The following is a 113,876-nucleotide window of genomic DNA, read 5'->3' as shown; positions in this document are numbered from 1 at the left end:
GCGACACGGTCGTCTTCGGCCTCAACCTGCCTCTCACCGGCACCTATGCCGAAGAAGGCGCAGACGAACAGAAGGCCTATGAACTGGCCATCGCCCATCTCAATGGCGAAGGCGACGGCGGGCTTCTGAACGTGCTTCAGCCTTCCGCCCTCAAGGGCAACGGCATCCTGGGCAAGAAGGTCACCTATGTGTCCTCCGACAGCCAGACCAAGTCCGACGTGGCGCGCGCCGGCGCCACCCGCATGATCGAGCGCGATGGCGCCATCATGATCACCGGCGGTTCGTCCTCGGGCGAAGCCATCGCCGTGCAGGGCCTTTGCCAGGAAATGGGCGTCATCTTCATGGCTGGCCTCACCCATTCCAACGATACCACCGGCAAGGACAAGCGCCGCTACGGCTTCCGCCACTTCTTCAACGCCTACCAGTCCGGCATCGGTCTCGCTCCGGTTCTGGGCCAGTCCTATGGCAATGATCGCCAGGCCTATCACCTGACCGCCGACTACACCTGGGGCTGGACCCAGGAAGAGTCGATCAAGAACGCCACCGAAGCCCTCGGCTGGAAGACCACCGCGGCCGTCAAGACGCCGCTCGGCACCACCGACTATTCGCAGTATCTCACGCCGATTCTCAATTCCGGTGCCGACGTGCTGATCCTCAACCACTACGGCCTCGACATGGTGAACTCGCTCACCCAGGCCGTGCAGTTTGGCATGCGCGACCGCCAGGCCAACGGCAAGGACTTCCAGATCGTCACCCCGCTCATCTCCGAGCTGATGGCCAAGGGTGCCGGCGAAAGCGTCAAGGGCATCTTTGGTACGTCCAACTGGCACTGGAACCTGCAGGACCCCGGCTCCATCGCCTTCACCAAGTCCTTCGGCGCCGCCTATGGCTCCCCGCCGTCCCAGGCCGCCCACACCGCCTATGTCCAGGCCCTGCTCTACGCAGACGCCGTGGAACGCGCCGGTACCTTCTACCCGCCCGAAGTCATCAAGGCGCTGGAAGGCCACGAATTCGACGGCATGGGCAATGGCAAGACGCTGTATCGCGCCGAAGACCACCAGTGCATCAAGTCGGTTCTCGTGGTGCAGGGCAATGAAAGCCCGACCAGCGAATTCGACGTGCTGAACGTGGTTCAGGAAATCGATCGCGATACCGTGGCCTACGATCCCGCCATCTTCGGTGGCGATCTCGGCCCGGCCGAACCGGTTCCGATGTGCGCGTAAGAGTGTAGTCGACGCTCCCAAGCATCGTCATTGCCCGGTCTCCTCGGACTTGATCCGCTGACCGGGCAATCCATGGGATGCCGCCGCGCCCATGGACCGCCGGGTTAATCCCGGCGGTGACGCTCCTGGGAGACCTCGTGCCTTTCGGCGACGCTGGAGCATCCGATGTTCGAAATCATCTTTCTGCAATTTCTCAATGGGCTCGACAAAGGCGCCGCCTATGCGCTGATCGCCCTCGGCCTCACCCTGGTGTTCGGCACACTGGGCGTCGTCAATTTCGCCCATGGCGCCCTGTTCATGCTCGGCGCCTTCTGCGCCGTCACCGTGCGCATGTTCCTCACCATGGAAACGGTCACCATCGACCCCGAAAAGCTCTCGCCCTGGGGCGCGCCGCTCGAAGTGCGCGAACCGCTGGTTCAAGCCTGGCTCGGTGATTTCGGCGCGGTGCTGGTCAATTACTCCGTGCCACTATCGATCCTCATCACCATCCCGATCATGCTCCTGGTCGGCATCGGGCTCGAACGCGGCATCATCAAGCACTTTTACAAGCGCACCCACGCCGAACAGATCTTGGTCACCTTCGGCCTCGCCATCGTGGCCCAGGAAGTCATCAAGTCCGTCTTCGGCCCCAATCCCATTCCCCAACCCATGCCCACGGACCTCCGCGGCGCTGCCGATATCGGCGCGTGGCTCGGCATGCAGGCCAATGTCATCACCTATCCGGTCTGGCGCCTGATCTATTTCGTCTTCGCTGGCGTCGTCATCGGTGGCGTCTTTGCCTTCCTGCAATTCACCACCTTTGGCATGGTCGTCCGCGCCGGCATGGCCGATCGTGAAACGGTCGGGCTCCTCGGCATCAATATCGATCGTCGCTTCACCATCATGTTCGGCCTCGCCGCCGTCGTCGCCGGCATGGCGGGCGTCATGTACACCCCGCTGCTACCGCCCAACTATCACCTCGGCATGGACTTCCTCGTCCTCTCCTTCGTGGTCGTCGTGGTCGGCGGCATGGGTTCCCTGCCGGGCGCCGTCGCCGCAGGCTTCCTCCTCGGCATTTTGCAGTCCTTCGCCTCCATGAACCAGGTGAAAGCGATCTTCCCCGGCATCGACCAGATCATCATCTATCTCGTCGCCGTCATCATTCTTCTGGTTCGCCCCCGTGGCCTCATGGGCCGGCGCGGCGTGATGGAGGCCTGACATGACCACTTTCATGTCCCGCAACGATCTCTTCTTGTTCCTCGGCTTCACCGTGGTGGTGCTTGCCATGCCGATCTGGCTGGCGCCCTTCGGCGCCGGCTATCCGGACCTGCTGCAGCGCTTCATGATCTTCGGCATCTTCGCCGTCGGCTTCAACATCCTCTTTGGCCTCACGGGCTATCTCAGCTTCGGCCACGCCGCCTTCTTCGGCGTCGGCTCCTATGCCGCCGTCTGGTCCTTCAAGCTCCTGACGCTCGACGCCATCCCGGCCATGATATTTGCCGTGCTGATCTCGGGCCTCTTCGCCCTGATCATCGGCTTCCTCTGCCTTCGCCGCTCGGGCATCTACTTCTCGATCCTCACGCTCGCCTTCGCGCAGATGAGCTACAACCTCGCCTATTCGGTGCTGACGCCCATCACCAATGGCGAAACCGGCCTGCAATTGACGCTGGCCGATCCGCGCTTCCTCGATGCCGCCATGGGCCAGACCTTTTCGGGTCAGCCCGTTCCTACTCTTCTCGGTCAACAGCTCGGCGGCTATGCCGGCTTCTATTTCTGCGCCGGCTTCCTGATCCTGAGTTTCTTCATCGCCCAGCGTATTGCCGGCTCGCCCTTCGGCATGATGTTGAAGGCTATAAAATCCAACCAGACGCGCATGCAGTTCACCGGCTTCAACACCCGTCCCTATGCGTTGTCGGCTTTCGTCATCTCGGGCATGTATGCTGGCCTCGCCGGTGCCCTCCTCGCCGTCACCGACCCGCTGGCCGGCGCCGAGCGCATGCAGTGGACCGCCTCGGGTGAAGTGGTGCTCATGACCATTCTGGGTGGCGTCGGCACGCTAGTCGGCCCGGTCATCGGCGCCTGGATCATCAAATATTTCGAAAACATCCTCTCCGCGCTCAACGACAACATCCTCGCCCGCTTCTGGAGTTTTCTTCCTGAGGGCGTGGCCGATGTCGTGGTCAAGATTACCAGCAAGTTCGTGGGCGATGGCTGGCACCTCACCCTGGGCCTCGCCTTCGTCATCGTGGTGATCTTCCTGCCCGGCGGCATCATGGAGGGCGTCCGGCGCATCGCCGCTGCCTTCCGTCGCTCCGGCTCATCGAGCGCCAAACCCAGCGCCCGCACCCAACCCGCAGAGTAGGACGAAAGAAAATGGAAAAATCCAACGTCGTCCTGCACGTCGCAGACGTCCACAAGCGCTTCGGTGGCCTGCACGCCCTCGCCGACATCGACCTGCAAGTCGAAGAGGGCAAGACCCACGCCATCATCGGGCCCAACGGGGCCGGCAAATCGACCCTGCTCAACGTCATCATCGGCAAGCTGGCGCCGACGAGCGGCCAGGTCGTCTTCGATGGCACGGTTCTCACCGGCAGAAAGCCCTACCAGATCAACCAACTCGGCATTGCCCGCGTCTTCCAGACGCCGGAAATCTTTGCTGACCTCTCGGTGCTGCACAATGTCATGATCCCGGCCCTCGCCAAGCGCGACGGCATGTTCAAGCTCAATATGCTGCGTTCGCTCGACAGCGAAACGGGCATTCGCGCCGAGGCCGAGCACATGCTCGAAGATGTGGGCATGATCACGCGCCGCGAAATGCTGGCCGGCAGCCTCAGCCGCGGCGACAAGCGGCGCATGGAACTGGCCATGTGCCTCATCCAGCATCCACGCCTGCTGCTGCTCGACGAGCCCACGGCCGGCATGAGCCGTCACGACACCAACACGACCATCGAACTGCTCAAGAAGATCAAGAGCCGCGGCATGACCAAGGTCATCATCGAGCACGACATGCACGTCGTCTTCTCGCTGGCCGACAAGATTTCCGTGCTCGCCCAGGGCCGCATCATCGCCGATGGCTCGCCCGACGAAGTGCGCGGCAATCCAAAAGTGCAGGAAGCCTATCTCGGAGGAGCCCATTGATGAGTTCCATCGCCATGACAACCGAAACCACCGTCAGTCACGCCGCAGAGATCGAAACCACCCGCCCGTTCTTCTCGGTGCGCGACATGCACGCCTATTACGGCGAGAGCTACATCGTGCAGGGCGTCTCGCTCGACGTGCGCAAGGGCGAAATCCTGGCCCTGCTCGGCCGCAACGGCGCCGGCAAAACCTCCACCCTGCGCACCATCGCCCGCACCGATAACCCGCAGATGCGCCAGGGCGAAATCTGGCTCGATGGAATGCCCATCCACCAGATGAAGAGTTTTGAGGCTGCCCGCTCCGGCATCCAGCTCGTGCCTGAAGATCGCCGCATCATCCAGGGTCTGACCGTCGAGGAAAACATCACCCTCGCCAAGGTCGCCCCCGGCAATGGCTGGAGCCTCGAACAGATCTACGAAAGCTTTCCGCGTCTTGCCGAGCGCCGCACCCAGGAAGGCGTCACCCTCTCCGGCGGCGAACAGCAGATGCTCGCCATCGCCCGCGCCCTGGCCCGCGACCTGAAACTCCTGCTTCTTGATGAACCCTATGAAGGCCTGGCCCCGGTCATCGTGCACGAAATCGAACGCATCCTGCATTCGATCAAGCCGCTGGGGATCACCACCATCATCGTCGAGCAAAACGCCGTCGCCGCGCTGAAACTGGCCGATCGCGCCGTCATCCTCGACACCGGCGAAGTCGTCTTCGCCGGCACCGCCAAGGAGGTCTTGGACAATACGGAGCTAAGGCACGAATACCTGGCGATCTAACGAGGCCAGTCTTCTAGTAGCCCTCACCCTGAGGTGCCGCGGAGCGGCCTCGAAGGGCGGGGGCGTGCCACCGATGGCCAAGTGCCACGTCCTCGTGGTTCGAGGCTGCGCTACGCTTCCCACCTCACCATGAGGACTACTTGAACACTGAAGGCGCGGGATCTTCCCACGCCCCCAAGCTACCCTGGGTCTTTCAAACCCAAAGGCATTTCGCCGATTTCACCCTCTCCCCCTTGAGAGGCCCAGGGTAAATCCTCTTCCGGCGGCTCAGCGGCAATGGTGATCCCCTCGCCTTCCAGCGCATCGCGTACTTCGCGCGCCAGATCGACTGCGCCGGGCGTATCGCCATGGAGGCAGATGGACCGTGCGCCAGATTTCAGCACCGTCCCGTCGATCGCCACGATCTCTCCCCTCTGCGCCAACCGCAAGCATCGCTCGATGACCGCATCCGCATCGTGAATGACCGCGCCCTCCTGCGCCCGCGGCACCAGCAGCCCCTCGGCCGTATAGGCACGGTCTGCATAGGCTTCCCGGATCAGCGGCACGCCGACCGCCTTGGCCGCCCGCACCTGTTCGCTATTGTCCAGCGCCAGCACCGCCATTTTCTCGTCCATCGCCTGCACGGCGGCAAAAACGGCAACCGCCAGGGCCAGCTCTTCCGCTGTCTGGTTCGCCAAGGCCCCGTGCAATTTCACATAGGACAGCGGCACATCCACTTCGCTGGCGATATGGCGAATGAGAAACATCTGGTTGCGCACCTGGCCGATAAGCTGGTCCAGCGGCATCACCAGGCGAAACCGGCCAAAACGCGGCTTGTCGGCATAGCCCGGATGCGCGCCGGCCCGAATCCCCCGCGCCTTGCACAGCTTCAGGATATGCCGGATCGTCTGCGCATCGCCCGCGTGACCGCCACAGGCGATCGAGGCGCTCGACACAATTCCCAGCAGATCATCATCCGTGCCCATGCCTTCGCCGAGATCGGCGTTGAGATCTATGCTGGTCATGCAATTCCGCTCCGCAACAAAGCCTGGGCATGATCTGTTCCTACCGGCGCGAACACAAGCTCCGCATTGGGACGAAGCTGGAAAAACCGGTCGAGGTCAGCCGAAATGATCGTGCCGATCCGCGGATAGCCGCCTGTCGGCTGATGGTCGCGCCCAAGCACGATCGGCGTGCCATCGCCAAGAATCTGAATATCACCCACGACGATGGGGTCCGACACCAGCGACAATATCCGCGCCTCTGCAAAGACCGCCGTCTCGTCACGCAGCCGCACCCCCATGCGATCCATCATCGAAGAAATGCGAAACGCGCTGGGTACGAATTTCTCTCGCAATTCCGCGCTGAAGACCTCGGCATGCAGGCCCCAGACGAAGCGGATCGGCCCCTCCACCCTCGGGCGCGCTGCGACCGGCCCCGATGCCTCTCCATCCCCGATGACCGCCAACCTGTCGCCCGCCCTGAGCGCTCGCCCTTCCAGCCCGCCGATCCGCGCCCGCATGCTGGTCGCTCGGCTGCCCATCACCACGGGCACATCAATCTCGCCGCCAAAGCGCAGATAGCCGTAATTGCCCCCCGTAGCAGCCGAAATGCTCAGCCTGTCACCCGCAGCCAATAGTGCTGAGCCTGGCCAGCTCTGCGTCCGCCCATTGATCGAAACCTCGAAGGTTCCGCCGTCCCAGCCCATCACGGCTTCGCCTTCGGCAACGGTCAGATCGAGCCCCAGCATCGAAAACTCGATGCCTGCTGTCTCGCCGCTTCCCGCCAGCAATCCTGCCCGCTTGAAAGCACCGGCATCCATCGGCCCCGACGCGCTGATGCCATGAGCGAGATAGCCGAACCGCCCTGCATCCTGAACAGTGACGAGTGGCCCCGCCCGATCGATGACCAGAGTTGCTGTCACTCAGGTCACCTCAAAGCGGACGCTATCGCCCGCCCGCAGCCGCGTCGGCGGCTCCGCAGCCGGATTGAAATTGGAAAAATCGGTGTGCCCGATCACGTGCCAGCCAGTCGGAATATCAGTAGCGGCAATCGCCGTCTGCCCAGCGGCAAAGAGCACGCTCCCTGCCGGCACGAGAGCGCGCACCTTGTCCCGCCGTGGCAGGACCAGCGTCTCGGGATGAAATCCGCAATAGACAAAACCCGGCGCAAAGCCGGTCGCCAGCACGCGCAGCGGCACTGCATTGTGCCGCGCCATAAATTCTTCTGCAGAAACCTTCAGCAAGCCAGCGACCTCCTCAAGGTCCGGCCCCGTCTCGCCGCCGAAACGCACGCCAATCCGACGTGTGGCCCCCGCCAGATCCTCCAGCGCCCCATGCAGCCGCAGCCGGATTTCGCCTTCAATATCCTGATGTCGTGAAATCAGCGGGTCATACCGCAAGAGCACCGAAACAAGGCTCGGCACGATCTCGACTATTCCTGCGACCGGTTCGCTCTCAAGCGCGGCCGCAAAGCCGATGGCCCGACGATTGGCATTTTCGTCGAGGCGACTGCCGAATCGCACGAGAATGGTGCTGTCGCCCAGCGTCTGCACCATGGGCCGTTCCGGCAGGATTTGCATTTGCCCCACTATCTGCGTCCCCCGCGGAAATTGCCCCGGCGAGGTCAGGTCCTTGCGGATCCAGGATGCCTCGCCAAGGCAGAAAGCAGGTTCGGCACTGGGCCGATGGCGGACGTCGCTTCAGTGGCGCCCGCAGAGGAATTGAAAAGAAGCGCTAATTGGGATCACGACCCTCCTGTTCAACCACCGCATCGAACAGTTCGCGCACATTGGCTGCGCCAATGGTTTCGATTGCCACGGCCGCTATAGCCGCAAACAATTCCGCGATTTCCTGGGGATCGGTGATTTCGGCGTCGTCTTCGTCGGCGTCTGCGTTGATCAAGGTAAACACTGTGCGCGCCTCCAATAGAGCGTTTCGAGGAAAAGCGGCGAGCCGCTTCTTTCGAAAACGCGATCCAAGTACCTAGAGACCGTTCAGCGCTTAAGAGACACGATGAACTTCTCTAGTGAGCTTACGAGACCAGTGTGAGCCGATTCCTATTACGGAATAAATAACGGAATGTACCAGCACGGGGCATTCGCTCAGTTGCCCCAAAGGTCAGCCTCGCTTACTCTTCCCCCGCCTCAAGCTTGTCGAGATAGGCCTCGATATCGTCCAGCGACGCAGAAAATGGTTTGGGCACATCACCATAGACAATTTTGAAGGTCTTATCGTGCCGCAGGGCATGCCCGCCCGGCTGCCCCAAAACCTTCAGTTTTTCTGCAGTCAGAATGGTCAGGTCATAACGCGCTGCAATGCGCTTCATGCGCCGCATGCGCGATGCGTCAAATTCCTTGCGGCTCATTTCATCGTTCCTGACTGTCACGAAGCGGGATCATCCGCCTCTTAGCCCGATCGCGCCCAGCCGCTCAAGCGCGTTTTCGCGCGCATCTGGAGGCCTGCGATGCGAGAATAGGAAATGCCCCACGACTAGTCCGTTCGCTTGTCTCTCCGAACGAGCCTTTTTTGAGCAATGGCCTTGCCCGAGCCGGACTTGAAATAACTCTCAAGCTCCCGCGCGTGCTCCTCGGTCTCAACGGCAACATACGATTTCAGTACGGCAGGCAAGTGCGCTTTGGTCGACGGCACCTGTCCAGTCTGATGCGAGGCGAAGCGTCGTTTCAGATCGTTGGTTGAGCCGACATAGACGTCGTCATTCCCCAATTGCAGGAAATAAACGTACCACATGAACGCGCAGTCTCCCTACGCTGCAACGCAGCTCCGGGAGATCACCCTGCGCAGGTGGCCTGCCACCCGAAGCCCAGGGGGCGCAGGGTGGCGGGTAGGGAGGGATTCGAACCCCCGGAAGGCTTTCACCTTCGCCGGTTTTCAAGACCGGAGCAATCAACCGCTCTGCCACCTACCCGTGGCTTGCCGTTTAGCCGCGCCGCGCCGCCCTGTCCAGAGGGCGCGGCACGACTTGTCGATCAGGGAATGAGAACGACTGAGCCCGTCGTCTCGCGCCCTTCCAGTGCTCGATGCGCCTCTTCAGCCTCTTCGAGGCGGAAACGACCGCCGATTTCCACCTTGATCGCGCCGGAGCGGATGGCGCCGAACAGCGCTTCGGCGCCCTCGAGCAGATATTCGCGCTTGGCAAAATAATGCGCCCCGGTCGGCCGTGTCAGATAGAGCGAGCCTTTTCGCGACAGCACGGTCAGGTCGGGAATCGAAACCACGCCCGAAGCATTGCCGAAGCTGGCGAGAAGCCCGCGCGGGCGCAGACAATCGAGCGAGCCTTCAAACGTCTGCTTGCCCACGCCGTCATAAACGACATCGACACCCCTGCCCCCGGTGATCTCGCGCACCCGGGCCGGAAAATCCTCGGCCCGGTAGTCGATCACATGATCGCAGCCATGCGCCTTGGCGAGCGCAACCTTCTCCGGCCCGCCGGCCGTCCCGATCACGGTGGCGCCCAGCGCCTTGGCCCATTGCGTCGCAATCAGCCCGGTGCCGCCCGCCGCGGCATGCCAGAGAATGGTCTGTCCAGCCTCGACCGTCCACGTCTTGAACAGCAGGTAATAGGCCGTCAGTCCCTTGAGCACGACGGCGGCGGCCGTTTCGTCATCGACCCCATCCGGAATCGGAATGAGCTTTTCAACGGCAGCGAGCCGTTCGGCCGCATACGCGCCAACCTGGCCCTGATAGCAGACGCGATCGCCGACCTTCACCGCCGTCACGTCCGGGCCCACCGCTTTGACGACACCGGCCCCCTCATTCCCGCCCACAAACGGCAACGGCTGCGGATAGAGCCCCGAGCGCTGATAGGTGTCGATGAAATTGAGCCCGATGGCCTTTTGCTCAATAAGAACCTGCCCCGGACCGGGCGCTGCGACCGGCCAGTCCTCGACGGACAGCACCTCCGGTCCACCGGTCTGGTTGATCGCAACGACCCGGGTCACTTCGGCGTCCTCGGTTTACGCGGGGCCGATTTCGGCCGGGCCTGTGCCTGTCGTGTCGGCGAGCTCTTGGGGCGAGGCTTGGCACCGCCCACAGCGGCAACACCGGCTTCGGCGGACACCGACCCGGTATCGCCGGTGAACGGCGTCACCTGATGCTTGGTCGGCGCTCCGCCAGCCGCACGCAGCTTACGGTTCTTGGCGAAAATATTGACCGCCTCCACCAGCACCGAGAAGGCCATGGCCGAGTAGATGTAGCCCTTGGGAATATGGAACCCGAGCCCGTCGGCCACCAGCGTCACACCGATCAGCAGCAGGAAGGCCAGCGCCAGCATCTTGGTCGTCGGGTGATCGGCGACAAAGCGGGCAATCGGGCCCGAGGCAAAGAACATCACGGCCACGGCAACCAGCACGGCGGCAATCATCACCGCAACCTGGTCTGCCGGCACCATGCCCACGGCGGTAATGATCGAGTCGATCGAAAACACCATGTCGATGACGACGATCTGCACCAGAATGGCTTGCAAGCTGGCCTTTGCCGCTTCCTTCAGGCCCACCTCATGCGGCTCTTCGATCGCCGCATGCATTTCGTGCGTCGCCTTGTAGATCAGGAAGGCGCCACCGGCGATCAGGATGATGTCCTTCCAGGAGAAGGCATGATCGAAGGCGGTAAACACCGGCTCCTTGAGCTGCACGATCACGCTGATCAGCAAGAGCAGGACGATACGGAACACCAGCGCCAGACCGATACCGAGCTTTCTGGCAAATTCAGCCTGTTCGCGCGGCAGGCGCGACACCAGCACCGAAATGAACACGATATTGTCGATGCCCAGCACGATCTCCATGACCGTCAGGGTGAGGAAAGCGACCCAGACATTTGGGTCGTAGAGAAGCTCAAGCATGGTGGGCTCCGTAAAAGGGATTCTCGGTTGCGCGCGAGTCTATTGGCTTTTGTGTGATTGTGGAGGCCTTCGGGCCGCAAAGACAAGGGCCCGACGCTCTTCCATTTCGGCTTTCTCGTTCCTATGGCAGCTTTTTCTTTCCCTGCGGCAAGGCGTGAAATGGTTCTACCGGCCGGAGGCTGGTATGGCGTGAATGGCCAGTGCTAGGCTCTGGTTCCGTTTTCCTGCCGGAGTTCCTTGATGGAATCCTTTACGCCCCTCACCGCCGCGCTCGGCGGCGCCTTGATCGGCCTTGCGGCCGCCGTGCTTTGGCTCGGCAATGGCCGCATCGCCGGCATCTCCGGCATTTTTGGCCAGCTGCTGCCGCCGGCACAGACTGTCGTCTGGCGCCTGGTCTTCCTCGTCGCGCTGGTGGCCGGCGCCTGGGCCACCGCCTGGCTCTTCCCGGCGCTGGGTGTCGGCGGCGTCGAACCGGCCGCACTCGTGTCTCCGCCCGCCACCTGGGGCGTACCGCCGCCGGTCTGGGTGATCATTGCCGGGCTGCTCATCGGCTTTGGCACCAAGATCGGCAATGGCTGCACTTCGGGGCATGGTGTCTGCGGCCTCGCGCGCCTCTCGCTGCGTTCGCTCGTTGCCGTCATTGTCTTCTTCGGCGTCGCCATCATCACCGTAGCCGTGACGGGGATTGTCTGATGGCCAATCTCCGCCTGCCCTACCTCGCGACATCTGCCCTCAGCGGCCTGCTCTTCGGCGCCGGCCTCTATGTCTCGCAGATGGTCGATCCCCTGAAAGTCCTGCGCTTCCTCGATTTCACCGCCATCCCCTCCGGCGGTTGGGATCCGAGCCTGGCCTTCGTCATCGTTCCGGCCATTCTCGTCATGTTCATCGCCGTCCGGATCGGCCGCCGCCGCCCCGCGCCGTTGTTCGATCGAGAGTTCCATGAACCTGAATACAAGCGCATCGATGCGCGCCTCGTTGGCGGCGCAGCGCTCTTCGGCGTCGGCTGGGGCATGTCCGGGATTTGCCCGGGCCCAGCCATCGCGTTGATCGCCTTTCCTCCCGATGGCCTGTGGATTTTTCTCCTCGCCCTGATCGCCGGCTCCTATGCTGGTAGCCTCATCGTGCCCAGCGGCCATTCCAAACGCCTTGCGGATGCCAAATGACTGAGAACACCGACATCATCGTGGTGGGTGGAGGTCTCGCTGGCCTCGCCGCCGCCGTAAGCCTCGCCCGCGCCGGCTACGAGACCCTGCATCTCGCGCCCACCGCCCCGCCCGACCGCCGCACCTCGGCCCTGATGATGCCCAGCGTCGAGTTTTTGCTCTCCTCCGGCCTCATCGACAGCCCGGAAAGCACCGGCCATCCGCTGACCGCCATCCGCATCATCGATGCCACACCCCGCCTGATCCGCGCGCCCGAAACCCTTTTTGACGCCAAGGAAGCCGGCCTCGGCGCCTTCGGCTGGAATTTTGGCAATGCCACGCTCCTCGAGCGCTTCCAGGCAGCCGCCCCTGCGACGGGCCTCTCCACCCGTAACGTCGCCGTTACCGCATATCGCTGTGAAGACGGTCTTGGTGTGCTCACTCTGACCGACGGCACCACGGTTTCAGCCCCCCCTCATCGTGGGCGCCGACGGCAAGAAATCCCTGATCCGCACCGAGGCCGGTCTTCCCGCCCGCGAGCACAAGTTCGACGAAGCAGCTCTCGTCTGCGATCTCGAATTGGGTCGCTCCATCGGCGGCACCTCCATCGAGTTCCACTATCCCCACGGGCCCTTCACCCTCGTGCCGGCCGGGGGTACCAAGGCTAACCTCGTCTGGATCGATGAGGAGTCAGTGCTCCGCCAAACCCAGGCTGGCGGCCCCGAAGCCCTGCTCGCCGCCTTCCGCACCCGCTCGCAAAATCTCTTCGGCAGCATAAAACTGGTTTCGCCCAGCTTCATCTTCCCGTTGAGCGTCCTCAGCGTGCCCGAAGCAGGCCGTGACGGCACGGTGCTCGTCGGCGAATCCGCGCACGCCTTTCCGCCTATCGGCGCACAAGGCCTCAATCTCGGCCTGCGGGACGTGGCCGACCTCGTTGCGGTTCTCGCCGAAACCGACCGCACCAGCCCCGATTGGGCTGCTAGCGCCAGCAAGGCCTATGCCGAGCGCCGCGCCGGCGACCTCGCGCGCACCGGTACCATGGTCGACACGCTCTTCCGCTCGCTCCTCGGCGAAATGCTCCCGAGCCAGGCCCTGCGCGCGGGCGGCCTCTGGGCTCTGAAGCTGATGCCGTCGCTGCGTCGCCAGGCTTTTTCCATCGGCATGGGGCAGAGATCGGCTTGAGGCCTGCAGTTCCGACTGCGTCATTCTCCCTTCCCACGACGTCATTCCCGCGAAAGCGGGAATCCATCTTGGGCCGCATGAAACAGAGATTCCCGCTTTCGCGGGAATGACGTCGTGGAAACAAAGTGCTGACAAAACAAAAAAGGGCGCGGCCAAGGCCGCGCCCTTCTCATTTCATCTCAGCGAAACGCTTACTGTGCGGTCGGAGCCGGAGCGTCAGCTGCCGGAGCATCGGCCGCCGGGGCGCCGGTCTGCTCGGTCAGTTCCTTGCGGAGCTGTTCGGCGCGGTCCTGCAGAACCTGCTCGAGAGCGTTTTCGCCCGAGGTTTCCTGCTGGAACTGCTCAAAAGTCATTGCCGTGTCGCTGTCATAGGCCGCGGTGAAGCCGGACAGGTTGATCTCGATGGTGAGATCCTGGTTCTGACGGTTCTTGGCGGTCAGGGTCAGCTTGTTGCCGCCCTTGAGCGAGTTCACATACTGCTCGTTGATCACGAGCTGCGTGGCGCACGAGGTCGGGTCACAGATCATGTAGGGCACGCGAACCGGCTTGGCGCCGTCGATCTGCCAGGTCAGGCCGAAGGGCAGCAGAACCCCAAGCGGCACCGCAGCAACGGCGAGCAGGCGCGATTCCTGGCCCGGATCGTCACGCAGCAGGAACGAGCCGAGGAACTGGCCATTGGCCAGAACCACCTGGCGCATGATGCACGCCTTCTGCCCATCGGGCAGCGGATCGCAAACCTTCAGCCAGTTCTGTGCGGGATTGTTGGCGGCCGGCGCAGCAGCGGCGTCGGCAGCGGGCGCTTCAGCGGCGGGAGCCTCAGGGGCGGGCGCAGCGGCATCTTGAGCGAAAGCCGAGAGCGGCGACAGCAGCAGGGCAGCCGCAGTCAAACCAGCAACGAGGGGTTTCCTGAATTTCATAGAGTGTCCTTGCCTTCCTTGGCGGTCTCGGCGGCACTCCGCCACCTAGAAACTTACCTGCCCTTCAAGGGCGCAATTCGGGCAATAACATGACCGGACGCCCTTGCCAAAATATTATGAGGCCCCCGCGCAACATAGAGTCGCTCAGGCAGCATTTTCTGCAAGTTTTGCCAGTTTTGCGAGGATTGCAGCCGTACCTTTGAGCCTTGTTTCCGGGGTTGGCCAGTTGCGCGCGAACACGAGTTTCTGATCAGGCTTGATGCGAACCTGGTTGGCTGGGTCGCTCACGAGCTTCACCAGACCCACCGGATTGGGGAATTCGCTATTGCGCAAAGTCAGCACCGCGCCCTTCGGCCCGGCATCGACTTTCTCGACATTGGCCTGACGGCACAAGGACTTGACGAGGATTACCTTGAGCAAAGCCTCGACTTCCTCGGGCAAAGGCCCGAATCGGTCGATCAATTCCGCGCCCGCCGCGTCGATGTCCCTGATATCGGTCAGGTCGCCGAGCTTGCGGTAAAGCTGCATGCGCAGCGTCAGGTCGGGCACATAGTGCTCGGGGATCATCACCGGCATGCCCAGGGAAATGCTCGGGCTCCACTCGTTGCGATCCTCGTATTCTTCCTCGCCACTCCGAAGCGCCGCCACGGCCTCTTCCAGCATGGCCTGATAGAGTTCGTAGCCCACCTCGCGGATATGGCCCGATTGCTCGTCGCCCAGGAGGTTCCCTGCCCCGCGAATATCGAGATCGTGGCTCGCGAGCTGGAAACCGGCGCCCAGACTTTCGAGCGACTGCAACACGCCCAGCCGCCGCTCGGCCGTGTCGGTCAATTTTTTGTCAGCCGGCACGGTGAACAGCGCATAGGCGCGTTGCTTGGCCCGGCCGATACGCCCGCGGATCTGATAAAGCTGCGCCAAGCCGAAATTGTCGGCCCGATGCACGATCAGCGTATTGGCATTGGGAATATCGAGCCCGGATTCGACAATGGTCGTCGCCAGCAGCACGTCGAATTTGCCGTCGTAGAAGGCGTTCATGATGTCGTCGAGCTCACCCGGTGGCATCTGCCCATTGGCCACGACATAGGAGACTTCCGGCACCTGCTGCCGCAGGAATTCCGCGATATCCGGCTGGTCCTTGATTTTCGGCACCACATAAAAGCTCTGACCGCCGCGATACTTTTCGCGCAGCAGTGCCTCGCGGATCGAGAGCGGATCGAAGGGCGAAATGAAGGTGCGGATGGCGAGGCGATCGACCGGCGGCGTCGCCAGCAAGCTGAGATCGCGTACCCCCGTCAGCGCCAGTTGCAGCGTGCGCGGAATCGGCGTCGCCGTCAGCGTCAGCACATGCACATTGGCCTTGAGCTCCTTCAGCCGCTCCTTGTGGCCCACGCCAAAGTGCTGCTCTTCGTCGATGATGAGCAGACCCAGATCATGGAACTTGATCGTCTTGCTGAGGAGGGCATGCGTGCCGACCACAATATCGACCTGCCCATCGGCCAGCCCATCCTTGGTCGCCTTCAATTCGCTGGCGCTGACCATGCGCGAGGCATGGCGCACCCGCACCGGCAGGCCCTTGAAGCGCTCAGAGAAGGTCTTGAAATGCTGCCGCGCTAGGAGCGTCGTCGGCACCACCACGGCAACCTGCTTGCCACTCAGCGCCACGCCAAAGGCCGCGCGCAAGGCCACTTCGGTCTTGCCGAAGCCAACGTCGCCGCAAACCAGCCGGTCCATGACCTTGCCCGAGGTGATATCGTCAAACACCGCCTCGATGGCCGTGAGCTGGTCCTCGGTTTCCTCATAGGGGAAGCGCGCGGCGAATTCGTCATAGGCGCCGGCATTGATGTCGATGACATCGGCTTTGACCAGCAGGCGCTGCGCGGCCAGCTTGATAAGCTGCTCCGCCATTTCGCGGATGCGCTTCTTGAGTTTGCCCTTTTTGGCCTGCCAGGCAACGCCGCCGAGCTTGTCGAGCGCCACGGACGAGTCATCCGACCCGTAGCGGGTAAGAAGCTCGATATTTTCGACCGGCAGATAGAGTTTTGTATCGCCGGCATATTGCAGCTCGACGCATTCATGCGGCGCGCCACCGGCCTCGATCACCTTGAGGCCCACAAACCGGCCGATACCATGATCGACGTGAACCACGAGATCGCCGGCCGAGAGCGAAGCCGCCTCGGTCAGCGCGTCCGAAGCCTTCTTCTTGCGCTGCGGCCGCAGGATGCGTTCGCCCAAAATATCCTGCTCGGAGAGAACCAGCAGGTCTTTGGTTTCAAAGCCGGTTTCGAGCGGCAGGACCACCAGCGAGGTCGTCGCCGCGCTGGTCGTTTCCGCATCGCGCCAGTTTTCCGCCATGCGCGGATTGGTCAGTCCATGGTCCTTCAAAACCTGAACCATGCGGTCGCGCGTACCCGCGCTCCAGCAGGCGACGATCACCCGCCGTCCTTCGCGCCGCTCCGCCAGGAGCCGGTCCACAACCGCCTGGAACAGATTGACGTCCGAGGCCAGCCGCTCCGCCGCAAAACTCGGCGCAATATGCCCGCCCCAGTCATCGCCCTTCTTGGCACTGGGCGAGAGGAACTGCGAAAGCTGGATCACCGAAGCCCCAGCCAGCGTCTGCGGCTGCACATCGAGATCGTAAAGCAGGTCCGGCTGGATCGGCTTATAGGGCGCCCCAGCCCCGGCTACGGGTTTTGCCTGCCGCGCCGTTTCGCGCGCTTCATAATAGTCGGCGATCTGTTCGGCGCGCTCGGCAAAGGCCTCAGCCGCCTGATCGTCGAACACGAAGGGCGCATCGCCGACATAGCCGGCCAGCCGGTCCATATGGTCGTAGAAAAACGGCAGCCAGTGCTCGGTACCCGAATAGCGCGAACCGCCGCTCACCGAAGCATAAAGCGTGTCATCGACCGTATTGCCACCAAAGGCGGCGGTATATTTCTGCCGGAAGCGGCGAATGGTCTCTTCGTTGAGGATGACCTCGCTCATCGGCGTCAGGTCGACGCGCTTCAGCGTGCCCGTCGTGCGCTGGCTGTCAGGATCGAAAGTACGGATCGATTCAAGCTGGCTACCGAAAAAGTCGAAGCGCAACGGCGCGTCCGCGCTGGCCGGGAACAGGTCCACCAACCCGCCGCGCACCGCATATTCGCCGCTTTCGCGCACTGTCGGCACGCGCAGATAGCCATTGTTTGACGCCCAGGCGATAAGCTTCTCGCTATCGACCACCCGCCCGATAGCCGCCGAAAACGACATGGTTTCAACCACATCGCGCGGCGGCAATTTCTGGATCAGCGCATTGACCGCGGTCAGCACGATCGCGCCCTTGGCCCCGCTCGTCAGCGCCGCCAGCGTGTTCATCCGTGCCGCAATGGTTACGTTATTGGGCGAGACACGGTCATAGGGCAGACAGTCCCACGCCGGCAGCGTCAGGATCGTGTGTCCGGGCATCATCGCGCCCAGCACCTCGGCCATGCGCTGCATGCGCCGCCCGTCGCGCGCGACGAAAACCAGGCTCGCCGCATCATCGGGCGCATCCTTGAGCCGCTGCTCGATCAGCCGCGCCAGCGCCATGGGCTGCATGCCATCAGGCACATTGGAAATCGTCCGGATCGCCGGCAGCCCAGTCATTTCATTCATTTTTCGATCCGCGCCTGATGGTCGGCCACGACGAGATCAAGAAAGGCCCGGTCGACATGCGCCGGCGGCTCTTCCTGCCGCATCACCCATTTGAGCAGCGGCGGATCTTCCTCGTTCATCAGCGCTTCGAGCCGGTCGAGTTCGGCCGTGCCATACCCATCGATATTGGCATCGCAGAATGGCCCGAGCACCAGGTCCATTTCCTTGGTCCCCCGATGCCAGGCGCGATAGCGCAACCGCTTGCGGCGAATAGCAATGTCCTCACCGGCCGTCATTTCGACATCCATGATTCAGTAGTTTGTTCTCGATTTGGACACTCTCTTACGCGCCTTGAAAGGGATTGTCAGCCCTTTGCGCGCAATGGCGAAGCAACTTGATCTCGATCATGTAGCAGCCATGAATTCTGCCCTAGAAGGACTAAAGAGCAAGGAGCAAACCATGGCCATTCCGCAAAACAAGACCGAGCTTCTGGCCGCCATCGACAAGACCTACCGCAAGCTGGTCGCTGACTTCACCGCGATTCCCGTCGAACGAACCGCCGAAAAGACGCTTGAAGGCCACGCCAAGGGCACCATGATGAGTGTGCACGACCTTGCGGCCCATCTCCTCGGCTGGAACCTGCTCGTCATCAAATGGTATCGCGGGCGCAAGGCCGGCGAAGAGGTCGATTTTCCCGAAACCGGCTACAAGTGGAACGAACTCGGCCGCCTCGCGCAGAAATTCTACGCTGATCACGCCGCCCTTCCCTTTCCCGATCTGCTCGCCGAACTAGACCGCGCCAAATCCGACATCGTCGCGATCATCGAGGCGGAAGACGACACCAGCCTCTACGGCCGCCCATGGTACGAAAAATGGACCCTGGGACGCATGATCCAGTTCAATACGTCGTCGCCCTACGCCAATGCGCACACACGTCTTGTGAAATGGCGCAAGGCGCAGGCGTTGAGCTAGGGTTCCGCCCTGTTCCTGTCCTGTTCTTTTGTGCCACTCTCGCGCGCAGGAGAATCAGTCAGTGTCGCGTCCCGAAACCCTCCAGCCCCTGTTCCGCTCGCTCCACGCAATCAAAGGCGTGGGTGACAAGCTCGCGGCCCTGCTCACGCGCTTTTTCGGTGCGCCCGAGGGGCAGGAAGCCATCGTCCTCGACATTCTGATGCACATGCCATCGGGCACGGTCGATCGTCGTCGCCAGGTTGGCATTGCCGAGGCCTATCTCAACCAGATCGTCACGCTGAAACTGCATGTCGACCGCCACCAGCCTCCCCCGCGTGGTCGCGAGCACATTCCCCATCGCGTTTACACACACGATGAATCTGGAGACATGCAGCTTGTCTTTTTCCGCGCCCAAGGCGGCTGGGTCGAAAAGGCGCTGCCGGTCGGCGAAGAGCGCTACGTCTCGGGCCAGGTCGGCTTTTTCAATGGCGAAAAGCAGATCACGCATCCGGACTACATCGTCGAGCCGGACAAATTCGCCACCCTGCCCCTCGTCGAACCCGTCTACCCGCTGACCAATGGCCTGAGCTCCAAGGCATTGGCAAAGCTCGTGCGCCAGGCCGTCGACTCTATCCCGGTTCTCCCCGAATGGATCGACCCGGCCACCATGGCCCAGCGCAAATGGCCGACCTTTACCGAGGCCATGCACAGCGTGCACCTGCCCGAAAATCCGGGCGAAGCCGAACTCTGGGGCCCCTCTCGCCAGCGCCTCGCCTATGACGAATACTTTGCGGGCCAGATCACCCTGCAACTGCTGCGCTCGTCGATGATCTCGGAGCGCGGTATTGCGCGAACATTCAATGGCAGCGTGACCTCTAAGGTCGCGAGTGTACTGCCGTTCAAGCTCACCGACGGGCAAAATCAGGCGCTTGAGGAAATCCGTGCCGACCTCGCAGCGCCGGAGCGCATGTCCCGCCTTCTGCAGGGCGATGTCGGCTCTGGCAAAACCGTCGTCGCCCTCATGGCCATGGCCGCCATAGCCGAGTCCGGCGCGCAATCCGCCCTCATGGCACCGACAGAGCTCCTTGCCTCTCAGCACTACAAGACCATCAAGCCGATATGCGACGCCGCCGGTCTCGGCTGTGCCCTGCTGACCGGCAAAATGCCTGCCGCCGAACGCCGCGCCATACTCGCCGGCCTCGCCGATGGCACCACCACGATCGCCGTCGGCACCCATGCCCTCTTTCAGTCCGGCATTGAATTCAACAACTTGGGCCTGACGGTCGTCGACGAGCAGCACCGCTTTGGCGTCCACCAGCGCCTTGCCCTCTCCGAAAAAGGCCGTCACACCGACCTTCTCGTGATGACCGCCACGCCGATCCCTAGGACGCTGGTCCTCACCCACTTCGGCGACATGGCCGTCAGCGTCCTCAAGGAAAAGCCCCGCGGCCGCCAACCCATCGATACCGCGGTTCTTTCGATCAACGATTACGACCGCGTCATCGCCCGCCTCCAGGCTAAGCTGCACGAAGGCGCTCAAGCCTACTGGGTCTGCCCACTGGTCGAAGAAAGCGAAACGCTGGAGGTCGTTTCAGCCGAAGACCGCTTCGCCGAACTGCAAAAAATCTTCGGCCTCGAAGTCGCTCTCGTCCACGGCCGCATGTCTGCCGCCGCCAAGCAGGACGTCATGGCACGCTTCAAGGCCAATGAAATCAAGCTTTTGGTGGCCACCACCGTCATCGAAGTCGGCGTCGACGTCCCCAACGCCACCATCATGATCATCGAGCACGCCGAACGCTTCGGCCTCGCCCAGCTACACCAGCTCCGCGGCCGCGTCGGTCGCGGCTCGCAGCGCTCGGCCTGCCTGCTGCTGTACAAGGACCCACTCAGCGAAACCGCTAGGGCGCGTCTCGATACGATAAAATCCACCGAAGACGGGTTTGAGATCGCCGAACGCGATCTCGAACTCCGCGGCCAGGGCGACATTCTTGGCACGCGCCAATCCGGCATGCCCGGCTACCGCCTCGCCGTCCCCGACGTGCACCGGCACTTGCTGGAATTCGCCCACGACGACGCCAAGGCGCTGATGCAGCGCAACCCCGGCCTGACGGGCGAAGAAGGCGAAGCCGCCCGTACGTTATTGTATTTGTTCAGGAAAGACTTGGCGATTCCGCTGATCAGAGCGGGTTAAAGCTGCCTTCCCCCACCTCCACAGTGTCATTCCCGCGAAAGCGGGAATCTCTGTTTGCGGCAAGAAGGGATTCCCGCTTTCGCGGGAATGACGCCGAGGTGGAGTGAAAGCGAAGAGCCTCTTCCCGCCCAGCAAGTGGGTCTATTCCACCGTAACCGACTTCGCCAAATTCCTCGGCTGGTCCACGTCCGTGCCCATAAACACAGCCGTATGATAGGCCAGCAACTGCACCGGAATCGTCGCCAGGATCGGCGCAACGAATGGATGCACATGCGGAATCTCGATGATATCCGCCACGCCGTGCCCCACGGTCTTGGCCCCCTCGGCATCGGTGATGAGAATGATCTTCCCACCCCGCGCCGCGACTTCCTGCATATTGCTCAGCGTCTTGTCGACCAGCTCATCCGACGGCGCCACAACGATCACCGGCATGGCTTCATCCACCAGCGCAATCGGCCCATGCTTCAGCTCGCCGGCGGCATAACCTTCGGCATGGATATAGCTGATTTCCTTGAGCTTTAGCGCGCCTTCCATGGCGATCGGGAACATCGGCCCACGCCCGAGATAGAGCACATCCTTGGCCTTCGACAGGCGCTTGGAAATGTCGATGATCTGGCCTTCCGCGCCCAGCGCCTCGGACACGGCCGATGGCAGCGCCACCAGCGCCCGCACAAGTTCGGCTTCCTGCTCGACGCTCACCACGCCGCGCGCCCGGCCCGCCGCCAGCGACAGGACTCGCGAGCGCCGTCAACTGCGCCGTCAGCGCTTTGGTCGAAGCGACGCCGATTTCCGGTCCACAAAGGATCGGGAAAACCACGCCGGATTCGCGCGCAATGGTCGATTCCACCGTGTTCACAAGGCTCGCGACATGCTGCCCCTGTCCGGCGCAATAGCGCAGGGCCGCCAGCGTATCCGCCGTCTCGCCCGATTGCGAAATGAACAGCGACAGCCCGTTCTTGTCGAGCGGCGGCTCCCGATAGCGGAATTCACTCGCCACATCGATGTCCACGGGGAGCCGCGCATAGCGCTCGAACCAGTATTTTGCCACTGCACCAGCATAATAGGCCGTGCCGCAAGCGCTCATGGTCAGTCGCGAAAGATCAGCGAAATCAAAGGGCAGGCTTTCCCGGATCGCCACCTTTTCTGCGCCCATATCCACATAGTGGCTGAGCGTGTGCGAAATGGTTTCGGGCTGCTCATAGATTTCCTTGGCCATGAAATGGCGATGGTTGCCCTTGTCGACCAAGAGCGCCGAAGCCTGCGACAGCAATTGCTCGCGCTGCACGATGGCATCCTTGCCATCGCGAATGGTCACGCCGGCCGGCGTGATAACAGCCCAGTCGCCATCCTCAAGATAGGTCAGCCGCGACGTAAACGGCGCCAGCGCCATAGCGTCCGAGCCAAGATACATTTCCGTCGCGCCGTAACCCACGGCCAGCGGCGCCCCATGGCGCGCGGCGATGAGCAGATTACCCTCGCCCTTGAACAAAAAGGCCAGCGCAAAGGCACCCTTGAGCCTCTTGAGCGTCCGCGCCACGGCCAGTTCCGGGTCGGCGCCGTTGGCCAGTTCCCGGCTCACCCACAGCGCCACGGATTCGGTATCGGTCTGCGTCTGCGGCAGATATCCGTCCTGCGCGAGATCGGCGAGAAGCTCGCGGAAATTCTCGATAATGCCGTTGTGGACCACGGCGACGCGCTCGGTTGCATGCGGATGGGCATTCTGCTCGGTCGGCGCGCCATGCGTCGCCCAGCGGGTGTGGCCGATGCCGATATGCCCGTCGAGCGGCTCCATGCCGAGTTTGGTAGCAAGGTTCCCCAGCTTCCCCTCGGCTCGCCGGCGCGAGATCGCGCCACCTTCCAGCGTTGCGACACCGGCGCTGTCATAGCCGCGATATTCCAGGCGCTTCAGCGCATCGACCAGACGACCGGCAACGGGTTCGTTACCGACAATGCCAACAATGCCGCACATCTTATTTCCCCTTGGCCGTCAGCTTGGCGGCCTTTTTGGCGAGCGCCAGTTCGCGCAATTTGGGCGCATAGCCCGGCTTGGTTTCCTGCCGCGCCCGGCCAAAGGCCAAGGCATCGTCCGGCACGTCCTGCGTAATGACACTGCCCGAAGCGGTGTAGGCGCCATTGCCAATCGTCACCGGCGCCACGAGCGAGGCATTGGACCCGATAAAGGCATTGTCGCCGATAATCGTCTTGTCCTTGTTAACGCCGTCATAGTTACAGGTGATGGTACCCGCACCGATATTGGTCTTTGATCCAATTTCGGCATCACCAAGATAGCTCAGGTGCCCCGCCTTGGTCCCGGCGCCGATCTTGGACTTCTTCACCTCAACGAAATTGCCCAGGTGCACATCCGGCCCCAGCTCGGCCCCGCCGCGAATACGGGCAAATGGCCCGATGCTCGCGCCCTCGCCTATGATGGCATCCTCAATATCGCAAAAAGCCCGGATCTCGACATTGTCGGCGATCTTCACACCCGGCCCGAACACGACGTTCGGAAAAATCGTCACGTCCCGGCCAATTTCCGTATCCCACGAAAACCAGGTGCTCTTCGGATCGCGCAACGTCACGCCATTTTCCATGGCCTCAATCCGCTTGAATTCCTGGAACGTCGCCTCGGCCTCGGCCAGCTTTACGCGGTTGTCGACGCCAACCAGCTCATTCGCATCCGCCTCGATGAAATCGACGCGCTTCTTGTCTCCGGCTGCCAGTTCGATGGCATCGGTCAGATAATACTCGCCCTTGGCATTCTTGTTGTCGATCCGGTCGATCACCGATCGCAGCGTGTCCCCGCGAAAACCCATGATGCCGGAATTGCAGAGGCCGATCTTGCGCTCTTCCTCGGTCGCATCCTTGTGCTCGCGGATCGCCAGCACACGGCTCCCTTCCGTCAAAAGCCGGCCATAGCCCGTGGGGTTATCCGGCCGGAACCCGACCACCACGATATCGGCGCCGCCATCGAGCCTGTCGGTGATCTCGGCAATCGTCTCGCTGGTCACCAGTGGCGTGTCCGCATAGAGCACCAGAATATGACCGGCCGCAGCCTCATAGGCCTCCCGCGCCTGCTGCACCGCATGAGCAGTGCCCTTGCGCTCCACCTGCTTGGAAATATGCGCGTTTGCCTCGAACCGCGTAACCGCCTCTTCCACGGCCTCGTGGTTCGGCCCCACCACGACCGCAATGGTCGATCCCGCCGCCTTGGCTGTCCGCAGCACATGACTGACAACCGGCAGGCCGCCGACATGGTGCAAAACCTTGGGCACGGATGACTTCATCCGCGTGCCCTCGCCGGCCGCAAGAATGATGGAAAGCAGTTCTGTCATCGCGGCCACTCCAGCTCGCCAAGTTCTTCTTCGCCCATTGCCACAAATTTATGGCCGATGTCATTGGTGAATAGATAACCAATGACACATTCTAATAGCGCGTAGTGCCCTTGATTCGTTGGGCAAACGAGGATGGACAATTGGTGCAGAATTCAGAACAGTTTCGGCAGTCGGACGTCAAAGTCTGGGGAATAGCCGCGCTCGTCTGCACCGGCTTGGCCGTTCTGGGTGCCAATGTCGGTGGTCTCATTCCCTCGTCGGCCCTCAATGCGCTGCATTCGCCGCGAAATGACGCCGCTTCGCTGGCCCAGTTGCGCCAGCAGGTTGCCGAGCTACGCACCGAAACCGTGCAACTGCGTCGCCAGAACGAAGTGCTCACGACCCGCTTCTCGCTGCAGGAACAGTCCGGCAATGAAGTGGTCCGGCGCGTCGGCGCGCTCGAAGTCTCGATGCCGACTCTGGCTGAAATTCGGCCCGCCATGGGCGCGATCGATCGCTCGGTCACCACGGCCTCGATCACCAACAATGCCGGCCAGCAGGTTGCCGCCGAAGGTGGCACGGTTGTCGTACACCAGTCGCCCCTGCAGCAACCCCTGCCCGCCCCCATCGCCGTGCCCACCGCGTCGTCGGGCGCCCAGGTTGGCTATGCTGTTGCCGTCGGTTCAAGCTTTGCGGCCGGTCAGGGCACCGCGCAGTGGCACAATCTCGAAGTTCGCCTCGGCTCCCTCGTCATCGATATGTCGCCACTCCTCACCGAGGGTGCGGGTGCCAATCAGCAGCGACTTGTCGTCGGCCCCATCGCACAAATGTCGGAAGCGCGCGATTTCTGCCAGCGCCTCGAACAGATGGAAATCGCCTGTTCGCCAACCAGCTTTGCGGGCACGCCTATCAACTAGGAAGGTCGCCTTCCCCAGCCTTGGACGGTCCCGGCGCAATATTGGTTGACTCCGGGACCATCCTGACTATTTTCCGCGCCAACGCCGCAGGGCGTTTGCAGATGCGCCGGTAGCTCAGTGGTAGAGCATTCGACTTTTAATCGAATGGTCGCGGGTTCGACCCCCGCCCGGCGTACCACTCTTCCCAAACCTCACCCGACAAGACCGAGCTGCTGCGCCGAGTGCAGCTTTGCGTAGACGCCATTGCTGCTCAGCAGCGCGTCATGGGCACCCTGCTCGGCAATGCCGTTCTCAGTAAGAACGATGATGCGATGGGCATGGCGAACGGTCGCCAGGCGATGCGCAATGATCAGCGTGGTGCGGCCCGACGACAGTTCGTTCAGCGCCTGCTGGATCGCCGCCTCGGTCGCCGTATCCAGGGCAGACGTCGCCTCGTCGAGGATCAGAATCGGCGGGTTTTTCAAGAAGATGCGCGCAATAGCGACGCGCTGCTTCTGCCCACCCGAGAGTTTCACCCCACGCTCACCGACAACCGTATCGAGCCCGGCCGGCAGGCCCGCAATCATCTCTTCCAGCCGCGCCCGACGCGCCGCTTCCATGATCGCCTCGTCCGAAGCGTCGAGATCGCCATAGGCAATGTTGGAACGCAACGTGCCGCCAAACAGGAACACGTCCTGCTGCACGACGCCGATCTGCTTGCGCAGCGAGGCCTGCGTCATGTCCGCGATGCCGATGCCATCGATTGTGATCCGGCCCTCGGTCGTCTCATAGAACCGCGGCAGTAGCGAGCAGAGCGTCGTCTTACCGGCCCCCGAAGGCCCGACAATAGCGACGGTTTCGCCCGCAGTGATGTCGAGATTGACGTTCCGCAGGATCGAGCGGCCTTCGTCGTAGGAGAATGAGACATCCTCGAAACGAATGTGCCCGCTCAGCCGGTCCACCTCGACCGCATTGGGACTATCGGCAATGTCAGGCTCGGTATCGATCAGCTTGGCAAAGCGGCGGAAGCCGGCAATGCCTTTGGGATAGCTTTCCAGCACGCCCGTGATCTTGTCGATCGGCCTCAGGAACACATCCACCAGCAGCAGGAAGCTGACGAAACCGCCATAGGACAGCTCGCCCACAACCACCAGCCAGGCGCCAGCCATCATGATGACGAGCTGCACGATGCGGGTGGAGAGGAACGTAATGAGCAGGCTGGAGGTCATGATCGCATAGGCCTGCAGCTTGGTCTTGCGATAGGCCAGATTGTTGTCCTGGAACAGCCCGGATTCGTGCCCCTCATTGGCAAAGGCTTTTACAACGCGAATACCGCCAATGGCGTCTTCCACGCGCACGTTGAAATCGCCGACCCGGCGGAACAGCTCCTGCCAGTTCCTGGTCATGCGCGAGCCGTAACGCGTCACCAGCCAGCTCATGATGGGCACGAGCGCAATCGCGATCAGCGCCAGCTTCCAATTGGTGAAAAACATCAAGAGGAAGGCGCCGATAAAGGTCATCACGGCAATGAACAGGTCTTCGGGGCCGTGGTGCGCAATTTCGCCCACGTCCTCGAGGTCCTTGGTCACATGGGTGATCAGGTGGCCTGTCTTGTTATTGTCGAAGAAGCGGAAGCTGAGCTTCTGCATGTGGTCAAAGGCCTGCCGGCGCATGTCGGTTTCCATCGACACGCCGAGCACATGGCCGAAATAATTGACGATCGCCTTGAGGCCAGCGCTGACCACATAAATGGCAAGCAGGCCGGCACAGGCCGCCAGGATCAACGAATAGTTGGACTCCGGCAGCAGCTTGTCGATCACATAGGCGACCGCCAGCGGAAAGGCGAGCTCCAGGAGGCCCGCGATAACGGCGCAACCGAAGTCGAGAATGAACAGCCCCGTATAGGGGCGATAGTAGGCATAAAAGCGCTTAAGCATGTGGCTTGGCCCATCAAGACGGATACTGGCCGCGATGGTCGGCCGGTGGAGATAACTAGACTTGTTTAGTCATATTTTATGTCTGTGGCAACGTGCGCAGGGCCGCTGTCTTGACGTTGCCATACGACTTAGGCATGACCCCGGCAACGTTCTTTCCGTCATGGCCCCATGTCAACCTGCTCCACCGACATCGACCCTTATGCCGAACTCGACAATCGGGCCGATGCTGCAGAGCTATCGGAAGAGTTCCGCATGCCGGTGGCGGTTCGGCGGCGGCGGCGTCCACCCACCAGAATTCTGACCCAGCCCGGCCGTCGCCGCCTGTAGCGGCTGTCAGAATCGGCCCGGCGAACTCATACTAAAACCACCAGCATTGTGAGGAGGCCACGTGTCTCAGGATACCATGGACCTGCTCAAGGTCCTCGCAGCGGTCTTGCTCGTCTTCGCGACGTCGACCCTCGCCATGCTCTACGTCATCTTCCTGATGGCGCAGTATGGGGCCAATCTGCCCATGGTCGGCGCCGTGCCGCTCTTCGCACCGCCCGAGCTGATCCCGCTTCTGGCCCAGAACCAGGTCTTCGCGACGCTTGCAGCCGTCCACGTGACCGCCACCGGCATCGCCTTGGCTCTCACGAGCAACACCATCGACATGGCGCTGCTGATCACAGCCAAGGCTGTGACCGTGGTCATCACCTCGCTGATCGGCTTTGCCGGCGGGCACATGATCTACCTGCAGCTCAACGAAAACACGCCGCTGACGGCCAGTGGCATCGCCCCGGCACTAATCGCGCTGGTCGGCTATTTCCTGCTTTCGACGGCGTTGAGCGTTCCCGCGTTGCGCCAATTAGGCAATCTGCGCTTCGTTATCGCCATCGGCCTGGTGCTGATCGGCCCGATGCTGCTGGTGTGGCTCTAAGAAAACCCCATCCCTTCGTCATTGCCGGGCTTGTCCCGGCAATCCATCTCGCCTCCGCATGGACCACCGGGACAAGCCCGGCGGTGACGATGAGAATTAAGCCGCCAACGTCACCACGATCGCCCCCTTGGGCGTCGCCACCACAGTGTGCTCATACTGCACACACGGCGCCATCGGGTCGGCAACCAGCGTCCATTCGTCATCGTCGCTCTTCTGCGCGGCAAACTGCCCACCCATCGACAGAAACGGCTCGATGGTGAACACCAGCCCATTCCCGATCCGCCGCCGCTCCGACCGATCCGGCCAGGTCGGGATTTCCCCCGGCTCATCATGAAGACTGTCGCCCACGCCATGGCTGGCGAGATTCCTGATCAGCGTATAGCCGCCCTTCTTGGCCACCTTGCCGATGGCCGTGCCGATATCGGCGAGCGGAGCACCCGCCTTCACGGCATTGATCCCGGCCCACATCGCCTTCTTGCCATCCCGGCACAGCGTATCGAGCCGCTTGTCACCCTTGCCCAGCACATAGCTCGCGCCGCAGTCGGCAAAGACCCCATTCAGCGCCGCCGACACGTCGATATTGACGAGATCGCCCTCACGCAGCACTCGGTCACCCGGAATGCCATGGGCGATCTCTTCATTCACCGAAATGCAGGTCGCTCCCGGAAAATCATAGGTCACGATGGGCGCCGAAAGCGCCCCATGCTCGGCCAGGATTTTCGCGCCGATCTCATCGAGTTCCAGCGTCGTCATTCCCGGCCGCATGGCCGCAGCCATGGCGTCGCGCGCCACGGCACAGATGCGGCCGATGGCCTTGAGTTTTTCCAGTTGCTCGTCGGTGGTGATGGTCAATGATCAGGCCTTGTTGGCGAGGTAGAATTTCAGGAGCCCCTGGGTGGAGCTGTCATGCCCCTCCCCGCTCTGCTCTCCCTGAACTTTTGGCAGCAGCGCCTTGGCAAGCTGCTTGCCCAGTTCCACGCCCCACTGGTCGTAGGAATTGACGTTCCAGATGACGCCCTGCACGAACACCTTGTGCTCATAGAGGGCCACCAGCGACCCCAGGATTTCAGGCGTCAGCTGCTTGTAGAACAGCGTGTTGGACGGACGATTGCCCGGGAACACCTTGTGCGGGGTCAGTGCCTTGATCTGGTCCTTGTCGAGCCCCTGAGCCTTGAGCTCGGCCACGACCTCTTCTTCGGTCTTGCCCAGCATCAGCGCTTCGGACTGCGCCAGCACATTGGCCACCAGCTTGTCGTGATGCGGCGGCAGCTTTTCGTGCGGCTGCGCGGCAATCAGGAAATCCGCCGGGATCACGTCCGTGCCCTGGTGGATCAGCTGGTAAAAGGCATGCTGCCCATTGGTGCCCGGTTCGCCCCAGACGATCGGCCCCGTCGACCAGCCAACCGGCTTGCCGTTGAGAGTGACAGACTTGCCGTTCGATTCCATATCCTGCTGCTGCAGATAGGCCGCGAAACGGCTCAGCCGCTGGTCATAGGGCAGCACGGCATGGGTCGAGAAACCCCAGGCATTGCGATACCAGACGCCAAGCAGGCCCATGATAACAGGCAGGTTGTTTTCGAGCGGCGTCTCAAGGAAGTGCCGGTCCATCGCATCGGCGCCGGCCAGGAACTTTGCAAAGTTGTCGTAGCCGACAGCCAGCGCCACGGGCAGGCCGATAGCCGACCACACCGAATAGCGGCCACCAACCCAGTCCCAGAACCCAAAAATGCGGTCTTCGCGAATGCCAAACTTGGCGCAGGCCGCAATATTGGTCGAAACCGCCGCAAAGTGGCTCGGCACCGCCTCTTCGCCCAGCGCGTCAGCCAGCCACTTACGGGCCGAATGCGCATTGGTCATCGTCTCGTCGGTCGTAAACGTCTTCGAAGCGATGATGAACAGCGTCTTCTTGGGGTCGAGCCCCTTCAGAATGTCATGAATATGCGCGCCATCGACGTTGGAGACGTAATGCGCGCGCAGGTCCGGCCGCGTATAGGGCGCCAGCGCCAGCGTCACCATCACCGGGCCGAGATCCGACCCGCCAATGCCGATATTGACCACATCGGTGATCTGCTCGCCGCCGTGGCCGCGAATTTCGCCCGACCGCACCGCATTTGTATAGGTCTCGATAGCTTTCAAGACGGCCCGCACGTCGGGCATCACGTCCTTGCCATCAACCTCAACAGGCTTGTCGCCCTGATAGCGCAGCGCCATGTGCATCACGGCGCGGTCTTCGGTGATGTTGATATGCTCGCCTTCGCACATCTGTGCGCGGCGTTCTTCAACGCCGGCAGCGCGCGCCAGGTCGAACAGCGCAGCCATCACCGCTTCGTCGATCCGGTTCTTGGAATAGTCGAGGAGGATATCCGCCCCGCTGACCGAAAAACGCTGGAAGCGGTTCGGGTCTTCCGCGAACAGCAGCCGCATCGGCTGGCCCTCGATTGCCTTCTTGAGCTTGCCCAGCGCTTCGAAACCGGCCTTACGCCCCGACTTAGCCATCAGCGTCTTCTCCAAGGAATTTTCTTACAGGACCGGCAGATCGCCGGCAGCCCATGCGGCGCGCGTTTCGGCCGCAAAGTCGGCCATGCGGCCGGCTTCGATAGCTGCCCGCGTGCCCGCGGTCAGCTCTTGATAATAGTGCAGGTTGATCTGCGAAAGGACCATGGCACCCAAAATCTCTTCCGTCCTTACCAGATGGTGGAGATAGGCCCGGCTCCAGCGCCGGCAATTGGGATTGGGTGACGCCTCGTCGAGCGGACGAGGATCATCCTTGTGCCGCGCATTCTTCAGATTGATGACACCGAAGCGCGTATAGGCGTGGCCATGGCGCCCGGCGCGGGTCGGATGCACGCAGTCGAACATGTCGACGCCGCGCTCGATGCCGCCCAGAATATCGTCCGGCTTGCCCACGCCCATCAGATAGCGCGGCCGATCCGTCGGCAGTTCCGGCGTGATGTCCGAAAGCACGCGGAACATGACTTCCTGCGGCTCGCCCACAGCCAGCCCGCCAATGGAATAGCCATCAAAGCCAATCGACTTCAGCCCCGCCGCCGATTTCGCGCGCAGCTCGGCATCGTCGCCGCCCTGCACGATGCCGAACAGGGCCCGGTTCTGCTGGTTGTTGAACGCCGTCTTGGACCGATCCGCCCAGCGCAGCGACAATTCCATCGCGCGCTCGATTTCCTTGCGCTCGGCCGGCAGTGCAATGCACTCGTCGAGTTGCATGATGATATCGCTATCGAGCAGCGTCTGGATTTCGATCGACCGCTCCGGCGTCAGCTCATAGCTAGAACCATCGATATGCGATTTGAAGGTAACGCCCTTCTCGGTGAGCTTGCGCAGCTTGGCCAGCGACATGACCTGAAACCCGCCGCTGTCGGTCAGGATCGGTCGTTGCCAGTCCATGAAATCATGGAGGCCACCCAGCGAAGCCACGCGCTCCGCGCCGGGCCGCAACATCAGGTGATAGGTATTGCCCAAAAGGATATCCGCGCCGGTCTCGCGCACCTGCTCGGGATACATCGCTTTCACGGTGCCGGCCGTGCCCACCGGCATAAAGGCCGGCGTATTGATCTCGCCCCGCGGCGTGTCGATACGGCCACGCCGCGCCGCGCCATCGGTTGCGAGAAGGGAGAAGGTAACCTGTTTCGTCGTGCTCATGGGCCGGGTTTCTAGCGGGTTAGCCCGCCAGAAGGAAGGCCCCAGCCACAAAGCCTTGGGCGCGCAGCGATCGCAGTGGATGACATCAGCCGGTTATCCCTTTCCGCGATCGGCAGAGCCCGAAAATCCAGAGCCTTTAGATAGTTGTAACTACCGACCGTCCGATTTTCGCCATTCTCGCCTGCCCCTATCGCGTCGACACTTTCTGTTGTTGAGGCCACTGATGTTCCGAACCGCTTTCCTCGTCGCCACGATTTCCCTCGCCGCGCTTCCAGCATTTGCCCAGGAGGTGAACCAGATTGAAGGTATCTACACCGGCAGCGGCGAAGGCGATTTGACGCTGGACCTCACCCATATCGAAGATGATCGCTATGCCATTTCGATCAACACGATCGTGCCGATCCAGGAAGAATTCATGGGCTGTGCCGGCGGCATTGAGGGCGAAGTTCTTCTCTCCAAGAAGGGCGGCAATTTCTTCGTCGAAAACGAGACATACGACCCGGAAAGCGACTCGCCGATGCTTTCGCAGCAATACTGCGAAATCGGCATCAGCTTCGACGGCGAAGGTGGCGTTGTTCTCGAAGAGCGCGACGGCTGCCTCGAATATCACGGCGCATCCTGCGGCTTTTCAGGCACGCTCGTCCACGACGCAGCAGGAATCTGACGCTCAAAGCACCGTGTTGACCGCGTGCATCCCGAGATTGATCGCCCCGAAAATCAGGGCGATCTCTATCGCCAGCCCCAAAAGGCAGATGCCAACCCCGAGAACGGCCCCTGCTCCATCCCGGTTCAGCATCGAAAAAGCCAGCACGCAAAGCCCGACATTGGGCACCGCATTGATGAACGGAATCGGCACCGTCATCGTCACGCTGAGCACCATGGTAAAAACGCCATAGGGAATGGTCGCCGCCGCGCCCGTAAGCCACCGCAGCCGCGGTCGCGAAAATCGCGCAATAATCCCGGTCACCCGCACCACCTGCTCACTCGCTTTCAGCAGCGGTGCCACGGGCAGCTTGCGATTTCCGATGATACCGGGCAGCCGGATCGGCCGTCCCAGCACCATGGCCAGCGCAACGGCGAATGTCGTCCAGGCGATAGTCCCGCCAAAGCCCGGCGGACCGGGGATCATGTTGAGCAGTGTCAACATCAGGATCAGCAGCCGATGCGTGCCGGGTCCCATCGCCTCGACGAGCCGATGAAACGTCAGCTTCTCATCGCCACTGGCAGCAACCGTCTTCAGGCCCGCCACAATCCGATTGGTGTAGCGGACAATAGGCGGCGCGCCGCGGCTCACGCCTCGTCGTCCTCGTCGCCAGCGGCGCGGAACAGCAGCGAAGAGTCGCCATAGGAATAGAACCGGTAACCGTTCGATATCGCGTGATGATACGCTGATTTCATCTGGTCGAGCCCCGAAAAGGCGCTGACCAGCATGAAGAGCGTCGATTTCGGCAGATGGAAATTGGTCATCAGGATATCGACGGTCCGGAACTTGAAGCCCGGCGTGATGAAGATATCCGTATCGCCGATAAAAGGCTGCAACCGCCCGGTCGCACGCGACGCCGTCTCCAGCAGCCGCAGGCTGGTGGTGCCAACCGCAATCACCCGCCCGCCCAGCGCGCGCTTCGCATTGATGCGCTCAACCGTCGCCTGGTCGATGTCGCCCCATTCCGAGTGCATGACATGGTCATCCGTGTCATCCACCTTCATGGGCAGGAAGGTCCCCGCTCCCACATGCAGCGTCACGCGCTCCATGGTCACGCCGCGATCGCTCAACTGCTGCAGCAGTTTTTCGGTGAAATGCAGCCCCGCCGTCGGCGCCGCAACCGCGCCATCCTCGGCGGCATAAACGGTCTGATAGTCGACCTTGTCGCGCTCTTCCACGGCCCGCTTGGCCCCGATATAGGGCGGCAGCGGCATGGCGCCATGCGATTTGATCGCCTCGTCGAGCTGAGCCCCGCCAAGAACGAATTCGAGCGTCACTTCGCCCGTATCGCCCTTGCCGGCGACGCGGGCCTTGAGCGCATCGGCCTGCCCATTGCCCAGTTCCAGCTCATCGAGCAGCGCCAGCTTCTTGGCCGGCCGCGCAAAAGCGCGCCAGGTATGCGCGTCCACCCGCTTGTGGAGGTTGAACGAGACATTGGCCCGCGTTTCCCCGCGTACCCGTGTGCCCCGCAATTCGGCCGGCAAGACGCGCGTGTCGTTGACGACAAGCACGTCGCCCGGCTGCAGGATTTCCAGCAGGTCCGGGATGTGCCGGTCCTGCAATTCCTCGCCCGGCCGCACCAGCAACAGTCGCGCAGAGTCGCGCGGCTCGGCCGGATGCAGGGCGATCAGTTTTTCTGGCAGCTCAAAGTCGAATTCGGAAACACGCATATCGGGCTCGTAGCACGCTTGTCGCGCTCCGAAAACGGGGCAAAGTCAGCAAGGTTGCCCTAAAGCACCCGGATCATCACCGCGCCGACGATCAGCAGCACAGCGCCGGCCACTCGGCCCATGGTGATCTCGCGCACAGCCATACCCATGAAACCAACCTTGTCGAGCACCAGCCCCGCCATCAGCTGCCCGGCCACTGAAAGCGCCATCACAGCCGCGGCGCCGATCATCGGCGTCAGCGTGATATTGGAAAACACATAGAACGCCCCCAGCAGCCCGCCGGCCACCAGCGTCCATTGCGCGGGCGCCGCAAAATTGATCGGCGTCGCCGTTACATGGCTGAAAAGAAACGCCAGTGCCCACAGCACCACGCCACCGGCGAGGAACGACACGGCCGCAGCCGCGATCGGCACTTCGAGCGCCCGTCCAAGGCCTGCATTGATCGGCGCCTGCACGGCAATGCAAGCGCCCGCGAAGACGCCCATCAGCGCCCAGAGCAAAGTATCCATCTTCAAAGTCTTACGTCCTGAAACGGCCCGACAGAATCGGTCGGCTTACATGCCAAGGTCGCTCGACCGGCACGTCACCGTCCAGAGCCCGCCGCCATCCACGGCCAACACGCCGCCCACCTGTGCCTTCTGGGCCTCGGTCACCCGGCCGATACGAAAACTGAGCGCACGGTGCTCGTTCCCCTTCTCGTCGCGCCAGGAAACCTCTCCGCCCTCGACATCGTCGCCGACAAAGCCGCGCGAAACATATTCGCCGTCATAATCGGGATGGTCGGCATTGGTCGACACGCCGAAATCATCGGTGAGCTGCATCTCGACACTGAGAATGGGCTGAACGAAGGCCGGCCCGGTCACATAGGTCAGCGACACTTCGCCCTTTTCATCGGCACAGGTGACGGTATCGAGCGCAAAGGCGCTTGCTGGCAGCCCAATCACTGCCAGCGCAAGAACGAATGTCTTAAGCATCTTGTCCGATCAGCCCACCACGCAAGTCACATCGATGACCGTGTCACCAGAGGTGAGCTTGCCGGCCCATTCCTCAGTGGCCTTATCATAGGTCACGCGCAGGCCGACCAGGATGTATTCGATATTGGGATCGACGAAATCGATCATCATATCGTCGCCCTCGGCAAAAGCCTGCCCGACGATAAAGGGCTCGCCTTCACCGCGGTCTGGTCCGGTCGAATAGGTCTTGTCGCCGATTTCGGCTGTGGCGCCGAGTACGCCCATCACGATGAGCCGTCCCATGGCTACATCCACCCAGCCGCCGTCGCCTTCACAGGTGAGGCCGGCGCTGGCGCTCGCAGGCGCTGCGAGCAAAAGGCTGGCGGCCGTAGCCGCCAGCAAAGACTTAGGCGATATCAGCCGCCACTTTGACGGAAACCATCTTGTCCGGATTGATGACGGGTTCGCCGCGCTTGATCTGGTCAACATTCTCCATGCCCTCGATGACCTTGCCCCAGACAGTGTACTGGCGATCAAGGAAACGTGCATCACCAAAGCAGATGAAGAACTGCGAATTCGCGCTGTTCGGATCCTGCGAGCGAGCCATGGAAGCGGTGCCGCGAACGTGCGGTTCTGCCGAGAATTCCTGCTTGATGTTCGGGTACTGCGAACCACCGGTGCCGGTGCGCGAGGGGTTGAAGTCGGGCGTATTGGAATTGCCAAACTTCACGTCGCCGGTCTGGGCCATGAAGCCATCGATCACGCGGTGAAACACCACGCCATCATAAGCGCCTTCGCGGGCAAGCTTCTTGATGTGGTCGACATGGCCGGGGGCCAGGTCAGGACGCATCTCGATGACGACATTGCCCTTGGTGGTTTCGATGACGAGGGTGTTTTCGGGATCGGCGTAATCGGCCATGATTTTCGCTTTCGTAGAAATGAAGTGGCCCGGATTTAGGGGCAATGTGTTCCAAGCGCAAGGCGGCCCGGCAAGTTCCGGGCCCCCAAAAGCCGTCGCGTCTTACTTATATTCGATCGAGGCATCCACGATCTTGTCCGGATTGGCCACGGCACCATTGGCGCTCTGCGGGCCCTTTTCCAGCGCATCGACGGCTTCCATGCCGGACACGACCTTGCCGAACACGGTGTACTGGCCATCGAGGAAGCTGGCATCGGCCGTGGTGATGAAGAACTGCGAATTGAACGAATTCGGATCCTGCGCACGCGCCGCGCCGAGCACACCGCGCTGGAAGCTCTCGGAGTTGAACTCAGCCTCGACATCCGGCTGGTCCGAACCGCCCATGCCCGCACGGGCAAGGTCATAGGTCGGCGAATCCGACTTGCCGAACTGCACGTCGCCGGTCTGGGCCATGAAACCGTCGATCACGCGGTGAAACACCACGCCGTCATAGGAGCCGGCTTCGGTCAGCGCGATGACGCGCTCGACGTGCTTGGGCGCGAGTTCGGGCAAGAGCTCGATATCGACCGTACCGTCTTCGAGCGTCAGGATCAGATGCGGCTTGCCGGTCTGCGCCATCGCCGGCACGGCGGAGAGGGCAAGAGCTGCGATGGCGAGGCCGGAGAAGAGGCGGCGGGAAAAGGTCATCATGATGCTTTCAAGGCCTTGAGGACGATTGGCGGAACGAAGGCGGAAATATCGCCGCCCATTTCGGCGATCTGACGCACCAATGTGGCCGAGATATGCCGCACGGGCGGGCTCGATGGCAGGAAGACCGTCTGCAGGTCCGGCGCCATCTGCGCATTCATCCCCACCATCTGCATTTCATAATTGTAGTCGGTCGTGTCGCGCAGGCCGCGAATGATCAGCTTCGCGCCATGTTCGCGCGCCGCATTGACCATCAGGCCGGAGAAATCGACAATCTTGAATTCGGTATTGGTCCGCAGCCCCACCGGCCCCAGCACCTGCTGCAGGATGGCGTGCCGATCGGCATGCGAAAACAGCGGATTCTTCTTGGTGGCGCTGACGCCTACCCCAACCACCAGCGTATCCACCAGCTTGCAGGCCCGCTCGATCACGTCGAGATGCCCATTGGTCAGTGGATCGAACGAACCGGGATAAAACCCAACCAGACCGTTCATCGGCCCCTCCCTTGTAATTATTCGCGTTTTGTCACGGGCCGCGATGCGAGGCAAGCGTAACGGCCCCGAGCAACACCAGCACGGCGCCCCCGGCGAGGAAAGCCGACGGCGTGCCCCACTGGCTGGCAATGAAGCTGCCGATCAGCGGCGCCGACAGCATGGTCAGCGTGATCACCGCCTCACCCGCTGCAAACACCCGCGCAATCCGGTCCGGCGGCGCATCGGCCTGCACGATGGTGCGATAGGGCACGAGCATGAAGGCCGTCGCCCCGCCCATGAAGCAAAGCACCAGCAGGAAAGCCGGCAACTGGATGGACCAACCCATCTGCGCGGCAATGGCAACCGCGCAGGTCGTCACGCCCGAAATCACCGCGGCCAGCGACATGGCCAACATCGGTCGCTTCCCGGCCATGCTCCCGGCCACCAGCGCTCCCACAAGACCGCCAAACCCGGACGCCGAAATGGACAGGCCAAAGGCCGTGGCACCAAAGCCAAAGCCCTCTGCCAACAGCGCAATCAGCGCGTCATAGAGAAAGAACGCAAAATAGGCGCAGGCTGAAAAGATCAGCGCCACCATGAGCCGCTGGCTCCGCCCGAATTCGCTGATTCCCTTGAGCGACTCGGTGAAGAATTTGCCCTTTTCCTCGTCCGAAGTCGGGCGCGGCGGTAGCGTCACACTCAGCGCAATCAGCGCCGCGACCAGCGACAGGGCGGCATTGAGCATGAAAATGCTCTGTGCCGACCAGAAAGCCAGCAAGAGACCACCCAGCGCCGGCCCGGCAATCTTGGAAGTCTGGTTGATCGCCTGGTGCAGCCCGTTCGCGACCCCGCGCAACGCCTCAGGCGTACTCGCCTGGATCGCCGCCTGCCGCGCCGGGGTAAAAGCCGAGTCGATGCAGCCGCGCACGAAAACCAGCGCCAGCAGCACAGCCGTGTCGCCGGCAAAGGCAAAGCCCAGCGTCGCTAATCCCCGCCCGAGATTGCTCACCACCAGCACGGTCCGGATCGGCACCCTATCGACCACGACCGCGATGAAGGGCCCAACCAGCACGTAGGGCAGGCTCAATGCCAGCGCGAACATCGCGAGCGCAAAAGGCCCCTCGCCCCAAGCAAAAACCACCAGCGCCACAACGGCCGCATAGTCGAGCCAATCGGCAAAATCCGCCGGAACGCTGGCCGCAGCAAGCCGCCGCGGCACCGGAAGGCGCAGCAAGCTGCCATAGCTGCCCACGCTCATGCCGAGGCCCGTTTCAGAGCGCGCACGAAAACATCCTGATGATCTCGGTCAATATCGGACTCGATCAGTGTCCAGCCGTTCTTTTCATAAAATCCGCGCATATGTGGCTTGGCCGACAGATAGGCCTCGGCAAATCCATGGGATGACAAGCGCTCCAGAACCGCCGAGATCAGCGTCCCGGCTACGCCGCGACCACGCGCCTCCGGCTCGACCCACAAAGCGGCAAGGCAAGGGCCAAGATCCGGGCGGGCGTCAACATCGGTCTGAATGCTTGTCGCGGTGCCGATAAACCTGCCGTTGGAAACGGCGACAAGTGTGAACGAAAAATCCGCTTCGGACAGCACCATGTCCAGGGCTTCATCGACGTCAGACAGCGACTGGCCGTCAGGCTCCCACCATGCTCGCCAGATCCGCTCCGCAACAACAGACCTGTGAGTAATCACATCACGAAGATCATGGATCTCCAGATTGGGGCCGGCCTGTTCCATCAGGCCCGCTTCTGCATCGCCAGCCAGACACCGCCCAGCATCAGGATCACGCCGGAAAGCCGTGACACCAGCCGCACGCGCGCCGCGCTCAAAAGCCCGCGCGCCCTACCCGCCACCACGGCATAGATGGCATCGGTCGAACCGGCCACCAGCATGAAGAACAGCCCCAGCACCATCACCTGCGGAAATGTCGGCTGCGACACATCGACAAACTGCGGCAGGAAGGCGCCGAGGAAGATGAGAGCCTTGGGATTGGAGAGGATTACGACAAATCCCTCAAGTGCCGTGCGAAGATTGGATTTGCCGCGCTCCGCCTCGACAGTGCCAAGATCGCCATCGCTGCGCAGCATCTTGAAGCCGAGCCAGATAAGATAGGCGGCGCCGATCAGCTTGATCCAGTCGAACGCAGCGCCCATGAAGGCCACCAGTGCCTGCATGCCCAGCGCCACGACCAGCGTCATCACCAGGAAGCCGGCCTGCGTCCCCGCCACGATGGCAAGCCCAGCCCCGGTTCCACGCGCCAGGGAGTTGGCGACGATGACGGTCACCGTGGGGCCCGGCACGATAGCCAGGAGAAAGCAGGCGCCAAGATAGGGAATGAGCGTCGAAAGATCGAACACGGTGAGTCTCCTCTCAATGGGAGCAAGCCACCGGGCGCCCGAAAAGACAAGAGTCATCGGCAGATGTCGTCGGCCGAACACCCCCGGTCGCCGTCATTGCCCGGCTTGTCCGGGCAATCCATCTTGCCTCCGCATGGATCGCCGGGACGAGCCCGGCGATGACGATGGATCGGGAACTATAGAGCCGAAAAAGACAATGGGCGCCCAAGCGCCCCGAAATTTACTGCTCTTCAGCATAGGCACGACCAAGCCGCCCGGCGAGGTCAGCCATAGTCTCGGCGGGGATGTCGAGCACCCCGTGCTCGGCCATCAGCGCGTGATACTGCTGATTTTCATAAGGCACGCCCGGCGGCAGCGGCACCACATGGAAATGCAGGTGGCTATTGCCTTGCCGGCTGCCCAGCGAGAGCACATAGACGCGCTCGACCGGCAGCACCCGTTTCATCGCCCTGCTGAGGCGATGGACCCTGGCTTGCAGAGCAAGATATGCCTCGCTTGAAAGCTCCAGCGCGAGGTCCTCTACATGCCGTTTGGGGCAGACCAGCGCATAGCCAGGCTGCGTTGGGTATTTGCTGAGGAAAAGGACATGGTCCTCATCCTCGGCAATGATGTGATGGGCGTAGTCTGGGTTGTGCTTCAGCAGCTCGCAGATGAAGCATGGACCATGACGAGAGCGGGCCACCAGCCCTTCGAGATCGAACGGCTGGCGGCCCTCATGCGTCATGCGTCGCTTTCACCGCCCTCGGACGGCGGAGCAGCATCATCGCCCTCTTCGCCTTCAGGTTCGCTGATGCGCTCGACGGAAACCACCTTCTCGCCCTCGGCCGTGTCGAACACGATCACACCCTGAGAGCCGCGGCTGACGATGCGGATCGGCTTGTCGCCACCCACCGGCAGGCGAATGGTCTGGCCGCCATCGCTGATGAGCATGATCTGGTCTTCGTCTTCCACCGGGAAGCTCGCCACCAGATTGCCATTGCGCTTGTTGACCGCCATGGCGACGATGCCCTTACCGCCGCGACCGGTGATCCGGTATTCGTGGCTGGAGGTCCGCTTGCCATAGCCATTCTCGGAAATGGCGAGAATGAACTGCTCGCTGGCACTCATCGAAGCATAGAGTTCCGGCTCAAGCGCGCCGGCAACCACATCGGCCTCGTCCGTGCTCGGCTCTTCGCTCTCGGCCTCCCCGCGCACCGCACGGCTCATCTTGAGATAGGCAGCGCGCTGTTCGGCATCGGCATCGGAGTGGTTGATGACAGCCATGGAGATGACCTTGTCGCCATCCGCCAGCTGAATGCCGCGCACACCCATGGAATCGCGGCCCTTGAACAGGCGCACATCGTCCACGCGGAAGCGGATCGCCTGACCCAGTGCCGTCGTCAGCAGCAGGTCATTGTTGATCGTGCAGGTGTCGACGCCGACGATCTCGTCGCCTTCATCGAGCTTCATGGCGATCTTGCCGTTCTGGCGCACTTCGACAAAGTCGGCCAGCGAGTTGCGGCGAACTGTGCCGCGCGTCGTGGCAAACATGATGTCGAGATTGCCCCACGAGGTTTCATCCTCGGGCAGCGGCATGATGGACGTGATGCGTTCGCCCTGCTCCAGCGGCAGGATATTGATCAGCGCCTTGCCCTTGCCATTGGCGGCCGAGAGCGGCAGGCGCCACACCTTCAGCTTGTAAGCAATGCCGCGGCTGGTGAAGAACAGCACCGGCGTATGCGTATTGGCCACGAACAGCCGCGCCACGAAATCCTCTTCGCGGGTCGACATGCCCGAACGGCCCTTGCCGCCGCGGTTCTGCGCCCGATAGGCCGAGAGCGGCACGCGCTTGATGTAGCCGGCATGGCTGACGGTCACGACCATATCTTCGCGGGCGATCAGGTCTTCGTCGTCAAAATCGGCGACATGGTCGGAAATCTCGGTCCGGCGCTTCGAGCCAAACTCTTCGCGCACCGCTTCGAGTTCCTCGCGAATGATCTGCCGCACGCGGTCGATCGAGCGCAGGATATCGAGATAGTCCTCGATCTCAGCACCAAGCCCATTGAGTTCGTCGCCGATTTCATCGCGACCGAGCGCCGTGAGGCGGGCCAGACGCAGTTCGAGAATGGCGCGGGCCTGTTCTTCCGAAAGGTTGAACGTGCCGTCTTCATTGATGCGGTGACGCGGATCGTCGATCAGCGCAATCAGCGGCGCCACATCGGCAGCGGGCCAGCGGCGCGTCATCAACTGCTCGCGGGCCGTCGCCGGATCGGGCGCGGTCCGGATGAGCGCAATGACTTCGTCGATATTGGCGACGGCCACGGCCAAACCGACCAGGATATGGGCGCGGTCGCGAGCCTTGTTCAGCATGAACCGGGCACGACGCGTAACCACTTCCTTACGGAAGGTGATGAAGGCGTCGAGAATCTGCTTGAGATTCATCAGCTCCGGCTTGCCGCCATTGAGCGCCACGAAGTTGCAGCCAAACGAGGATTGCAGAGCCGTGAAGCGATAGAGCTGGTTGAGCACAACTTCGGGCAGCGCATCGCGCTTCACCTCGACGACGACGCGCATGCCTTCGCGGCTAGATTCGTCGCGAAGATCCGCCACGCCTTCGATCCGCTTTTCGCGAACCAGTTCGGCGATGCGTTCCACCATCGCCGCCTTGTTCACCTGATACGGAATCTCGGTGATGACGATGGCTTCGCGTTCCTTGCGCACTTCTTCGACGCTGGAGCGCCCGCGCACGATGATCGAACCGCGACCGGTCTCATAGGCCTGGCGAATGCCGGCGCGGCCCAGAATAATCCCGCCCGTCGGGAAATCCGGACCCGGCAGGTGCTCGAGCAGCTCCTCAGTGGTGATCGAGCCATTTTCCAGCACAGCCAGAGTCGCGTTGATCGTCTCGGCGAGGTTGTGCGTCGGAATATTGGTGGCCATGCCCACGGCGATGCCGCCGCCGCCATTGACCAGCATGTTCGGGAAGCGCGCGGGCAACACGGTCGGCTCGTGTTCCGAACCGTCATAGTTGTCGCGGAAATCGACCGTGTCCTTGTCGAGATCGTCGAGCATGAAGCCCGTGATCTTGCGCATGCGCACTTCAGTGTAACGCATGGCTGCCGGCATGTCGCCGTCGACAGAGCCGAAATTGCCCTGGCCCTCTACCAGCATCTCGCCCATGGCGAAATCCTGCGCCATACGCACCAAGGCGAAATAGACCGACTGGTCGCCATGCGGGTGATACTTACCGATCACGTCACCGACGACACGCGCCGACTTGCGGAAGGGCTTGTTGTATTCGTAGCCGTTCTCGCTCATCGAGAACAGGATACGGCGGTGCACGGGTTTGAGGCCGTCGCGAACATCAGGCAGCGCGCGGCTCACGATCACGCTCATGGCGTAGTCGAGGTAGCTCTTGCGCATCTCGTCGGTGATATAGATCGGAGCGATGTCGCCGCCTGGCATGGAGCCGGCTGCACCTTCTGGCGTATCTGTCACGGGGTGATTCTACGTTGGTTTTTCTTGCCCTACATATAGTCTGTTCCGGCTCAAAAGGCCAATTTTCACCCCAATAGGCTGTGGAGAGCGCCGCCTCGCTACACCGCGCAATCCCCCTCGCTCGCATCTCCGGCAAAACGGGCTCGCGTCCAGTCGACAAGATCCCCTGTCAGCGCCGAATCCGGCGCCACTAGCGAGACGTGATTTCGCCCCTCATAGCGGCGATAGATCAGGTTTGTGCCCCCCGCGCAGAGACCGGCAACAAACCCCGCCTGCACCGGTTCGAGCACGATATCGTCGTCTACACCCTGGCTGATGAAAACCGGCATGGAGAACGGTCCCACCGGTACGTTCTCCTCAAGCCGGGCCCCCAACGGCGTGCCGTCCGGCCGCGTTGCAAAGAGTTCGCCCGGCAAAAGCGACAGCTGTGCGATCGAATAGAGGGCCTTTGCATCGACCGCGCAACGCCCGGCTATGTCCTGCAATACCCCCGCGCGGTACCCCTCGACATAGTCTTCCACGCGCACGTCATCATAAATCTCGGCATAGGCATGGAGCAGATAGCTAGAGACAATCTTGCCGAACATGCCGCGCTGCGCGCCCTCGACCAGTTTGGGCAGGTCACTTGCCGGCGCCTGCGCCGCAACGCCCAGCACCTCGATATCAGGCGCGTACTGTTCAGCCAGCATCCCGGTCCAAAGGGCCGAGTTGCCACCCTGCGAATGCCCCCAGACGACCGTGCGCGGCAGGATCTCCACCTCCGACATCTGCGCCGCCGCCCGAATTGAATCCAGCACCGCCCGCGCAGCATCTTCGCCCACGAGATAGGCGTGCCCGCCTTCCGTGCCGAGCCCGACATAGTCGGTCCCCACATAGGCCCAGCCTTCCGCCAACAGTTCGCCCACCGCCGGCACATTCTTGAGCGGCCCAACCACCGAAGGCGCGCAACCCGGCGCCGTGCCATTGGTCCCATGCGCCCAGGCAACCGGCAGCAGCGGTCCATTCGCCGCTTCCGGCACCATCACCACGGCGCTCGCAACTGCCGGCGTCTCATCGATCCGCGTCGTCACATAAAGAATGCGCCACGCCCGCGCGCCCTCGGGCACGTCGAAGTCATAGGGCTCCACCGCCAGCAAAGTCCCCGGCGCACCCTCGGCCACCCCCGAGCGATAAAACTCCGCCGGCTGGTCCGGCCGTGCCCAAAGCCAGCCTGCCCCAACGAAGGCCACCATCACGACCAGCAGCGCAAAGAGCGCAATCAGCAATCGACGCATTCGTTCGGCTCCCTCCCCCAAAGCCTAGCAGCCAGCCCAAGCCCGCGCCACTTGACTCCCCGCTTCAATCAGTGCATCGTATTTGCATAAGTAGCTAAGTACGCAAATGCAAGATCACCTGACCCAGACATTCGCCGCCCTCGCCGACCCGACCCGCCGCGCCATGCTGGCGCGCCTGGCCGATGGCCCCGCCACGGTCACTGAACTGGCCGAGCCCTTTTCGCTCGCTTTGCCCACGGTATCGCGACACCTGAAAGTGCTTGAAACCGCCGGCCTCATCACCCGCGAAAAATCCGCCCAGTTCCGCCCCTGCCGGCTCAATGCCGCGCCACTCGAAGAAGCCGACACCTGGCTGGCCACCTATCGCGAATTTTTCTCCGAGCGCTTCGACGCTCTGGAAGCACAACTCAAAACCATGATGGCCGCCAAGGCCCAAGAGGAGGACAAGTCATGACAGCACCGACCTTTTCGCTCGGCCGGGGTTTCACCCTCACCCGCACCTTTGCAGCCCCGCCTGACATGGTGTTCGCCGCCTGGACCGCGCCCGAAAACCTCGGCTGGTTCATGAATCCCGGCTTCACCAGCGATCTTCCCACAACCGTCGATCTCCGCGTCGGCGGTGCCTGGCGGCTGGAAATGATCGTCAATACCGATACCCGCTACATGACCGGCGGCATTTTCCGCGAGATCGAACCGGCCAAAAAGCTCGTCTTCACCTGGGGCGCCGTCGACGGCTGGCCCAAAATCGACCCCGAAAACCTCGCCTTGGGACCACAGGTAACCATCCTCTTCCGCGAGGTCGCGGACGGCACGCAGATGATCTTCCGCGTCGAACTCCCCGATCAGCTCACCGAGCCCCAGACCGCCGAATGGATGTCCTCCGGCATGCTCGCCGGCTGGACCATGACCATCGACCGCCTGCAGCTTTAGGCCACAAATCGGCCTGTCAGCCCAGAATGCCCGACAGGCCCTTTCCCAGCACGACCATGCCGATGAGGCCCAGAACGGTCATCACGATGACATCGTTGTTGCGAAGCAGGAATTGCTCGATGGACAACAGGAGCGGCGTCGCAGCCTCCCCGGCGATCGCCCGCGAAACTACGACGGCCGCCACCGGGCCCGAGCTCAGCGCCACAAGCAGCAGCGTGCTCAGTATCATTTCGCCAGAGGAGAGCGGCACGTAGGCCAAAGAGGCCATGGCGGCCAGCACCAGGCCAACATGCTTGGGATTGACTGCGGCCAGCGTCGCGCCCCAGAGCAGCGCCGCACCTGGACCGACCTGCCGGAGGGCATCCAGCCATTTCGGCGTGGCGGGTTCCTCGAGCCCCTGAGGGCGCGTTTTCCACTTCCTGGCGGCTGCCCAGAGCAACAGCCCGCCCAGGATCACGCGCAGCCAGTCCAGAACCACCTCTCCCGTCGGCCCGATGTCGCCCACGAGGTGCGTAACGACGGCCGCGGCAATCGCCAAAGCAACAAGCCCCGCGGCCCAACCGGCCAGATACATCGGCCCGGACACCCGCGCACCAGGCGACCCGGCAATCAGCACAACCGCAATGATCGGCAGTGGACTCAGCGCGATCGCCGTAGCGATGGGCAATATGATGTCGATGGCGTCCATCTTGGCTTCCTCCGCCGGCATCATATGTCCCACCGGGGAGCGACGCATTGGCTGAGAATCCCAATCCAGAACCCTCGATCAACTATCGAAGATTCTGACCGCGGCTCCTATCGCGCGTCGTAGTCCGCCCGCGCGGCATCGATCTTGTCAAAGCTGCGATTGGCCCACTCGATCAACTGCCCAAACGGCACGATCAGCGACTGCCCAAGCGGCGTCAGACGATACTCGACAGACGGTGGCTTGGTGTCGAACACCTGCCGTCCGACATATCCGTCGCGCTGCAGGTCTCGCAGCGTCTGCGTCAGCATCTTCTGCGAAATGTCGGGCACTTCCCTGTGCAACTCGTTGAACCGCTTCGGGCCGGCCGCCAGCGTCATGACGAGCAACATGCTCCACTTGTCGCCGATCTTGTCGAGCACATTCCGCACGGGGCATGGCGCCGCCGGTCCGGCTTCCGCCGCGGCGTTCCAGCGTTCGATGTAAATGGCGGCCATATCCTGTCCGTCCAGCATGCACTTACCTCAAGGTAATCTTCACCCGAAAAAGTGCCTCCTTTTCAGCCGCCTCGGCAGCGACTAGATAGCACTCTCCTTTCGATACTTACTCTCTGCCGACGCGGCGGACAAGTCGGTTCGAACTGTGTCGTCATGGAATGGAGAGTACAAATGAGCAAATTCACCAATTCGACCCTGCTGGTCACTGGCGCTTCCGGCAAGCTGGGCCGCCTCGCCGTCGAAGAGCTGCTGGCCCGCGGCGCCACCAAGGTCATCGCCGGCACCCGCGATCCCGCAAAGCTTCAGGACCTGGCCGCCAAGGGCGCAGAAATCCGCAAGATCGACTTCGATGAACCAGCAACCCTTGCCGCTGCCCTCGCTGGCGTCGAACGCGTCCTCATCGTCAGCACCGATGCCGTCGGTCGCCGCGTCGCCCAGCAGCAGGCCATCATCGATGCCGCCAAGGCCGCCGGCGTAAAGCATATCGTCTACACCTCGGCCCCCGCCGCACGTCCCGACGCCGATGCCGGCCTCAATCCCGAACACTTCTGGACCGAAGTCGCCATCGCCGCCAGCGGGCTCGATTTCACCATCCTGCGCAATCACATGTATGCGGAAAACACCCTGGCCGACGCCGGCCATGTGATCTCGTCCGGCCAGCTCTTCGGTCTCATCGGCGATCGCGGCACTTCCTACGTCACCCGCGCCGACACCGCCCGCACCGCAGCTGGCGCCCTGCTTTCGGCCGAAGGCAAGACTGTTGAAGACGTCACCGGCCCGGCTCCCGTAACCAATGTCGAACGCGCCGCGCTCTTCACCAAGCTCACCGGCAAGCCGGTCAACGTGGTCGCCCTGACTCCGGCCGATCTGCAGAAGGGCCTCGAAGCCGCCGGCCTGCCGGACTTCTTCGCCGCCGCCCTCGTAGCCTTCCAGCGAGACGCCGTCACAGGCTTCCATGGCGCCGTCACCGATGTCGTCGAACGTTATTCCGGCCGCAAGCCGACCACGTTTGCCGACTTCCTGACCGCCAACAAGGCAGCCCTGGGCGCCTGACCTGCTTCGGTCGGGGCCAGATATCGTCCTGGCCACCGATGGGTGGGGGTGTAAGAGCCACGAATTAGAGCGTGTGAACACCCCTCCCCGACCCTCCCCGTCAAGGGGAGGATGCCCACCGAGTTCGGGAATGCGCCCTTGGCCAGTCCCACCCAACAGTGTTCCTCCCGCAACACTTTTCCCCGAACAGCATCACTGCGTTACCTGCCGGCGCTCCACACAGTTCAAGCCCCTGCGACCGCTGGACGCACCCGAGCGAAACACTTAGAGATTCGTCCGATTGTCGCCTCATTTGCGGAGTCGGGGTTCCCGTGTCTTCTCCTTCCTGGTTCAAGCGTGTCCTGGCCCGCCTCACTTACGACCGCTCCATCGGTTTCGGCCTCGAGCATCTGGGCCTGACCACGGTCCGCTACCCGCGCCTCATGGCGCTCGGCGTCCTGCTCTTTACCGTCCTGTGCTTCACGCAAATCCCCAAGGCCAATGTCGACGGCGACTTGCTGCGGGTCTACGCCCATTCCGGACACTATTACGACGCCTACGAGCATCTCTCCGAAACCTTCGGCACCTTCGAGAACGACCTCTACGTCCTCGTCAATTCCGAGCGCCTCGCCGAACCCGAAATCATCGAGCAGGTCCGTAGCCTCGCCTTCGAGCTTGAACTCAACGAGTTCGCTGTCGGCACCATGTCGCCCTTTACGCTGAGAAAGCCCTCGGCCTATGGCGGCTCAGAGCCCGCTGTGCCCGAAGGCCTGCAAACCGCCGACGAAGTCGCCTTCGCCCTCATGGATCTGCAGCAGAACGATCCCATGATGCGCAATCTCATCACGCCCGACCTCAATGGCGTGGTGCTCATCATGTTCCCCAATCAGGACGTGGTGAAAGAGCGTGGCGCCAAGGCCATGATCGAAAACCTGCGCCAGACCATCGCGCCCTTCCAGACCGCCGATATCAGCATTGAGATCACCGGCCCGCCCGTCTGGACCACGGAAATGCTCAACGCCGCGGTCGACGACCAGGTGAAGTTCACCGTCTACGGCTTCGCCCTCGGCTCCATCATCGCCCTGCTTGCGCTGCGCTCCATCGCCGGCGCCCTTATCGTCGCCGCCACGCCGTTCCTCGCGGTCATGTGGGCCATGGGCACGATCCTCCTGTTCTTCGGCTCCTTCTCCTTCCTCACCATCATCGTCACAACGCTGGTTCTGGTGATCTCCTTTGCCGAGTCCATGTTCTTCACCTTCAATTGGCTCGCCTATTGGCGCGACGGCATGGAGCCCAACAAGGCGGTCGATGCGACCATAAAACTGGTCGGCCCGGCGACGGCGCTGACCATGCTTATCTCCATGGTCAGCTTCGCTTCGCTCTCACTCACTCCGGGCCAGGGCGTACGCGAATTCTCCATGGCCGGCGCCATGGGCTCGTTCCTGCTCTTTGCCTGCACCATGACCTTCCAGCCGCTGCTGTTGAAGCTCGCCGTGCGCCTCGGCTTCAAGGCCCCGCCCAAGTCGAGCGTGGTCCTCACCGCCCCCCTGCCCCTCAGCTGGTTCCTCGCCAGCCGCTTCGGCCGCCCGATCGCCATTGCCGGCATCGTCACGACGCTGCTGTTGCTGGTGCCCTATTTCCTCATCCAGCCGCGCTTCTCGTTTGAAGACTTCGTCGCCACGGAATCGACTGCCCTTACCGCGGCCGAAAACATCGACGAAGGCGTGGGTGGCGTTGCCCCGCTCTACGTTCGCGTGCCGCTCATCGAGCACAATCCTGATGTCGGCGAGGTCGATTTCCAGCGCATCAAGCTGGTGCATGAAATTCTCGAAACGGAGCTGGGTGAGAACAAGGTCATCTCCGCCGCCAGCATGACCAACTACACGGACTCGGGCTTCACCCGGGCCGAAGTGCTTGAGGCTGTCGGCCCCTTCATGCGTCAGCGTTTTGTCACCGAAGACGGCTCGCAGGCCCTGGTCACCGGCTTCATGCCCACCATTATCGATAGCGATGTCCTGAAAGACCTCGTCCATCGGGTCGAAACCGAACTCGTCTCCGCCGGCATAACCGACGCCGAAGTCGGCGGCTTCCGCGTGCTGACCACCTTCGCCACCGACGACATCGTGCGCGGTCTGCAAATGGACCTGACGCTCAGCGTCATCGTCAATCTCGGCCTCATCGGCTTCGCCTTCCAGTCCTTCCGCGTCGCCCTGGCTTCAGCCATCCCGAACCTGTTCCCCATCCTCGGCACCGAGGCCTGGCTCTGGTATTCCGGCGCCGGCTTGCAGCTGACCACCGTCATCGCCCTCACCATCGCCTTCGGCATCGCCGTCGACGACACGGTCCACTTCCTCTCGCACTACCTCCACGGCAGGCGCGAGGAAGGCCGCAGCCATGAAGATGCGGTGAAACACACGCTCCTGCGCATTGGCGGGGCCATCGTCGCCACGACGATCATCCTCTGCGCCGGCACGGCCATCATCATGTTCTCCGAACTGCCGCAGGTGGCCCTCTTCGGCTCGCTCTTCGTCATCACCCTGGCGCTGGCGATCCTGGGCGATCTCTTCATCCTGCCGGCCCTTCTGATGGCCGGTGGCAAGTTCTTCCACAAACTCGGCAATATTCGCGTTCGCACCTCTGACCACGACGCGACACCCGACGACCCGATGGGCGATACCATCACCCGCGAGGGCGGAACCGAAGGTGAAGCGCCTGATCCCAAAATTGCGTGACCCCGTTTTCCCGCCAGCATGGATGACATAACGAAAACACAACGCCGAATCTGACTGAATTTGCTATCAACCGTCGATAACCAGCCGGGGGGCTTGGTGTGACACTCGGAGGCTTTGCACTATGACCTTTCTCGGACCCCTGTCCCGTGCCGCTGCACTGGCAGGTATCCTTCTCTCGGCCGGCTTCGCCGCGACGCCCGCTTTTGCCGGGCCCAACGAAGTCGCCCTTCTGAAATCCTATATCGGTGAATGGCGCGGCCGCGGCACGCTGGTCGGCGCCTCGACCGAATCCGTCGTCTGCCGCCTTTCCCTGTCTCAGGGCAATTCCGACAAGGTCAACTATTCCGGCCGCTGCACCCTCGCCGGCACCAACCTCTCGGTTGCGGGCACAATGGCCTATGTCGACGCCTCCAGGCGTTATGAAGCTGCCATGACCTCCAACGCCACCTTCAGCGGCATTGCGGTCGGCCAGAAGCGCGGCAGTGGCCTGATCTTCAACCTCAAGGAGCGCACGCCCGACGAGGAAGGCAAGGACATGAACATCTCCGCCCAGATCGCCCTCAATGGCGACGCGATCAGCGTGGCCTTCGAAGTAGTCTACGTCGAATCCGGCGACAGCCTCCGCGCCGACGTCCCCTTCGCACGCTAATCAGCGACGCATATCTGTCCAAGGGCGGCCTTAGGCCGCCCTTTTTCGTTTTCAGCACTGATAAAACGCTCATCCCCTGCTCCCCTTAATCGCCCCTCCATCGTCATTGCCGGGTTCGTCCCGGCAATCCATCTCGCCTCCGCATAGACCACCGGGACAAGCCCGGTGATGAGGAGGAACCAGCCTCACCTCCCCACCAATGTCATCCCCGCGAAAGCGGGGACCTCTGTTTCCCAACGGGGATCCCCGCTTTCGCGGGGGTGACACCGTGGAATACGAGAAAACCGTCCCACCCCCGGCCGTCATCCTCGGGCCCGACCCGAGGACACTTCACTTCGCAATGCGTCAGTAAATACAGCCCCCTCGGGTCAAGCCCGAGGGGGACGACCCGCGATGGCAACCGACATTGGCGAGCTGAAGCAGGAGGCGGGCCCTCTACCCCTGTCGTCGCGCCCAAGCCCGCATCGCCGTCACAAGAAACTCGGCAAACCCCGGTTGAATCGCCTCATACCGCTTCCGAAAATCCGGATGCTCATAGACATCAGCCAATCCCCCATAGGCCTCCGGCGTGCACTCCCGCCCCCACGCGCTCCCCACCCAGCGCCGATGCGCCTCGATGGCCGGATCAAGCGCCGTCGCCTGCGGCGGCAATCCCCGCCGAAATCCCTCCGCCAGCGCCTCCTCCACGCGCTGAAGGTCGGCCATCATCCCTGCGCGTTCCTCCTCATTCATCTCGCCCATGGCCTTCCGGCTCCGGGCAATCCGCGCCTCCATATCCCCGCCAAAGCGCTCAACGAGCCAGGCCTCATATTCGGCCTGCTTTTCCGGCGCGATCAGCCCGGAATAAAGTTCATTGTCCTGCATTGCAGTCTCTCCTTCGAGACGGGCGATCGTGCGGTCGATCGTCCTCACCATGCCGGCGAACCGCTTTGCCTCGCTCTCGAGCCGATCGCGCTGCTCGCGCAGCACGGCCAGCCTGTCGAAGTCAGGCGCATCCAGAATGGCGCCGATCTCCATCAACGGAATATCGAGCGCCCTGTGGATGAGGATCTGCTGCAAGCGCAGCAATTCCTCTTCTCCATAGTAGCGATAGCGGTTTTCGCCGGTGAATGCGGGCTTCAGGAGACCAATCTCGTCATAGTGGTGCAACGTGCGCACCGACACGCCGGCAAGTTCTGCCAATTGCTGAACGGTATAGGTCTTCATCAGTCCACATTCTCCGCGAGCAATGCTTCTGCACCCTGACGCCGCGTGAGGGTCAATACCCTCATTTTCTGACTACAAAACTCAAAGATTGGCGGCTAAAGGAAAGCCATGCGAGCCCTCGTCCAACGCGTCCAGTCCGCCTCCGTCACCGTCGACAGCGAGATATCAGGCCAGATCGGTCCGGGTCTTCTCGTGCTCGTCTGTGCCATGCAGGACGACACCGACGATCTCGCCGATTGGCTGGCCCAGAAAATCGCAAAACTGCGCATTTTTCAGGACGATGCCGGCAAGATGAACCGCTCGCTGCTCGACATTGGCGGCTCTGCCCTCGTCGTCAGCCAGTTCACCCTTGCCGCCGATACCAAGGGCAACCGCCCCGGCTTTTCCCGTGCCGCCCCGCCCGAACGCGGCCGCGATCTCTACGAAAAATTCTCCGCCGCCCTCACCGCATCCGGCGTCCCCGTTGCCAACGGCATTTTCGGTGCCGACATGAAGGTTGCGCTCGTCAATGACGGGCCGGTCACCATCTGGCTGGATACCGACCAATGATTGAGCCGCAATCGCCCCTCGCCCGCAACCGGCTGATGCGCGCCCTTTATCTGGTCCTCGGCTTCATCCTGCTGATCACCGGCATCATCGGCATCTTCGTGCCCCTCATGCCGACGACGATCTTCCTCATCCTCGCCGCCTGGTGCTTTTCCAAGTCTTCGCAGCGCCTCGAAAGCTGGCTGCTCGGCCACGCAACGCTCGGTCCCACCATCGTCAACTGGCGCGAATATGGTGTCATTCCCCCGCGCGCCAAACTCATGGCCTGCACCGGCATGGCCGTCGGCTTTTTGATCTTTCTTTTTGCCGCCCACCCCGCCTGGTGGCTCTTCCTGCTTGTTGCCACCATCATCGGCGGCTGCGCCTGGTACGTCCTCTCGCGGCCCTCGGCACCCCGCGGCAGCGAAGACCCCGCCTGAAACGAAAAGGGCCGCCGAAGCGACCCTTTGAGTAAGCAATCTCAGAACGGAATGTCGTCGTCGAGCCCGCCGGATTCAAACGCCGGCGCATTGGACGAGGGACGACGACCGCCACCCCCGCCAGCATTGTTGCTGACGCCACGGAAGCCGCCATCGTCATTGCCGCGGAAACCGCCGCCGCCAGCACTGTCACCGGCGCCTTCGCCACGGCCATCCAGCAACACCATCGAGGCATTAAAACCCTGGAGCACGATTTCGGTCGAGTACTTGTCAGCGCCCGACTGGTCCTGCCACTTGCGGGTTTGCAGCTGGCCTTCGAGATAGACCTTGCTGCCCTTGCGCAGATATTGCTCGGCGACCTTGGCCAGACCTTCCGAGAAGATCACCACACGGTGCCATTCGGTCTTTTCGCGCTGCTCGCCGGTATTGCGATCGCGCCAGCGTTCCGATGTCGCCACCGACAGGTTCACCACCTTGCCCCCGCTGGGCAGGTTGCGCACTTCGGGCTCATTGCCCAGATTGCCAACCAGAATGACCTTGTTCACACTGCCTGCCATGGCGCTTGTCCTTTAAAAAATTCAGTCCCGGTCTGTTGCGGTCGCGGGACGCTCTCTCTCATGTGTGGCCGAAGCTTAGCCGCCCGTAACACGGCGCCCTCCACGGTGACGCGCACCATAGACCGTTCCCCCGTGTGACGCACCCTAAACGGCGCTTATGTTCTCTTTATGTTCCAGTTATCCACTTGTCAACAATCCTTGGCTTGACCCCGATCAAAGCGCGGGCTCTCCCTATGCGCCAAAACCGCCCGGTATTCTGAAGCGAGTCCCGTCATGTCCGCCGATCTCTCCGCCCGCATCCGCCCTCCCGGCCTCCTCGACCGCATCACCACGCCTGAAGCCGCCGCGGCGCTCATAAAGGACGGCATGGTTATCGGCATGAGCGGCTTCACCAAGGCCGGCGACGCCAAGGCGGTCCCCGTGGCCATGGCCGAACGCGCCAGGACCGACCCGTTCCAGATCACCCTCATCACCGGTGCCTCCCTTGGCCACGACATCGATCGCATGCTCACCGAGGCAAAAGTCCTCGCCCGCCGCATGCCCTTCCAGGCCGATCCAACCCTGCGCAAGGCGATCAACCGCGGCGAGGTCATGTTCATCGACCAGCACCTGAGCGAAACGGTGGAACACCTTCGTTCGCGCCAGCTCGGCCCCATCGACTACGCCATCGTCGAAGCCGCCGCGATCACCGAGGATGGCGGCCTCGTCCCCACCACCTCGATCGGCAATTCGGCGAGCTTCGCCATCCTCGCCGAAAAGGTCATCGTCGAGATCAATCTCTCCCAGCCCCTTGGCCTCGACGGCCTTCACGACATCTATATCCCGAGCAAGCGCCCCACCCGCGCGCCCATCCCGCTCATGGCCTGCGACAGTCGCGTTGGCACGCCCTATGTGCAGATCCCGCCCGAAAAGATCGCCGCCATCGTCATCACCAACGAGATCGACAGCGCCTCCTCGGTGCAGCCCTCCGATCCCGAAACCAGCGCCATCGCCCACCACCTCATCGCCTTCTTCGAAAACGAGGTGAAGCGCGGCCGCCTCGATCTGACCCTCCAGCCCCTCCAGGCCGGCATCGGCACCATCGCCAATTCGGTCCTCCAGGGCCTCGCCGATGGCCCCTTCCACCACCTGCGCCTCTATTCCGAAGTCCTGCAGGACTCCACCTTCGACCTCTTCGACGCCGGAAAACTCAGCTTCGCCTCGGCCTCCTCGATCACCCTCAGCGCCCCCTATGCCGAGCGCGTCTTCGGCAATTTCGAACGCTACAAGGACAAGCTGATCCTCCGCCCGCAGGAAATCTCCAACCACCCCGAGATCATCCGGCGCCTGGGCATCATCGGCATCAACACCGCCCTCGAATTCGACATCTATGGCAACGTCAATTCCACCCATGTCGACGGAACCATGATGATGAACGGCATCGGCGGCTCCGGCGATTTCGCCCGCAATGCCTATCTCTCGATCTTCGTCACAAAATCTCTCGCCAAGGACGGCGCCATTTCCTCGGTCGTCCCCATGGTCAGCCATGTCGACCACACCGAGCACGACGTCGACATCCTCGTCACCGAAGTTGGCCTCGCGGACCTGCGCGAACTCGCCCCGCGCGAGCGCGCCCGCCTTATCATCGACAATTGCGTCCACCCCTCCTATCGCGCCCAGCTCGATGATTATTTCGCTCGCGCCTCCGCCCGCGGCGGCCACACCCCGCACCTGCTCGAAGAAGCCTTTTCCTGGCACACAAGGCGCAGGGAAACGGGAAGCATGAAGATCTAAGGCGGCCCCTTCTGTTCTTCTCCCTCTCTGGGAGAAGGTGGCGCGCAGCTCACCGAATTCGCTTTCGCGAATTCGGTTGGAATGAGGGGGATGCCGCGGTGCGTGCCCCATTCCTGACACGCCCTGTCAGCAGCCCTGATCCATTGCCATTCCCACACGCGGGGGACCGGCATGGATTACGCACAGGCGCTCTGGATTTACACACTCCTCGTCTTCGGCATCATCGTCGTGCCGGGCATGGACATGTTCTACATCCTCGCCAATGCCCTCACTGGCGGCAGGCGTCTGGGCTTCGCCGCACTCGGCGGGGTCATGCTCGGTGGCGCCGTCCACGCTCTTTTCGGCACCGTGGCCGTGGGCGTTCTCACCCAGCTCCCCACCATGCTGTTCCAGGCCATGGTCCTTGCCGGCGCCGGCTATATGGCCTGGATCGGCTACACGCTCCTGCGCAGTTCCATCACCGTCGACGGCATCGGCCGCGCCACCACCCGCACCGAATGGGCCGCCTTCCGCCAGGGCACCATCACCTGCCTGCTCAATCCAAAAGCCTATCTCTTCGTGCTCGCAGTCTTCCCGCAATTCGTGCGCCCAGAATTCGGCCCGGCCTGGACCCAGGCCTTCGCTCTCGGCGTGATCACGGTTCTCATGCAGGGAGGCATCTACGGCGGGCTCGCCCTTGCTGCCGGCCGTGGCCGCGATGCCCTCGTGGACAATCCCGCGGCAACCATCTGGATCGGCCGCAGCGCCGGCGCCCTCTTCGTCGTCGTCGCCATTTTCACCGCCTGGCATGGTCTCACCATGTCATCAGCCACTTGACGGAATTTGAAATGTTCTGCAAATGTTCATGAGAACTAGAGGTGTTTTTGCAAGCCCTTTCGGACGCCATGGCCAGGTGCCCGCGCGAGCGAAAGTGAAAGCCGCGCTGGCTAGCCATGCATGGCTGGCGCTTGCGGTTGGGCTGAGCAGCGCTTATCTCATGGGCTCTCCGGCCCCCCTTGACCCCATTGCTGCTGTGCCCTCCATCGGCACGACAAGCCACGGACGTGAACTATGAAGCCTACGCCCAGCCAGAACCGCGAAATCATCGTCCGCGGTGCCCGCGAGCACAATTTGAAGGGCATCGACGTCAAGCTGCCGCGCGACAGCCTCATCGTCATGACTGGCCTTTCCGGCTCGGGCAAATCGTCCCTGGCTTTCGACACCATCTATGCCGAGGGCCAGCGCCGCTATGTGGAGTCGCTGTCGGCCTATGCCCGTCAGTTCCTCGAAATGATGCAGAAGCCTGATGTAGAGCACATCGAAGGCCTCTCGCCCGCCATTTCCATCGAGCAGAAGACGACCTCGCGTAACCCGCGCTCTACCGTTGGCACGGTCACCGAGATCTACGATTACCTGCGCCTGCTCTTCGCCCGCGTCGGCATTCCCTATTCCCCGGCCACCGGCCTCCCCATCGAGAGCCAGACCGTCAGCCAGATGGTCGACCGCACTCTGGAATTGCCCGAAGGCACCCGCCTCTACCTGCTGGCCCCCATCGCGCGCGGCCGCAAGGGCGAATACAAGAAGGAATTGGCCGACCTCATGCGCAAGGGCTTCCAGCGCGTGAAGATCGATGGCGAATATCACGAGATCGAAGACGCCCCGGCGCTGGACAAGAAGTTCAAGCACGACATCGAAGTCGTGGTCGATCGCGTCGTTGTTTCGCCCGATATTTCCGGCCGCCTCGCCGAAAGTTTTGAGACCGCGCTGAAGCTCGCCGAAGGCATTGCCCTCGTCGAATTCGCCGACGAGAAGAACGAAGACGGTTCCGCCCGCCAGATCACCTTCTCGGAAAAGTTCGCCTGCCCGGTTTCCGGCTTCACCATTGCGGAAATCGAGCCGCGTCTGTTCTCGTTCAACAATCCCTTCGGCGCCTGCCCGGTCTGCGATGGCCTCGGCACCGAGCAGAAGATCGACCCCGATCAGATCGTCCCCGACGCAACCCTGTCGCTGCGCGATGGTGCTATCCTGCCCTGGTCGAAGACTTCGGCACCCTATTATCAGCAGACCCTGCAGGCCGTCGTAAAGCACTACGGCGCCTCGACCGGCACCGCCTGGAACGAGCTGCCCTTCGACGTCCAGCACGCCGTTCTCTACGGCACCGACAAGACGGCCATCAACTTCGTCTATGACGATGGCCTGCGCCAGTACAAGACGTCAAAACCCTTCGAAGGCGTCATCGGCAACCTTGAGCGTCGCTACAAGGAAACCGAAAGCGCCGGCATGCGTGAGGAAATCGAAAAGTACATGTCGGCCAAGCCGTGCGTGGCCTGTGGTGGCTATCGCCTCAAGCCTGAAACGCTGGCGGTGAAGATCGATGGCCTCCATATCGGCCAGGTCAGCGACATGTCGATCAAGGTGGCCTCAAAATGGTTTGTCGACCTGTCCGACAAGCTCAACGCCACCCAGAGCCAGATCGGCGAGCGCATCCTCAAGGAAATCCGCGAGCGCCTGAACTTCCTCAACGACGTGGGCCTTGAATATCTCTCCATGTCGCGCAATTCCGGCACCCTGTCGGGTGGCGAAAGCCAGCGCATTCGTCTTGCCAGCCAGATCGGTTCGGGCCTGACCGGCGTGCTTTACGTGCTCGACGAGCCCTCCATCGGCCTCCACCAGCGCGACAATGCCCGCCTTTTGGACACCCTGCGTCGCCTGCGTGACCTCGGCAATACCGTCATCGTCGTCGAGCACGACGAAGACGCGATCCTGACTGCCGACTATGTTCTCGACATCGGCCCCGGTGCCGGCGTCAATGGCGGCCACATCGTCGCCGAAGGCTCGCCCGAGGACATTCTCAACCACCCCGATTCCCTCACCGGCAAGTATCTCTCCGGCCGCATGGGCATTCCCATTCCGGCCGAACGTCGCGAAGGCAAGAAGGGCAAGGCGCTCTCGATCAAGGGCGCGACCGGCAACAATCTCAAGAACGTTTCTGTCGATGTGCCGCTCGGCCTCTTCGTCGCCATTACCGGTGTGTCCGGCGGCGGCAAGTCGACCCTGATGATCGACACCATGTATCAGGCCATTGCGCGCCGGTTGAACGGCGCGCGCGTCGTCCCTGCCCCGCATGAATCGCTGACCGGCCTCGAATTCCTCGACAAGGTCATCGACATCGACCAGTCGCCGATCGGCCGCACCCCGCGCTCCAATCCCGCCACCTATACCGGTGCCTTCACGCCGCTGCGCGAATGGTTTGCAGGCCTGCCGGAAGCGAAAGCCCGCGGTTACGGTCCCGGCCGCTTCTCCTTCAACGTCAAGGGCGGCCGCTGCGAGAAGTGCGAGGGCGATGGCGTCCTGAAAATCGAAATGCACTTCCTGCCCGACGTCTACGTCACTTGCGATGTCTGCAAGGGCAAGCGCTACAATCGCGAAACGCTGGAAGTCCAGTTCAAGGGCAAGTCGATCTCCGACGTCCTCGATATGACCATCGATGAAGGCGTCGACTTCTTCTCGGCTGTCCCGGTCATCCGCGACAAGTTCGCTACCCTCCAGCGCGTCGGCCTCGGCTACGTCAAAGTCGGCCAACCGGCCACGACCCTGTCGGGCGGCGAAGCCCAGCGCGTAAAACTCTCGAAGGAACTGAGCAAGCGCGCCACCGGTCGCACGCTCTACATGCTCGACGAGCCGACCACAGGCCTCCACTTCCACGACGTAGCCAAACTTCTCGAAGTGCTCCACGAGCTCGTCGAAGGCGGCAACTCTGTCATTGTCATCGAGCACAACCTGGAAGTCATCAAGACGGCCGACTGGATCATCGACATGGGCCCAGAAGGCGGCGACGGCGGCGGCGAAGTGGTTGCCATCGGCACGCCCGAAGAGGTCGCCTCCAACAAGCGCTCCCACACCGGCCACTTCCTCAAGGAAGTCATGGACCGCAGACCACACTACGCAACAAAGGCTGCGGAGTAGCGAGGCTCTAGTCCACCCACCATCTGTCACCCCGGCGAAGGCCGGGGCCCATCCTGAGATCGCGAGATGGGCCCCGGCCTTCGCCGGGGTGACAATCGAGACTTGTAATCGCATTTTAGCGCATTCCCCCGACCGCCACACTCGACGCTAGCAGTCTGCTAACGCGACCACAGCGTGCTCGTCCCGCCACAAACGCTCTGAATTGCCCGTATCGAGTCACCAATTCGCGCCAACGCGCCTCTCGATGCTACCAGTCTGCTAACCCCAAAATGCCGGTTCTGCGCAGGCCGTTAGCCCGTCACAGCACTGTCTTGCGTCAGATCGATGAAATCACCATGCGCCGCACGCATGCCGCGCCTGCTGTTTGCCCCATGGCGCAGCCCCGCAAATCAGCCGATCTTGAAGCTGCAGCCACCAGCCATACTGGAATAGACCCATGTTTGTACGTGCCGTCTGGCGCATCAAGCGCCTGGTCGACATCAAGCAGACGTTGCGGGAGATGGAAGTTCCCTCGACGCGAGATGCCGACTTACTGGGCATTTCCGGCCCAGACTTTTCCAAGATGACGCGATCGCTCTTCGATCGCTGATCTCTTTCCAGCCTCAATAGTAATAGTGGCCGCCGGATTGCCGTCCGGCGGCCATCCTTTTGGCACCCACCTTAACCGAGCCTTAACGACACCCCGCCGCGCCCTGCGCAAATTGCATGGCTTCTTTGACTAAACTCTATCTGCTCGCTGGGCTTAGTCTCCACTATATCTCTCCTTGCAAACGACAGGAGAACTCAAATGGACATCCGCAAAACCTTCAAGAAGTGGGCCGCTTACCAGCAGACGGTTCGTGAACTTGCTGCTCTCGACAATCGCCAGCTGAATGATCTCGGCATCAACCGTACCGAAATCAATCGCATTGCTCGCGATCATGCCAATTCGCTCTAAGAATTTCGGCGCGAATACTTCTGAAGTAAAAGACCGAACGCCCGCATCTCTCTGAGACGCGGGTGTTTTCGTTTCTGCCACCCGGCGTTACGAAACTTATCCCCGCCCCCGTAACCTGCGCTATTCTCCCCGGCGCAATGGGCTTTCAGTTGCGTGTCGGCATGGCGCTTGGTATCTGCCAGCCATGTCAAACGAACCCATTCATATCATCGGCGGGGGCCTCGCAGGTTCCGAAGCCGCATGGCAGGCCGCCGAATCCGGCGCCACGGTCATTGTGCACGAAATGCGCGGCGTCAAAGCCACCGACGCGCACAGCACCACCGACTTCGCCGAGCTCGTCTGCTCCAACAGTTTCCGCTCCGACGACCACGAGCAGAACGCAGTCGGCCTCCTCCACGAAGAGATGCGGCGCTGCGGCTCGCTGATCATGCGTGCAGCCGACGAGCACAAGCTGCCGGCCGGTGGCGCATTGGCCGTCGACCGCCACGGATTTTCCGCCGCAGTCACGCAAGCCATTGAAAATCATCCACGAATTACCATCGTCCGCGAAGAGCTGGACGGCTGGCCGCCGGAAGATTGGCGCCACGTCATCATCGCGACGGGCCCCCTGACCTCGCCCGCCCTGGCCGATGCGATCCTCTCCAAGACCGGCGAAGACTCCCTCGCCTTCTTCGACGCCATCGCGCCGATCATCCACTATGACAGCATCGACCACGACATCGCCTGGAAGCAGTCGCGCTACGACAAGGCCGGCCCGGGCGGCACGGGCGCCGACTATCTCAACCTGCCGATGGACCGCGATCAGTACTATGCCTTTGTAGAGGCACTGAAAACCGCGCCGCTGCACGAGTTCAAGGACTGGGAAAAGGTCCCCTATTTCGACGGCTGCCTGCCCATCGAAGTCATGGCCGAACGCGGCGACGAAACCCTGCGCCACGGCCCGATGAAGCCCGTCGGCCTCACCAATCCGCGCAACCCGACCGTAAAGCCCTATGCCATCGTCCAGCTCCGGCAGGACAATGCGCTGGGCTCACTCTGGAACATGGTCGGCTTCCAGACCAAGATGCGCTACGGCATCCAGGCCGAAATCTTCCGCATGATCCCCGGGCTCGCCAATGCCCAGTTCGCGCGCCTAGGTGGCCTGCACCGCAACACTTTCATCAATTCCCCCAAGGTCTTGGGCCCCGACATGCGCCTCAAGGCCGACCCGCGCATCCGCTTTGCCGGCCAGGTCACGGGCGTTGAAGGCTATGTCGAAAGCGCCGCCGTCGGCCTCATCACCGGCCGCCTGACCGCCGCCGAGGCCCGCGACGAAAGCCTGCCGCTGCCCCCGATCACGACCGCTCTCGGCGCCCTGATCGGCCACGTCACCGGCGGCCACATCGAAGCCGAAAGCTACAGCGGCGCCCGCAGCTTCCAGCCGATGAACGTCAATTTTGGCCTCTTCCCGGAAGTTACCGTTGAGAAGCCCGAAGGCGTAAAGCGCTGGCGTGGGCCGGAAAAGACCATGGCCAAGCGCCGCGCCATCACCAGCCGCGCTTTGGAAGACCTGAAAGTCTGGCAGTGACCCCCGAGGCGCTGCGCACCTATCTCCACGACCATATCCCGCTTTCCCGGGCCATGGCCGTGGAGGTCTTGGAGGCCAGCGCCAATCACGTCCTGCTTGAAGCCCCGCTTGCGCCCAACATCAATATGCACGGCACCATGTTCGGCGGCAGCTCGGCCACGCTGGCGCTACTGGCTGCATGGTCGGTCATGTATTTGAAGCTTGAAGCCGAAGGCATCGCCAGCCAATTGGTGATCCATCGGACCACTACCGAATATCTCCTGCCGATATCCGGTCTCGCTCAGGCGTCGGCCCACCTCGATGAGGCCGGCTGGCCGAGCTTTCTCCAGACCTTCCAGCGACGCGGCCGTGCAAGGCTCACGGTCGCCTCCGAACTGTTTTATGAAGGCAAACCAGCAGGTCGTCTCAGCGGCGAATTCGTCGCGATTTCCGAAGCTTAGCGGTTTCGCAGCGCCCACCAGCCGATCCGGCCGATCTTGCGCCAATCCGCCTCGTCGGCCGGCGCCGCGAACGGCGAGCCGCCGCGCCGCTGCCAAAGGCGCAGTTGCGCCTCAACGACCGGCAGAATGGCAAAGGCCGGTCGCAGGCCGCTCGGCAGCGCAGTAATCGCTACCCGAGCCTTCCTCAGGTGTTCTTCCGCCAGCTCGGTGATCTGTCCCAGCGCCTCGTGCAATCCCTCGCTATCGGTGCCGGCAAAAATCTCGCCCTCGCGCACGCCGTTCGCCTGAAAGATCGACCAGGGCAACATGATCCTTCCCTGCGACGCCACGTAGCCGAACGCCCGTAGGTGCCCGACCATGGCCTGCGCCACACCCAGATGCCCCGCGGCATCGCCGGGCTCCACTGGCAGCCCCTCGTTGAGAATCATCGCCGAAAGCTGCAGCAACGTGGATGCCGTCTCGCCGGCATAGCCTTCAAACGTCTCGAGATCCGGCATGGGATCGTCATAAAGATCAAAGCGCCGCGCGCCGATCAGCCGTTGCAGCGTGCCTGGCGGCAAGGCGTAGCGGTCAAGCGTTGTCAGCAACGCATCGGCCAGCGGATTCTGCCGAACCGCGCCATGACCATCGCCCTTCAGCGCATCATTCCACCATTGCAGGCGAATTTCGCCAGGCGCTGGCCCGGAAACACGCTCGCGAATGCCGGCAATATCGGCGTTAAAGGCCAGAATGGCGGTGACGCCGTCCCTCGCGCCCGAAGGCAAGGCGAGCGTCGAGAGATAGCGATCCCTATCGCTCTCACGGAGCGTCTGGGCGGCGTGGGCAAAACTCTCTGCAGACATCAGCGGGCGTTCTCGACGGCGATGAAAGCGCCGGCAACGGCCCGCTCCTCGGCCAACAGCACGTTGTAGGTGCGCACGGCGCCGCCGGTGCCGACGGCTTCGATGATCACCTTATGATCGCGAAACGCCTGGCGAATTGCAGGATCTATCAGCGCGATGTCCATGCCGAGGCCGATCAGCAGTACATCGAGCTGATCCGCCAGTTCGAGCACCGGCTGTAGGCTTTCGAGAGTGAGGTCAGCTGGAGACGCGACGTCCCAGCCCAGCATGCCAGTCGGCAGGCAGAGCAAGGACCCTCGATGGGACATTTCGGCGAAGCGGAAGCCACCATTGCCATAGGCGTCGATGCCGACCTGGCGCGGGAAACGGCCCGCGCCGGTCGAAACGGGGTCAGACGGAAGCGCCATCCGACGACTTTTCCTTCTTGGCTGCGAGCTCTTCGTCGGTCTTCTGCTTGAGACCGAAATTGATGAGGATCGGGCCGTTGACGATCACCGACGAATACATGCCGACGAGCGAGCCGAAGGTCATGGCGATGGTGAAGCTGCGCAGCGCCTCGCCGCCAAACAGCACCAGCGGCACCAGCGCCAGAAGCACGGTGAACTGGGTGAGCGAGGTACGAACGATGGTTTGGTTGATCGAAAGATCGATCAACTCAGGTAGCGGCATCTTCCTGTATTTCAACAGGTTTTCGCGGATACGGTCGGACACGACCACGGTTTCGTTCAGCGATAGACCGACAAGCGTCAGCACCGCGGCGATGGAACTGAGATTGAATTCCAACCCGGTGATCGAGAACAGACCTATGGTCATGATGATGTCGTGCGACGTCGTCGTGACGGCCGCGAGCGCGAACTGCCACTCGAAGCGGAACCAGATGTAGATCAGGATACAGACGAGCGCGATGATGACGGCGATCGTGCCGGTCCAGGCCAATTCGCCCGAAACCGTGCCGCTTACCGCCTCAGTGCGCCTGACCTCGTATTGCTCGCCTGCCAGAGCTTCCTGGACCTTCTGAACGGCGACCTGATCAGCCGCCTGGCCGCCTTCTTGCGCTTGTACGCGCACGAGAAGGTCTTGAGGCGTACCAAAGCCCTGCACCTGCACTTCGCCAAGGTCGAGATCGCTCAGCAGTTCGCGAACAAGACCGGCATCTGCCGGTCCGCCGACATGCTGAACTTCGATGGCGGTGCCGCCGACAAAGTCGATGCCGAGGTTGAAACCCTTGAAGTAGGCCGCACCGATGGAAATCACCGACATGACGATCGAGAGCGCGATGACATAGCGCGAGATCTTCATGAACGGGATCTTGGTGCCGTCCGGAATGAAGCGGAAATGCTGAATCTTCAGCTCTTTGGGACGAACGCGCTTGTACCAGAGGTTCACCTGGTAGGAGGTGACCGTATAGGAGGTGAAGAGCGAGGTCAGGATGCCGAGGCCGAGAGTGACAGCGAAGCCCTGGACCGGGCCGGAGCCCATGAAGTACAGCACGACAGCGGCGACGAGCTGGGTCAGATGCGAATCGACGATCGTGCCCCAGGCGCGCTCGAAGCCGGCATTGATGGCCTGCAATGGCGTGCGCCCTGCTCGCTGCTCTTCGCGCATTCGTTCGTAGATCAGCACGTTGGCGTCAACAGCCATACCGATGGTCAGCACGATACCGGCGATGCCGGGCAAGGTCAGCGTCGAGCCCAGCGTCGAAAGCGCGGCAAAGATCAGGATGACGTTGAGCACCAGGGAGACGTTGGCGAATACGCCCCAAACGCCATAGGCGATGACCATGAAGCTCACGACCAGAACCGACGCCACGATACCTGCGGTCAGACCCGCCTGGATGGAGTCAGCGCCGAGGCTGGCGTCGACGGTACGCTCTTCGATCACATTAAGGCTGGCCGGCAGCGCGCCCGCACGCAGCAGCACGGCAAGATCATTGGCCGAGGCTGTCGTAAAGCTGCCGCTGATCTGGCCCGAGCCGCCGGTAATCGGCTGCTGGATGACCGGAGCGGTGATGACGGTATTGTCGAGAACGATAGCAAAGCGCTGGCCGACATTCGCCGAGGTGATCTCGCTGAAGGTGACGGCGCCGCGCGTGTCGAACTTGAAGCTGACGACCGGGATGCCGCGCTGCGAGTCGTAGGACGGCTGCGCATCAACCAGGGATTCGCCGCCGAGGGCGACGTCTTCATAGAGCAGTTCGCGGGTGCCGTCCTGACTCGGCAGGACCATCGTACCGGCCGGCAGGCCCTGGGCCTCGGCCTGGGCAGCGGTCAGGCCCGGATAGACCATGTGGAAAGTCAGGCGCGCCGTCTGCGAAACAATATTCTTGAGGCGGGTCGAGTCGCCAAAACCCGGCACCTGCACCATGACGCGGGTATCACCCTGGCGCTGGATGGTGGGTTCGGTCGTGCCCAGTTCGTCGATACGGCTACGGATCACCTCGATGGACTGCGCCACCAGCGAACTCATGCGCTGGGTGATGCCATCGGGGGTGAGTGACACCGAAATCCGCCCGTCGGGCATTTCGGCAAAAGCCAGTTCGTTGACGCCGACGCCGGCCGAAAACAGCGAGTTATTGACCGTGTTCTGGATGCCCTGGAGCGCGGTCATTGCCTGCTCCTTCTGGGTCGGATCGGTCAGTTCGACATAGATGGCGTTGTTGGCTTCATCGGTGGTGATGATGTTGCCGATGCCGTTCTGATTGGCCAGCACGTTGCGCGCGTCGCGGCGCACATCGCTCAAGCGCTGGGCGACAATGCCGCCGCGATCGACTTCGAGCAGCAGGTGCGAACCGCCCTGCAGATCGAGACCAAGAACCAGGCCTGGCTGGGGCAGCCATCCAGGGAGCGCTTCCCGCACTTGCTGAGGCAAGAAATTGGGGGCTGCAAACAGAATACCCGCGATCGCGACGAACAGGATGATTGCTACGCGGAACGGCGACTGGTTCATGAAACGGCGTCCTAGAGCATGTCACCCGAAAGTGGGTATCGGTTTCGGGACGAAGACATGCGGCTTAAAGAGTCAGAAAGCCGGAGCCTTTCGGGGCTCCGGCTAGTTCGGTCCGGCTTAGGCCGGCTTGTTGTCGTTGACCGGCTCGGCCTTGGAGCGCACGTCGGCGACCATGCCGCGCACGAGCTTCACCTTCACGCCCTGGGAGATTTCGACTTCCAGGTCTTCGCCATCAACAGCCTTGGTCACCTTGCCGACGATGCCGCCGGTGGTCACCACGGTGTCGCCACGACGGATAGCCGAGAGCATCGCCTGCTGTGCTTTCAGGCGCTTCTGCTGCGGACGGAAGATCAAGAGCCAGAAAATCAGAACCAGCAGAACGATCGGCATAAGCTGGATCAGAATATCGGCGAAACCTCCCGTGGCGGGTGCGGCTGCATCCTGCGCAAAAGCGGGCGTTACAAACATCAGGCGAACTCCTATGATTCTTCTTGTTTGGGGGAGAAGAGCGCCACGCAGCCCACGGCTGCAGACTGGACGCGAATGGGGTCCCGTGCACTTGCACCCCGGCCAAAATCGCGCGGACTATACATTTGGCCCCCTGTGATTGCAAAGCCATTCAGGGAACACAATGCCGCGCTTGAATTGAAGGACTGAACCGGTGAAAACCAAAGACTATCTGGGCCGTATCGCGACGGCTCTCGAGGCCATTGCCGAGGCGCTGGAAACAACATCGGGCGGAACTGCTGCTTTCGAGCTCGGCGAGGCCAATGCCTACCATTGGCAGGGCGAATCCGAAGCCTTGCTGGCGGTACCCAGGGTCAGCCGCGTACCGCTCGACATGCTGCGCGGCATCGACCATGTGCGCGATGTGCTGCTCAAAAATACCGAGCAATTTGCCCGCGGTCATGGCGCCAATAACGCCCTGCTCTGGGGCGCTCGTGGCATGGGCAAGAGCTCACTGGTCAAGGCCATTCACGCTGATATCGGGGCCCGCGAGGGTTTCGAGCGGCTGGTGCTGATCGAAATCGCCCGCGAAGATCTCGACACCCTGCCCCAGCTCATGCGCGCCATCTCTGGAAATTCCGCACGTTTCATCGTCTTCTGCGACGACCTCAGCTTCGATAGCGGTGAAACCAGCTACAAGTCACTCAAGACTATTCTCGACGGTGGCCTCGAAGGGCGCCCGGACAATGTCCTCTTCTACGCCACATCCAACCGCCGTCACCTGATGCCGCGCGACATGATCGAGAATGAGCGCTCGACGGCGATCAATCCGAGTGAGGCCGTGGAAGAAAAAGTGTCGCTGTCGGATCGCTTCGGGCTCTGGCTCGGTTTCCACAATTCCGATCAGGATACCTATCTCAGCATGGTCCGTGGCTATGCCGACTATTATGGCCTGGCTCTCGACGACGAAACATTGCGTGCCCGTGCGATCGAATGGGCCGCTACCCGCGGCTCCCGTTCGGGCCGCGTGGCCATCCAGCTCATTCGTAGCCTCGCAGGTGAACAGGGCAAAGTGGTCTAGAGGCGACGCCGAAGCACAAATAAAGAGGGCCGGTGCATCGCACCGGCCCTTCTTGTTTTGTCGCTGACCTTAGCTTGCGAGCAGCGGCACCGGATCGACCGGCGTTGCGCCCTTGCGCAGTTCGAAGTGCAACTGGGGCTTCGAGACCGAACCGCTCATGCCGACCGTACCGATAGAGTCGCCACGGCTGACAGCTGCACCCTTGGCAACGCTCATGCCGTTGAGGTGCGCATAGGCCGACACGTAGCCATTGGGGTGACGGATGAGGATCAGGTTGCCGTAACCTTCGACGCCCGAGCCGACATAGATGACCGTACCGTTCTCGGCGGCCTTGACCGTTGAGCCTTCGGGCACATCGATGTTGATACCCGTGCCGCGGGAGGCGGCAAAGTCGGTGATAACGCGGCCGCTGACGGGCCAGCGGAACTTGTCATTGCCGGAGGCGACAGGCTCCGCGGCTGGTGCCGTTGCGACCTGGGTAGGAGCAGGCGTTGCGACTGGCGCAGCAACGGGGGCCGGAGTAGCCGCGGGGGCGACAGCGACCTGCTGTGGTGCTGCCTGCGGACGCCCCAGCGGAGCGGGCGGAGCACCCAAGGTCTGGGTCGGCGCGACGCTTGCCACCTGCACGGCCGGCTGCGCTGCGGTCTGCGGCGTGCGCACCAGGTCCGGGCGGCCTGGGATGATCAGCGACTGACCCACGACGATCTTGTCGGGCGATGACAGGCCATTTGCCTGCACCAGCGCCTGAGTGGTGACCTCGTAGCGGCGGGCGATCGTGTAGAGCGACTCGCCGCCTGCAATGGTGTGGGTATAGGCGCCGGCCGTTGTCGGCGCAGCTGCCACCACGGGCGCTGCTGCAGGAGCTGCGCTGGGTACGCTGTTGTTGACTGGCAAGGCAGCGTTGGAGCTCGGAAGCGAACCGAGGGCAACGGCGGGCGGCATAGACGGCACGGAGGCCGAAGTCTGCATGGCGGGCATGGCTTGCGGGGTTCCCATGGAAGCGGAAGAACTCAGTACAGGAAGATCCTGGGATCGAACCGAGGGCGCACTCGCCCCCATACCAATCGGCGAAACCGAGCCGACCGGTTGCGTAAAGCCCGACTGCATGGGCGACGCGGATTGAACGGGAGAAGCGCCCCAGGCGGAACCAATGGGTGCCGGCGGCAAGAACCGCTGCTCGGCAACCTGCATCGTTGCAGGCGCTCCAAGCGAGGCTGGCATAGGCTGGTTCAGCGTGGCGGGTGCGGATGACTGGGCGACGGAGCCGGTCGTTGTAGAATCGCCAAACGTTCGCGATCCAAGACTTGAACAACCGGACAAGCCGACGGCTGCTACTAACAGACCAGCCACGGCGACTGCACCTTTAGGCACCCTGACAGACAGGTTTTTACGCATCGGCTAACTCGTACGCAGGTACTTAACACTGGAAACGAGACTAGGCCGGTAAGGTAAAAGCGACCTTAAGACCGATGCGATTTGAGTGAAATCGAACGCACGACGTTGTCGATTGAGTAAGGTTAAGATTGCCCGGATGGGGACAAGCTCAGCTTCGCCAGCCGTTCCAGGGCCACCTTTTCCGTCTGCTGCAGTGCAAAAGGGGTCACCGTAATCGTGTTCCTGCGGCGCAAAACCTCAAAATCCGCATTTGGATCCAAAGGCATAGGCGTTTCGGGAATGGCTACGAAGAACTCGCCGTCCCTGTCGCTTGGATAGTACCGGAAAGCCGAGCGCGAGAAGCGTTGGTGCGGCACGGCTGCTATCCCCGCAACCTCTCGGGGCGAGCAAACCGGGAAATTGACGTTGTAAAAAACATCGTCCCGCCCCTTCGCCGCAAGAATCGCCTGGACAACATCTGTCCCGAATCGAATCGAATTGGACCAATCGACTGCGTGACTTCTTTCGTAGTCGATCGCTTGACTCATCGCGATTCCGACCGCGCCCTGTAGCGCGCCTTCGCGTGCGCCGGCCGCCGTGCCGGAGCAATGAACGATGTCGCCCAGGTTCTGCCCGGCATTGATGCCGGACAGAACGAGGTCGGCCGGATGATCGGCCAGAACGTGGGTCATCCCCGCCACAACGCAATCTGCGGGAGATCCGCCGACCACGGCAAAGCGTCGTGGGCCGCGATTTTCAAGAACCAGTTCACGGCCAAGCGTGAACCGGTGCCCTGCCCCGGACTGGTTGCCATCCGGCGCCACGATCCAGACGTCATCCGAAAGCGCGGCGGCGATATCGGCCATGATGGCGATACCTGGCGCATCCACACCATCGTCATTGGTGATGAGGATGCGCATGGATCACTTGCCTCCGATGGAAGTGAGGCCGCCCATATAGGGCTGCAGAGCCTCGGGAATCAGCACCGAGCCATCTTCCTGCTGGTAGTTTTCGAGGACTGCGATGAGGCAACGGCCGACGGCAGTGCCGGAGCCGTTGAGCGTATGCACATAACGCGGCGCCTGCTTTTCGCCGGACGGACGATAGCGAGCCTCCATGCGGCGGGCCTGGAAATCGCCGCAGACGGAGACGGACGAAATCTCGCGATAGGTGTCCTGCCCCGGCAGCCAGACTTCGAGGTCATAGGTCTTGCGTGCGCCGAAACCCATGTCGCCGGTGCAGAGCATCATGACGCGGTAGTGGAGGCCCAGACGCTGGAGTACCGTCTCGGCACAAGCCAGCATGCGCTCGTGCTCGTCGATGGAGGTTTCGGCCGTCGTGATCGACACCATCTCGACCTTGTCGAACTGGTGCTGACGCAGCATGCCGCGGGTATCGCGACCGGCAGAGCCGGCCTCGGAGCGGAAGCAAGGGGTCAGCGCCGCAAAACGCAGCGGCAGTTCTTCTTCGGACAGGATGGATTCGCGCACCATATTGGTGAGCGGCACTTCCGCGGTCGGGATGAGCGCTAGGCGCGAGTCGCCGTGCGGGGTGAAGAACAGGTCTTCCTCGAACTTCGGCAGCTGGTTGGTGCCAAAGAGTGCGTCGTCGCGAACCAACAGCGGCGGCTGTACTTCGAGGTAGCCGTGCTCGGTCGTGTGCAGATCGAGCATGAACTGGCCGATGGCGCGTTCGAGGCGCGCAATCTGGCCCTTCAGCACGACAAAGCGGCTGCCGGAAAGCTTGGCGGCTACTTCGAAGTCCATGTCCTTTTCGGCCACGCCGATTTCGTAGTGCTCTTTGGGCGCAAAGCTGAAGCTCGGCTTGGCCGGCCGCTGCCGTGCTGCGGTTTCGGCTGTGCCGTTGGCGCCGAAATACTCGACATTGTCGCTTTCGTCGTCACCCTGCGGCACGTCATCGAGCGCCAGGTTGGGAATGACGGACAACGCGGCGCGCAATTCAGCCTCGACGGCCCGCTCTTCGGCTTCGCCAGTTGGAATAAAATCCTTGAGGCGGCTGACTTCGGCCATCAGCTCCTGGGCCTTGGCTTCATCCTTCTGAGCCTTGGCCTGGCCGATCTGCTTGGAAAGCGCGTTGCGCTTTTCCTGCGCTTCGTTGAGGCGGACGATGATCTCGCGGCGCCGATCGTCGATCGCCAGAAGATCGGAGGACCGCACGGAGACATTCTTGCGCCGGGAAACGGCAGCGTCGAAAGCTTCGGCGTTGGCTCTGATCCACTTTATATCGAACATCGGTTCTTACGGGCCCTTGCCCGCCTCTGGTTTGACGCAGGCCCTGGGTCTATGTCCCGGGGCGCGCCTGCCAGCGCCGCGGGGCAGAACTGAGCTGCACCCGCGAGAGAACGCGGAGCAGCTATTCGCTAGATGAGCCGGAAAGCCCGGAGTCCTGCGCCGCCAGTGCCGCCTCGCGGCGCTTCTGCACAAATCGGACAGACAGGATCGCCAGTTCGTAAAGCGCGTACATCGGCAGGGCAAGCCCGATCTGGGAGATCGGATCAGGCGGCGTGATCAAAGCAGCGACGATCAGAATGCCAACCACTGCATAGCGGCGACCCTTCTTGAGCATCTCGACATTGACGAGATCGATCTGCGCCAGAAGCGTCAGGACGACAGGCAACTGGAAGCAGATGCCGAAAGCCAGAATCAGCGTCATGGCGAAGCCGAGATACTCGGAAACACGCGGCATAAGCTTGATTTCGTCCGTTTCCATGCCGGCAAAGAAATGCAGGGCCATGGGCAGAACGGTGAAATAGACCATCAGCGCGCCCAGGACGAAGAAGACCGGGGTGGCGATGAGATAAGGCACCAGCGCCTTGCGCTCGTGCTTATAGAGGCCCGGCGCGACGAAGAGATAGATCTGCGTCGCGATGAACGGAAAGCCGAGGAAGATGGCGCCAAAGAAGGCCAGGTTCAGTTCGGTGAAGAACAGTTCCTGCGGGGCGGTGTAGATCAGCTCGATCGTATGGGTCGGGTCGCTGGCATAGACGCCACGATACGGCCCAAGCAGAATGTCGAAGATGTTTTTCGAGATCAGGAAACACCCGATCATCAGGACGACGACCGCAATGGCGCTGTAGATGAGGCGCTTGCGCAGCTCGATCAGGTGCTCGAGCAGCGGCGCCTCGCTGCCCGCGAGTTCGTCTTCGACCTCGGGCTTGTTCTTGTCTTCAAGCTGCGGCTGCTTGGCGTCGGCCATCGTTATTTCGTTTCTACCGGTTCAGCCGGCTTCTTGCGCGGTGCGCGCGGCTTTTTGGCGGGCGCGGCCGGTTCTTCTGCGACAACCTCAGCGACTGCAGCCTTCGTCCGCGGCTTGCGGGCAGGCTTTGCCACAGCTTCGGCTTCAACCGTGGCGGTCTTCGCTGACGGCTTCTTGGCGGCGCTGGTCTTGGCCGTAGTAGCGGCCTTGCTCGCGGCGGGTTTCTTGGCAGCAGCAGGCTTGGCGGCCTTGGCCTCTTCCACCGGCGCAAGATCGGTTGTCGTCACGGGCGATGTCGGCGCTGCTGCGGCGGCTTTGACTGGCTTTGCCTGTGCAGCCTTCACCGGCTCGGTGCCCTTGAAGCCATAGTCGGACGCCAGTTCATCATTCGACTTCTTGGCAGCCGGCATGCCTGCGGCACTGCGCAACTCGTCGACGACACTCTCGACCTTGGGATCGGCCGGCTTGATGACACCGCTCGGCTGCGGGCCGCTCGGCGTCATTGTGTTGAATTCCTTGCGGATTTCTTCGGCCGTTTTCTTCAGTGGCGAGGTGATGGAATTGCGGAGGTTCCGCACCTCATCAAGACCTGTCGTCCGATTGATTTCCCGCTGGAAGTCATTGCCCATGCGGCGGATTTGACCCACGAACTTGCCGATGCGTCCCATGACGACGGGCAGGTCCTTGGGGCCAATGACGATCAGCGCAACGACGCCGATCACCAGCATCTCTGTCCAGCCTAGACCGAGCATAAGGTTAGTCTCCGAGCGCGGCCCACGGCCGCCAAGTCAGGCCGAGAAGGATCAGACGTCCTTGCGTTCGGTCTCGCGTGCATCGACTTCAGCAGTCGTGGTGACGCGTTCAGCCGGCTTCTCGTCGTCCTTCATGCCCTTCTGGAAGGCTTTGATGCCCGAGGCGACTTCACCCATCATGCCGGAAATCTTCCCGCGGCCGAAAAGCAGAATAACGACGACGGCAACTACGAGAATGCCCCAAATGGAAGGCGCGTGCATGGTGATCTCCCTAGACTTTCAGAACGCGTTACACGCGATAGATGTGCGAGAAATAGGTTCAATCGCAGGCAAACACAAGAACGTGTTGCCTTTGCGCACTCACGAAAGCGGCAACCTGCGCCGCTGAGGCCATGGTTTGGCGTCTCTGAAGGCCGGGAGACGTGGCAGCAGGCAGGACAACGCGCATTGCAGCACAAAAGCCGCCCGGCCCTTTGGCGTCGCGGTTGCACGGTCGAGACGCCCTTCGGGCGCACGGTGGAAGCGGCTTTCGCCTCAAAATTTGGATGTAAGAAGAGGCGAAAGCCGCTTCGCACGTCCGGGATTTTTTGCGCATGCATCGAGCGGTCCCCTTTTGGGGTTTTGCGGTCCAGATCGCCGTCGGGAGCATCGCTGGGATGCAACGGGGGCTCTCTGCCGCTTGACCGGTGGTCAGCATCCACGCACTCGCCCAGGCGACCCCGAGCGACCCGACTTCCCGCCCGGCACTTCGTCGGTGCCGCGTGTTGACGGCGGGAACGAGGGCATATTGGCATGGGACGATGTGGGCGGGGATAAGTGGGATAGATCGCTCTCCGCAATGCTTGCGCTAGTCTTCGTCGCCGACCGCATCACCCTGATCATCCGGGGCAAGCGGGTCCTCGTCCTCGCGCAGGGCGCCATCGAACGGTAGCGGAATTTGCAGCGATGGCGGCAGCCTCGACGACAGGAGCCCTGCCCCCTTGAGTTCGTCGAGGCCCGGCAAGTCGGACAAATGCTCAAGACCAAAGTGGTCGAGAAAGGCGTCGGTCGTGCCATAGGTGACGGGCCTGCCCGGCGTACGCCGCCGGCCGCGCATGCGCACCCAGCCGGCTTCCATCAGGATATCCATTGTACCCTTGCCGACGGCGACGCCGCGGACTTCCTCGATTTCGGCCCGAGTCGCGGGCTGGTGATAGGCAATGATCGCGAGAGTTTCGAGTGCAGCGCGGGAGAGCGGCCGTGTTTCCTCTTCCTCTCGACGTAGCAGGAAGCCCAGGTCTTCAGCGGTGCGAAATGCCCAGCGATCGCCGCGGCGCACCAGATTGACGCCGCGATTGGAATAGAGCGCGCGCAGCTCTTCGATCAGCACGGGGAGGTTAGCGCCGTCGCCCACATAGGGCGCCATCTCGGCCAGAGACAGCGGTTCGGACGAAGCGAACAGCAGCGCCTCGAGAATGCGCAACTGACGCTGGCGCACCTCTCCTTCGAAGTTCTCTTCATTCATGGCTGTTCACGTTTCCGGCGCCGCAACAGGATGGGGCCAAATGTCTCGCTTTGCCGCACCTCGATTTCGCCCTGGCGAACGAGTTCGAGGCTTGAGGCAAAGGTGGATGCTCGAACCGTCGTTCTCTCATCGGATCGGGCAAGGTATTGTTCGAGATAGGTATCCATCGCAACCCATTCGGCGCTTTCGCCGATCAGCCGCTGCAAAATGTCTCGCGCGTCCTGCAGCGACCAGACGGTGCGCGTTATCGGGCGGTACTCGGTAACCGCGCCGCGCTCGCGCTGGGCTGAATAGGCTTTCAGCAGCTCGTAGTAGCTCGCTTCCCAGATGGATTTACGCGCCACTTCCAGAGGTTCGGGCGCACCGCGGGAATAGATCTGCAATCCCAGTCTCGGCCGGCCCAACAAGCGGCTCGCGGCCAGGCGCATGGCCTCCAGCCGCTTGAGCCGGAACTGCAGCATGGCAGCCAGCATCTCGCCGGACGGCTCGTCGTCGTCCTGCACCTGCGGCACCATGAGGCGGCTTTTGAGATAGGCGAGCCACGCCGCCATCACCAGATAGTCGGCGGCCACTTCGATGCGCCGCTCGCGCACCCGGTCGATGAAGGCGAGATATTGCTCGGCCAGCGCGAGGATGGAGATCGCCGCCAGATCGACCTTCTGGCGCCGGGCCAAGTCCAGCAACAGATCAAGCGGCCCCTCATAGCCGTCCACATCGACATGCAGGACCTCACCCTCTGGCGGCGCTTCTGCGTCGAGCCATTCGGTCAGCGAGCCGGTCATGAAAATATCCGCTGGGCAGAACTCATGCCGCATCCTTGGCGGCACGAAGCCGCAGCGTCAAGCGAGCCAGGCCTTTGGGCTAGAAGCTGAAGAGCCCTTCGACGGGAACGTGGTCGCTCGGCTTGTCCCAGCCGCGCACATCCTTGTGCACGGTGACATCGTCCAGCCGGTCGGCCGCCTGCGGCGAAAGCATCAAGTGATCGATGCGAATGCCGGCATTTCGCCGCCATGCACCGGCCTGGAAATCCCAGAACGTAAAAGTCTGGTCGGCGGTGATGGAGCGCAGGGCATCGGTCATGCCGAGGTTACGCAAGATGCGGAACTTTTCGAGGCTTTCCGGGCGATAGAGCGCATCGCCCCACCATGCGTCGGGATCATGCGCGTCGATCGGCGCGGGAATGAGATTGAAGTCGCCCATCAGCACGAAAGGCTCTTCCAAGGCCAGACGACCGGCAACGAAGGTATTGAGGCGATCCATCCAGCGCAGCTTGTAGGGAAACTTCTCCGTATCGACCGGATTGCCGTTCGGCAGATAGATATTGCAGATGCGGACCACGCCGCCTTCGACGGAAAAGACGCCTTCGATCAGGCGCGACTGTTCGTCGGCATCGTCGCCGGGCAGGCCACGATGCACTTCATCGAAGGGAAGCTTGGAAAGGAGGGCAACGCCGTTCCAGCTCTTCTGGCCATGGGTCACGACATTGTAGCCGAGCGCCTCGATCTCGGCCGTCGGAAAGCCTTCGTCGACCGCCTTGATTTCCTGGAGGCCGACGATGTCGGGCTTTTCTTCTTCGAGCCAACGCACCAGCAGTTCAAGCCGGGCCTTGATGCCATTGATGTTCCAGGTGGCGACGCGCAAGGCCATGGCTCTCTCCGGCTTTAGTTGAGGTCGGCGTAAACGGCGCGAATGAGGTCCTTGGGATAACGTCCCGTGCACCCTTCGAGCGCGGTATTGCTCATCGACATTATCGTAATGGCATTGGCGGGATCGACAAGCCAGGAATGGCCATAAACCCCGCCCCAATTCACCGTGCCCTTGGCGGAGGGTGATGCGGCGGCCTCGGGATCATCGATGACGGCACCGAAATAGCCGAAGCGCTGGCCCTGATCCTGCCTGTAGAGATCGCCAATGCGATTGGAAAAGCCCAGCGCAACAGTCTCCGGTTTCAGCACGGAGCCGCCGCCCTTGCGCAGGGCTTCGAGGAATTTTGCGATGTTTTCAGGCGTACCGGCCATGCCGGCACCACCGGACTGGAAGGCTTTGTCGCTAAAGATGCGGGAGGGCGAGAACATCACTGTGCCGCCGTCTTCTCCGGGGACGAATTGCGGGTCGGTCATCACGGTCGGCTCGGGCGTGCCATCGGCATAGGGGATGGCGAGGCGTGCCTTGTCGGCGACGAAGAAGCCGGTTTCGTCCATCCCGAGCGGCCCGGTGATGTGGGCGTGCACTGCGTCCTGAAGCGAACCGCCCTGCACTGCTGCCAGCACGGCCCCGAGAACGTCTATGGCGACCGAATAGGTCCAGCCGGTGCCCGGCGCGAACAGCAGCGGCGCGGCGGCGACCTTCGAGAAATTGGTGCGGAAATCCTTGTCGGTCGGCCCGAGGCCGGTCGAAATCGTCTCGTCGGCATAGCCATAGGCTAGGCCGGACGTGTGGGTCAGAAGATGGTGGATGGTGATCGGCGCGGGTGAACCGTTGTCGAGCTTGGGAGCAAAATAATCGAGGTGTTTGGAGACGAGATCGTCGAGCCCGAGCAGGCCCTTGTCGATCATGGCCAGGGCTGTTGCGGCAACGATGGGCTTGGTGACCGAGGCCAGCCGATAGATGGCGTTTTCCATCATCGGCACGCCGGCTTCGCGATCGAAATGACCTGCAGTGCGCCGCAGGATTAGTTCCCCATGGCGATAGACGATCAGTTCCGCTCCGACGATCTTGTTGCCGGACACAGCCTCATCCATGACCGCGTTGACGCGCGCGCCCATAGTCCCCTCCCCCGAAATGTTCTTGAATATTTAGACGGCAAAACTCGTGCCGCAGCCGCAGGATGCGACGGCGTTCGGGTTCTTGATCTGGAAGGCCTGGCCGATCAGATCGTCCGTAAAGTCGATTTCCGCGCCGCCCATGAATTCCAGGCTCAGCGAATCGATGAGCACTGTGGCATCACCCTTTTGCAGAACGAGGTCGTCCTCGTTCGCCGTCTCCTGCACGAGATTGTATTCGTACTGGAAACCGGAGCATCCGCCGCCAGCCACCGAAATGCGCAGCACGGTTCCCGTCGGTTCTTTCGAGAGAATGCGAGACACGCGCTTTGCAGCGCGATCCGACAATGTCACGGCAGGAGTTTCGGCAAGGGCGGCAGCGGTCATTTGAAGTGTCCGTACGGTCGTAATGTCATAACACTGGCCCTAAGATAGGCGCATCGCGCGCCATTGCAAAGGCCTGGAACGAGAAGATGAACGAAACAGCGCCTTATGCCAGCAAGCCCGAAAATTCCCTCGGGCGCCTCTACGGCACCGGACCGAGCCCGACCCGCTCGGAATTCCAGCGGGATCGCGACCGCATCATCCACTCGACCGCATTCCGTCGGCTGCAGCACAAGACGCAAGTTTTTCTGCATCACGAAGGCAGGCATTTTCGTAATCGGCTGACACATACGCTGGAAGTCAGCCAGATCGCTCGCTCGATCGCGCGAGCGCTGCGGCTTAACGAGGACCTCGCTGAAGCCGTGGCGCTGAGCCACGACCTTGGCCACACGCCATTCGGCCACGCTGGTGAACGCGCGCTGCATCGGGCCATGGCGCCCTATGGCGGGTTCGATCACAACGTTCAGGCGCTGCGGGTCGTGACCCAGCTCGAGAATCGCTATGCCGAACACGACGGCATCAATCTCACCTGGGAAACGCTTGAAGGCATTCTCAAACACAATGGTCCGCTGATCCATCCGGATGGCCGTCCATATGGGCGCTACGAGGAAGAAGGTCTGCCTGCGGGCGTTGCCGATATTCCCGCGGTCGCGGATTTGCGGCTATCGAGCCATGCGAGTCTTGAGGCTCAGGTCGCCGCTATTGCCGACGACATCGCCTATAATGCCCATGATATCGACGACGCCCTGCGTGCAGGCCTAGTTCAGCTCGCCGATTTCGAGGATGCGCCTATGGCGGGCCCGATCGTGCGCGAGGTCGAGGGCCTCTATCCCCAAGTCGCCGTAAAGCGGCAGACCCACGAAGTGCAGCGGCGCATGATCACGCGCGCTATCGAAGACGTCATTGCGCAGAGCGCGGCCAACATAGCCGCGTCCGGCGTCGGAAGCGCCGAAGATGTCCGCATGGCTGGCAAAACCCTGATCGCCTTCTCGCCGGCCGTGGCCGAAGCCGAAAAGGGCTTGAAGGGCGTACTCTATAAGCGCGTCTACCGCGACGAGGCGGTGATGCGACCTGTTCGCGAGAGCGAAGCCGTCGTTGAGCGGCTGTTTGCGGCCTATATGGAGAGTGCCGACATGCCCGGCCGTTGGGGCGATGCCGCCGGTGCGGCCAGTGATGTCAACGCCCGGGCGCGCATCATCGCGGACTTCATTGCCGGTATGACCGACCCCTATGCGCTTGACGAACATCAGCGCTTGTTTGACGCTAGGCCGGAATTCCGCTAACCGCCTCACAGCATTTCCAGCGGGTTTGTCATGGATATCTTCGCACTTTTCACCACTCGGGTCACCGAGGCTCTGCTTGCCGATCACCCCGAACTGGGCGCCGATCTGCTGTCGCGCGTTGTGGTGGAACCCCCGCGAGACCCCGCCCATGGCGATCTCTCGACCAATGCCGCCATGGTTGTGGCGAAGCCGCTCGGCAAGAATCCACGGGAAGTCGCTGCGGCTTTGGTCGAGCGCTTCAAGGCCGATTCCGACGTGACCTCGGTCGAGGTTGCGGGGCCAGGCTTCATCAATTTCCGCCTCGCCACGCCGATCCTGCACAAGGTGCTGAAGGCCATCGCCGAGCAGAAGGACGCCTACGGCAAGTCCAACCTCGGCAAGGGCGAACGGGTCAATGTCGAATATGTCTCGGCCAACCCGACCGGTCCCATGCATGTGGGCCATACGCGCGGCGCCGTCTTCGGCGACGCCCTCGCTTCGCTCATGGCCTATTCCGGCTATGATGTGACGCGCGAATATTACATCAACGACACCGGCGGCCAGACCATCATCCTCGGCCAGTCCGCCCTGCTGCGCTACCGCGAAGCGCTTGGCGAAACCATCGAAATTCCCTCGGGCTTCTATCCCGGCGACTATCTCATTCCCGTCGGCAAGGCACTTGCTGCCGAATATGGCGCTTCGTTGCTCGAAAAGCCCGAGCAGGAAGCCGTGCTGATCGCTCGCGAGGCTGCGCTAGCCGAGATGATGGAACTGATCAAGGCCGACCTTGCCCAGCTCAATATCCATCACGACGTCTTCTTCTCCGAGCGCACTCTGCATGGCCAGGGCGGCGATATCCAGACGACGCTCGATTGGCTGCGTGAAGAGGGCATGGTCTATCAGGGCCTACTCGAAGCGCCCAAGGGCAAGACGCCAGACGATTGGGAAGAGCGCGAGCAGACCCTGTTCCGCGCCAAGGATTTTGGCGACGACACCGATCGCGCGCTGGTCAAGTCGGACGGCAGCTATACCTATTTCGCCGCCGACATTGCCTATCACCGCAACAAATATCTCCGCGGCTTCAAGCACATGGTCAATGTGCTCGGCGCCGATCACTCGGGCTATGTGAAGCGTCTGCAGGCGGCCGTGAAGGCCGTGTCGCAGGGCGAAGCCGATATCGACGTACGCATCTGCCAGCTCGTGCGGCTGCTCAAGAACGGCGAGCCGTTCAAGATGTCGAAGCGCTCCGGCGACCTGGTCCTCCTTTCTGACGTGGTCGAGGAGGTTGGCGCCGACGCCACGCGCTTCATGCTGCTCTTCCGCCGCAACGACGCCTCGATGGATTTTGACTTCGCCGTCGTCAAAGAACAGACCCGCGACAACCCGGTGTTCTACGTGCAGTACGCGCATGCTCGCGCCTGCTCGATTTTCCGCAAGGCGGGACTCGAAGTGCCGGGGCTCGATTTCAGCGCCCCTGCCCTTGCTAACGCGGAAGTCGAGCGGCTGACCTCGGCTGCCGATCTTGAGCTGATCCGGCTCCTTGCCGCCTGGCCGCGGACCGTTGCCGCTGCTGCCATTGCGCACGAGCCCCACCGTATTGCATTCTATGTCCACGACCTCGCCGCGGCTTTCCACGGCTTCTGGGCAAAGGGCAACGACGACCATTCGTTACGCTTTGTTAATGCTGCCGATCCAAAGCTCACTTTGGCGCGACTCGCACTTGTGGATGCCGTACGTCAGGTAATCCGCAATGGCCTTGGAATTCTGGGTGTTTCGGCTCCCGAAGAGCTTTCATAATTCGGGCGCATTAGTGTGAAAACTCGCTGCAAACTCCCCAAAGGAGCTGGCAGCAATCTAGGGGCGCTGGCCGATGACGACAGCGAAACCGAAACATATGGCAGGACAGACCGATAGCGCGGACGACCTGATCGCGGAACTCGCTCGCCTCATGGCTGAGGACGCTCAAGGCGACAAGCCCAAGAGTGAACCGGCTGTGACGGTTCGAATACCGGGCGGCGATAGTCCTGCAGCGGTTGCGCCCCAGAAAGAAGTAGAGGCACCGAGCCGCCCGGTACGTATTCCGGGCGACAATGCTCCTGCTCCTGCTCCTGCTCCTGAACCTTTTGTTTTCGGTTTCGACCGCAAGCCGCAGGCCAGCCAGCCCAAGGTGGATTCGCCGCAGCGCGTGGAGCCAGCGGCGTTTGCTCCTGCCTTTGGTGCCGCCAAGCCGGCCGTGAATGAGGCGCCGGTCGTAGAGCGACGCTTTACGCCCCAGCCTGCACCCGCACCGACGACGCCCGTCGAGCCTATTGCGATTGCCCCACAGGATGTCGCGCCGCCCGCTCCGGTGTTTGTGCGCGCCGAACCTACGGCGCCGCCGGCCGAAGAGATGCCGGATCTGGATCAGGATAGCCTTGCCAGTCTGATCGCAGCTGAACTGGCCGTTGGCGACGAGCCAGAACCCCGAGTTCAGACCCAGGACGATCCAATCGACGAACTGGACGTAACTGATGCGGTTCGTGGCCAGACTTTCCCGCGCGAAGCCGATGCCTTTGGTATTCCTCCGGTTTTCGGCCTCGCCCCAAACCTGGCCAACCGGCCTGAGGTTCGCCCTGAACCTGCGGAAGTTGTGGCTCCCGAGGTCAGGCCGGCCGAGGCTCATTCTGCTCCTCAGCCAGTTGAACCGCCGCAACAGCCCAAACCTCAGTCCCTGCCCGATCCTCTCGAAGAGATCGAGCGGCTGATTGGTCCCGCAGCCCGCGTCCAGCAGGCGCCCGCGGCCCCTAGCCCGGCCCTGCGCAGCCTTGCGACGCCGACCTTGCCGTCGCGCGAACCCCAACCGGCCGCTGTGGTGCCACCGGCACAGAACAAAACCCGTGTCTCATCCGTGGAAGAGGCCATTCTGGCCGCTGCCGAGACCAGTGGGGCCCGAGTGGAATGGGTAGAGCCGGCTATCGAAGCCAGCCTGCCACCTGAAGAGCCTGCAAAGTCCCCAAGAGCACCGCGCGGCCGTGTGCTTGGCTTGACGCGTTCGCTTGCTGGACCCGTCGTCGCCACGCTGCTGCTGGCAGTTGCGGCAGTCGGCCTCTACACGGTCCTCGGCCTTGGTAGCGGCACGCCGGAAGGCCCTGCCCCGCTTGTTGCTGCGGATACAACGCCCACCAAGGAAGTCCCCGAGCCGACACCTGCCGCCGACGCAGCCAGCCAATCGGTGGTCTTCAACGAAATTTCTGGCGTCGACACCGGCGCTGAAGAACAGATCGTCTCGCGCGATCAGTCCGACGTGGAGGCAGTGACTCAGGTCGCGGCCGCCGCCGATGTCAGCGAAGAAGGTTTGGTCAACCGCAAGGTTCGTACGGTCACCGTGCGGCCGGACGGCACCATCGTGAGCGGCGGCGACAGCCTCGCCGGTTCTGCGATGCTGCCGGTTGATCGTCCCACCGTGCCGGAGGTTCCTGGCGCCGATTTCTCGACGCCAGATCTGATTGCCAATGCCATTGCGAATGCGCCGGCCGCCATTCCTGAGCCAACGCCAGCCGCTGCGGCGCCCACGGTCGTTCCCGTGCAGCCCGGCTCGACCGTACCGGTTGTCGACCTGACCGGTACGCCGGTCGGTGGCAAGACGGCGCCTGTTCCGCTCGTTCGTCCGACGAACTTTACGCCGCAAGCGGCCGTCGCAGCGCCTGTTGCCGCAACGCCGGCCCCCGCCGTGGCAACTGCGCCTGCGCCGACCTTGCCGACTGTAGCTCCTGCCGCACAACAGCCCCAGCCAACCGCCACGGCGTCAGCCGGCGACTCTGCGCCCGCCTATGTGCAATTGTCGTCCCAGCGGACAGAGGAAGCGGCCCGCCAGACGGCCGAGCAAATCGCCAGCCGCTTTGGCTCGCTTTTTGGCGGCGCCAGCCTCGAAGTCCAGCGCGTTGATCTCGGTGATCGTGGGATTTTTTATCGCGTTCGCGTGCCGGCCAATTCGCTGCAGGACGCCAATACGATCTGCTCGAACGTCAAGGCCAATGGCGGCGACTGCTTCACCCTCTAGGGGTTTTTGATGCCGCAGCGCTAGGTCGCTGCGGCTATGTGTTCTCAGAAATCGGCGAACTGCGGTGCGATGGACTCGGCTAGCGCTGCTGCATTGGCGCGATCCTCGGGCCGCGCCATTGACGATGCCCGGTTAAGCAGCTCATCGACTTGAGCCTGATCGGCGGTGCCGCGGCAACGGTCGTGGGACAGGTTCAGCCACATCAACCCTTCGATCGGCTGGGCCTCGATGCCTTCCATGCCGGTAAAGAGCAGGTCGCCGAGGCGGGCCTGCGCCAGGCAGTGGCCCTTGCGAGCGGCAAGCGAAAACCAGCGGGCGCTTTGCAGTGGATTTACGCCCAAGCCTTCGTCCTGCAGATAAAGCAGGCCAACGCGGTACTGGGCATCGGCATCACCAAAATAGGTGGCGGCATGGAGCAGCAGCGCATGCGAGCGCTCGACATCCGCCGGAATGCCGGCATCGGGCACGCCTTGGCGATAGTAGTCGCCCATCTTCACAAAAGACTGCGCGACGATATCGGACTCGACGCCACGCGGCGCCGCATCGGCGTGCTGATTGGCGATCTGGGCAAAATAGCCAAAGGCCTTTGCAGGGTCCTTGGCAACGCCCTCGCCATTTTCATACATGGTCCCAAGCTGCCACATGGCCATGGGCTGGCCAGCAGCGGCCGCATTTTCAAGCGCGGAAAGATAGGCATCGCCAGACACGCCGCCGCCAGCGCCGTCCAGCATATTGGCTAGATCGAGCGCGGCTTCGGCCGCTGTCTGTGCCTGTGCGGGGATCGCTGCTGTCAGAACCGACAGCGCAAGTCCGGTTACCGCGGATGCCAGATAAAAAGCCGGCGATTTCCGCATCTTACTCCTTTTGCCCATAACGGCATGGGCGGGTGCTACAAATATCTGCTGTTCGACCGGCATACGCGAGGAATTTGACCCCGATGCCGGCTGAGGAAAAGCGAAGTGTGAAGTTTTGGTAAACTCGCATTGCGGCAGGATTTGAGCCGAGGACATCACATCCCCGCGGGCACCGCCGACGGCCACCAGGCCGCTCAAATATCTGGAACTGATCGTATCCTGTCTGCGCACGTGCTCACCAAGAACTGGCGGATTCCCGCCTATTTTCAAGCAGTCAGGCGCGCCACAGACAGGTCAAAGACGAAGCCCGGCGGCTCCATCCCCGAATTGCCGACACCCGCCCCCGAATGCCTAGCCATCTCGTTTAAGATGAGATTGTGGCGGGAAACATCGCCAAATTCTTTATGCCGCGGGGCGCCGCAGTGAATCCCGGGTGCTGTTGCCAATTCGTCACAGAGGTCCAGAGCCTGATTGGCCGGGACGAACACAGCGTTGTGAAAGAGGCGCGAAGCACCCATACTTCGGCGGCTTTTGCGCCGCATATAGGAGTTCGAAATGAAAGCGATCCTGTTCCCGATCAACCACACGGAAATTCATCAGGACATGATCGTTCATGCATTCGAAAAACTCCTCGGAAGAAGCGCGCCCGGACAACACTAGCCGCTCTCTTCGCGACACCCTTTCCGACTTCTTCGCGCGGCCCGGCTTTCAACGGGCTCGCAAATTTGTCTCTTATTATCGGCCCTACCGGCACTTGCTGGTCATGGACCTTGTCTGCGCAGCGCTGATCGCGGCAACGGCGATCGCTTTGCCGCTCTGCGCCAACTATGTCACGACGCGGCTGCTGATCCTCGACGACAGCGGCGAGGCGCTCTCGCAGATCTTCGCCATGGGCGGTGTCATGGTTCTGGTGCTCATTGCCCAGGCCGGCGCAACGTTTTTTGTCGACTATCAGGGCCACGCCATGGGCGCGCGCATCGAGGCCGACGTGCGGCGGGAGCTGTTCGAGCACTGCCAAAAGCTCTCTTTCGGCTTTTACGACCGTAGCCGTGTCGGGCAATTGATGAGCCGGATCACCAATGACACCTTCGCTCTGGGGGAAATGTTCCACCATGGGCCGGAGGATATCGCCATTGGCCTCCTGAAGTTCACTGGTGCGCTCACCGTGCTGTTCTTCATCGATGCGACCCTGACGGGTTACATCGCCATCCTTCTTCCGGTTGCAGTGGTTTATGCGCTCTACTTCAACCGACGCATGAACAAGGCGCTGGCACTGAGCAGGGAGAAGATCGCCTCGGTCAATGAGCGGGTCGAGGATGCTCTGGGCGGCATTCGCGTGGTGCAATCCTTCGCCAATGAGGGTTTTGAGCTCGCCCGGTTTGAGGCGGAAAACCGCACCTTTGTCGAAAGCCGCAAGGATGGCTATCGCAGCGAGACATGGTTCTTCGTGGGGATGGAGGTCTTCGTCCATCTGGTGACGATCATCGTGATCATCGCCGGCGCCATGCGGATCCTTGCCGCAGACATGTCGGTGCCCGACCTGCTGACGTTCCTGCTCTGCGTCGGCGTTCTGGTCGATCCGGTGAACCGCCTCGCCAATATCGTCCGGCTCTGGCAGGAAGGGTCCACCGGGTTCACGCGCGTCATGGAAATCCTCGAACAGGTTCCTGATATCGTGGATGCACCGCATGCCCGCCCTGCCCCACATTTCAACGGCAACATCCGCTTCAACGACGTCGGCTTCGGCTACGGCGATGGCAGGACGGTGTTTTCAAAACTGAACATCGATATTGCTCCCGGCGAGTTCGTGGCCCTGGTTGGTCCATCCGGGGTCGGCAAAAGCACGCTCTGCGCGCTCATCCCGCGGTTCTACGAGGTGGAAAGCGGGGGCATCACGATAGACGGTCAGGATATCCGCGATTTCGAACTGGCCTCGCTCCGGCGCCAGATCGGTGTCGTGCAACAGGACACCTACCTGTTCTCGGGCACGGTGGCCGAGAACCTGCGCTATGGCCGTCCGAACGCTGGTGACGATGACGTATTTGCCGCCGCGAAAGCTGCCAATGCCCACGACTTCATCATGGCCCTACCACAAGGCTATGACACCGATGTCGGGCAGCGTGGGGTGAAGTTGTCGGGTGGGCAAAAGCAGCGCCTGACCATCGCCCGTGCTTTCCTCAAGGACCCGGCTATCCTCATCTTCGATGAGGCGACTAGCGCGCTCGACAATGAAAGCGAACGGGCGGTGCAGATGGCGCTGCAATCGCTCGCCAAGGGCCGCACAACCGTAGTGATCGCGCACCGGCTAACCACTGTGCGCAATGCCGACCGCATTCTCGTGCTCACCGAGGATGGGATCGTGGAGCAAGGCCGGCATGATGAGCTGATGGCGGCAAACGGCTACTACGCTCGCCTTCAGGCAGTCCAGGCCAGCATCTAGGCCTCTTGCCAATGTCCCTCCCCACTGGGGAGGGACAGCACGCCTAGAACAGACGGCTTTTGCGCATCCACCAGACAAGCCCACCGGCAAGCACGATCAGGATGGCGCAAACCACCCAGAACGCCCCGCCGAACTCTGCCAAGGGAATTCCGGAGACGTTCATGCCGAGCATGCCGCTGATAAGGGTCAGTGGTGAAAACACCACCGTCACGGCCGCCAGCAGCAGCATGGTCCGGTTCATTTGTTCGGCGCGGTCGTCGACGATTTCTTCGTGCACCAGCACTGCGCGTTCAGAGAGGGCCTGCAGTTCATCGCCAATGCGAGCCGTGCGCATGGCCGCGTCGCGCAAGCGCAACCGGTCCCGGTCCGAGAAAAAGGATAAGTCCTCGATTTCCAGTGTCGTCAGCGCATCGCGCTGCGGCCAGACGAGGCGGCGGAAGTTGATGAGCGTCCGGCGCAGGTGCTCAAGATTGTCCTGCGCCTTTTCCGTGCGATGGGTGATCAGGGTCTCTTCGACTTCATCGAGCCGATCGCCCAGCATTTCGATCAGCGGTTCCAACCGGTCAGTGGCCCGCAGCGCCAGGCGCGCAATCAAATCAGCCGGCGACACCGGAGCATGGACCGCCTGCTCCCATTTGGACATGCCGAGGAAATCCAGAATGTTGAGCTCTGACGCGATGATGACGCGGCCTTGTTCGATCCACAATGTGAGGAACTGACGACCAACATCATGCGGTGCGGCGCCCGGGCGAACCACACGCAACATCACCAATGCCCGATCATCCATGACGGTGCATCGCGCTCGCGAAGTTGGCGACGTAAGAAGCCCCGAATTGAACTCGCCAAGCTCCCCGCGCAGCCAGAGCTTGAATTCGGGCGCCTTGGAATTACCGACAACCAGCTTGAAGCCGCGCGGCGGCACGACCGGCGGTATCTCGCTCGGTTCGTACCGCTTCATGCCGCCTTCGCCGTCGAAAACGAGGACGGCGCCGACACCTACGAGACCGTTATGCTGGGCGCGGTCGCTGGGCTGCTTCGGGCTGCCGTCCATGTTGTCAGCTCAGGCGCTTCAGAGCTTCGAGGATCTTCTGGCGCCGGTCGACCGCTGCTTCGCGACGGGCCTTCTGCTCCTCAATCACTTCTTCCGGTGCCTTCGAAACGAACTGCTCATTGCCGAGCTTCTTGTCCACGCCAGTGATTTCGCCGTCGAGCTTGCCCACTTCCTTTTCGAGGCGGGACTTTTCGGCGGCGATGTCGATCACACCAGCCAGCGGCAGAGCGTAGGTGGCATCGCCAACCACGAACTGGGCGGACTCGCCCGGCACCTGGTTCTGCGGCGAAATCTGCTCAAGACGGGCCAGACGTGTGATCAGCGAGGTGCCGGCGACGAGACGCGCCAGTGTCTGCTCGCCCGCCCCGGTCACGACCAGCTGCAGCTTGGCGCCGGCCGGCACGTTCATTTCGGCGCGCACCGAGCGAACATTGGAAATGACGTCGATGAGCCATGCCAGTTCCGCATCGGCCGCTGCGTCCTCAAGACCCTGATAGGTCGGCCATTCGGTGAGGATGAGCAGGTTGTCGCGCTTCGGCCCGGCCTTGCCGGTTTCGGCCCACAGCTCTTCGGTGACGAAAGGCATCATCGGGTGGAGCATGATCAGGATCTGATCGAGCGCCCAGGCAGCGGTTGCTCGCGTTTCCGCCTTGGCCGCCTCGTCCTCGCCGTTGAACACCGGCTTGGCGAATTCGACATACCAATCGCAGAACGTACCCCAGACGAAGTCATAGGCATTGTTGGCGGACTCGTTGAACTTGTAGTCCTCGATGCCCTGGCGGACGCTCGCGAGTGCGCGGACGGTCGCGCCGACGATCCAGCGATTGAGCGCCAGCTTGTTGGCCTTGGGGTCAAAGCCTTCGACGCGGCGGCATTCGTTCATTTCGAGGAAGCGCGCGGCGTTCCAGAGCTTGGTGACGAAGTTGCGATAGCCCTCGACGCGCGAAATGGCGAGCTTCAGGTCGCGGCCCTGCGCTGCCATAGCGGCCAGTGTGAAGCGGGTGGCATCGGCACCATATTCATCGACGAGCTTTAGGGGGTCGATCACGTTCCCCTTGGTTTTGCTCATCTTCTGGCCCTTTTCGTCGCGGACCAGGGCATGCATGTAGACGGTGTGGAACGGCTCCTCGTCGAGGAATTCCAGGCCCATCATCATCATGCGGGCGACCCAGAAGAAGATGATGTCGAAGCCGGTGACCAGAACGTCGGTCGGGTAATAGCGCTTGAGTTCAGCCGTTTCATCCGGCCAACCGAGCGTCGAGAACGGCCACAGCGCCGACGAGAACCAGGTGTCGAGCACGTCCGGGTCGCGGGTCAGTTCGACGGCCTTGCCATAGTGCTTGGTCGCAGCTTCCTGCGCTTCGGCTTCGCTATAGGCGACGAAGGCCTCATTGTCCGGGCCGTACCAGGCCGGGATCTGGTGGCCCCACCAGAGCTGACGCGAAATGCACCACGGCTTGATGTTTTCGAGCCAGGCGAAATAGGTGTTTTCGTACTGCTGCGGCACGAACTTGGTGCGGCCTTCGCGCACCGAAGCCAGCGCCGGCTGAGCAAGCACATCGGCCTTCACCCACCACTGGTCGGTCAGGAACGGCTCGATGACGACGAGTTTGGATTTCTCGTCATGCGGCACCATGATCTTCTTGTCTTCGATATGGTCGAGACCGCGCGTGGTGTTTTCTTCGGCGAGGGCCGTCAGGTCCGCAACGATGGCCTTGCGGGCCTCGAACCGATCCAGACCGCGGTACCTTGAGGGAATGAAATCGGCATCGATGATGGCGCCACGGCTCGTGAAGACGTTGATCGGCTCGACGCCGGCGCGCACGCCAACTTCGAAGTCGTTGAAGTCGTGAGCGGGCGTGATCTTCACTGCGCCGGTGCCGAGGGTCGGATCAGCATATTCGTCGGCGACAACCGGGATGCGGCGACCAACGAGCGGCAGTTCGATGAACTTGCCGACCAGCGACTGATAGCGCTCATCTTCCGGATGCACGGCGACAGCGACGTCGCCCAGCATCGTTTCCGGACGGGTCGTCGCGACGATGATGTAGTCGCGCGTCTCGTGGCCGGTGACGTTGCCTTCCTCGTCCTTGATCGGAAACTGATAGGTTACGCCATCCGCCAGCGGATAGCGCAGGTGCCACATGTGGCCCTTGACCTCGATGTTCTCGACTTCGAGATCCGAAATGGCCGTTTCAAGACCCGGATGCCAGTTCACGAGGCGCTTGGCACGATAGATCAGGTCGCGCTTGTGCAGCTCGACGAAGACCTTGGTGACGGCCTGCACCATCTGGTCATCAGCCGCGCCGCGCTCGCCCATGGTGAAGCGTTCGCGCGAGAAATCAGCCGAAGCGCCAAGGCGCTTGAGCTGGTTCATGATGGTGCCGCCGCTCTCGGACTTCCATTCCCACACGCGGTCGATAAAGGCCTCGCGGCCCATCGAACGGCGATCCATCTGCTTTTCGGCAAGCTGGCGCTCGACGATCATCTGGGTGGCAATACCGGCGTGGTCGGTACCCGGCTGCCAGAGCACGTCCTTCTTCAACATGCGGTTGAAGCGGATGAGAATGTCCTGGATCGTGTTGTTGAGCGCGTGCCCGATATGAAGCGAGCCCGTTACGTTGGGCGGCGGAATGACAATGGTGAAAGTCTCGGCACCCGGCTTTGCGCCCGCACCTGCGGCGAAGGCCTTCGCGTCGAGCCAGGCATCATAGATGCGGCTTTCCACGGCAGCGGGTTCGTAGGTCTTTTCAAGCATAGGTCACTCGCAACAACATTGACCCGCCAGGCAGAACATGGCGGGCCCAATCAGGGTTGGCAACTTCAAGCAAAAGCGCGTCGCAGGGTCAACTGCGACGGGGCAGGAAAAGCGCCCTGCCCCTCATATGGGAAATCAATCGCCGCGTGCAACGCGGGCGATTTCCTTCTCGACCATGCGCTCGACGACGGACGGCAGGTTTTCGTCCAGCCATTCCTTCAGGATCGGACGAAGCATCTCGCGGACCATGGTTTCGATGGTCAGATTTGCGTTGCCGAGAGAAGGCGACGGGACAACACCAATGCCGGCGGCGCCAAGCTTGTCGATCGAGCTGCGAATAGCGGCCTTCGTGGTCGTTTCGAGGAGACCGTCTGCGATATCGGCGCTCAGCGTTGCATCCGGCATCGGCGAGGCAGCCGCAACGGACGGGCGGGCGAAAGCGATCGGTTCTGCCGCGGTCTCGGCTACGGAGAAGTCTTCATCGATATTGACGGCAGAAAGCACGGGGGCGGCCTCAACTTCTGGTTCGGGCGTAAATACGGGTTCGGCGATCGCTTCGACTTCGTCGACGACGCTCGGCGCAGGATTGAAACTCGGCAATTCCGGCTCGGCGGGCGAGAAGCTGATGTCATCCGGCACAACCAGGGCCGGAGCTTCAACCTGCTCTGAGGTCTCAGCCTGAGCATCGGCCAGCAGCGCATCAAAGCCCATATCGGCCGCCGCTTCCGTTTCCGGAACGATCTGCGCGGACGAAAGCTCTAGCGGCTCATTGTCCTGATCCGCACCAAAGCTCACAGCTTCCATCGGATCGGGAGCAACCTGCAGGGAGGGACGGCGCGGCGCGGCACTCTCATCGTCATCGGCAATGATCTGCCGGATGGAAGACAGAATCTCGTCCATGGAGGGTTCTTTGGCGGCCGGCTTGTTCATAAGTGCCTCTTAAACTCATGCGCGACGCTCGAGAGGGCTTCCGCATGCCACCCAACCCGATTCGTTACTGACACCTTAACTCGTTCTGCCCAGCTTAGGAATCCACAGGACGACGCGCCGGCCAACTTCCACAAAAAGTTGTGGCCGGGACATGCCCGGCCACAAGACTTGGATTCGTTGTGCAGATTACTCGGCGACGGTGCGCAGTTCCTGCCAGACGTCCTCGACAGCCTGCGTATAGTTGACCGCCGATTTCACGGTGACCGGCAGGCCAAGGTTCGACGCTGTCAGACGGCCCATGGCGGAAAGCAGCGAGAAGGTCGCGACCACTTTCGAGGTCTGGGCATTGATCAGCCCTTCCTTGGCGCTGGTCAATTCGGCCTGCGAGTTCAGCACGTCGAGCGTCGTGCTCGTGCCGAGGTCGCGTTCCTGGATCGTACCGTCCAGCACCGTGGTGCCTGCCTGCACGGCAGCCTGGGCGGCCTGAATCTGGGCGTCAGCGCTCTGAATGCCCGCCCATGCGGAAATGACGGCTTCGCGGACCTGATCATAGGTGGACATGGCTTCCACCTCGGACTTGATCTGGCCGAGGTTGGCCTTGCGAACGCTGGCACCCAAGGCGCCGCCTGCATAGATCGGCACAGTAACCTGGAAACCGACCGAGCCGCTGAGGCCATCGGTCACGCCGCCATTGGTCCAGCGGCTACCCACCTGCCCCGTTACCGACGCAGTTGGCCCGAAGGCGGCCTCCGCGGCGTCAGTACCAGCCTGAGCAGCACGGATCGCGGCCTTGGACATCATGATGGCCGGGTGGCCGACTTCGGCCTCGGCCAAAGCCGAGTCGATGGAGTTTGGAATGAGGCGCGCATAGTTGTGCGTGGAATTGAGCTGCTGCGGGCGCACGCCCACGAGACGCTGGAAGGTCGCCTGACTGACTTCGAGTGTGCTGAGCGATGCACGATAGGACGCCTCGCCCTGGGCAAGGCGGGCCTGGGCCTGGGCGACGTCGATACGCGTGCCCTCACCCACGTCCAGTCGGTCTTGAGCGGACTGCAACTGCGCCTGGAAGAAGCGGATGTTCTCTTCGCGCAAGGCAACGAGCTGCCGGCCACTCAGCACGTTCATATAGGCTTGGACAACAGAGAGCAGGACGTTCTGCTCGGAATTGCGGATCTGATATTCGGCAAGTTCGGCAGCAGCCCGGGCGGCCTCGATCTGCGCTTCTGTCTTGAAGTTGTCAAAGATGGTCTGATTGTAGGAAACGCCGGTGGTGATCGAGGGCCCGCCGGAGAATTGGCCGCCAACGAGGCTCCAGCTCTCGGAGCCGCTGATCGAGGCGCCGATCGTCGGTAGCTTGGCCGATTTTGCCAGGGCAATGCTTTCGGCCGAGGCCTTCGCCTCAAGCAAAGCTGCCTGCAGGTCCGGCGCGTGATCATAGGCAGCGGTCAACGCCTGGGTGATCGACTGGGCCTGTGCCCCGCCTGTCGCCCCGAGCGCCAATAGAATGGCGACCGCGCTCGCCGTCACGAACTTATTTACCATAGGTACCCCGCATTCCGACCCTATTACCAATACGCCCGGCATATGGGGTCTACAACCAACCATACCCATGCCTACCAAAAATTAACGTACGCTTCGTTTCAACCCGTGGCCGTTTGGCAACAAATCGACCGCTAAAAAACGAATTCGTCCTTCTGCGCCCAGCTCCACAAGCGCGGTATGGTTGCATCGAACTCTGACGTGAACATTACGCCATCATGGTTCCGGCGGAAAACATGGATGACCGCGATGCCACGACGCAGAATCGGCACGACGATTCGTCCGCCTGGCGCCAGCAGCCGGATCAGGTCATTGGGCTCCGCATCGACCGCGCCCTGAACCAGGATGGCATCAAAAATCTGGCCTGCGACGGCCTCGATATCTCCAGCAATCACGCTGGCATTTTCGATCCCTAGCTGGGTCAGATGGTCATCCGCGCGGGAGGCAAGGCTCGCATCGGCCTCGACGCCGACGACCAGCCCCGCCACCCGAGCCAGCACAGCCGTAGAATAGCCACTGGCAGATCCAACATCGAGGACCCTGTTGCCCTCAGTGATCTCGGCCAATTGCGCCATGCGGCCAAAATGCGCCGGGGACAGGATGAAGCGTTGGGAGGTCAATGGCTGCAGGTCATCGACATAAGCGACGGACTTGCGGCCTTCGGCGACGAACATTTCTCGCGGTACGTCGGCAATGGCGGCAAGCAGCCGCCGCTCCGTAACGCCGCTGGTGCGCAATTGGCTATCGATCATAGCCATTCTTGCGCTTCGATATTCGTCCATCAGCCAGCGATCCGGAACTCGTTGATATGCTGGACGTGAATATAGACGAGCTGATCAACTGGCAAGCCATCGTGGATGGCGGCCGCCGAAACGCGGCAGGAAACAGGGGTCGACCGCGCTGGACTGGCGGACAGGAACAGCAATGTCGGGAAAGTTGGAGGCCGCGTCCGGAATCGAACCGGAGTGCACGGATTTGCAATCCGCTGCGTAACCACTCCGCCACGCGGCCTCTGCGTCTGTACCTATTTGACCTCTCTGGGCGATGCAACAGGATTGTCGCTGCAGGACGAATTTCCCAAAGCTTTGGAAAACGCTTCGTTCAGTTCTCCGGCGCCAGTGGGATCAAGCGGCGTTCCAGACCCTTCTTCTGCTGGGCAAAGTGATCAATGGCGTTGCGCAATCCACGCCTGGCGCCCTTGGCTATCCTTTGAGCGCGGTAGCGAATGGGGTGCCGCTGGGCATAAAGATGCCGCGTACCATCGGCAACGATATTGCTCTTGCCCACGCTCGCTGTGCGCTGATCATACTCGCCGATCTGCTGGCAAAGCGCCGGATCAGTGAGAACACGTGACACAAGGGCCCCTGGCTGCTCGAAGGGGTCGTAAAGCACCAAGTCTACAGGTCGCAGCCTGAGGGCGGGATGTCCGAGGAATTTCTCGGCGGCCGAGCGGGTAATCACGTAACCAGCCGCTCCGATCGGCGTCGAACGAAATCGCCGCAAGGCGATTCCATCCGCTGTCTCCGCGTGCACGGGGTAAACCCTTATCGTGCCACCTAGCGCATCAATACGGATGAGTTCATCGTCAATCCGGTCGACCGCATCGAGAAATGCGGGGGAGGCGCGACGATATCTTCACGTCATCCTCAAAAACCAGCGCCTGGTTGGCGCCCATGTCGAGCATGGTCTGCCAGCATCGTTCATGGCTCAGCGTACAGGCCAGTTCGTTTTTGCGCAGAAACGTCGGTCTCTCGCCATTGCAGTAGAGGTCGACATCCGCGGGGCTAATGTCCGCGGGCGTTACCGCCTCAATACGAGTTCCGTTGAGCCCCAGCTTGTGGAATTGGGCTTCCATAAACTCGCGGCGGTCCGGCCGGCTTGCTAGGTTGATGTAGAAGATCGGCAGCATCCAGAACCACTCCACGGGACCTTATCGGTCGCAGACATAGAAAGCCGACCGGCGCTTGGCAATGCCATGGCCCCTCTTCACCCTTGCCCAAAGCCAAGCAGCACGTTGACAGCGGCCGCCAGGAGGATCGTGTTGTAAAAGTGGGAAAAGATGAGATGCACCATCACGCGACGTCGCATGGCATTGCTCGATACTTTGGTGTCGGAGGTCGCGACCGACGTGCCAACGGTGAACGAGAAATAGAGAAATGCCGTGCCGTCGGGCGCCTCGTCGCCCGGAAAGTCGAGTCCACCCTCGACCTTTTTGCTGCGCGGTCGATCCGGCACTTGATAGTATTCATAGGCATAGTGCAGCGCGCCCATGACCTGCACCGTGAACCACCCCAGAACGACCGACGCAACGCTCGCAATGATCTCGCCCAGTTCCGCGCCATCGTCCTGGTTGAGCGCCAGGAACAGTGAGACTACGGAAGCCACGATGACGATCAGGACGATGAGCAAGATGCCCTTTCCGGGCGTATCCTCCTCGCGGGCATGCTCGTGTAGATAGCCCGCGGTGAGGTGCGGCAGCTTGATAAGTGCCAGGATCAGGTAGCCTGCGAAGAGGCAATTGGCGCCAAGGCTGACCGCGTATTTCGGTACGAGCAGCAGCGATACGACCAAGCCAACGATGCCGAGCAGGAGGCCGAGATAGAACGGAGCGTGTCGCGGCATGACATGCCCGACGGCTACCGCATGCAGGTTTCGCCTCGTCTGTTCCGGCATTCGATAGTTTCCTCCGCGAAATCGCCGCGGAGGAAACGCCGTCAGCCGCTAATGGCTCCCGGACCGGGCTTTGCGCCCGGCGGCACCTTGCCCATGATGATCATGCCAAGGACCTCGTCCTTGGTGACATCGCTGGTGCGCGCTTCGCCCACGACCTGCCCGTTCTTCATCACCACCAGCCTGTCCGCGAGGTCGAAGACGTCGTGGATATCATGGCTGATGAGGAAGATGCCGATGCCTTCGGATTTGAGCTGCTTGATCAGTTCGCCGACTTGCGCGGTTTCCTGCGGTCCGAGGGCCGCCGTCGGTTCGTCCATGACGAGGATGCGTGCGTTGAACAGAATGGCCCGGGCGATGGCCACGGACTGGCGTTGGCCGCCCGAGAGGGCTTTCACCGGCTCTTTGAAACGGCGGAAATTGGGGTTGAGACGCCCCATGACTTCCCGCGCTCGCGATTCCATGGCGGCATCGTCCAGCGTGCCGATCGGGGTTACCAGCTCGCGACCAAGGAAGAGGTTGGCGGCGGCGTCGACATTGTCGGCGACAGCGAGCTGCTGGTAGATCGTTTCGATCCCATAGGCCTTGGCATCGCGCGGATTGCTGATGGAGGCCGGTTCGCCATTGATCCTGATATCGCCGGCGTCACGCTTGTAGGCGCCCGAGAGGATCTTGATCAGTGTCGACTTTCCCGCACCATTGTGGCCGAGGAGGCCAACAACCTCGCCGCGGTGAAGGTTGATCGAGGCGTGATCGACGGCCTTGATACCCCCGAAGGCGATGGAGATATCGGTCATTTCGACCAGGGGTGTGCTGGCATCCAGCATGGCGGGCACTCCTAGTGCTTATTCCGGCGGTAAAGCGTGTCGAGCCACACCGCGAAAACCAGAACAATACCGACAACGATCGACTGAAGCGGGCTATCGAGCCCCATCAGCACCATGCCGGACTGCAGCGATTGCATGACCACGGCGCCAAGCAGCGCGCCGGCGATCGTGCCAACACCACCAGCCAGGGACGTGCCGCCGATAACGGCAGCCGCGATCACGTAGAGTTCGTCGAGCGTACCAAGGGCGTTGGTCGCCGCATTGAGGCGCGCGCTCGAAATGGCGGCGGCGATGGCACAGAGGCCGCCCATCAACATGAAGATCTTGACGGTCACCCAGCGCGTATTGATGCCCGCCAGCTCGGCCGCTTCCGGGTTGCCGCCCATGGCATAGACATAGCGGCCAAAGCGCGTCCGCATGGTGAGGAAGGTCATGAACACCCCCACCCCCACAGCAATCAACACCGGCACCGCGATGCCATGCGAGATGAATAGCCCGCCTTCCGGCACAGGAATGCCATTTGCCTTGGCATAGTTCTCGGCAATGCGCACCGGCCAGGGGTAGGCATTTGCCACCCAGATCGCCCCAATGGTCGCGCCGCAGCCGAGAATGGCCAGCGATGCTTCGGCCCAAAGCGGACGCTGGGGGAAATTGAAACGGCGGCGCTGACGGCGACCGAAGTAAAGCCCGGCAACGATCGCCACGCAGGCGATGGCCGCAACAATCCAGCTCCAGGTGAAGCCAATGGATCCGGCCGGCCCGCCACCGATCAGCTGGAAGGTCTGATCCATGGGCGCAACGGTACGGCCCATGGTCACCCACCAGGCGGCACCGCGCCAGACGAGATAGCCACCAAGCGTAACGATAAAGGCCGGCACGCGCAGATAAGCGATAATCGTGCCCTGCAGCGCGCCAATGCCGACGCCGACGACAAGGCCGGCCAGCAGCGACAGGCTCCAGATCAGCGGATGACCGAGGCCGAGCCCCAGTTGCACCGGCAGGATCTGCGTCTGCATGACGCCCATGACCATGCCGACGACGCCCAGAATCGATCCCACAGACAGGTCGATATTGCGAGTGACAATGACGAGCACCATGCCCGTGACCATGACTGCAACGGAAGCCGTCTGCACCGACAGGTTCCAGAGGTTGCGCGGGGTCAGGAATAGGCCGCCCGAAAAGATATTGAAGCCGATCCAGATGATCGCCAAGGCGCCAATCATGCCCAGGAGGCGCGTATCCACCTCAGTCGCGATGAGGAAGCGCTGAATGGGATTCTGCGTGAATGTGCTCGGATGGGCTGGCGTGGAAATGGCGTGTTGATCAGCCATTCAGGTCTCCCGTGGAAACGGCGCCCCAGCAAGAAGCCGGGGCGCAGTTCGGTTGCGATCAGGCAACCAGTTTAGCCTTTGTGGGCTCAGTTACAGGCGGCAACCGTACCGGCAGCAACACCCTGGCACACGACATCCTTGGACACCCAACCAGCGTCAATCACGACGTTGAGGTTTTCCTGGGTGATCGGCACGGGCGGGAGCAGCACAGCGTTCATCTCGACGCCCTTCGGGCCATCGGAGAACTTGGTTGCGCCGGTGACGGCATCGAGAGCCGTGCCGCCGCCGAGTTCAACTGCAATTTCCGCTGCCTTCTTGCCGAGTTCGCGCGCGTCCTTCCAGACCGAAACCGTCTGGGTGCCGAGTGCGATACGGTTGAGGGCAGCGTGGTCGCCGTCCTGACCGGAAACCGGCACGGAACCGGCGAGACCCTGTGCAGCCAGCGCTGCGATTGCGCCGCCTGCGGTGCCGTCGTTGGAAGCAACGACAGCGTCGACTTCGTTGTTATTCGCCGTCAGGAACTGTTCCATGTTCGCCTGGGCGACTTCCGGGTTCCAGTTGTCGGTATAGGCTTCGCCGACATTCTTGATGGCGCCCGAATCGACGGCAGCCTGGAGCACTTCCATCTGGCCGGCGAACAGGAAGTCAGCATTGGGGTCTGCCGAATTGCCCTTGATGAAGACGTAGTTGCCTTCAGGCTTTACGGCGAACACGCCCTGAGCCTGCATACGCCCGACTTCCTTGTTGTCGAAGGTCAGGTAGAAGGCATCGGGGTTTTCGATCAGGCGGTCGTAGCCAACCACCGGAATGCCTTCGGCGACGGCAGCTGCCACGGCGGGGCCAATGGCTTCACTGTCCTGAGCCAGAACGATCAGCGCGGTTGCACCCTGGCTGATCAGGCTTTCGATATCGGTAAGTTGCTTCGAGGCAGACGACTGGGCGTCAGCCGAAATATACTCAGCGCCGGCCGCCTCAAGAGCGGTCTTGATCGCTGCTTCGTCGGTTTTCCAACGTTCTTCCTGGAAGTTGTTCCAGGAGACGCCGACGACGATTTTGTCCTGTGCCAAGGCGGCACCAGTCAACACGGTCGAGGCAAGCAAGACCGCTGCAAAGAGCTTATTCATCAATGTCCTCCCAATGGGCCATTCGGGCCCAAAATGCCATCCGCAGCCTTCACATCCCTAGGCAGGCGGGCACGCACTAGAGCATTATTTTCAATGCTCGAAAAAAGAAGTCGCATGTCAGATCGCGACGTGTCAACGTCAATTTCGAGTGCCGAACAAATTCAAGGTTGCGTCGAAGCGGCAGCTTTGATGTCTTGGGCTTGGGAGTGAGGGGAGTTGACTGCTTGACGCGAACCGTCAGCGATAGCGACAGCGTCCGGCGGCAAAACCGTGGACTGGTCTTGAGTGCCCTGCGCATGCAGGGCGCACAATCGCGCACGGCCCTCGCCAGCCTCACCGGCCTTAGCCACGCGAGCATGACCGCCATCATGTCGGACCTGCTCACGCAGGGACTGGTCGCGGAGCTGACAGCGGACCGGCCAGATGGGCGGACGCGCGGGCGCCCCGCCACTTTCGTCAACTTCGCGCGCAAGGCCGCCCATGCGGCGCTTTTCGAGCTCGACGTCAATCGCGCGAGGCTTTCGCTTATCGACTATGGCGGTGTGCTGGTCGACCGCATCGAAACCGACCTGACGCCGACCACCTTTGCCGGCATCGCGCCATGCCAATTCCTGTCCGACCGTCTCGACGCACTGCTTGCCCGCACGCCTGCCGCCAAGAAGACATTGCGGCGCATCGCTATTTCCGTGCAGGGCATTTTGGAACGTGACGGCCGTGGCCTGCGCTGGTCGCCGATCCAGCATCTGGCGGGTGCGCCCTTCGCGACCGAGCTTTCCGAGGCTCGCGGCCTACCCGTAACGCTGCACAAGCGCGGACGCCTCCTTGCGGAGGGTGCTCGCTGGCTCGATCCGGCCCTGCACGAAGCCAGTGTTGCCACGGTCTTCGTCGGCTCAACCGTGGCCATGGGTGTTACGTTCCGCGGTCAGATCATGGGCCGGGGCGACGAGGGCGCCACCGAGTTCGGCCACATGAACCATGTTCCCAACGGGGCGCTCTGCCGTTGTGGCATGCGCGGCTGCATCGAAGCCTATGCCGCGGATTACGCCGTACTCCGCAATGCCTATTCCGTGCCGGAGACCGCACCCCCTGCCCCCGCCGTACCGGCCCAGCAATATGAAATGCTGATGCAACGCGCCGAATCCGGCGATCGCAGCGCTACCCACGCCTTCAATCTTGCCGGACGCGCCATCGGTTTTGGGCTCAGCCGCATGCTGGCGATTTACGACCCCTCGCACATCCTGATCGTGGGACCGGGCGCCCGAGCCCTTGAACTCATGCGCCCGGAAATCGATCAGGCCATCAAGGCCTCGCTCGTCGGCAGCATAAATGGCGCACCCCACATCATCGCGCATCGCGATGAAACGGAGCCCATCTTCAAGGGCCTGCTCATGAAGACCCTCAACGATATCGACCAGGTCGATTTCGCGCCGCTTCCGACCTCAGAGCGGGCCGGCTGAACATCGTCAGATCTTCAGCCAGTCGTGTAGCTTGTCGGCCATGGCAGCGGGCTCTTCCTGGCCGCCATGCAGCGTCACATCGGGCGTGGTCGGCACTTCGAACGGGCTGTCGATGCCGGTGAAATTCTTGATCTCGCCGCGCCGAGCCTTGGCATAGAGCCCCTTGGGGTCGCGCCGCTCCGCCACTTCCAGCGAAGTGTCGACATAGACTTCCGTGAAGCGGATATCGCCGGCGATTTCACGCGCCAGCTGCCGTTCCTTCTCGAAGGGCGAGATGAAGGACACGAGAACGATCAGCCCGGCATCGGCCATGAGCTTTGCCACCTCTGCCACGCGGCGAATATTTTCGACACGTGCTGCTTCGGTAAAGCCCAGATCCTTATTGAGCCCGTGGCGCACATTGTCGCCATCGAGGATGTAGCAATGCCGGCCTTCCGCCGTCAGGCGCTTTTCGAGGAGATTGGCAATGGTCGATTTGCCCGAGCCCGAAAGGCCGGTAAACCAGACGATCTGCGCTTCCTGCCCCTTCTGCTCGGCGCGCACCTGGCGGTTCACGTCGAAGGACTGGTAGGTCAGGTTCTGCGCGCGGCGCAGGCCGAACGAAATCGTGCCTGCCGCCAGCGTGGCATTGGAAAGCCGGTCAATGAGAATGAAGCCGCCGGTAAGCGGATTGTCGGCATAGGGATCGAAGGCGATGGCGCGATCGGTCGCGATGGTGACGGTGCCAACCTCGTTGAGGTCGAGCTTGTTCGCCGCGACGTGCTCGAGCGTGTTCACATTGGTTCGAAACTTGATGTCCGTGATCGTCGCCGGGACGGTCTGTGAGCCTACCTTGAGCAGATAGGAGCGTCCCTGATAGGCCGGCTCGTCGTTCATCCAGACCAGGCGCGCCTGGAACTGGTTGGAAAACTCTGGAACAGCGCCTGGGTGAGCCAACACATCGCCGCGCGACACGTCGATTTCGCGATCGAGAACTAGAGTCACCGCCTGACCGGCAATGGCGCTGTCGAGATCACCGTCCATGGTGACGACGCGCGCGATCTTCGCCGGCTTTCGCGAGGCAGCGACCAGAACCTCGTCGCCGACCTTCACCTCACCAGAAGCAACGGTGCCGGAGAAGCCGCGGAAATCGAGATTGGGGCGATTGACCCACTGCACCGGAAAGCGGAACGGCTGTGCTGCCTTGTCCTGCGCGACCTCGATAGTTTCGAGATAGGGCACCAGCGGCGTTCCCTTGAACCACGGCATGCGTTCGCTATTAGCGAGAATATTGTCCCCCCGCAGCGCCGAGACCGGTACCGCCGCCAAGGTCTGGAACCCGAGATCCCCGGCAAAGGCGCGATAGTCCGCCTCGATCTGGTCGAAGATCGCCTGGTCGTAGCCGACAAGATCGATCTTGTTGACCACGAGCACCACGTGCTTCACGCCCACCAGCGACAGAATAAAACTGTGACGACGGGTCTGGGTAAGCAGGCCCTTGCGTGCATCGACCAGCAGCAAAGCAAGGTCGGCATTGGAGGCACCGGTCGCCATGTTCCGAGTGTACTGCTCGTGGCCCGGCGTGTCGGCGACGATGAACTTGCGCTTGTCGGTCGAGAAAAACCGATAGGCCACGTCGATGGTGATACCCTGCTCACGTTCGGCGGCGAGGCCATCCACCAGCAGCGAGAAGTCGATGCCTTCATCGCCAACCGTGCGATTGTGGCTTTCCTTCTTCAGGCTCGCGAGCTGATCATCAAGAATAAGCTGGCTGTCATAGAGCAGCCGCCCGATCAGGGTCGACTTGCCGTCGTCGACGCTGCCGCAGGTGAGGAAGCGCAGGAGCGACTTGTCGGTCTGCTGGGCGAGCCAAAGGTCGAGATTCGTATCAGGCGTGGCCATGGCGAGGGTCATACTCAGAAATAGCCTTCCTGCTTCTTCTTTTCCATCGAACCGACGGAATCGCTGTCGATCAGCCGGCCCTCGCGCTCGGAGGTGCGGCTCGCCTGCATTTCCATGATGATCGAAGGCAGGTCGGCGGCGTTGGAACGAATGGCACCGGTCAGCGGATAGCAACCAAGGGTACGGAAGCGCACGGTTTCGTGGCGCGGCGTCTCGCCTTGCGCCAACGGGAGACGTTCGTCATCCACCATGATCAAGGTGCCTGAGCGTTCGACCACCGGCCGGGGCTTCGCAAAATAGAGCGGCACGATGGGGATGTTTTCCGCGTAGATGTAGGTCCAGACGTCCAACTCGGTCCAATTGGAGATCGGGAAGACGCGCATGCTTTCGCCCGGATTGAGGCGGGTATTGAACGTCCGCCACAGCTCCGGCCGCTGGTTCTTCGGGTCCCAGGCGTGACTGGCATTGCGGTGCGAAAAGACGCGTTCCTTTGCCCGAGACTTTTCCTCGTCGCGCCGCGCGCCACCGATTGCCGCATCATAGCGCCCAGCATTGAGCGCCTGGCGCAGGGCGGCCGTCTTCATGATGTCGGTGTAGCGCGAGGAGCCATGATCAAAAGGATTGATCCCGTCCCGTACGCCATCCTGATTGGTGTGGGTGATCAGGTCGAAGCCGTATTCCTCGGCCGTTCGATCGCGAAACGCGATCATTTCCTTGAACTTGAACGTCGTATCGACATGCAGCAGCGGAAACGGAATCTTGCTCGGGAAAAATGCCTTGCGTGCAAGATGCAGCAGGACGCTCGAATCCTTGCCGATCGAATACATCATCACCGGCCGCTCGAAACTCGCAGCAACCTCGCGCAGAATCTCGATGCTCTCCGCTTCCAGAGATTGCAGATGGGTGAGAGGAGTTGGGGTCACGATGGTCCAGCCTGTTGATGGCGATCCGGCATATTCAGCTTGTACCTACTTGCGTAGCCCCCTTCCCAGCAAGGTGGAAAATGCCTGAAACGCTGGGGTTTCAGGGGCTTGAGGCAAAATAGTGCGGCGCCGCTTCGCGCACTGATAAACCTCTCCATCTGAGCCCGCGTCACACCCCCGCACCGCTCGCGGCGAGCCACCCACGCGCAAAAATAATTCTACACGCCGTTTCGGGCGCTCAGGCAGACATATTGATGGAGGGAGGTGTGGTGCCGGCAACAGGGTTCGAACCCGTGACCCCCTGATTACAAATCAGGTGCTCTACCAACTGAGCTATACCGGCTTGCTGAGGGCCGTTTAGCATTGAGGATCGGTACCCGCAAGGCACTTGGCGCGACGCTATCCGCGTCGCTCGTCATTGGGCGCCTTTTTCTTGGGATCAACAGGCTGCTCGAGCATTTCCTTGTCTCCCTTGTGGCCGAGGTCGTCGACATTGTCGTCCATCTGGTGACCTGGCCGCGTTTCAAACGGCGCGGGCGAAGATTTGTGTTTTGCCATGGCACACCTCCTTCCTAGGGAAGCAACCCGCGAGGGGGATCGAGGTTCCGCCAGCGTTCCTTACTGAACCCAAACCAAACATCCGGTTCACGCCCAGTCGAAGTCACCTCCGTTAGCAAGTGCGCTATCGAAGCGCCGATGCGCTCAAACAACAGAGGAGAACACCATGAAGACTTTTGCCCTTTCACTCTCGCTTGCCGTCGCCTTTACGGGCCTTGTCTCGGCCCTGCCCGCTCAGGCCGCAACACGCAATGTCGAACTGCCGGCCAGCATTTTTGCCGAGCGCTGCGACAAGCACAGCGGCATCTTCAGCATCGAAGGCAACGTCCTGCAGTGCCAGACGCAGACCGTGCCGGTCGCTTGTGCCTACCTCAACGTAAACCAGGCCCAGTGTCGCTGGCCGGGGATCGACAACCAGATCGCCGTCAACCGCGTGATCGGCCTACCCAGCGCGAACGCGCTCTCCGCCGGTGGTGGTGGCTTTGGTGGCGGCAACATTGGAAACGGTGGCAATGGCGGCGGGTTCTCTGGTCCAGGAGACTTTGTGAACCCGGACAACGATGGTCCAAACTGGCAGGGTCCCAAGGACTTCCAGTCCAACTGATCGTCTGGACACCACGGCCGCCCCTGCAACGCAGGGGCGGCCGCTCCTTCTCGAAAAACAACCAAAACCCAGCCCCCAGAAAGCTATCGCTCGCCTTTCGGTCCTGCCTTTGCTACTAGCGACCCCATATTCCAGCGGCACTTCGCACTTGGTAGCCACGAAGCACCCAAGGACGAAGCGCGGCGACAAAGATGTGCCGGTTGGCACTGCCTGCATTCGATTTGGGGGGCAATGTGAGCGGTTCGGCACTTCCTCGCGTAGCAATCGTGACCAATGAAACGCCCGGCTCCGAGGTCGCAGCGGAACGGCTCCGCAAGGTCTTGGGCAACGTTTCCATCGACGATGCTGACTATGTCGTAGCCCTCGGTGGCGATGGCCTCATGCTGCAGACCCTCCATCGCGTGATGCCGCACGGAACGCCGGTTTACGGCATGAATTTCGGTTCGGTCGGCTTCATGATGAACGACTTCGCCGAGGCAGATATTGTCCAGCGCCTGCAATCGGCGCAGCGCACGAAAATCTATCCGCTTTCGATGGAAGTGCTCGACGCTTCCGGCAAGCGCCGCATCGCCCTGGCCCTGAACGAGGTCTCGCTCTTCCGCTCGACCCATCAGGCGGCCAAGATTCAAATTGCGGTCGACAATGAAATCCGGCTCGACGAACTGATCTGCGACGGAATCCTGTTGTCCACGCCCGCCGGCTCCACTGCCTACAATCTCTCGGCGCACGGCCCGATTTTGCCGATCGAGGCACCGCTGCTCGCGCTTACCCCGATCTCACCCTTTCGGCCTCGCCGCTGGCGTGGGGCGATTCTCAGCAATCGGGCTGAGGTGCGCTTTGTACTGCACGAGGCCGAAAAGCGGCCGGTCAGCGCAGTCGCGGACAATATCGAAATTCAGAACGTGCGCGAGGTTACCGTTCGCGAGGACCGCTCGCACGGCGTGACGCTGCTCTTCGATCCGGGCAAGAGCCTTGAAGAGCGGGTGCTCAGCGAGCAGTTCAAGTTCTAGTGCCACTTAGGCTGCGGGCAGTTCCAGCATCCGCTCGGTAGCCGCCGGTGGTAGCGCCATTGCAAGGTGAGTTGTTTCGGCGAAGGCGCGCATAACACCGCGCGCGGCCTTGCGGGCCAGCGCAATATTCTGCTCGCTGAGATAGGCGAAGGTCTCTTCCAGAGCCGGCGGAATCACACCGTCATGATCGTTGATCAGTTCCTCGGTGAGCGCCGTCACGACGTAGTGACGGGCCGTGATGTCGTCAGCGAGATCAGCGGTTCGCGCATAAAGAACTAATTGCACCAGCACCTTACCGAGATCGGCCGACAAGCCTGCCCGCGCGAACATTGCGGAAAGCGACGCCCGGCTACCGCCTTCGAGCAGCGTAAAGACCTTCTCGCGCGAGACTTCGGCCAGCTCGGCAACGCAGGACGCGAAGAACATGACGTGGCCCGTGACAACCGCATGGAGGAGGATGCGCGAATTGAGCTGGCTCGATCCGACCAGCCCCTGCACGAAATCCTGCCTTTGCTGGCATGCCTCGTTTTCGCCGATCGAAGACAGCGCAGTATCGGAGCCATCACGCAGCAAACGGGCCAATCGGTCCGGGGCCAGAGAGCCGCGGACGAGACGCAGCTCTCGCAGGGCTTCCGTAACGCGCTGGACGAGGATCAGGCGAGCGGGCGCCGGCAGATCCGGACGAGACAGCAAGGCACCGCGCATTTGCGCGTCCTGGCCTTCGCTCCTTGCTAGTTCCACCAGAAGCTCGGAATCGATTCCGACGTCTGCGCGGCGCAGAACGTGCTGAGTAATATTCCGATCCTGCCGGGCAATCAGTTCGGCAGCGATGCGGGGCGAAAGCTTGCTGCGCTGGGCGATGGCGAGCCAGATGGACTGATCGCCCTTGCGGACGCATCCGAGCAGGTCGGCATCGATAAGTATCGGCGAATACTGAAGAATCGCGCGCGATATGATGGGGCTATCCTGCAGCAATGCGATCATGATCGGCCGGGGCGCGTCCAGCGAATGGAGCAGCCCGTAGGCCAAGGCAGCTCGCACCTTCACCGAAGGATCATCAAGGAAGTTGATCAGGGCGGCGTAGAGGGCAGCGTGTTCGTCAGCGGGGCCATGGTGGTCGAGAAAAGCCAAGGCAGCCAGATGGGCGGCGTGACCGCGCTCATCGCTATCATTGGACCGGGACAGCCGGACGAACTCGCTATACTCGATCATTACTCTCTCCACACCCGAGCGAAGAAAGCCTAGCCGAGAGTATTTAAGGAACCGTTCACCATAAACGGCAAGCCGCTGTTAACGAGCGTAAAGCTGGGTGAAGAAGGCAGAACCGCCGGCGGGTGGTGCTTCTGCCTCTTCGGGAACGGTCTTGAAGAGACCGGTAAAGGACATGTTGTCGGTCGAGAATCGCGACGGCACGACGGGGAGCGGTTCGGGTTGGCCGGCGCCCTGCCCGGCCATCTGCTGGGTAGAAAACGCAGCATTTGTAACACCTTCGTGCTTGGCGACGAGGGTGCGGTAGACGTCGCGAATGGTGCGCGGCTGGCCGTTGCTGTAGAAAATCGCCTGGTTGGCGTCGGCCTGGCGGGGGAAGAGATTGACCGCTAGCTGGTCGGGATTTTCGAGGCCGGCCTTGAACATGCGCTCGGCGCCTTCAGCTCCCAAGAAGTGGGCGATGTAGAGTTCGCCGGCGCTGGGGTTACGGCCGAATCTGGATTTCAGGTATTCGCCATTGGAGCGGGTGAAGGCGGCGGCAAGGTCCGCGGCGATCTGCGGATCTTCGCGCAGTTTGAGGATTTCGGCTTTTCGCGCGGGGTCGGCGACCGTGTAGCTGCCGTCGCTACGTCGTTGAATTTCATTGGCAATATTGCCGTAGCCCAAGCGCGGGCCTTCCTGCTTCATCACCTGCAGCCAGGTGCCTTCGAGGAACTGGAAGAGGCCGACGGCTGAGGAAGTGCTGGCCTTTGCAGACGGGTTGAGGCTGCTTTCGCGCATCGCCGTCTGCAAAAGATAGGAGAAGTCCACGCCGCTGCGATTGCCGGCCGCGGTGAGCGCGGTGGCCAGATTCTGCGGAACGGAGATGGACTGGACGCCCATTAACAGCCTGAGGTTAGCGCGAAGACTGCGTTAACCTCTGCATTATTATCGCTAACAGACTGTTAACATCGAGCCTGTTACGGGCGCCATTCTGTTACGATTTCGGCCAGGTCCGGACGCGGACGGTCTTCGATCGTGGTTGTCGGGGTGCCGATATGGACGAAACCGACGAAGCGCTCACCTTCTTTCGCGCCGAGCATAGCGGCCGCGTCGGTGTCGAATGTGTACCAGCGGGTGATCCAGGTCGCAGCATAGCCGAGGGCATAGGCGCCGTGGACGAGGTTGAAGGCGACATTGCCGGCCGAGAGCAATTGCTCGAATTCCGGAATTTTTACATGCGGCTTGGCGGTTGAGATGACGCCGATGACGAGGGGCGCGGGGACGAACTGGCGGCGCTCGATTTCGAGGCCTGTTTCATCAATTTCCGGGCGCTTGCGCTTGGCGATTTCGGCGAGCTTTTCACCGGCTGCGGCGCGGGCATCGCCGGAGAAGAGGACCAAACGCCAGGGTGCGAGCTTGCCGTGATCGGGAACGCGCGTCGCGATGGTCAGCAGCGTCTGCAGATCGGCGCCGGTCGGTGCGGGTTCGGCGAGAAACGCCTGGCCGACGGAACGGCGAGTAAGAAGGTGGTCACGCAGGGCTGGATTGGCGGGCATGGTCTATCCTTGAGGGCAGCTTGAAATGGGCGGGCCTTAAGGAAATTGCTTTGACCCAAACCAGCACCGGTTTTCAAGCCGTTCCGAGTGTGACACAGCTTTTCCGTAATCGCGCTCTATCCTGAAAAGAGTCGGGGCGCCCTGACCTTCTCTATTGGCCCGAACAACCATGCTGCCTGTCTATCGCCTGATTGCCTGTGCCATTCTCAGCTTTGCGAGCGTGACGGTTGCCTCTGCGCCTGTCGTCTTCGCGCAAGAGAACGCCGAGATTCCGCCCCTGCCCCGGCCGCGCCCCGATCCGAACAATCTGCCGCCTCCGGCGGCCGCGCCCGCCGCAGGTACGGCTGCCGATGCCATTACGGCGGTAACCAGCGTTCCGCAGTCGGTGACCCTGACTGCAAGGATTACGCAGGAAGGTCCGTCTATTCCCGAGGGTGTCGTCTGGCGGGTGTTCGACAGCGTGCCCGATGCTCAGGGCAATATGACGCTCGTTGCCAAATCAGAGGAATCAACGGCGCGGCTCGATCTGCCGCCGGGCGAATATGTGGTGCATGCCGCCTATGGGCGAGCCCAGCTCAGCGAATCCCTGTCGGTGGTGCCGGGCAATAATGAAAAGGTGGTCGATCTCGAAGCCGGCGCCTTGCGGCTGAATTCGGCCGTGACCGGTGACATTCCGATCGCGCCGACCCAGTTGCGCTTCGACATTTTTACCGCCGGCGAAGAGGCCAGCCGCGTGCTGATCGCCGAAAACCTGCCGCCCAATGACATCGTCACGCTCAATGCCGGCACCTATCACATCGTCTCGCACTTCGGGACGATCAATGCCGTGGTGCGGGCCGACCTGCGCGTGGAATCGGGCGAACTGACCGACGCAACGCTCTACCACCATGCGAGCGAAGTGTCGTTCCGGCTGGTTTCGGAAGAAGGCGGCGAGGCCATTGCTGACGTGGAGTGGACGGTGAAGACACCGGACGGCGCTACCGTCTTTACGGACCGCGGGGCTTTCCCGTCCACCGTGCTGGCGGAAGGCGACTATCTGATTTTCGCCAAGCAAGGCGAGAAGGTTTATAACCGCGAAGTGCAGGTGGTTTCGGGCGGATCGCGTGAAATCGAAGTGCTGACGAGTGTTTATGGCGGGGTTTGAGGGCCGCGCATCCCCACGGCGTCATTCCCGCGAAGGCGGGAATCAGTGCTTCCTCAAAATGAGATCCCCGCTTTCGCGGGGATGACACGGTGGATATTGCTGGGTCACCTACCCCATAGTTTGTCGTCACCACCGGGCTTGTCCCGGTGGTCCATGCGGAGGCGAGATGGATTGCCGGGACGAGCCCGGCAATGACGATGGAGGTGGGAGCGGCGTCAGAGCACTGGCGCCAAGCGCTACGTTACTTCCCGTACACATCCTTCGGATCGAACAGCTTCGGCAGGCCCGTGTCCTCCAGCCGCGCAATGCCGTTTTCCGTCTCGACACTGCGATAGAAGCAGCTTTTGCGGCCGGTGTGGCAGGCGGCGCCGCGGCCGGTCTGGCGGACGGTCATGACGAGACAGTCCTGGTCGCAGTCGGTGCGCAGTTCGACGACTTCCTGCAATTCGCCCGAGGTTTCGCCCTTCTTCCAGATGGCTTTTCGCGAGCGCGACCAATAGTGGGCGATGCCGGTTTCCAGCGTCAGGCTGAGGGTTTCGGCGTTCATATGCGCGACCATGAGGACGTCCTTGGTGCCATCCTCAATCGTGACGACCGTGATGAGGCCATGGGCATCGAAGCGCGGCGCGAAGATGGTGCCCTCTTCGAGTTCGTCATGGCTTAGCAATTTGGGGTCGGCGAAGGAGGAAATCATGATGCGCGCCTTTGGCTCGAATGACGAGGCTCTAGCGCGCATCGCTGACAAGCGCCAGTGTTTCAGGCCTTGAGGCCGAACCAGACCTCGACATCGCCCATGCCGGTGCGGGCATCGAACGCGGGGCCATAATATTCGATGAAGCTATGGACCGCTTCGCTAGGCTCGTAGCCGTTTTCGCTGAGCCAGCGTTCGGCCGAACCAATCGTCTGCCGAATGGTCGCGACATGTCCGGCATGCTTGAAGCGTGCCCAGCGCAGCGGAGGAACGGTAACCGCGCTGAGTTCAGGCGGCAGTTCAATGCCGGCCCTCACTTCCATGGCGACGAGGTAGTCGAACATGCCATCGGCAGTGATTTCGCCAACCAAGCCATAGGCCGCGCCGGCAATAGCTCCATCGATGTTGCCGATGTAGGGCTGAAAACGACGCCATTGATCCGGAATACCAACCGGCATGCTCATCTGGTGACGCTCAGCGATGCCGGCAAAGTGTAGCGCCGGGCGGTTTTCAAAGTGCGGCAGCGCGATGGTAGTGTCTGCGTTCATTTCCATTCTGAGAGGCTCCACGAAACTGATCCCTTCGAGGTGACGCCGATCGCGGACCGTTTGCGGCGTGATGCCGAACTGATCACGAAAGGCACGGGTGAATGCCTCGTGCGAGCCATATCCGGCTTCCAGCGCAACCGAGAGAATGTCGGGAGCGCCATTGGCCAGGACGCGAGCGGCTTCACTGAGGCGCCTTGCCCGCAGATAGCCGGTGACTGAATAGCCGGTGACCAACGGAAAGACGCGCGACAGGTAGCTTTTGGAGCGCCCTGTGACCGCCGCCAATTCCTCGAGGTCCAGTGGCTCGCGTGAGCGGCTTTCGAGAACCCAGAGCATCTTGGCAACAAGGGACATGACATGAACTCGCTTGAGACGGGTAGTCTATGCCACAAGTGGGACATGCGCATTTGATCGCGCTTGTCGTTGCGGCGTCATAGCCAGGAGAGCAGCGCAGGGCGCCCGTCGACAGACGCCACGAAGCCGTGCAACCTACCCCTCGGTGCAGGGGAGCCGCCATTGCGTAGGCTATATAGAGCTATCAGGCGGAGCGTGACGAAGAACTGGGCTCAGTTACCAGTTCTAGCCTTTGTCTACTCCGTTTGGTTTTTCTACATGTCGCCCGGGCCCGAGAGCCGGTACAAGAGCGCCTATGCGGCTCTGCTCATTCTCGCGCCTGTCGTATAGCGATCAAGGTTGTGGTCGATGCCGTACGGGCCTTCTCCGACCCGGAATAGTACGCCGGACAACCTAGGATGCCTCAGCGTCGATTGATCATCGCGAAGAAGCGGTCCTGTTCGACGCGGTCTTCGGCAAAGACGCCAGTGAAGCGATGGGTGATCGTCTTGACGTCGTGGGCGCGAACGCCGCGCATGGTCATGCACATGTGTTCGGCTTCGAGCATGACCGCGGCGCCGCGAGGCCCGAGGTTCTCGTTGATGGCGTCGACGATCTGCGCCGTCATGGTTTCCTGCGTCTGGAGACGGCGGGCGAAGACTTCCACAAGGCGGGCGAGCTTGGAGAGGCCAACAACGCCGTCATGTGGCAGATACGCGATGTGGGCCTTGCCGAAGAACGGCACCATGTGGTGCTCGCAATGGGCATAGAACGGAATATCGCGCACGAAGACGATGTCGTCGTAACCGCCGACTTCGCGGAACATTTTCGACAGGACTTCCTTGGCGTCCTGGCCATAGCCCGAGAAGAGTTCCTCATAGGCCTTGGCGACGCGTGCCGGAGTCTCCAGCAGGCCCTCGCGGGTCGGGTCGTCACCGGCCCAGGCGATCAGCGTGCGAACAGCCGCTTCGGCTTCTTCGCGAGTCGGGCGCGGCATTGAAGTGGACGTGGCAGGCGCGGGAAAAGGTAGCTTTACGGACGCGTCCAATGGATTACTCCTAAACTCGGAACCGGAGTGGCTGCGGTGTCGCGGGCAGTTTGGACGACCAGAGAGCTTCTACCCTGGCAGTCCGTGTCGGACCATCTATATAGAAGGCGTACAAGACGGGAACAAGAAGTCAGATTTCCTTCATGGCGCTAAGCGAGCTTTATTCGGACAAGATTCTCGACATTGCCGGAAACGCATTGCAACCCGGGCGGTTGCCTGCGCCAGATGCCTCGTCGCGAAAAGTCAGCCGCATCTGCGGTTCGGTGATCGAGGTGGATATCGTTGTGACCGACGGGGTCATTACCGGCTATGGGCACGAGGTTTCGGCCTGCGCCTTGGGGCAGACTTCGGCGGCTATTGTAGCGCGCGAGATCGTCGGGACACGGGCTGACGATTTTTTGGCGCTGGCGCGGCAAATGCGGGAAATGCTGAAGGCCGACGGGACGCCACCGGACGGAAAATGGTCGGACCTGGCTTACCTCGAGCCGGTGCGCGAGTTTCCGGCGCGGCACGCCTCGACGCTGCTGGTGTTTGATGCCGTTGTGGATGCGATAGAGAAAAGATCGACAAAACAAACCGTTGCATCGATATGTTGATGCAGAACATCGCTTCCTACGTGCTGCGCGCGATCGACTTGCCTTTCAAGGTCGCAGCGATTTTGCTGATCACGATCTATCGCTACACCCTTTCCGCTTTCGCCGGGCGAACCTGCCGGCACCTGCCTACCTGTTCGGAATATACGCGCGATGCGATCTGGCAATTCGGATTCTGGCCGGGCGGCTGGATGGGGCTGTCGCGGTTCGTCCGTTGCCGGCCAGGTGGAACGCATGGCTATGATCCGGTGCCGGAGGCTGTGCCTGACGAAGCACGGTGGTATCTGCCGTGGACCTATGGCCGGTGGAAGTGACGCCTCTGCCCGCCGGACCTACCCGACGGCAAAGAAATCCTCGCTCCCCTTCGTCGAATAGCTGGGGCCGGTACTGAGGGACCCGCGCAGTGTCTGCTTTGTCCTTCAAGGGCTGGCACGGCGCGAAAAGCATGCTATTCAGGCCGCCTTGCAGCGATTGGCGCTGCATAATCCCAATTTCTGGAGACTGAAAATGTCGATCAAGGTGACGTTCCCCGATGGTGCAGCTCGCGAATTTCCGCGCGGCACCACCGGCACCACCGTGGTCGAAGGGATCTCCAAGAGCCTGGCCAAGAAGACCATTGCCATGCGCTGGAACGGCGTGCTCTCCGATCTTTCGGATGCGCTCGACGCCGATGGCCAGATCGAGTTCGTGACGCGTGATTCCGGTTCCAAGGATGCGCTCGAACTTATTCGCCATGACGCAGCTCACGTTTTGGCCGAGGCCGTGCAGGAGCTTTGGCCCGATACGCAAGTGACCATTGGTCCGGTGATCGAGAATGGCTTCTACTATGACTTCTACCGTCAGGCTGGGCCCTTCACGGAAGATGAGCTGCGCATCATCGAAAAGAAGATGAGCGAAATCATCGAGCGCGGTGCGGCCTTCACCAAGGAAGTGTGGACGCGCGACCAGGCCAAGGACTGGTTCGAAGCCAAGGGCGAGGCCTTCAAGGTCGAGCTGGTGGACGCCATTCCGGCTGACCAGTCGATCAAGATGTATGCCCAGGGCCAGTGGAAGGACCTCTGCCGCGGCCCGCACATGCGGACCGTGAAGGATGTCGGCCAGGCGTTCAAGCTGACCAAGGTGGCCGGCGCCTATTGGCGTGGCGACAGCAATCGTCCGGTGCTTTCGCGCATCTACGGCACGGCTTTCCCGACCAAGGAAGAGCTCGACGCTTACCTGACCATGGTGGAAGAGGCGGAGAAACGCGACCATCGCAAGATTGGCCGTGACCTCGATCTGTTCCATCTGCAGGAAGAGGCGCAGGGCTCGGTATTCTGGCACCCGCGCGGTTTCGTCATCTACAACCAGATGGAAGCCTACATCCGTCGTCGTCTCAATTCCTCGGGCTATGTGGAAGTGAAGACGCCGCAGCTGATGCATGCCAAGTTCTGGGAGCAGTCGGGCCACTGGGGCAAATATCGCGAAAACATGTTCGTGGTGCCCGACCAGGTGCCGAGCACGGAAGATGACAAGCCGATCTTCGAGAACGAAGGCGACCTACTGGCGCTGAAACCGATGAACTGCCCGGCACACGTGCAGATCTTCAACCAGGGCATCAAGTCCTATCGCGACCTGCCGCTGCGCATGGCCGAGTTTGGCTGCTGTCACCGCAACGAGGCCCATGGTGCGCTCCATGGCCTGATGCGCGTGCGGCAGATGACCCAGGACGACGCGCATATCTTCTGCCGCGAGGACCAGATCCAGAGCGAGACGGAGCACTTTGTGCACCTGCTTTACTCGGTCTATGGGCATCTCGGGTTCGACAATGTCGTCATCAAGCTCGCGACGCGGCCGGAGAAGTTCGGCGGCACGATCGAGCGCTGGGATGCGGCCGAGAAGGCGCTGGGCGATGCCCTGCGCGCGACCGGCTATGACTTCGAGATCGCCGAAGGCGAAGGCGCGTTCTATGCGCCGAAACTCGAATTCCATCTCAAGGATGCGATTGGCCGTTCCTGGCAGGTTGGTACGCTGCAGCTCGACTATGTGCTGCCAGAGCGCCTCGGCGCGACCTATGTGGCCGAGGACGGTAGCCGGCAGTTTGCCGTGATGCTGCATCGCGCGATTCTTGGATCGCTC

General features: G+C 61.9%; 110 protein-coding genes, 4 tRNA genes and 2 pseudogenes (2 of these 116 running past the window's edge). 42 read left to right on the top strand and 74 right to left on the bottom strand.

All coding sequences use genetic code 11. The annotated features are described in order from the left end of the window. The 5 genes from NVV77_RS07460 to NVV77_RS07440 all read left to right on the top strand — a co-directional run. A protein-coding gene (locus NVV77_RS07460; protein WP_295411826.1) for a substrate-binding protein crosses the window boundary here: on the top strand, positions 1-1,223 show its 3' portion. 136 nt of this gene lie to the left of the window's left edge; 1,223 of the gene's 1,359 nt are visible here — the last part of the coding sequence; its start codon lies off the left edge, out of view; the stop codon is at positions 1,221-1,223. A 165-nt stretch (positions 1,224-1,388) separates the two neighbouring features. Then, positions 1,389-2,420, top strand: a complete 1,032-nt coding sequence (locus NVV77_RS07455; RefSeq protein WP_295411825.1) for a branched-chain amino acid ABC transporter permease — start codon at positions 1,389-1,391, stop codon at positions 2,418-2,420. A 1-nt stretch (position 2,421) separates the two neighbouring features. Next, the gene (locus NVV77_RS07450) at positions 2,422-3,564 is read left to right on the top strand and encodes a branched-chain amino acid ABC transporter permease (protein WP_295411824.1); all 1,143 of its coding nucleotides are present in this window, start codon (positions 2,422-2,424) and stop codon (positions 3,562-3,564) included. A gap of 11 nt (positions 3,565-3,575) precedes the next feature. Continuing rightward, positions 3,576-4,340 (top strand): ABC transporter ATP-binding protein, encoded by a 765-nt coding sequence (locus tag NVV77_RS07445; RefSeq protein WP_035087433.1) that lies wholly within the window; start codon positions 3,576-3,578, stop codon positions 4,338-4,340. 14 nt (positions 4,341-4,354) lie between these two features. Beyond that, positions 4,355-5,107, top strand: a complete 753-nt coding sequence (locus NVV77_RS07440; protein WP_295412273.1) for an ABC transporter ATP-binding protein — start codon at positions 4,355-4,357, stop codon at positions 5,105-5,107. Positions 5,108-5,286: 179 nt separating this feature from the next. Here NVV77_RS07440 and NVV77_RS07435 read toward each other — a convergent pair whose 3' ends face one another. The 9 genes from NVV77_RS07435 to NVV77_RS07395 form a co-directional block, all read right to left on the bottom strand. Further along, the gene (locus NVV77_RS07435) at positions 5,287-6,111 is read right to left on the bottom strand and encodes a LamB/YcsF family protein (protein WP_295411823.1); all 825 of its coding nucleotides are present in this window, start codon (positions 6,109-6,111) and stop codon (positions 5,287-5,289) included. Next, positions 6,108-7,010 carry a biotin-dependent carboxyltransferase family protein gene (locus tag NVV77_RS07430; RefSeq protein WP_295411822.1) on the bottom strand — a complete coding sequence of 301 codons (903 nt, stop codon included), beginning with the start codon at positions 7,008-7,010 and terminating at the stop codon, positions 6,108-6,110. The genes NVV77_RS07435 and NVV77_RS07430 overlap by 4 nt, the downstream gene beginning before the upstream one ends. Then, positions 7,011-7,667, bottom strand: a complete 657-nt coding sequence (locus tag NVV77_RS07425; protein ID WP_295412271.1) for an allophanate hydrolase subunit 1 — start codon at positions 7,665-7,667, stop codon at positions 7,011-7,013. A gap of 154 nt (positions 7,668-7,821) precedes the next feature. Then, a complete protein-coding gene (locus tag NVV77_RS07420) occupies positions 7,822-7,998 on the bottom strand; it encodes a hypothetical protein (protein WP_156385712.1) in 177 nt (58 codons plus the stop codon). A gap of 217 nt (positions 7,999-8,215) precedes the next feature. Next, on the bottom strand, positions 8,216-8,452 hold the full coding sequence (locus tag NVV77_RS07415; protein WP_295411821.1) for a hypothetical protein: 237 nt from the start codon (positions 8,450-8,452) through the stop codon (positions 8,216-8,218). Between the two features lie 125 nt (positions 8,453-8,577). After that, positions 8,578-8,835, bottom strand: a complete 258-nt coding sequence (locus NVV77_RS07410; protein ID WP_295411820.1) for a GIY-YIG nuclease family protein — start codon at positions 8,833-8,835, stop codon at positions 8,578-8,580. 88 nt (positions 8,836-8,923) lie between these two features. Beyond that, positions 8,924-9,013, bottom strand: a tRNA-Ser gene (locus NVV77_RS07405). 61 nt (positions 9,014-9,074) lie between these two features. After that, positions 9,075-10,046, bottom strand: coding sequence for a quinone oxidoreductase (locus tag NVV77_RS07400; protein ID WP_295411819.1), 972 nt, complete (start codon positions 10,044-10,046; stop codon positions 9,075-9,077). Further along, positions 10,043-10,945 carry a TerC family protein gene (locus NVV77_RS07395; RefSeq protein WP_367178600.1) on the bottom strand — a complete coding sequence of 301 codons (903 nt, stop codon included), beginning with the start codon at positions 10,943-10,945 and terminating at the stop codon, positions 10,043-10,045. Before NVV77_RS07395 ends, NVV77_RS07400 begins: the two co-directional genes overlap by 4 nt. 240 nt (positions 10,946-11,185) lie before the next feature. On the opposite strand from NVV77_RS07395, the gene NVV77_RS07390 reads away from it, so the two are divergent. The 4 genes and pseudogenes from NVV77_RS07390 (at position 11,186) to NVV77_RS07375 (ending at position 13,269) form a co-directional block, all read left to right on the top strand. Beyond that, positions 11,186-11,638: a YeeE/YedE family protein gene (locus NVV77_RS07390; protein WP_295411818.1), complete on the top strand. Its 453-nt coding sequence runs from the start codon at positions 11,186-11,188 to the stop codon at positions 11,636-11,638. Continuing rightward, the gene (locus NVV77_RS07385; RefSeq protein WP_295411817.1) at positions 11,638-12,108 is read left to right on the top strand and encodes a DUF6691 family protein; all 471 of its coding nucleotides are present in this window, start codon (positions 11,638-11,640) and stop codon (positions 12,106-12,108) included. The genes NVV77_RS07390 and NVV77_RS07385 overlap by 1 nt, the downstream gene beginning before the upstream one ends. After that, positions 12,105-12,320: pseudogene (locus NVV77_RS07380) on the top strand (FAD-binding protein); the annotation flags it as partial. The gene NVV77_RS07385 and the pseudogene NVV77_RS07380, both read left to right, overlap by 4 nt. Before the next feature lie 247 nt (positions 12,321-12,567). Continuing rightward, entirely contained in the window at positions 12,568-13,269 is a 702-nt protein-coding gene (locus NVV77_RS07375) for an FAD-dependent monooxygenase (RefSeq protein WP_295411816.1), read from the top strand. A 191-nt stretch (positions 13,270-13,460) separates the two neighbouring features. Here the strand turns inward: NVV77_RS07375 and NVV77_RS07370 are convergent, their stop codons facing one another. The 3 genes from NVV77_RS07370 to NVV77_RS07360 all read right to left on the bottom strand — a co-directional run bounded on the left by NVV77_RS07370 (position 13,461) and on the right by NVV77_RS07360 (position 18,091). Then, on the bottom strand, positions 13,461-14,186 hold the full coding sequence (locus tag NVV77_RS07370) for an invasion associated locus B family protein (protein ID WP_295411815.1): 726 nt from the start codon (positions 14,184-14,186) through the stop codon (positions 13,461-13,463). Positions 14,187-14,330: 144 nt separating this feature from the next. Continuing rightward, entirely contained in the window at positions 14,331-17,816 is a 3,486-nt protein-coding gene (gene mfd, locus NVV77_RS07365; RefSeq protein ID WP_295411814.1) for a transcription-repair coupling factor, read from the bottom strand. Next, a complete protein-coding gene (locus NVV77_RS07360) occupies positions 17,813-18,091 on the bottom strand; it encodes a succinate dehydrogenase assembly factor 2 (RefSeq protein WP_295411813.1) in 279 nt (92 codons plus the stop codon). Before NVV77_RS07360 ends, mfd begins: the two co-directional genes overlap by 4 nt. Positions 18,092-18,254: 163 nt before the next feature. Between NVV77_RS07360 and NVV77_RS07355 the strand changes: the two genes are divergently transcribed. Further along, complete coding sequence (locus NVV77_RS07355; RefSeq protein WP_295411812.1) at positions 18,255-18,767, top strand: ClbS/DfsB family four-helix bundle protein; 513 nt, start codon at positions 18,255-18,257, stop codon at positions 18,765-18,767. Between the two features lie 61 nt (positions 18,768-18,828). Then, positions 18,829-20,937 carry an ATP-dependent DNA helicase RecG gene (recG, locus tag NVV77_RS07350; protein WP_295411811.1) on the top strand — a complete coding sequence of 703 codons (2,109 nt, stop codon included), beginning with the start codon at positions 18,829-18,831 and terminating at the stop codon, positions 20,935-20,937. A gap of 141 nt (positions 20,938-21,078) precedes the next feature. Here the strand turns inward: recG and glmS are convergent. Next, positions 21,079-22,906, bottom strand: a pseudogene (gene glmS, locus NVV77_RS07345) (glutamine--fructose-6-phosphate transaminase (isomerizing)). Position 22,907: 1 nt separating this feature from the next. Continuing rightward, positions 22,908-24,269 (bottom strand): bifunctional UDP-N-acetylglucosamine diphosphorylase/glucosamine-1-phosphate N-acetyltransferase GlmU, encoded by a 1,362-nt coding sequence (glmU, locus tag NVV77_RS07340; RefSeq protein WP_295411810.1) that lies wholly within the window; start codon positions 24,267-24,269, stop codon positions 22,908-22,910. Between the two features lie 143 nt (positions 24,270-24,412). Between glmU and NVV77_RS07335 the strand changes: the two genes are divergently transcribed. Together NVV77_RS07335 and NVV77_RS07330 are read left to right on the top strand one after the other, a co-directional pair. After that, entirely contained in the window at positions 24,413-25,165 is a 753-nt protein-coding gene (locus tag NVV77_RS07335) for a hypothetical protein (RefSeq protein ID WP_295411809.1), read from the top strand. 103 nt (positions 25,166-25,268) lie between these two features. Continuing rightward, a tRNA-Lys gene (locus NVV77_RS07330) sits at positions 25,269-25,343 on the top strand. Positions 25,344-25,356: 13 nt separating this feature from the next. Here NVV77_RS07330 and NVV77_RS07325 read toward each other — a convergent pair. After that, positions 25,357-27,081: an ABC transporter ATP-binding protein gene (locus tag NVV77_RS07325; RefSeq protein WP_295411808.1), complete on the bottom strand. Its 1,725-nt coding sequence runs from the start codon at positions 27,079-27,081 to the stop codon at positions 25,357-25,359. A 168-nt stretch (positions 27,082-27,249) separates the two neighbouring features. On the opposite strand from NVV77_RS07325, the gene NVV77_RS07320 reads away from it, so the two are divergent. Next, entirely contained in the window at positions 27,250-27,408 is a 159-nt protein-coding gene (locus NVV77_RS07320) for a hypothetical protein (RefSeq protein ID WP_295411807.1), read from the top strand. Positions 27,409-27,469: 61 nt separating this feature from the next. Then, positions 27,470-27,997 carry a hypothetical protein gene (locus NVV77_RS07315; RefSeq protein ID WP_295411806.1) on the top strand — a complete coding sequence of 176 codons (528 nt, stop codon included), beginning with the start codon at positions 27,470-27,472 and terminating at the stop codon, positions 27,995-27,997. Between the two features lie 96 nt (positions 27,998-28,093). On the opposite strand, the gene map is transcribed toward NVV77_RS07315, so the two are convergent. Genes map through tgt form a run of 3 tightly spaced genes read right to left on the bottom strand, consistent with a single transcriptional unit; the run spans position 28,094 to position 31,654 of the window. Continuing rightward, a complete protein-coding gene (gene map, locus NVV77_RS07310; protein ID WP_295411805.1) occupies positions 28,094-28,849 on the bottom strand; it encodes a type I methionyl aminopeptidase in 756 nt (251 codons plus the stop codon). A 3-nt stretch (positions 28,850-28,852) separates the two neighbouring features. After that, positions 28,853-30,493: a glucose-6-phosphate isomerase gene (gene pgi / locus NVV77_RS07305; protein ID WP_295411804.1), complete on the bottom strand. Its 1,641-nt coding sequence runs from the start codon at positions 30,491-30,493 to the stop codon at positions 28,853-28,855. 24 nt (positions 30,494-30,517) lie between these two features. Further along, positions 30,518-31,654: a tRNA guanosine(34) transglycosylase Tgt gene (tgt, locus tag NVV77_RS07300; RefSeq protein ID WP_295411803.1), complete on the bottom strand. Its 1,137-nt coding sequence runs from the start codon at positions 31,652-31,654 to the stop codon at positions 30,518-30,520. 223 nt (positions 31,655-31,877) lie between these two features. Here tgt and NVV77_RS07295 point away from each other — a divergent pair, with 223 nt between their 5' ends. Continuing rightward, the gene (locus NVV77_RS07295; protein ID WP_295411802.1) at positions 31,878-32,318 is read left to right on the top strand and encodes a hypothetical protein; all 441 of its coding nucleotides are present in this window, start codon (positions 31,878-31,880) and stop codon (positions 32,316-32,318) included. A gap of 3 nt (positions 32,319-32,321) precedes the next feature. On the opposite strand, the gene NVV77_RS07290 is transcribed toward NVV77_RS07295, so the two are convergent. From NVV77_RS07290 to NVV77_RS07225, 14 genes are all read right to left on the bottom strand, one after another. After that, positions 32,322-32,948, bottom strand: a complete 627-nt coding sequence (locus NVV77_RS07290; RefSeq protein ID WP_295411801.1) for an exopolysaccharide biosynthesis protein — start codon at positions 32,946-32,948, stop codon at positions 32,322-32,324. Next, on the bottom strand, positions 32,945-34,027 hold the full coding sequence (queA, locus tag NVV77_RS07285; RefSeq protein ID WP_295411800.1) for a tRNA preQ1(34) S-adenosylmethionine ribosyltransferase-isomerase QueA: 1,083 nt from the start codon (positions 34,025-34,027) through the stop codon (positions 32,945-32,947). Before queA ends, NVV77_RS07290 begins: the two co-directional genes overlap by 4 nt. Before the next feature lie 59 nt (positions 34,028-34,086). Then, the gene (locus NVV77_RS07280; protein ID WP_295411799.1) at positions 34,087-34,536 is read right to left on the bottom strand and encodes a DMT family transporter; all 450 of its coding nucleotides are present in this window, start codon (positions 34,534-34,536) and stop codon (positions 34,087-34,089) included. Positions 34,537-34,581: 45 nt separating this feature from the next. Next, positions 34,582-35,001 carry a hypothetical protein gene (locus tag NVV77_RS07275; RefSeq protein WP_295411798.1) on the bottom strand — a complete coding sequence of 140 codons (420 nt, stop codon included), beginning with the start codon at positions 34,999-35,001 and terminating at the stop codon, positions 34,582-34,584. 9 nt (positions 35,002-35,010) lie between these two features. Continuing rightward, entirely contained in the window at positions 35,011-35,283 is a 273-nt protein-coding gene (locus NVV77_RS07270) for a hypothetical protein (protein WP_295411797.1), read from the bottom strand. Between the two features lie 103 nt (positions 35,284-35,386). Then, positions 35,387-35,899, bottom strand: a complete 513-nt coding sequence (locus NVV77_RS07265; RefSeq protein WP_295411796.1) for a peptidylprolyl isomerase — start codon at positions 35,897-35,899, stop codon at positions 35,387-35,389. A gap of 102 nt (positions 35,900-36,001) precedes the next feature. Continuing rightward, entirely contained in the window at positions 36,002-36,586 is a 585-nt protein-coding gene (locus NVV77_RS07260) for a peptidylprolyl isomerase (RefSeq protein ID WP_295412270.1), read from the bottom strand. Further along, complete coding sequence (gene coaD, locus NVV77_RS07255) at positions 36,586-37,080, bottom strand: pantetheine-phosphate adenylyltransferase (RefSeq protein WP_295411795.1); 495 nt, start codon at positions 37,078-37,080, stop codon at positions 36,586-36,588. The genes NVV77_RS07260 and coaD overlap by 1 nt, the downstream gene beginning before the upstream one ends. A 31-nt stretch (positions 37,081-37,111) precedes the next feature. After that, positions 37,112-38,317: an MFS transporter gene (locus NVV77_RS07250; protein ID WP_295411794.1), complete on the bottom strand. Its 1,206-nt coding sequence runs from the start codon at positions 38,315-38,317 to the stop codon at positions 37,112-37,114. After that, positions 38,314-38,805 (bottom strand): GNAT family N-acetyltransferase, encoded by a 492-nt coding sequence (locus NVV77_RS07245; protein ID WP_295411793.1) that lies wholly within the window; start codon positions 38,803-38,805, stop codon positions 38,314-38,316. Before NVV77_RS07245 ends, NVV77_RS07250 begins: the two co-directional genes overlap by 4 nt. Beyond that, positions 38,805-39,425: a LysE family translocator gene (locus NVV77_RS07240; RefSeq protein WP_295411792.1), complete on the bottom strand. Its 621-nt coding sequence runs from the start codon at positions 39,423-39,425 to the stop codon at positions 38,805-38,807. Before NVV77_RS07240 ends, NVV77_RS07245 begins: the two co-directional genes overlap by 1 nt. A 220-nt stretch (positions 39,426-39,645) precedes the next feature. Further along, positions 39,646-40,149: an HIT family protein gene (locus tag NVV77_RS07235; protein ID WP_295411791.1), complete on the bottom strand. Its 504-nt coding sequence runs from the start codon at positions 40,147-40,149 to the stop codon at positions 39,646-39,648. Continuing rightward, the gene (gyrA, locus tag NVV77_RS07230; RefSeq protein ID WP_295412268.1) at positions 40,146-42,869 is read right to left on the bottom strand and encodes a DNA gyrase subunit A; all 2,724 of its coding nucleotides are present in this window, start codon (positions 42,867-42,869) and stop codon (positions 40,146-40,148) included. The genes NVV77_RS07235 and gyrA overlap by 4 nt, the downstream gene beginning before the upstream one ends. Positions 42,870-43,000: 131 nt before the next feature. Then, entirely contained in the window at positions 43,001-44,176 is a 1,176-nt protein-coding gene (locus NVV77_RS07225; RefSeq protein ID WP_295411790.1) for a lipase family protein, read from the bottom strand. Between the two features lie 106 nt (positions 44,177-44,282). Here NVV77_RS07225 and NVV77_RS07220 point away from each other — a divergent pair, with 106 nt between their 5' ends. Both NVV77_RS07220 and NVV77_RS07215 read left to right on the top strand, forming a co-directional pair. After that, positions 44,283-44,630, top strand: coding sequence for a helix-turn-helix transcriptional regulator (locus tag NVV77_RS07220; protein WP_295411789.1), 348 nt, complete (start codon positions 44,283-44,285; stop codon positions 44,628-44,630). After that, the gene (locus NVV77_RS07215; RefSeq protein WP_295411788.1) at positions 44,627-45,106 is read left to right on the top strand and encodes an SRPBCC domain-containing protein; all 480 of its coding nucleotides are present in this window, start codon (positions 44,627-44,629) and stop codon (positions 45,104-45,106) included. The genes NVV77_RS07220 and NVV77_RS07215 overlap by 4 nt, the downstream gene beginning before the upstream one ends. Positions 45,107-45,122: 16 nt before the next feature. Here the strand turns inward: NVV77_RS07215 and NVV77_RS07210 are convergent, their stop codons facing one another. Both NVV77_RS07210 and NVV77_RS07205 read right to left on the bottom strand, forming a co-directional pair. Beyond that, complete coding sequence (locus tag NVV77_RS07210; protein ID WP_295411787.1) at positions 45,123-45,842, bottom strand: GAP family protein; 720 nt, start codon at positions 45,840-45,842, stop codon at positions 45,123-45,125. A gap of 59 nt (positions 45,843-45,901) precedes the next feature. After that, positions 45,902-46,288 carry a helix-turn-helix domain-containing protein gene (locus tag NVV77_RS07205; protein ID WP_295412266.1) on the bottom strand — a complete coding sequence of 129 codons (387 nt, stop codon included), beginning with the start codon at positions 46,286-46,288 and terminating at the stop codon, positions 45,902-45,904. A 171-nt stretch (positions 46,289-46,459) separates the two neighbouring features. Between NVV77_RS07205 and NVV77_RS07200 the strand changes: the two genes are divergently transcribed. From NVV77_RS07200 to NVV77_RS07190, 3 genes are all read left to right on the top strand, one after another. Next, positions 46,460-47,341: an SDR family oxidoreductase gene (locus NVV77_RS07200; RefSeq protein ID WP_295411786.1), complete on the top strand. Its 882-nt coding sequence runs from the start codon at positions 46,460-46,462 to the stop codon at positions 47,339-47,341. Between the two features lie 311 nt (positions 47,342-47,652). Beyond that, the gene (locus NVV77_RS07195) at positions 47,653-50,052 is read left to right on the top strand and encodes an MMPL family transporter (RefSeq protein ID WP_295411785.1); all 2,400 of its coding nucleotides are present in this window, start codon (positions 47,653-47,655) and stop codon (positions 50,050-50,052) included. 121 nt (positions 50,053-50,173) lie between these two features. Next, complete coding sequence (locus tag NVV77_RS07190; protein WP_295411784.1) at positions 50,174-50,701, top strand: hypothetical protein; 528 nt, start codon at positions 50,174-50,176, stop codon at positions 50,699-50,701. A gap of 435 nt (positions 50,702-51,136) precedes the next feature. Here NVV77_RS07190 and NVV77_RS07185 read toward each other — a convergent pair whose 3' ends face one another. Next, complete coding sequence (locus tag NVV77_RS07185) at positions 51,137-51,907, bottom strand: MerR family transcriptional regulator (protein WP_295411783.1); 771 nt, start codon at positions 51,905-51,907, stop codon at positions 51,137-51,139. Positions 51,908-52,015: 108 nt separating this feature from the next. Here NVV77_RS07185 and dtd point away from each other — a divergent pair, with 108 nt between their 5' ends. After that, positions 52,016-52,456 carry a D-aminoacyl-tRNA deacylase gene (dtd, locus tag NVV77_RS07180; protein WP_295411782.1) on the top strand — a complete coding sequence of 147 codons (441 nt, stop codon included), beginning with the start codon at positions 52,016-52,018 and terminating at the stop codon, positions 52,454-52,456. Beyond that, positions 52,453-52,872, top strand: coding sequence for a YbaN family protein (locus NVV77_RS07175; RefSeq protein WP_295411781.1), 420 nt, complete (start codon positions 52,453-52,455; stop codon positions 52,870-52,872). The genes dtd and NVV77_RS07175 overlap by 4 nt, the downstream gene beginning before the upstream one ends. 41 nt (positions 52,873-52,913) lie before the next feature. Here NVV77_RS07175 and ssb read toward each other — a convergent pair whose 3' ends face one another. Then, positions 52,914-53,429: a single-stranded DNA-binding protein gene (gene ssb / locus NVV77_RS07170; protein ID WP_295411780.1), complete on the bottom strand. Its 516-nt coding sequence runs from the start codon at positions 53,427-53,429 to the stop codon at positions 52,914-52,916. A 273-nt stretch (positions 53,430-53,702) separates the two neighbouring features. Here ssb and NVV77_RS07165 point away from each other — a divergent pair, with 273 nt between their 5' ends. The 7 genes from NVV77_RS07165 to NVV77_RS07135 all read left to right on the top strand — a co-directional run bounded on the left by NVV77_RS07165 (position 53,703) and on the right by NVV77_RS07135 (position 62,091). After that, positions 53,703-55,202 carry an acetyl-CoA hydrolase/transferase family protein gene (locus tag NVV77_RS07165; protein WP_295411779.1) on the top strand — a complete coding sequence of 500 codons (1,500 nt, stop codon included), beginning with the start codon at positions 53,703-53,705 and terminating at the stop codon, positions 55,200-55,202. Positions 55,203-55,373: 171 nt separating this feature from the next. Then, on the top strand, positions 55,374-56,018 hold the full coding sequence (locus NVV77_RS07160) for a LysE family translocator (RefSeq protein WP_295411778.1): 645 nt from the start codon (positions 55,374-55,376) through the stop codon (positions 56,016-56,018). Positions 56,019-56,252: 234 nt separating this feature from the next. After that, the gene (gene uvrA / locus NVV77_RS07155) at positions 56,253-59,147 is read left to right on the top strand and encodes an excinuclease ABC subunit UvrA (protein WP_295411777.1); all 2,895 of its coding nucleotides are present in this window, start codon (positions 56,253-56,255) and stop codon (positions 59,145-59,147) included. 436 nt (positions 59,148-59,583) lie between these two features. Then, positions 59,584-59,736, top strand: a complete 153-nt coding sequence (locus NVV77_RS07150; RefSeq protein WP_160194681.1) for a hypothetical protein — start codon at positions 59,584-59,586, stop codon at positions 59,734-59,736. A gap of 198 nt (positions 59,737-59,934) precedes the next feature. Further along, positions 59,935-60,084: a DUF1127 domain-containing protein gene (locus tag NVV77_RS07145; RefSeq protein ID WP_082560911.1), complete on the top strand. Its 150-nt coding sequence runs from the start codon at positions 59,935-59,937 to the stop codon at positions 60,082-60,084. 184 nt (positions 60,085-60,268) lie between these two features. Further along, a complete protein-coding gene (gene trmFO, locus NVV77_RS07140; RefSeq protein WP_295411776.1) occupies positions 60,269-61,651 on the top strand; it encodes a methylenetetrahydrofolate--tRNA-(uracil(54)-C(5))-methyltransferase (FADH(2)-oxidizing) TrmFO in 1,383 nt (460 codons plus the stop codon). After that, on the top strand, positions 61,648-62,091 hold the full coding sequence (locus NVV77_RS07135; protein ID WP_295411775.1) for a YiiD C-terminal domain-containing protein: 444 nt from the start codon (positions 61,648-61,650) through the stop codon (positions 62,089-62,091). Before trmFO ends, NVV77_RS07135 begins: the two co-directional genes overlap by 4 nt. Here the strand turns inward: NVV77_RS07135 and NVV77_RS07130 are convergent. From NVV77_RS07130 to yajC, 4 genes are all read right to left on the bottom strand, one after another. Beyond that, complete coding sequence (locus NVV77_RS07130) at positions 62,088-62,933, bottom strand: phytoene/squalene synthase family protein (RefSeq protein ID WP_295411774.1); 846 nt, start codon at positions 62,931-62,933, stop codon at positions 62,088-62,090. The two genes, NVV77_RS07135 and NVV77_RS07130, sit on opposite strands and share 4 nt — an antisense overlap. After that, entirely contained in the window at positions 62,933-63,340 is a 408-nt protein-coding gene (locus NVV77_RS07125; protein ID WP_295411773.1) for an MTH938/NDUFAF3 family protein, read from the bottom strand. The genes NVV77_RS07130 and NVV77_RS07125 overlap by 1 nt, the downstream gene beginning before the upstream one ends. Next, on the bottom strand, positions 63,324-65,879 hold the full coding sequence (secD, locus tag NVV77_RS07120) for a protein translocase subunit SecD (protein ID WP_295411772.1): 2,556 nt from the start codon (positions 65,877-65,879) through the stop codon (positions 63,324-63,326). Before secD ends, NVV77_RS07125 begins: the two co-directional genes overlap by 17 nt. A gap of 117 nt (positions 65,880-65,996) precedes the next feature. Beyond that, positions 65,997-66,347 (bottom strand): preprotein translocase subunit YajC, encoded by a 351-nt coding sequence (gene yajC, locus NVV77_RS07115; RefSeq protein ID WP_295411771.1) that lies wholly within the window; start codon positions 66,345-66,347, stop codon positions 65,997-65,999. 193 nt (positions 66,348-66,540) lie between these two features. Between yajC and NVV77_RS07110 the strand changes: the two genes are divergently transcribed. After that, positions 66,541-67,407 (top strand): ATP-binding protein, encoded by an 867-nt coding sequence (locus tag NVV77_RS07110; RefSeq protein ID WP_295411770.1) that lies wholly within the window; start codon positions 66,541-66,543, stop codon positions 67,405-67,407. A 69-nt stretch (positions 67,408-67,476) separates the two neighbouring features. Here NVV77_RS07110 and NVV77_RS07105 read toward each other — a convergent pair whose 3' ends face one another. The 11 genes from NVV77_RS07105 to erpA all read right to left on the bottom strand — a co-directional run bounded on the left by NVV77_RS07105 (position 67,477) and on the right by erpA (position 77,402). Next, positions 67,477-68,385: a M23 family metallopeptidase gene (locus NVV77_RS07105; protein WP_295411769.1), complete on the bottom strand. Its 909-nt coding sequence runs from the start codon at positions 68,383-68,385 to the stop codon at positions 67,477-67,479. Between the two features lie 539 nt (positions 68,386-68,924). Then, complete coding sequence (surE, locus tag NVV77_RS07100; RefSeq protein WP_295411768.1) at positions 68,925-69,701, bottom strand: 5'/3'-nucleotidase SurE; 777 nt, start codon at positions 69,699-69,701, stop codon at positions 68,925-68,927. A 3-nt stretch (positions 69,702-69,704) separates the two neighbouring features. Beyond that, positions 69,705-71,033, bottom strand: a complete 1,329-nt coding sequence (serS, locus tag NVV77_RS07095) for a serine--tRNA ligase (RefSeq protein ID WP_295411767.1) — start codon at positions 71,031-71,033, stop codon at positions 69,705-69,707. Positions 71,034-71,154: 121 nt separating this feature from the next. Continuing rightward, positions 71,155-71,997: a twin-arginine translocase subunit TatC gene (gene tatC / locus NVV77_RS07090; protein ID WP_295411766.1), complete on the bottom strand. Its 843-nt coding sequence runs from the start codon at positions 71,995-71,997 to the stop codon at positions 71,155-71,157. A gap of 2 nt (positions 71,998-71,999) precedes the next feature. Then, entirely contained in the window at positions 72,000-72,749 is a 750-nt protein-coding gene (gene tatB, locus NVV77_RS07085; protein ID WP_295411765.1) for a Sec-independent protein translocase protein TatB, read from the bottom strand. Between the two features lie 51 nt (positions 72,750-72,800). Next, the gene (locus NVV77_RS07080; protein WP_295411764.1) at positions 72,801-73,010 is read right to left on the bottom strand and encodes a twin-arginine translocase TatA/TatE family subunit; all 210 of its coding nucleotides are present in this window, start codon (positions 73,008-73,010) and stop codon (positions 72,801-72,803) included. Positions 73,011-73,596: 586 nt separating this feature from the next. Beyond that, positions 73,597-74,253, bottom strand: coding sequence for an SMC-Scp complex subunit ScpB (gene scpB / locus NVV77_RS07075; RefSeq protein ID WP_295411763.1), 657 nt, complete (start codon positions 74,251-74,253; stop codon positions 73,597-73,599). Continuing rightward, the gene (locus tag NVV77_RS07070; RefSeq protein WP_295411762.1) at positions 74,250-75,035 is read right to left on the bottom strand and encodes a ScpA family protein; all 786 of its coding nucleotides are present in this window, start codon (positions 75,033-75,035) and stop codon (positions 74,250-74,252) included. The genes scpB and NVV77_RS07070 overlap by 4 nt, the downstream gene beginning before the upstream one ends. Positions 75,036-75,114: 79 nt before the next feature. After that, positions 75,115-75,894: an exodeoxyribonuclease III gene (xth, locus tag NVV77_RS07065; protein WP_295412265.1), complete on the bottom strand. Its 780-nt coding sequence runs from the start codon at positions 75,892-75,894 to the stop codon at positions 75,115-75,117. Positions 75,895-75,914: 20 nt separating this feature from the next. Continuing rightward, positions 75,915-77,018, bottom strand: coding sequence for a serine hydrolase (locus NVV77_RS07060; protein WP_295411761.1), 1,104 nt, complete (start codon positions 77,016-77,018; stop codon positions 75,915-75,917). A gap of 30 nt (positions 77,019-77,048) precedes the next feature. Next, positions 77,049-77,402 carry an iron-sulfur cluster insertion protein ErpA gene (erpA, locus tag NVV77_RS07055; RefSeq protein WP_035083209.1) on the bottom strand — a complete coding sequence of 118 codons (354 nt, stop codon included), beginning with the start codon at positions 77,400-77,402 and terminating at the stop codon, positions 77,049-77,051. Positions 77,403-77,488: 86 nt separating this feature from the next. Here erpA and NVV77_RS07050 point away from each other — a divergent pair, with 86 nt between their 5' ends. From NVV77_RS07050 to NVV77_RS07040, 3 genes are all read left to right on the top strand, one after another. After that, positions 77,489-78,682 carry a deoxyguanosinetriphosphate triphosphohydrolase gene (locus NVV77_RS07050; protein WP_295411760.1) on the top strand — a complete coding sequence of 398 codons (1,194 nt, stop codon included), beginning with the start codon at positions 77,489-77,491 and terminating at the stop codon, positions 78,680-78,682. A gap of 30 nt (positions 78,683-78,712) precedes the next feature. After that, complete coding sequence (gene argS, locus NVV77_RS07045; RefSeq protein WP_295411759.1) at positions 78,713-80,458, top strand: arginine--tRNA ligase; 1,746 nt, start codon at positions 78,713-78,715, stop codon at positions 80,456-80,458. 73 nt (positions 80,459-80,531) lie between these two features. Next, entirely contained in the window at positions 80,532-82,700 is a 2,169-nt protein-coding gene (locus tag NVV77_RS07040) for an SPOR domain-containing protein (protein ID WP_295411758.1), read from the top strand. Positions 82,701-82,744: 44 nt separating this feature from the next. Here NVV77_RS07040 and NVV77_RS07035 read toward each other — a convergent pair whose 3' ends face one another. Beyond that, complete coding sequence (locus NVV77_RS07035; protein ID WP_295411757.1) at positions 82,745-83,554, bottom strand: tetratricopeptide repeat protein; 810 nt, start codon at positions 83,552-83,554, stop codon at positions 82,745-82,747. A gap of 763 nt (positions 83,555-84,317) precedes the next feature. Between NVV77_RS07035 and NVV77_RS07030 the strand changes: the two genes are divergently transcribed. Further along, entirely contained in the window at positions 84,318-85,994 is a 1,677-nt protein-coding gene (locus tag NVV77_RS07030) for an ABC transporter ATP-binding protein (RefSeq protein WP_295411756.1), read from the top strand. Between the two features lie 43 nt (positions 85,995-86,037). Here the strand turns inward: NVV77_RS07030 and NVV77_RS07025 are convergent, their stop codons facing one another. From NVV77_RS07025 to xylF, 12 genes are all read right to left on the bottom strand, one after another. Beyond that, positions 86,038-87,045, bottom strand: a complete 1,008-nt coding sequence (locus NVV77_RS07025) for a CorA family divalent cation transporter (RefSeq protein WP_295411755.1) — start codon at positions 87,043-87,045, stop codon at positions 86,038-86,040. A 4-nt stretch (positions 87,046-87,049) separates the two neighbouring features. Then, on the bottom strand, positions 87,050-89,803 hold the full coding sequence (locus NVV77_RS07020; RefSeq protein ID WP_295411754.1) for a valine--tRNA ligase: 2,754 nt from the start codon (positions 89,801-89,803) through the stop codon (positions 87,050-87,052). A gap of 135 nt (positions 89,804-89,938) precedes the next feature. After that, entirely contained in the window at positions 89,939-90,733 is a 795-nt protein-coding gene (locus tag NVV77_RS07015; RefSeq protein ID WP_295411753.1) for a DUF2497 domain-containing protein, read from the bottom strand. 186 nt (positions 90,734-90,919) lie between these two features. Beyond that, entirely contained in the window at positions 90,920-92,275 is a 1,356-nt protein-coding gene (locus NVV77_RS07010) for a TolC family outer membrane protein (RefSeq protein WP_295411752.1), read from the bottom strand. A gap of 131 nt (positions 92,276-92,406) precedes the next feature. Next, complete coding sequence (locus tag NVV77_RS07005) at positions 92,407-93,030, bottom strand: protein-L-isoaspartate O-methyltransferase (protein WP_295411751.1); 624 nt, start codon at positions 93,028-93,030, stop codon at positions 92,407-92,409. A 179-nt stretch (positions 93,031-93,209) separates the two neighbouring features. Then, positions 93,210-93,283 (bottom strand) — tRNA-Cys (locus tag NVV77_RS07000). 90 nt (positions 93,284-93,373) lie between these two features. Beyond that, the gene (locus NVV77_RS06995; RefSeq protein WP_295411750.1) at positions 93,374-93,628 is read right to left on the bottom strand and encodes a hypothetical protein; all 255 of its coding nucleotides are present in this window, start codon (positions 93,626-93,628) and stop codon (positions 93,374-93,376) included. Between the two features lie 229 nt (positions 93,629-93,857). Beyond that, on the bottom strand, positions 93,858-94,181 hold the full coding sequence (locus NVV77_RS06990; protein ID WP_295411749.1) for a glycosyltransferase family 25 protein: 324 nt from the start codon (positions 94,179-94,181) through the stop codon (positions 93,858-93,860). 77 nt (positions 94,182-94,258) lie between these two features. Continuing rightward, the gene (locus NVV77_RS06985) at positions 94,259-94,945 is read right to left on the bottom strand and encodes a DUF1345 domain-containing protein (RefSeq protein ID WP_295411748.1); all 687 of its coding nucleotides are present in this window, start codon (positions 94,943-94,945) and stop codon (positions 94,259-94,261) included. Between the two features lie 41 nt (positions 94,946-94,986). Further along, positions 94,987-95,769 (bottom strand): ATP-binding cassette domain-containing protein, encoded by a 783-nt coding sequence (locus NVV77_RS06980; protein WP_295411747.1) that lies wholly within the window; start codon positions 95,767-95,769, stop codon positions 94,987-94,989. 11 nt (positions 95,770-95,780) lie between these two features. Then, a complete protein-coding gene (locus tag NVV77_RS06975) occupies positions 95,781-97,100 on the bottom strand; it encodes a sugar ABC transporter permease (RefSeq protein WP_295411746.1) in 1,320 nt (439 codons plus the stop codon). A gap of 86 nt (positions 97,101-97,186) precedes the next feature. Beyond that, the gene (gene xylF, locus NVV77_RS06970) at positions 97,187-98,224 is read right to left on the bottom strand and encodes a D-xylose ABC transporter substrate-binding protein (RefSeq protein WP_295411745.1); all 1,038 of its coding nucleotides are present in this window, start codon (positions 98,222-98,224) and stop codon (positions 97,187-97,189) included. Between the two features lie 224 nt (positions 98,225-98,448). On the opposite strand from xylF, the gene NVV77_RS06965 reads away from it, so the two are divergent. Further along, positions 98,449-99,681, top strand: a complete 1,233-nt coding sequence (locus NVV77_RS06965) for an ROK family transcriptional regulator (RefSeq protein WP_295411744.1) — start codon at positions 98,449-98,451, stop codon at positions 99,679-99,681. A 6-nt stretch (positions 99,682-99,687) separates the two neighbouring features. Here the strand turns inward: NVV77_RS06965 and cysN are convergent, their stop codons facing one another. The 4 genes from cysN to NVV77_RS06945 form a co-directional block, all read right to left on the bottom strand. Further along, positions 99,688-101,562 (bottom strand): sulfate adenylyltransferase subunit CysN, encoded by a 1,875-nt coding sequence (cysN, locus tag NVV77_RS06960; protein WP_367178606.1) that lies wholly within the window; start codon positions 101,560-101,562, stop codon positions 99,688-99,690. 14 nt (positions 101,563-101,576) lie between these two features. Continuing rightward, positions 101,577-102,485, bottom strand: coding sequence for a sulfate adenylyltransferase subunit CysD (cysD, locus tag NVV77_RS06955; protein ID WP_295411742.1), 909 nt, complete (start codon positions 102,483-102,485; stop codon positions 101,577-101,579). 267 nt (positions 102,486-102,752) lie between these two features. After that, a tRNA-Thr gene (locus NVV77_RS06950) sits at positions 102,753-102,828 on the bottom strand. A gap of 56 nt (positions 102,829-102,884) precedes the next feature. Continuing rightward, positions 102,885-103,043, bottom strand: a complete 159-nt coding sequence (locus NVV77_RS06945; RefSeq protein ID WP_295411741.1) for a hypothetical protein — start codon at positions 103,041-103,043, stop codon at positions 102,885-102,887. A 166-nt stretch (positions 103,044-103,209) separates the two neighbouring features. Between NVV77_RS06945 and NVV77_RS06940 the strand changes: the two genes are divergently transcribed. Continuing rightward, positions 103,210-103,647, top strand: a complete 438-nt coding sequence (locus NVV77_RS06940) for a hypothetical protein (protein ID WP_295411740.1) — start codon at positions 103,210-103,212, stop codon at positions 103,645-103,647. A 233-nt stretch (positions 103,648-103,880) separates the two neighbouring features. Further along, entirely contained in the window at positions 103,881-104,657 is a 777-nt protein-coding gene (locus NVV77_RS06935) for an NAD kinase (protein ID WP_295411739.1), read from the top strand. A gap of 6 nt (positions 104,658-104,663) precedes the next feature. On the opposite strand, the gene NVV77_RS06930 is transcribed toward NVV77_RS06935, so the two are convergent. The 3 genes from NVV77_RS06930 to NVV77_RS06920 form a co-directional block, all read right to left on the bottom strand. Beyond that, on the bottom strand, positions 104,664-105,869 hold the full coding sequence (locus NVV77_RS06930) for a DUF2336 domain-containing protein (protein ID WP_295411738.1): 1,206 nt from the start codon (positions 105,867-105,869) through the stop codon (positions 104,664-104,666). Positions 105,870-105,947: 78 nt separating this feature from the next. After that, positions 105,948-106,748 (bottom strand): transglycosylase SLT domain-containing protein, encoded by an 801-nt coding sequence (locus NVV77_RS06925; RefSeq protein WP_295411737.1) that lies wholly within the window; start codon positions 106,746-106,748, stop codon positions 105,948-105,950. 77 nt (positions 106,749-106,825) lie between these two features. Further along, positions 106,826-107,404, bottom strand: coding sequence for a nitroreductase (locus tag NVV77_RS06920; RefSeq protein WP_295411736.1), 579 nt, complete (start codon positions 107,402-107,404; stop codon positions 106,826-106,828). A gap of 169 nt (positions 107,405-107,573) precedes the next feature. On the opposite strand from NVV77_RS06920, the gene NVV77_RS06915 reads away from it, so the two are divergent. Further along, on the top strand, positions 107,574-108,548 hold the full coding sequence (locus NVV77_RS06915) for a hypothetical protein (RefSeq protein WP_295411735.1): 975 nt from the start codon (positions 107,574-107,576) through the stop codon (positions 108,546-108,548). A 241-nt stretch (positions 108,549-108,789) separates the two neighbouring features. Here NVV77_RS06915 and hisI read toward each other — a convergent pair whose 3' ends face one another. From hisI to folE, 3 genes are all read right to left on the bottom strand, one after another. Beyond that, entirely contained in the window at positions 108,790-109,242 is a 453-nt protein-coding gene (hisI, locus tag NVV77_RS06910) for a phosphoribosyl-AMP cyclohydrolase (RefSeq protein ID WP_295411734.1), read from the bottom strand. A gap of 62 nt (positions 109,243-109,304) precedes the next feature. Next, the gene (locus NVV77_RS06905; protein WP_295411733.1) at positions 109,305-110,141 is read right to left on the bottom strand and encodes an AraC family transcriptional regulator; all 837 of its coding nucleotides are present in this window, start codon (positions 110,139-110,141) and stop codon (positions 109,305-109,307) included. 403 nt (positions 110,142-110,544) lie between these two features. After that, positions 110,545-111,117 carry a GTP cyclohydrolase I FolE gene (gene folE, locus NVV77_RS06900; protein WP_295411732.1) on the bottom strand — a complete coding sequence of 191 codons (573 nt, stop codon included), beginning with the start codon at positions 111,115-111,117 and terminating at the stop codon, positions 110,545-110,547. A gap of 194 nt (positions 111,118-111,311) precedes the next feature. Here folE and NVV77_RS06895 point away from each other — a divergent pair, with 194 nt between their 5' ends. The 3 genes from NVV77_RS06895 to thrS form a co-directional block, all read left to right on the top strand. Next, positions 111,312-111,764 carry an iron-sulfur cluster assembly scaffold protein gene (locus tag NVV77_RS06895; protein ID WP_295411731.1) on the top strand — a complete coding sequence of 151 codons (453 nt, stop codon included), beginning with the start codon at positions 111,312-111,314 and terminating at the stop codon, positions 111,762-111,764. Beyond that, positions 111,764-112,075 (top strand): membrane protein insertion efficiency factor YidD, encoded by a 312-nt coding sequence (yidD, locus tag NVV77_RS06890; protein WP_295411730.1) that lies wholly within the window; start codon positions 111,764-111,766, stop codon positions 112,073-112,075. Before NVV77_RS06895 ends, yidD begins: the two co-directional genes overlap by 1 nt. Positions 112,076-112,268: 193 nt before the next feature. Continuing rightward, a protein-coding gene (gene thrS / locus NVV77_RS06885; RefSeq protein WP_295411729.1) for a threonine--tRNA ligase crosses the window boundary here: on the top strand, positions 112,269-113,876 show its 5' portion. Its footprint extends 381 nt past the window's final position; the window shows 1,608 of its 1,989 coding nt (coding positions 1-1,608); the start codon lies at positions 112,269-112,271; its stop codon lies off the right edge, out of view.

The sequence above is a fragment of the Devosia sp. genome, assembly GCF_024707125.1.
Classification (GTDB): Bacteria; Pseudomonadota; Alphaproteobacteria; order Rhizobiales; family Devosiaceae; genus Devosia.
The sequence above is the reverse complement of the archived record's forward strand: the minus strand, read 5'-3'. Positions and strand labels throughout refer to the sequence as shown.

Bases quoted from the DNA above. Each gene is read 5' to 3' on its own strand.
- NVV77_RS07295 (WP_295411802.1), top strand. From the start codon at position 31,878: ATGTTCCGAACCGCTTTCCTCGTCGCCACGATTTCCCTCGCCGCGCTT.
- secD (WP_295411772.1), bottom strand. From the start codon at position 65,879: ATGAACCAGTCGCCGTTCCGCGTAGCAATCATCCTGTTCGTCGCGATC.
- NVV77_RS07130 (WP_295411774.1), bottom strand. From the start codon at position 62,933: ATGTCTGCAGAGAGTTTTGCCCACGCCGCCCAGACGCTCCGTGAGAGC.
- NVV77_RS07150 (WP_160194681.1), top strand. From the start codon at position 59,584: ATGTTTGTACGTGCCGTCTGGCGCATCAAGCGCCTGGTCGACATCAAG.
- NVV77_RS06990 (WP_295411749.1), bottom strand. From the start codon at position 94,181: ATGCTGCCGATCTTCTACATCAACCTAGCAAGCCGGCCGGACCGCCGC.
- NVV77_RS07415 (WP_295411821.1), bottom strand. From the start codon at position 8,452: ATGAGCCGCAAGGAATTTGACGCATCGCGCATGCGGCGCATGAAGCGC.
- tatB (WP_295411765.1), bottom strand. From the start codon at position 72,749: ATGCTCGGTCTAGGCTGGACAGAGATGCTGGTGATCGGCGTCGTTGCG.
- queA (WP_295411800.1), bottom strand. From the start codon at position 34,027: ATGCGTGTTTCCGAATTCGACTTTGAGCTGCCAGAAAAACTGATCGCC.
- NVV77_RS07220 (WP_295411789.1), top strand. From the start codon at position 44,283: ATGCAAGATCACCTGACCCAGACATTCGCCGCCCTCGCCGACCCGACC.
- NVV77_RS07270 (WP_295411797.1), bottom strand. From the start codon at position 35,283: ATGGGACGGCTCATCGTGATGGGCGTACTCGGCGCCACAGCCGAAATC.
- tgt (WP_295411803.1), bottom strand. From the start codon at position 31,654: ATGAGCACGACGAAACAGGTTACCTTCTCCCTTCTCGCAACCGATGGC.
- NVV77_RS07040 (WP_295411758.1), top strand. From the start codon at position 80,532: ATGACGACAGCGAAACCGAAACATATGGCAGGACAGACCGATAGCGCG.
- NVV77_RS07320 (WP_295411807.1), top strand. From the start codon at position 27,250: ATGTCAACCTGCTCCACCGACATCGACCCTTATGCCGAACTCGACAAT.
- NVV77_RS07215 (WP_295411788.1), top strand. From the start codon at position 44,627: ATGACAGCACCGACCTTTTCGCTCGGCCGGGGTTTCACCCTCACCCGC.
- NVV77_RS07265 (WP_295411796.1), bottom strand. From the start codon at position 35,899: ATGGCCGATTACGCCGATCCCGAAAACACCCTCGTCATCGAAACCACC.
- mfd (WP_295411814.1), bottom strand. From the start codon at position 17,816: ATGAATGAAATGACTGGGCTGCCGGCGATCCGGACGATTTCCAATGTG.
- argS (WP_295411759.1), top strand. From the start codon at position 78,713: ATGGATATCTTCGCACTTTTCACCACTCGGGTCACCGAGGCTCTGCTT.
- gyrA (WP_295412268.1), bottom strand. From the start codon at position 42,869: ATGCCAGGCGGCGACATCGCTCCGATCTATATCACCGACGAGATGCGC.
- NVV77_RS07390 (WP_295411818.1), top strand. From the start codon at position 11,186: ATGGAATCCTTTACGCCCCTCACCGCCGCGCTCGGCGGCGCCTTGATC.
- NVV77_RS07280 (WP_295411799.1), bottom strand. From the start codon at position 34,536: ATGGATACTTTGCTCTGGGCGCTGATGGGCGTCTTCGCGGGCGCTTGC.
- NVV77_RS07015 (WP_295411753.1), bottom strand. From the start codon at position 90,733: ATGAACAAGCCGGCCGCCAAAGAACCCTCCATGGACGAGATTCTGTCT.
- glmU (WP_295411810.1), bottom strand. From the start codon at position 24,269: ATGACAGAACTGCTTTCCATCATTCTTGCGGCCGGCGAGGGCACGCGG.
- NVV77_RS07250 (WP_295411794.1), bottom strand. From the start codon at position 38,317: ATGAGCGTGGGCAGCTATGGCAGCTTGCTGCGCCTTCCGGTGCCGCGG.
- trmFO (WP_295411776.1), top strand. From the start codon at position 60,269: ATGTCAAACGAACCCATTCATATCATCGGCGGGGGCCTCGCAGGTTCC.
- NVV77_RS07210 (WP_295411787.1), bottom strand. From the start codon at position 45,842: ATGCGTCGCTCCCCGGTGGGACATATGATGCCGGCGGAGGAAGCCAAG.
- NVV77_RS07070 (WP_295411762.1), bottom strand. From the start codon at position 75,035: ATGACCGGCTCGCTGACCGAATGGCTCGACGCAGAAGCGCCGCCAGAG.
- NVV77_RS07410 (WP_295411820.1), bottom strand. From the start codon at position 8,835: ATGTGGTACGTTTATTTCCTGCAATTGGGGAATGACGACGTCTATGTC.
- NVV77_RS06925 (WP_295411737.1), bottom strand. From the start codon at position 106,748: ATGGGCGTCCAGTCCATCTCCGTTCCGCAGAATCTGGCCACCGCGCTC.
- NVV77_RS07325 (WP_295411808.1), bottom strand. From the start codon at position 27,081: ATGCTTAAGCGCTTTTATGCCTACTATCGCCCCTATACGGGGCTGTTC.
- NVV77_RS07035 (WP_295411757.1), bottom strand. From the start codon at position 83,554: ATGCGGAAATCGCCGGCTTTTTATCTGGCATCCGCGGTAACCGGACTT.
- NVV77_RS06920 (WP_295411736.1), bottom strand. From the start codon at position 107,404: ATGCCCGCCAATCCAGCCCTGCGTGACCACCTTCTTACTCGCCGTTCC.
- NVV77_RS07020 (WP_295411754.1), bottom strand. From the start codon at position 89,803: ATGCTTGAAAAGACCTACGAACCCGCTGCCGTGGAAAGCCGCATCTAT.
- NVV77_RS07435 (WP_295411823.1), bottom strand. From the start codon at position 6,111: ATGACCAGCATAGATCTCAACGCCGATCTCGGCGAAGGCATGGGCACG.
- folE (WP_295411732.1), bottom strand. From the start codon at position 111,117: ATGCCGCGCCCGACTCGCGAAGAAGCCGAAGCGGCTGTTCGCACGCTG.
- uvrA (WP_295411777.1), top strand. From the start codon at position 56,253: ATGAAGCCTACGCCCAGCCAGAACCGCGAAATCATCGTCCGCGGTGCC.
- NVV77_RS07275 (WP_295411798.1), bottom strand. From the start codon at position 35,001: ATGCTTAAGACATTCGTTCTTGCGCTGGCAGTGATTGGGCTGCCAGCA.
- NVV77_RS07175 (WP_295411781.1), top strand. From the start codon at position 52,453: ATGATTGAGCCGCAATCGCCCCTCGCCCGCAACCGGCTGATGCGCGCC.
- NVV77_RS06905 (WP_295411733.1), bottom strand. From the start codon at position 110,141: ATGTCCCTTGTTGCCAAGATGCTCTGGGTTCTCGAAAGCCGCTCACGC.
- NVV77_RS07450 (WP_295411824.1), top strand. From the start codon at position 2,422: ATGACCACTTTCATGTCCCGCAACGATCTCTTCTTGTTCCTCGGCTTC.
- NVV77_RS07165 (WP_295411779.1), top strand. From the start codon at position 53,703: ATGTCCGCCGATCTCTCCGCCCGCATCCGCCCTCCCGGCCTCCTCGAC.
- NVV77_RS07385 (WP_295411817.1), top strand. From the start codon at position 11,638: ATGGCCAATCTCCGCCTGCCCTACCTCGCGACATCTGCCCTCAGCGGC.
- cysN (WP_367178606.1), bottom strand. From the start codon at position 101,562: ATGGCCACGCCTGATACGAATCTCGACCTTTGGCTCGCCCAGCAGACC.
- NVV77_RS07005 (WP_295411751.1), bottom strand. From the start codon at position 93,030: ATGGCTATGATCGATAGCCAATTGCGCACCAGCGGCGTTACGGAGCGG.
- NVV77_RS07225 (WP_295411790.1), bottom strand. From the start codon at position 44,176: ATGCGTCGATTGCTGATTGCGCTCTTTGCGCTGCTGGTCGTGATGGTG.
- NVV77_RS07105 (WP_295411769.1), bottom strand. From the start codon at position 68,385: ATGCCCGCCATGCAGACTTCGGCCTCCGTGCCGTCTATGCCGCCCGCC.
- NVV77_RS07245 (WP_295411793.1), bottom strand. From the start codon at position 38,805: ATGGAACAGGCCGGCCCCAATCTGGAGATCCATGATCTTCGTGATGTG.
- NVV77_RS07440 (WP_295412273.1), top strand. From the start codon at position 4,355: ATGACAACCGAAACCACCGTCAGTCACGCCGCAGAGATCGAAACCACC.
- pgi (WP_295411804.1), bottom strand. From the start codon at position 30,493: ATGGCTAAGTCGGGGCGTAAGGCCGGTTTCGAAGCGCTGGGCAAGCTC.
- NVV77_RS06940 (WP_295411740.1), top strand. From the start codon at position 103,210: ATGAAGACTTTTGCCCTTTCACTCTCGCTTGCCGTCGCCTTTACGGGC.
- NVV77_RS07185 (WP_295411783.1), bottom strand. From the start codon at position 51,907: ATGAAGACCTATACCGTTCAGCAATTGGCAGAACTTGCCGGCGTGTCG.
- NVV77_RS07160 (WP_295411778.1), top strand. From the start codon at position 55,374: ATGGATTACGCACAGGCGCTCTGGATTTACACACTCCTCGTCTTCGGC.
- NVV77_RS07060 (WP_295411761.1), bottom strand. From the start codon at position 77,018: ATGGGCGCGCGCGTCAACGCGGTCATGGATGAGGCTGTGTCCGGCAAC.
- NVV77_RS07010 (WP_295411752.1), bottom strand. From the start codon at position 92,275: ATGGTAAATAAGTTCGTGACGGCGAGCGCGGTCGCCATTCTATTGGCG.
- NVV77_RS07235 (WP_295411791.1), bottom strand. From the start codon at position 40,149: ATGACGCATGAGGGCCGCCAGCCGTTCGATCTCGAAGGGCTGGTGGCC.
- NVV77_RS07080 (WP_295411764.1), bottom strand. From the start codon at position 73,010: ATGCACGCGCCTTCCATTTGGGGCATTCTCGTAGTTGCCGTCGTCGTT.
- dtd (WP_295411782.1), top strand. From the start codon at position 52,016: ATGCGAGCCCTCGTCCAACGCGTCCAGTCCGCCTCCGTCACCGTCGAC.
- tatC (WP_295411766.1), bottom strand. From the start codon at position 71,997: ATGGCCGACGCCAAGCAGCCGCAGCTTGAAGACAAGAACAAGCCCGAG.
- coaD (WP_295411795.1), bottom strand. From the start codon at position 37,080: ATGAACGGTCTGGTTGGGTTTTATCCCGGTTCGTTCGATCCACTGACC.
- ssb (WP_295411780.1), bottom strand. From the start codon at position 53,429: ATGGCAGGCAGTGTGAACAAGGTCATTCTGGTTGGCAATCTGGGCAAT.
- NVV77_RS07125 (WP_295411773.1), bottom strand. From the start codon at position 63,340: ATGGCGCTTCCGTCTGACCCCGTTTCGACCGGCGCGGGCCGTTTCCCG.
- NVV77_RS06985 (WP_295411748.1), bottom strand. From the start codon at position 94,945: ATGCCGGAACAGACGAGGCGAAACCTGCATGCGGTAGCCGTCGGGCAT.
- NVV77_RS07445 (WP_035087433.1), top strand. From the start codon at position 3,576: ATGGAAAAATCCAACGTCGTCCTGCACGTCGCAGACGTCCACAAGCGC.
- NVV77_RS07360 (WP_295411813.1), bottom strand. From the start codon at position 18,091: ATGACGGCCGGTGAGGACATTGCTATTCGCCGCAAGCGGTTGCGCTAT.
- NVV77_RS06945 (WP_295411741.1), bottom strand. From the start codon at position 103,043: ATGGCAAAACACAAATCTTCGCCCGCGCCGTTTGAAACGCGGCCAGGT.
- NVV77_RS06975 (WP_295411746.1), bottom strand. From the start codon at position 97,100: ATGGCTGATCAACACGCCATTTCCACGCCAGCCCATCCGAGCACATTC.
- xylF (WP_295411745.1), bottom strand. From the start codon at position 98,224: ATGAATAAGCTCTTTGCAGCGGTCTTGCTTGCCTCGACCGTGTTGACT.
- surE (WP_295411768.1), bottom strand. From the start codon at position 69,701: ATGCGCATCCTCATCACCAATGACGATGGTGTGGATGCGCCAGGTATC.
- NVV77_RS07395 (WP_367178600.1), bottom strand. From the start codon at position 10,945: ATGCTTGAGCTTCTCTACGACCCAAATGTCTGGGTCGCTTTCCTCACC.
- NVV77_RS07200 (WP_295411786.1), top strand. From the start codon at position 46,460: ATGAGCAAATTCACCAATTCGACCCTGCTGGTCACTGGCGCTTCCGGC.
- NVV77_RS07370 (WP_295411815.1), bottom strand. From the start codon at position 14,186: ATGAAATTCAGGAAACCCCTCGTTGCTGGTTTGACTGCGGCTGCCCTG.
- scpB (WP_295411763.1), bottom strand. From the start codon at position 74,253: ATGAATGAAGAGAACTTCGAAGGAGAGGTGCGCCAGCGTCAGTTGCGC.
- NVV77_RS06980 (WP_295411747.1), bottom strand. From the start codon at position 95,769: ATGCTGGATGCCAGCACACCCCTGGTCGAAATGACCGATATCTCCATC.
- NVV77_RS07455 (WP_295411825.1), top strand. From the start codon at position 1,389: ATGTTCGAAATCATCTTTCTGCAATTTCTCAATGGGCTCGACAAAGGC.
- NVV77_RS07425 (WP_295412271.1), bottom strand. From the start codon at position 7,667: ATGCAAATCCTGCCGGAACGGCCCATGGTGCAGACGCTGGGCGACAGC.
- yajC (WP_295411771.1), bottom strand. From the start codon at position 66,347: ATGTTTGTAACGCCCGCTTTTGCGCAGGATGCAGCCGCACCCGCCACG.
- NVV77_RS06930 (WP_295411738.1), bottom strand. From the start codon at position 105,869: ATGATCGAGTATAGCGAGTTCGTCCGGCTGTCCCGGTCCAATGATAGC.
- NVV77_RS06895 (WP_295411731.1), top strand. From the start codon at position 111,312: ATGGCGCTAAGCGAGCTTTATTCGGACAAGATTCTCGACATTGCCGGA.
- yidD (WP_295411730.1), top strand. From the start codon at position 111,764: ATGCAGAACATCGCTTCCTACGTGCTGCGCGCGATCGACTTGCCTTTC.
- NVV77_RS07145 (WP_082560911.1), top strand. From the start codon at position 59,935: ATGGACATCCGCAAAACCTTCAAGAAGTGGGCCGCTTACCAGCAGACG.
- NVV77_RS07025 (WP_295411755.1), bottom strand. From the start codon at position 87,045: ATGGACGGCAGCCCGAAGCAGCCCAGCGACCGCGCCCAGCATAACGGT.
- NVV77_RS07205 (WP_295412266.1), bottom strand. From the start codon at position 46,288: ATGGCCGCCATTTACATCGAACGCTGGAACGCCGCGGCGGAAGCCGGA.
- hisI (WP_295411734.1), bottom strand. From the start codon at position 109,242: ATGATTTCCTCCTTCGCCGACCCCAAATTGCTAAGCCATGACGAACTC.
- NVV77_RS07260 (WP_295412270.1), bottom strand. From the start codon at position 36,586: ATGACCTTTTCCCGCCGCCTCTTCTCCGGCCTCGCCATCGCAGCTCTT.
- NVV77_RS06915 (WP_295411735.1), top strand. From the start codon at position 107,574: ATGCTGCCTGTCTATCGCCTGATTGCCTGTGCCATTCTCAGCTTTGCG.
- NVV77_RS07355 (WP_295411812.1), top strand. From the start codon at position 18,255: ATGGCCATTCCGCAAAACAAGACCGAGCTTCTGGCCGCCATCGACAAG.
- NVV77_RS07190 (WP_295411784.1), top strand. From the start codon at position 50,174: ATGACCTTTCTCGGACCCCTGTCCCGTGCCGCTGCACTGGCAGGTATC.
- serS (WP_295411767.1), bottom strand. From the start codon at position 71,033: ATGTTCGATATAAAGTGGATCAGAGCCAACGCCGAAGCTTTCGACGCT.
- NVV77_RS07030 (WP_295411756.1), top strand. From the start codon at position 84,318: ATGGACCTTGTCTGCGCAGCGCTGATCGCGGCAACGGCGATCGCTTTG.
- NVV77_RS07050 (WP_295411760.1), top strand. From the start codon at position 77,489: ATGAACGAAACAGCGCCTTATGCCAGCAAGCCCGAAAATTCCCTCGGG.
- erpA (WP_035083209.1), bottom strand. From the start codon at position 77,402: ATGACCGCTGCCGCCCTTGCCGAAACTCCTGCCGTGACATTGTCGGAT.